Origin of the sequence: Rhizobium sp. TBD182, assembly GCF_001950375.1 — a bacterium.
Taxonomy (GTDB): Bacteria; Pseudomonadota; Alphaproteobacteria; order Rhizobiales; family Rhizobiaceae; genus Agrobacterium; species Agrobacterium tumefaciens.
Map to the genome: position 1 here is coordinate 394361 of NZ_BDLN01000002.1, position 112671 is coordinate 507031.

Annotated in this window: 110 protein-coding genes, 1 tRNA gene and 1 pseudogene; 55 read left to right on the plus strand and 57 right to left on the minus strand. The window is 58.9% G+C overall.

Annotated elements, in window-relative coordinates:
• Positions 1-101: pseudogene (locus T18_RS27635) on the minus strand (SH3 domain-containing protein); the annotation flags it as partial.
• Between the two features lie 258 nt (positions 102-359).
• Here T18_RS27635 and ubiG point away from each other — a divergent pair.
• Positions 360-1106, plus strand: a complete 747-nt coding sequence (gene ubiG, locus T18_RS10555; RefSeq protein ID WP_003511226.1) for a bifunctional 2-polyprenyl-6-hydroxyphenol methylase/3-demethylubiquinol 3-O-methyltransferase UbiG — start codon at positions 360-362, stop codon at positions 1104-1106.
• A gap of 83 nt (positions 1107-1189) precedes the next feature.
• Here the strand turns inward: ubiG and T18_RS10560 are convergent, their stop codons facing one another.
• From T18_RS10560 to T18_RS10575, 4 genes are read right to left on the minus strand one after another with little or no spacing between them, the layout of a single operon-like run.
• Positions 1190-1618: a DUF1178 family protein gene (locus tag T18_RS10560; protein WP_003511227.1), complete on the minus strand. Its 429-nt coding sequence runs from the start codon at positions 1616-1618 to the stop codon at positions 1190-1192.
• Positions 1615-2466 carry a carbon-nitrogen hydrolase family protein gene (locus tag T18_RS10565; RefSeq protein WP_003511228.1) on the minus strand — a complete coding sequence of 284 codons (852 nt, stop codon included), beginning with the start codon at positions 2464-2466 and terminating at the stop codon, positions 1615-1617. The genes T18_RS10560 and T18_RS10565 overlap by 4 nt, the downstream gene beginning before the upstream one ends.
• A gap of 29 nt (positions 2467-2495) precedes the next feature.
• Complete coding sequence (gene grxC, locus T18_RS10570) at positions 2496-2750, minus strand: glutaredoxin 3 (RefSeq protein WP_003511229.1); 255 nt, start codon at positions 2748-2750, stop codon at positions 2496-2498.
• Between the two features lie 60 nt (positions 2751-2810).
• Entirely contained in the window at positions 2811-3602 is a 792-nt protein-coding gene (locus T18_RS10575; protein ID WP_003511230.1) for a ComF family protein, read from the minus strand.
• A 144-nt stretch (positions 3603-3746) separates the two neighbouring features.
• Between T18_RS10575 and T18_RS10580 the strand changes: the two genes are divergently transcribed.
• Positions 3747-4628: a methyltransferase domain-containing protein gene (locus tag T18_RS10580; protein ID WP_003511231.1), complete on the plus strand. Its 882-nt coding sequence runs from the start codon at positions 3747-3749 to the stop codon at positions 4626-4628.
• A gap of 17 nt (positions 4629-4645) precedes the next feature.
• Here the strand turns inward: T18_RS10580 and T18_RS10585 are convergent, their stop codons facing one another.
• The 6 genes from T18_RS10585 to T18_RS10610 form a co-directional block, all read right to left on the minus strand.
• Positions 4646-4837, minus strand: coding sequence for a Flp family type IVb pilin (locus T18_RS10585; RefSeq protein ID WP_026330706.1), 192 nt, complete (start codon positions 4835-4837; stop codon positions 4646-4648).
• 94 nt (positions 4838-4931) lie between these two features.
• Positions 4932-5246 (minus strand): hypothetical protein, encoded by a 315-nt coding sequence (locus T18_RS10590; protein WP_003511234.1) that lies wholly within the window; start codon positions 5244-5246, stop codon positions 4932-4934.
• 162 nt (positions 5247-5408) lie between these two features.
• Entirely contained in the window at positions 5409-5822 is a 414-nt protein-coding gene (gene mutT, locus T18_RS10595) for an 8-oxo-dGTP diphosphatase MutT (RefSeq protein WP_003511235.1), read from the minus strand.
• Positions 5819-6595 carry a GNAT family N-acetyltransferase gene (locus tag T18_RS10600; protein WP_003511236.1) on the minus strand — a complete coding sequence of 259 codons (777 nt, stop codon included), beginning with the start codon at positions 6593-6595 and terminating at the stop codon, positions 5819-5821. The genes mutT and T18_RS10600 overlap by 4 nt, the downstream gene beginning before the upstream one ends.
• A gap of 18 nt (positions 6596-6613) precedes the next feature.
• Positions 6614-7855 carry a bifunctional glutamate N-acetyltransferase/amino-acid acetyltransferase ArgJ gene (gene argJ, locus T18_RS10605; RefSeq protein ID WP_003511237.1) on the minus strand — a complete coding sequence of 414 codons (1242 nt, stop codon included), beginning with the start codon at positions 7853-7855 and terminating at the stop codon, positions 6614-6616.
• A 92-nt stretch (positions 7856-7947) separates the two neighbouring features.
• Complete coding sequence (locus T18_RS10610; RefSeq protein ID WP_035251571.1) at positions 7948-8811, minus strand: peptidylprolyl isomerase; 864 nt, start codon at positions 8809-8811, stop codon at positions 7948-7950.
• Between the two features lie 243 nt (positions 8812-9054).
• Here T18_RS10610 and secA point away from each other — a divergent pair, with 243 nt between their 5' ends.
• The 5 genes from secA (at position 9055) to T18_RS10635 (ending at position 16843) form a co-directional block, all read left to right on the plus strand.
• Entirely contained in the window at positions 9055-11763 is a 2709-nt protein-coding gene (secA, locus tag T18_RS10615) for a preprotein translocase subunit SecA (protein WP_038495808.1), read from the plus strand.
• A 149-nt stretch (positions 11764-11912) separates the two neighbouring features.
• Positions 11913-12806, plus strand: coding sequence for a DMT family transporter (locus tag T18_RS10620; protein ID WP_003511241.1), 894 nt, complete (start codon positions 11913-11915; stop codon positions 12804-12806).
• 81 nt (positions 12807-12887) lie between these two features.
• Complete coding sequence (locus T18_RS10625) at positions 12888-14090, plus strand: acyltransferase family protein (protein ID WP_075807622.1); 1203 nt, start codon at positions 12888-12890, stop codon at positions 14088-14090.
• A 57-nt stretch (positions 14091-14147) separates the two neighbouring features.
• Positions 14148-15563, plus strand: coding sequence for a Wzx-type polysaccharide biosynthesis protein UppV (uppV, locus tag T18_RS10630; protein ID WP_038494164.1), 1416 nt, complete (start codon positions 14148-14150; stop codon positions 15561-15563).
• A gap of 8 nt (positions 15564-15571) precedes the next feature.
• A complete protein-coding gene (locus T18_RS10635; protein ID WP_003511245.1) occupies positions 15572-16843 on the plus strand; it encodes a GNAT family N-acetyltransferase in 1272 nt (423 codons plus the stop codon).
• Positions 16844-16906: 63 nt separating this feature from the next.
• On the opposite strand, the gene uppQ is transcribed toward T18_RS10635, so the two are convergent.
• Positions 16907-17548: a polysaccharide biosynthesis GNAT family N-acetyltransferase UppQ gene (gene uppQ, locus T18_RS10640; protein ID WP_003511246.1), complete on the minus strand. Its 642-nt coding sequence runs from the start codon at positions 17546-17548 to the stop codon at positions 16907-16909.
• A gap of 296 nt (positions 17549-17844) precedes the next feature.
• On the opposite strand from uppQ, the gene T18_RS10645 reads away from it, so the two are divergent.
• Together T18_RS10645 and T18_RS10650 are read left to right on the plus strand one after the other, a co-directional pair.
• Positions 17845-17929 (plus strand) — tRNA-Leu (locus tag T18_RS10645).
• A 266-nt stretch (positions 17930-18195) separates the two neighbouring features.
• Entirely contained in the window at positions 18196-18711 is a 516-nt protein-coding gene (locus tag T18_RS10650) for a disulfide bond formation protein B (protein WP_013761732.1), read from the plus strand.
• A gap of 31 nt (positions 18712-18742) precedes the next feature.
• Here the strand turns inward: T18_RS10650 and T18_RS10655 are convergent, their stop codons facing one another.
• The gene (locus T18_RS10655; RefSeq protein WP_003511248.1) at positions 18743-19300 is read right to left on the minus strand and encodes an HNH endonuclease; all 558 of its coding nucleotides are present in this window, start codon (positions 19298-19300) and stop codon (positions 18743-18745) included.
• A 322-nt stretch (positions 19301-19622) separates the two neighbouring features.
• Between T18_RS10655 and T18_RS10660 the strand changes: the two genes are divergently transcribed.
• The 3 genes from T18_RS10660 (at position 19623) to T18_RS10670 (ending at position 21711) form a co-directional block, all read left to right on the plus strand.
• Complete coding sequence (locus T18_RS10660) at positions 19623-19925, plus strand: hypothetical protein (RefSeq protein WP_003511249.1); 303 nt, start codon at positions 19623-19625, stop codon at positions 19923-19925.
• 148 nt (positions 19926-20073) lie between these two features.
• Positions 20074-20679 (plus strand): transglutaminase-like cysteine peptidase, encoded by a 606-nt coding sequence (locus T18_RS10665; RefSeq protein WP_003511250.1) that lies wholly within the window; start codon positions 20074-20076, stop codon positions 20677-20679.
• A 240-nt stretch (positions 20680-20919) separates the two neighbouring features.
• Positions 20920-21711 carry a metallophosphoesterase family protein gene (locus tag T18_RS10670; RefSeq protein WP_003511251.1) on the plus strand — a complete coding sequence of 264 codons (792 nt, stop codon included), beginning with the start codon at positions 20920-20922 and terminating at the stop codon, positions 21709-21711.
• A gap of 54 nt (positions 21712-21765) precedes the next feature.
• On the opposite strand, the gene T18_RS10675 is transcribed toward T18_RS10670, so the two are convergent.
• The 4 genes from T18_RS10675 to T18_RS10690 form a co-directional block, all read right to left on the minus strand.
• The gene (locus T18_RS10675; RefSeq protein ID WP_003511252.1) at positions 21766-22983 is read right to left on the minus strand and encodes a glycosyltransferase family 4 protein; all 1218 of its coding nucleotides are present in this window, start codon (positions 22981-22983) and stop codon (positions 21766-21768) included.
• 9 nt (positions 22984-22992) lie between these two features.
• Entirely contained in the window at positions 22993-24318 is a 1326-nt protein-coding gene (locus T18_RS10680; protein WP_003511253.1) for a polysaccharide pyruvyl transferase family protein, read from the minus strand.
• Positions 24303-25790, minus strand: coding sequence for a lipopolysaccharide biosynthesis protein (locus tag T18_RS10685; RefSeq protein WP_003511254.1), 1488 nt, complete (start codon positions 25788-25790; stop codon positions 24303-24305). The genes T18_RS10680 and T18_RS10685 overlap by 16 nt, the downstream gene beginning before the upstream one ends.
• 161 nt (positions 25791-25951) lie before the next feature.
• Positions 25952-27187, minus strand: coding sequence for a glycosyltransferase family 4 protein (locus T18_RS10690; RefSeq protein ID WP_003511258.1), 1236 nt, complete (start codon positions 27185-27187; stop codon positions 25952-25954).
• 470 nt (positions 27188-27657) lie between these two features.
• On the opposite strand from T18_RS10690, the gene T18_RS10695 reads away from it, so the two are divergent.
• The 7 genes from T18_RS10695 to T18_RS10725 all read left to right on the plus strand — a co-directional run bounded on the left by T18_RS10695 (position 27658) and on the right by T18_RS10725 (position 37284).
• Positions 27658-28986, plus strand: coding sequence for a hypothetical protein (locus tag T18_RS10695; protein WP_003511259.1), 1329 nt, complete (start codon positions 27658-27660; stop codon positions 28984-28986).
• A gap of 140 nt (positions 28987-29126) precedes the next feature.
• Positions 29127-30245, plus strand: a complete 1119-nt coding sequence (locus tag T18_RS10700) for an acyltransferase family protein (protein WP_035199581.1) — start codon at positions 29127-29129, stop codon at positions 30243-30245.
• A 186-nt stretch (positions 30246-30431) separates the two neighbouring features.
• Positions 30432-31340 carry a hypothetical protein gene (locus T18_RS10705; RefSeq protein ID WP_038494171.1) on the plus strand — a complete coding sequence of 303 codons (909 nt, stop codon included), beginning with the start codon at positions 30432-30434 and terminating at the stop codon, positions 31338-31340.
• Between the two features lie 130 nt (positions 31341-31470).
• On the plus strand, positions 31471-33726 hold the full coding sequence (locus T18_RS10710) for a polysaccharide biosynthesis tyrosine autokinase (protein WP_003511263.1): 2256 nt from the start codon (positions 31471-31473) through the stop codon (positions 33724-33726).
• 10 nt (positions 33727-33736) lie between these two features.
• Positions 33737-34396, plus strand: coding sequence for a hypothetical protein (locus tag T18_RS10715; RefSeq protein WP_003511264.1), 660 nt, complete (start codon positions 33737-33739; stop codon positions 34394-34396).
• A gap of 70 nt (positions 34397-34466) precedes the next feature.
• Positions 34467-35990, plus strand: a complete 1524-nt coding sequence (locus T18_RS10720) for an O-antigen ligase family protein (protein WP_038494175.1) — start codon at positions 34467-34469, stop codon at positions 35988-35990.
• Positions 35991-36078: 88 nt separating this feature from the next.
• A complete protein-coding gene (locus T18_RS10725; protein ID WP_003511266.1) occupies positions 36079-37284 on the plus strand; it encodes a glycosyltransferase family 4 protein in 1206 nt (401 codons plus the stop codon).
• A 37-nt stretch (positions 37285-37321) separates the two neighbouring features.
• On the opposite strand, the gene T18_RS10730 is transcribed toward T18_RS10725, so the two are convergent.
• Both T18_RS10730 and T18_RS10735 read right to left on the minus strand, forming a co-directional pair.
• The gene (locus T18_RS10730) at positions 37322-38416 is read right to left on the minus strand and encodes a glycosyltransferase family 4 protein (protein ID WP_003511269.1); all 1095 of its coding nucleotides are present in this window, start codon (positions 38414-38416) and stop codon (positions 37322-37324) included.
• A 55-nt stretch (positions 38417-38471) separates the two neighbouring features.
• The gene (locus tag T18_RS10735; protein WP_035251492.1) at positions 38472-39620 is read right to left on the minus strand and encodes a glycosyltransferase family 4 protein; all 1149 of its coding nucleotides are present in this window, start codon (positions 39618-39620) and stop codon (positions 38472-38474) included.
• Positions 39621-40042: 422 nt separating this feature from the next.
• Here T18_RS10735 and T18_RS10740 point away from each other — a divergent pair, with 422 nt between their 5' ends.
• Both T18_RS10740 and T18_RS27145 read left to right on the plus strand, forming a co-directional pair.
• Complete coding sequence (locus T18_RS10740; protein WP_003511272.1) at positions 40043-41380, plus strand: SGNH/GDSL hydrolase family protein; 1338 nt, start codon at positions 40043-40045, stop codon at positions 41378-41380.
• Positions 41381-41515: 135 nt separating this feature from the next.
• Positions 41516-42898, plus strand: a complete 1383-nt coding sequence (locus tag T18_RS27145; protein ID WP_003511273.1) for an O-antigen ligase family protein — start codon at positions 41516-41518, stop codon at positions 42896-42898.
• Positions 42899-42972: 74 nt separating this feature from the next.
• On the opposite strand, the gene greA is transcribed toward T18_RS27145, so the two are convergent.
• Entirely contained in the window at positions 42973-43455 is a 483-nt protein-coding gene (greA, locus tag T18_RS10750) for a transcription elongation factor GreA (RefSeq protein WP_003511275.1), read from the minus strand.
• A 209-nt stretch (positions 43456-43664) separates the two neighbouring features.
• Between greA and T18_RS10755 the strand changes: the two genes are divergently transcribed.
• Positions 43665-45062 carry a family 16 glycosylhydrolase gene (locus T18_RS10755; RefSeq protein WP_003511276.1) on the plus strand — a complete coding sequence of 466 codons (1398 nt, stop codon included), beginning with the start codon at positions 43665-43667 and terminating at the stop codon, positions 45060-45062.
• Positions 45063-45140: 78 nt separating this feature from the next.
• Here T18_RS10755 and T18_RS10760 read toward each other — a convergent pair whose 3' ends face one another.
• From T18_RS10760 to T18_RS10785, 6 genes are all read right to left on the minus strand, one after another.
• A complete protein-coding gene (locus tag T18_RS10760; protein ID WP_038494179.1) occupies positions 45141-46055 on the minus strand; it encodes a TIM barrel protein in 915 nt (304 codons plus the stop codon).
• A gap of 26 nt (positions 46056-46081) precedes the next feature.
• Positions 46082-46807, minus strand: coding sequence for a glycerophosphodiester phosphodiesterase (gene ugpQ / locus T18_RS10765; protein ID WP_003511279.1), 726 nt, complete (start codon positions 46805-46807; stop codon positions 46082-46084).
• 11 nt (positions 46808-46818) lie between these two features.
• A complete protein-coding gene (locus T18_RS10770) occupies positions 46819-47931 on the minus strand; it encodes an ABC transporter ATP-binding protein (RefSeq protein WP_003511281.1) in 1113 nt (370 codons plus the stop codon).
• A gap of 5 nt (positions 47932-47936) precedes the next feature.
• Positions 47937-49025: a carbohydrate ABC transporter permease gene (locus tag T18_RS10775; RefSeq protein WP_003511282.1), complete on the minus strand. Its 1089-nt coding sequence runs from the start codon at positions 49023-49025 to the stop codon at positions 47937-47939.
• Positions 49025-49936 (minus strand): carbohydrate ABC transporter permease, encoded by a 912-nt coding sequence (locus T18_RS10780; protein ID WP_003511283.1) that lies wholly within the window; start codon positions 49934-49936, stop codon positions 49025-49027. Before T18_RS10780 ends, T18_RS10775 begins: the two co-directional genes overlap by 1 nt.
• A gap of 67 nt (positions 49937-50003) precedes the next feature.
• Complete coding sequence (locus T18_RS10785; RefSeq protein ID WP_003511284.1) at positions 50004-51377, minus strand: ABC transporter substrate-binding protein; 1374 nt, start codon at positions 51375-51377, stop codon at positions 50004-50006.
• A 94-nt stretch (positions 51378-51471) separates the two neighbouring features.
• On the opposite strand from T18_RS10785, the gene T18_RS10790 reads away from it, so the two are divergent.
• Positions 51472-52611: an ROK family transcriptional regulator gene (locus tag T18_RS10790; protein WP_038494183.1), complete on the plus strand. Its 1140-nt coding sequence runs from the start codon at positions 51472-51474 to the stop codon at positions 52609-52611.
• A 29-nt stretch (positions 52612-52640) separates the two neighbouring features.
• Here the strand turns inward: T18_RS10790 and T18_RS10795 are convergent, their stop codons facing one another.
• Together T18_RS10795 and T18_RS10800 are read right to left on the minus strand one after the other, a co-directional pair.
• The gene (locus T18_RS10795; protein WP_233285232.1) at positions 52641-52964 is read right to left on the minus strand and encodes a hypothetical protein; all 324 of its coding nucleotides are present in this window, start codon (positions 52962-52964) and stop codon (positions 52641-52643) included.
• 188 nt (positions 52965-53152) lie between these two features.
• Complete coding sequence (locus T18_RS10800) at positions 53153-53638, minus strand: hypothetical protein (RefSeq protein ID WP_003511288.1); 486 nt, start codon at positions 53636-53638, stop codon at positions 53153-53155.
• Between the two features lie 173 nt (positions 53639-53811).
• Here T18_RS10800 and T18_RS10805 point away from each other — a divergent pair, with 173 nt between their 5' ends.
• The 7 genes from T18_RS10805 (at position 53812) to T18_RS10835 (ending at position 60182) form a co-directional block, all read left to right on the plus strand.
• Complete coding sequence (locus T18_RS10805; RefSeq protein ID WP_003511289.1) at positions 53812-55764, plus strand: BTAD domain-containing putative transcriptional regulator; 1953 nt, start codon at positions 53812-53814, stop codon at positions 55762-55764.
• Positions 55765-55772: 8 nt separating this feature from the next.
• Entirely contained in the window at positions 55773-56201 is a 429-nt protein-coding gene (locus T18_RS10810) for a hypothetical protein (protein ID WP_003511290.1), read from the plus strand.
• Positions 56202-56238: 37 nt separating this feature from the next.
• Positions 56239-57435, plus strand: coding sequence for a YcaO-like family protein (locus T18_RS10815; protein WP_035251573.1), 1197 nt, complete (start codon positions 56239-56241; stop codon positions 57433-57435).
• Positions 57435-58148, plus strand: coding sequence for a TfuA-like protein (locus T18_RS10820; protein WP_003511292.1), 714 nt, complete (start codon positions 57435-57437; stop codon positions 58146-58148). Before T18_RS10815 ends, T18_RS10820 begins: the two co-directional genes overlap by 1 nt.
• Complete coding sequence (locus T18_RS10825) at positions 58145-59350, plus strand: hypothetical protein (protein ID WP_038494186.1); 1206 nt, start codon at positions 58145-58147, stop codon at positions 59348-59350. Before T18_RS10820 ends, T18_RS10825 begins: the two co-directional genes overlap by 4 nt.
• A gap of 69 nt (positions 59351-59419) precedes the next feature.
• Positions 59420-59857, plus strand: coding sequence for a helix-turn-helix domain-containing protein (locus T18_RS10830; RefSeq protein ID WP_025595440.1), 438 nt, complete (start codon positions 59420-59422; stop codon positions 59855-59857).
• A gap of 94 nt (positions 59858-59951) precedes the next feature.
• Entirely contained in the window at positions 59952-60182 is a 231-nt protein-coding gene (locus T18_RS10835; RefSeq protein ID WP_003511296.1) for a hypothetical protein, read from the plus strand.
• Between the two features lie 200 nt (positions 60183-60382).
• Here the strand turns inward: T18_RS10835 and T18_RS10840 are convergent, their stop codons facing one another.
• The 3 genes from T18_RS10840 to xylF form a co-directional block, all read right to left on the minus strand.
• Positions 60383-61165: an ATP-binding cassette domain-containing protein gene (locus T18_RS10840; RefSeq protein ID WP_003511297.1), complete on the minus strand. Its 783-nt coding sequence runs from the start codon at positions 61163-61165 to the stop codon at positions 60383-60385.
• A gap of 18 nt (positions 61166-61183) precedes the next feature.
• Positions 61184-62497 (minus strand): sugar ABC transporter permease, encoded by a 1314-nt coding sequence (locus T18_RS10845; protein ID WP_003511299.1) that lies wholly within the window; start codon positions 62495-62497, stop codon positions 61184-61186.
• Between the two features lie 80 nt (positions 62498-62577).
• Complete coding sequence (gene xylF / locus T18_RS10850; RefSeq protein ID WP_003511300.1) at positions 62578-63618, minus strand: D-xylose ABC transporter substrate-binding protein; 1041 nt, start codon at positions 63616-63618, stop codon at positions 62578-62580.
• A 242-nt stretch (positions 63619-63860) separates the two neighbouring features.
• Between xylF and T18_RS10855 the strand changes: the two genes are divergently transcribed.
• Complete coding sequence (locus tag T18_RS10855) at positions 63861-65093, plus strand: ROK family transcriptional regulator (protein WP_003511301.1); 1233 nt, start codon at positions 63861-63863, stop codon at positions 65091-65093.
• 19 nt (positions 65094-65112) lie between these two features.
• Here the strand turns inward: T18_RS10855 and T18_RS10860 are convergent, their stop codons facing one another.
• The 8 genes from T18_RS10860 to T18_RS10895 all read right to left on the minus strand — a co-directional run bounded on the left by T18_RS10860 (position 65113) and on the right by T18_RS10895 (position 75168).
• The gene (locus T18_RS10860) at positions 65113-66657 is read right to left on the minus strand and encodes a glycerol-3-phosphate dehydrogenase (RefSeq protein WP_003511302.1); all 1545 of its coding nucleotides are present in this window, start codon (positions 66655-66657) and stop codon (positions 65113-65115) included.
• 189 nt (positions 66658-66846) lie between these two features.
• Positions 66847-67263, minus strand: a complete 417-nt coding sequence (gene mce, locus T18_RS10865) for a methylmalonyl-CoA epimerase (RefSeq protein ID WP_003511303.1) — start codon at positions 67261-67263, stop codon at positions 66847-66849.
• A gap of 13 nt (positions 67264-67276) precedes the next feature.
• Positions 67277-69418, minus strand: coding sequence for a methylmalonyl-CoA mutase (gene scpA, locus T18_RS10870; protein WP_003511304.1), 2142 nt, complete (start codon positions 69416-69418; stop codon positions 67277-67279).
• Positions 69419-69536: 118 nt separating this feature from the next.
• Positions 69537-71540 carry an acetyl/propionyl/methylcrotonyl-CoA carboxylase subunit alpha gene (locus tag T18_RS10875; RefSeq protein WP_003511306.1) on the minus strand — a complete coding sequence of 668 codons (2004 nt, stop codon included), beginning with the start codon at positions 71538-71540 and terminating at the stop codon, positions 69537-69539.
• Complete coding sequence (locus T18_RS10880; RefSeq protein WP_003511308.1) at positions 71537-72100, minus strand: RNA 2'-phosphotransferase; 564 nt, start codon at positions 72098-72100, stop codon at positions 71537-71539. The genes T18_RS10875 and T18_RS10880 overlap by 4 nt, the downstream gene beginning before the upstream one ends.
• A gap of 35 nt (positions 72101-72135) precedes the next feature.
• Positions 72136-72513: a hypothetical protein gene (locus tag T18_RS10885; protein ID WP_013761770.1), complete on the minus strand. Its 378-nt coding sequence runs from the start codon at positions 72511-72513 to the stop codon at positions 72136-72138.
• Between the two features lie 125 nt (positions 72514-72638).
• Complete coding sequence (yghU, locus tag T18_RS10890) at positions 72639-73535, minus strand: glutathione-dependent disulfide-bond oxidoreductase (RefSeq protein ID WP_003511310.1); 897 nt, start codon at positions 73533-73535, stop codon at positions 72639-72641.
• Between the two features lie 100 nt (positions 73536-73635).
• Positions 73636-75168, minus strand: coding sequence for an acyl-CoA carboxylase subunit beta (locus T18_RS10895; RefSeq protein ID WP_003511311.1), 1533 nt, complete (start codon positions 75166-75168; stop codon positions 73636-73638).
• Between the two features lie 118 nt (positions 75169-75286).
• Here T18_RS10895 and T18_RS10900 point away from each other — a divergent pair, with 118 nt between their 5' ends.
• Positions 75287-76705, plus strand: a complete 1419-nt coding sequence (locus T18_RS10900; protein WP_035251494.1) for a helix-turn-helix domain-containing protein — start codon at positions 75287-75289, stop codon at positions 76703-76705.
• Positions 76706-76720: 15 nt separating this feature from the next.
• On the opposite strand, the gene T18_RS10905 is transcribed toward T18_RS10900, so the two are convergent.
• Positions 76721-77368: a DNA-3-methyladenine glycosylase family protein gene (locus T18_RS10905; RefSeq protein ID WP_035251496.1), complete on the minus strand. Its 648-nt coding sequence runs from the start codon at positions 77366-77368 to the stop codon at positions 76721-76723.
• 72 nt (positions 77369-77440) lie between these two features.
• Between T18_RS10905 and gluQRS the strand changes: the two genes are divergently transcribed.
• Positions 77441-78325 carry a tRNA glutamyl-Q(34) synthetase GluQRS gene (gluQRS, locus tag T18_RS10910; protein WP_003511314.1) on the plus strand — a complete coding sequence of 295 codons (885 nt, stop codon included), beginning with the start codon at positions 77441-77443 and terminating at the stop codon, positions 78323-78325.
• On the opposite strand, the gene T18_RS10915 is transcribed toward gluQRS, so the two are convergent.
• Complete coding sequence (locus T18_RS10915; RefSeq protein WP_003511315.1) at positions 78293-79210, minus strand: YihY/virulence factor BrkB family protein; 918 nt, start codon at positions 79208-79210, stop codon at positions 78293-78295. The two genes, gluQRS and T18_RS10915, sit on opposite strands and share 33 nt — an antisense overlap.
• A 182-nt stretch (positions 79211-79392) precedes the next feature.
• Here T18_RS10915 and T18_RS10920 point away from each other — a divergent pair, with 182 nt between their 5' ends.
• The 7 genes from T18_RS10920 to T18_RS10950 all read left to right on the plus strand — a co-directional run bounded on the left by T18_RS10920 (position 79393) and on the right by T18_RS10950 (position 84726).
• Entirely contained in the window at positions 79393-80226 is an 834-nt protein-coding gene (locus tag T18_RS10920; protein WP_003511316.1) for an SDR family oxidoreductase, read from the plus strand.
• Positions 80227-80243: 17 nt separating this feature from the next.
• Positions 80244-80441: a twin transmembrane helix small protein gene (locus T18_RS10925; RefSeq protein ID WP_003497428.1), complete on the plus strand. Its 198-nt coding sequence runs from the start codon at positions 80244-80246 to the stop codon at positions 80439-80441.
• 1 nt (position 80442) lies between these two features.
• Positions 80443-81036 carry a cob(I)yrinic acid a,c-diamide adenosyltransferase gene (locus T18_RS10930; RefSeq protein ID WP_003511317.1) on the plus strand — a complete coding sequence of 198 codons (594 nt, stop codon included), beginning with the start codon at positions 80443-80445 and terminating at the stop codon, positions 81034-81036.
• 32 nt (positions 81037-81068) lie between these two features.
• Positions 81069-81842, plus strand: a complete 774-nt coding sequence (locus T18_RS10935) for a rhomboid family intramembrane serine protease (protein WP_003511318.1) — start codon at positions 81069-81071, stop codon at positions 81840-81842.
• A 183-nt stretch (positions 81843-82025) separates the two neighbouring features.
• Positions 82026-82772, plus strand: a complete 747-nt coding sequence (locus T18_RS10940) for an electron transfer flavoprotein subunit beta/FixA family protein (protein ID WP_003511320.1) — start codon at positions 82026-82028, stop codon at positions 82770-82772.
• Between the two features lie 25 nt (positions 82773-82797).
• On the plus strand, positions 82798-83727 hold the full coding sequence (locus T18_RS10945; RefSeq protein WP_003511321.1) for an electron transfer flavoprotein subunit alpha/FixB family protein: 930 nt from the start codon (positions 82798-82800) through the stop codon (positions 83725-83727).
• 117 nt (positions 83728-83844) lie between these two features.
• The gene (locus T18_RS10950; RefSeq protein WP_003511323.1) at positions 83845-84726 is read left to right on the plus strand and encodes a 3-hydroxybutyryl-CoA dehydrogenase; all 882 of its coding nucleotides are present in this window, start codon (positions 83845-83847) and stop codon (positions 84724-84726) included.
• Positions 84727-84793: 67 nt separating this feature from the next.
• Here the strand turns inward: T18_RS10950 and tlpA are convergent, their stop codons facing one another.
• Complete coding sequence (tlpA, locus tag T18_RS10955; RefSeq protein WP_003511324.1) at positions 84794-85462, minus strand: thiol:disulfide interchange protein TlpA; 669 nt, start codon at positions 85460-85462, stop codon at positions 84794-84796.
• A gap of 24 nt (positions 85463-85486) precedes the next feature.
• Between tlpA and argH the strand changes: the two genes are divergently transcribed.
• The 4 genes from argH (at position 85487) to T18_RS10975 (ending at position 91431) form a co-directional block, all read left to right on the plus strand.
• Complete coding sequence (gene argH / locus T18_RS10960) at positions 85487-86887, plus strand: argininosuccinate lyase (RefSeq protein ID WP_003511325.1); 1401 nt, start codon at positions 85487-85489, stop codon at positions 86885-86887.
• A gap of 195 nt (positions 86888-87082) precedes the next feature.
• Positions 87083-87286, plus strand: coding sequence for an LPS translocon maturation chaperone LptM (gene lptM / locus T18_RS27150; RefSeq protein ID WP_003511326.1), 204 nt, complete (start codon positions 87083-87085; stop codon positions 87284-87286).
• Positions 87287-87299: 13 nt separating this feature from the next.
• Positions 87300-88568 (plus strand): diaminopimelate decarboxylase, encoded by a 1269-nt coding sequence (gene lysA, locus T18_RS10970; RefSeq protein ID WP_003511327.1) that lies wholly within the window; start codon positions 87300-87302, stop codon positions 88566-88568.
• A gap of 178 nt (positions 88569-88746) precedes the next feature.
• Positions 88747-91431, plus strand: coding sequence for a TIGR02302 family protein (locus T18_RS10975; RefSeq protein ID WP_038494193.1), 2685 nt, complete (start codon positions 88747-88749; stop codon positions 91429-91431).
• Positions 91432-91623: 192 nt separating this feature from the next.
• Here the strand turns inward: T18_RS10975 and T18_RS10980 are convergent, their stop codons facing one another.
• From T18_RS10980 to T18_RS10990, 3 genes are all read right to left on the minus strand, one after another.
• The gene (locus T18_RS10980) at positions 91624-91983 is read right to left on the minus strand and encodes a response regulator (protein WP_003511329.1); all 360 of its coding nucleotides are present in this window, start codon (positions 91981-91983) and stop codon (positions 91624-91626) included.
• Between the two features lie 142 nt (positions 91984-92125).
• On the minus strand, positions 92126-92668 hold the full coding sequence (gene hpt / locus T18_RS10985; protein ID WP_003511330.1) for a hypoxanthine phosphoribosyltransferase: 543 nt from the start codon (positions 92666-92668) through the stop codon (positions 92126-92128).
• A gap of 70 nt (positions 92669-92738) precedes the next feature.
• A complete protein-coding gene (locus tag T18_RS10990) occupies positions 92739-93407 on the minus strand; it encodes a hypothetical protein (protein ID WP_003511332.1) in 669 nt (222 codons plus the stop codon).
• 200 nt (positions 93408-93607) lie between these two features.
• Between T18_RS10990 and ftsE the strand changes: the two genes are divergently transcribed.
• The 4 genes from ftsE (at position 93608) to T18_RS11010 (ending at position 97039) form a co-directional block, all read left to right on the plus strand.
• Entirely contained in the window at positions 93608-94267 is a 660-nt protein-coding gene (ftsE, locus tag T18_RS10995) for a cell division ATP-binding protein FtsE (RefSeq protein ID WP_003511334.1), read from the plus strand.
• On the plus strand, positions 94260-95267 hold the full coding sequence (locus T18_RS11000; RefSeq protein ID WP_003511335.1) for a cell division protein FtsX: 1008 nt from the start codon (positions 94260-94262) through the stop codon (positions 95265-95267). Before ftsE ends, T18_RS11000 begins: the two co-directional genes overlap by 8 nt.
• Positions 95268-95380: 113 nt before the next feature.
• Positions 95381-96118, plus strand: a complete 738-nt coding sequence (locus tag T18_RS11005) for a YdcF family protein (RefSeq protein WP_003511336.1) — start codon at positions 95381-95383, stop codon at positions 96116-96118.
• Positions 96119-96241: 123 nt separating this feature from the next.
• Positions 96242-97039 (plus strand): lysophospholipid acyltransferase family protein, encoded by a 798-nt coding sequence (locus T18_RS11010; protein ID WP_003511337.1) that lies wholly within the window; start codon positions 96242-96244, stop codon positions 97037-97039.
• Here the strand turns inward: T18_RS11010 and T18_RS11015 are convergent.
• A complete protein-coding gene (locus tag T18_RS11015; RefSeq protein WP_035251575.1) occupies positions 97036-97563 on the minus strand; it encodes a gamma-glutamylcyclotransferase in 528 nt (175 codons plus the stop codon). The two genes, T18_RS11010 and T18_RS11015, sit on opposite strands and share 4 nt — an antisense overlap.
• Positions 97564-97612: 49 nt before the next feature.
• On the opposite strand from T18_RS11015, the gene T18_RS11020 reads away from it, so the two are divergent.
• Positions 97613-98614 carry a DUF2125 domain-containing protein gene (locus tag T18_RS11020; RefSeq protein WP_035199628.1) on the plus strand — a complete coding sequence of 334 codons (1002 nt, stop codon included), beginning with the start codon at positions 97613-97615 and terminating at the stop codon, positions 98612-98614.
• Here the strand turns inward: T18_RS11020 and T18_RS11025 are convergent.
• From T18_RS11025 to T18_RS11040, 4 genes are all read right to left on the minus strand, one after another.
• Positions 98611-99030, minus strand: a complete 420-nt coding sequence (locus T18_RS11025) for a GNAT family N-acetyltransferase (protein ID WP_013761790.1) — start codon at positions 99028-99030, stop codon at positions 98611-98613. The two genes, T18_RS11020 and T18_RS11025, sit on opposite strands and share 4 nt — an antisense overlap.
• Positions 99031-99039: 9 nt before the next feature.
• A complete protein-coding gene (locus tag T18_RS11030) occupies positions 99040-99969 on the minus strand; it encodes a prephenate/arogenate dehydrogenase family protein (RefSeq protein ID WP_003511341.1) in 930 nt (309 codons plus the stop codon).
• Positions 99969-101075 (minus strand): histidinol-phosphate transaminase, encoded by a 1107-nt coding sequence (gene hisC, locus T18_RS11035; RefSeq protein ID WP_003511343.1) that lies wholly within the window; start codon positions 101073-101075, stop codon positions 99969-99971. The genes T18_RS11030 and hisC overlap by 1 nt, the downstream gene beginning before the upstream one ends.
• An 84-nt stretch (positions 101076-101159) precedes the next feature.
• Positions 101160-101921: a class I SAM-dependent methyltransferase gene (locus T18_RS11040; protein ID WP_003511344.1), complete on the minus strand. Its 762-nt coding sequence runs from the start codon at positions 101919-101921 to the stop codon at positions 101160-101162.
• 107 nt (positions 101922-102028) lie between these two features.
• Here T18_RS11040 and gloB point away from each other — a divergent pair, with 107 nt between their 5' ends.
• Entirely contained in the window at positions 102029-102799 is a 771-nt protein-coding gene (gene gloB / locus T18_RS11045; protein ID WP_003511345.1) for a hydroxyacylglutathione hydrolase, read from the plus strand.
• Complete coding sequence (locus T18_RS11050) at positions 102799-103239, plus strand: cupin domain-containing protein (protein WP_038494198.1); 441 nt, start codon at positions 102799-102801, stop codon at positions 103237-103239. Before gloB ends, T18_RS11050 begins: the two co-directional genes overlap by 1 nt.
• 5 nt (positions 103240-103244) lie before the next feature.
• On the opposite strand, the gene T18_RS11055 is transcribed toward T18_RS11050, so the two are convergent.
• Positions 103245-104018, minus strand: a complete 774-nt coding sequence (locus tag T18_RS11055) for a DUF3108 domain-containing protein (protein ID WP_013761795.1) — start codon at positions 104016-104018, stop codon at positions 103245-103247.
• Positions 104019-104269: 251 nt separating this feature from the next.
• Between T18_RS11055 and rpmB the strand changes: the two genes are divergently transcribed.
• From rpmB to T18_RS11070, 3 genes are all read left to right on the plus strand, one after another.
• A complete protein-coding gene (gene rpmB, locus T18_RS11060; protein ID WP_003509888.1) occupies positions 104270-104560 on the plus strand; it encodes a 50S ribosomal protein L28 in 291 nt (96 codons plus the stop codon).
• 111 nt (positions 104561-104671) lie between these two features.
• Complete coding sequence (locus tag T18_RS11065; protein WP_003511348.1) at positions 104672-105310, plus strand: queuosine precursor transporter; 639 nt, start codon at positions 104672-104674, stop codon at positions 105308-105310.
• Between the two features lie 115 nt (positions 105311-105425).
• On the plus strand, positions 105426-105758 hold the full coding sequence (locus T18_RS11070) for a pentapeptide repeat-containing protein (protein WP_038494201.1): 333 nt from the start codon (positions 105426-105428) through the stop codon (positions 105756-105758).
• 4 nt (positions 105759-105762) lie between these two features.
• On the opposite strand, the gene T18_RS11075 is transcribed toward T18_RS11070, so the two are convergent.
• The 4 genes from T18_RS11075 to T18_RS11090 all read right to left on the minus strand — a co-directional run bounded on the left by T18_RS11075 (position 105763) and on the right by T18_RS11090 (position 110483).
• On the minus strand, positions 105763-106740 hold the full coding sequence (locus tag T18_RS11075) for an esterase-like activity of phytase family protein (RefSeq protein ID WP_003511350.1): 978 nt from the start codon (positions 106738-106740) through the stop codon (positions 105763-105765).
• 37 nt (positions 106741-106777) lie between these two features.
• The gene (gene cobT, locus T18_RS11080; RefSeq protein WP_038494204.1) at positions 106778-108679 is read right to left on the minus strand and encodes a cobaltochelatase subunit CobT; all 1902 of its coding nucleotides are present in this window, start codon (positions 108677-108679) and stop codon (positions 106778-106780) included.
• A gap of 107 nt (positions 108680-108786) precedes the next feature.
• On the minus strand, positions 108787-109776 hold the full coding sequence (cobS, locus tag T18_RS11085; protein WP_003511352.1) for a cobaltochelatase subunit CobS: 990 nt from the start codon (positions 109774-109776) through the stop codon (positions 108787-108789).
• Positions 109777-109844: 68 nt separating this feature from the next.
• The gene (locus tag T18_RS11090) at positions 109845-110483 is read right to left on the minus strand and encodes a J domain-containing protein (RefSeq protein WP_013761799.1); all 639 of its coding nucleotides are present in this window, start codon (positions 110481-110483) and stop codon (positions 109845-109847) included.
• A gap of 115 nt (positions 110484-110598) precedes the next feature.
• Here T18_RS11090 and T18_RS11095 point away from each other — a divergent pair, with 115 nt between their 5' ends.
• Entirely contained in the window at positions 110599-110880 is a 282-nt protein-coding gene (locus T18_RS11095) for a BolA family protein (protein WP_003511354.1), read from the plus strand.
• Positions 110881-110899: 19 nt separating this feature from the next.
• On the opposite strand, the gene aroB is transcribed toward T18_RS11095, so the two are convergent.
• Positions 110900-112033: a 3-dehydroquinate synthase gene (gene aroB / locus T18_RS11100; protein ID WP_003511355.1), complete on the minus strand. Its 1134-nt coding sequence runs from the start codon at positions 112031-112033 to the stop codon at positions 110900-110902.
• Positions 112034-112038: 5 nt separating this feature from the next.
• Positions 112039-112620 (minus strand): shikimate kinase, encoded by a 582-nt coding sequence (locus tag T18_RS11105; protein WP_003511357.1) that lies wholly within the window; start codon positions 112618-112620, stop codon positions 112039-112041.
• Positions 112621-112671 lie beyond the last annotated feature (51 nt).

Here is a 112671-nt window from a genome sequence, read left to right on the forward strand (position 1 = left end):
TTCACATTCGCGGTGGCAAAGCCGCGAGTCGCAGCTTCGGCAAGGGCCGGCGCGGCGAGCATGGCCACCAGCGCAATTGCGCCAAACAGTTTTTTCTTCACTTACTTCTCCTCAAGCAAAAGCCCGCTTTGCCCTTGTCGGCGTCCACCAATTTCGATGGACGAGCATGCGTTCCACATACTGCCATGACTGGAAAATACGCCGCGTTCCATGAACGCAGCATGAAACAAATCGCAGCCCGTTTCAGTTCCACCTGCGGCAATGAAGCACCCGGGAATTTGCCGACGGAATGTGCCACCGGTCTTGACTTCGGGGATCAATCATCCGACTTCAATGCAACAGCAATATGGAGCAGAACCATGAGCGAAACCGCACAGACGACCGTCGACCAGAGCGAAGTGGATCGCTTCTCCGCGATGGCTGCGGAATGGTGGAGCCCGACGGGCAAGTTCCGGCCGCTGCACAAATTCAACCCGGTGCGGCTTGAATATATCCGCAACCGCATCTGCGATAATTTCGGCCGCGACCCGAAGGCGCACCGCCCGCTTGAAGGGCTGCGTGTGCTGGATATCGGCTGCGGCGGCGGCCTGCTTTCCGAACCCGTGGCGCGCATGGGCGCGGACGTGGTGGGCGCCGACCCTTCAGAAAAGAATATCGGCATTGCCTCCACCCACGCCCGTGAAAGCGGTGTCAGCGTCGACTACCGCGCCCTGACCGCCGAACAGTTGCTGGAGGCGGGCGAAACCTTCGACGTCGTCCTCAACATGGAAGTGGTCGAGCATGTGGCCAATGTCGATCTCTTCGTCACCACCTGCGCGAAAATGGTGCGTCCCGGCGGGCTAATGTTCGCCGCCACCATCAACCGCACGCTGAAAGCCCGCGCGCTCGCGATCTTTGCCGCCGAAAACGTATTGCGCTGGCTGCCGCGCGGCACCCACCAATATGAGAAGCTGGTTCGCCCGGATGAGCTTGAACGGCCGCTGGTGGCCAGCGGCATGGATATCGTCCACCGTACCGGCGTCTTCTACAACGTATTGCAGGACCGCTGGAACCTCTCGCCGGACATGGAAGTCAACTACATGATGCTGGCGAAAAGACCCGCGTAAAGCTAGCGCACCCAATTCTCCGGTCATGAACGACGGATGACGTTCGTCCTAAGTGGCAGACGTCATCAAAATCGTAGGCAAACTCAATTCACATCATCGGGCAGCACTGGCAACGGTGCAATCTCGATGCCCTCGTCAATCAAGGCCTTCGCGTCCTGGGCAGACGCGTGGCCGATGATGCCGCGTTCGTCGGCCTCGCCATAGTGGATCTTGCGGGCTTCTTCGGGAAATTTATCGCCGACATCTTCCGCATTCGCGCGGATATTTGCGACCGCCTCGCGGATTTTTGCGATAGCCTCTTTTCTGGCCGTGTCCATGGCGAGCGACTGGCGTTCGTCTTTTTTGCGGGCGGTGGAGACCGAAGGCGCCATCAGAAGTTTGGAAACCTGCGGGGAATTGCACATCGGGCAGGACAGGAAGCCGCGCTGCAACTGATTGTCGAAATCGTCGCTCCCGGAAAACCAGCCTTCGAACTCATGGCCCTTTTCACAGGCCAGCGCATAACGGATCACGCCGCCTCACCTCCAGCAGGAATAACCGTGTCCAGTCCGAACTCGCGGGCATTGCGCAGATTGGGGATTTTTCCGCGCGCGGCAGCCACGAGAGACGTGTCGATCTCTGCGAAAATGATCTCTTCCCCGGCGCCACCGGCCATTGCCAGCACCTTGCCCCAGGGGTCGATGATGATGGAATGGCCGAACGTGACCCGCCCGTCCTCATGCAGGCCGGCCTGTGCGGCGGCAATGACGAAAGCGCCGTTTTCAATGGCGCGGGCACGCAGCAGAATTTCCCAGTGGGCTTCACCCGTCTGGCGGGTAAAGGCGGCCGGAACCGTCAGAACCTCGGCGCCGGCGAGTGCCTCCGCCCGGAAAAGCTGCGGGAAGCGCACATCGTAGCAGATCGCAAAGCCGAATTTCCCCAGCGGCAGTTCGGCAACGCGAGCGACAGCGCCGGGTTCGTAAGCCGCACTTTCGCGCCAGCTTTCGCCATTGTCGAGATCGACATCGAACATATGGATCTTGTCATAGCTGCAGATACGCGAACCGTCAGGCGCAAACAGAAAACCGCGATTGGCAATCTTGCCATCCGGGCGGGCAATCGCTGTCGAGCCGACATGGACATGGATGCCGAGTTCGCGTGCCAGCCGCGCGGCGGTAGCAACGATGATATCGCCATCGTCGTCACGCAGCTGGGCACGAAGCGCCTGCCTGTCCTTCTGGAGAGCGCCGGTCATTTCCGGCGTCTGAACGTAGACAGCGCCCGCAGCCGCAGCAACACGTACCAGGCGCTCCATATCGGCGGCATTTTTCACCGTATCGACACCCGAGCGCATCTGAATGGCGGCAGCCTTGAAAATCATCACGTCCTCCGTATCGAAAATCGAGCCGATTAAGCGGCAAGCATAACGTCGAGTTTGCCAGCACGCTCCAGTGCATGCAGATCGTCGCAACCGCCGATATGCTGGCCGTTGATGAAGATTTGCGGGAAGGTGGTTCCGCCGGATTTCTCGATCATTTCCTGCCGGTATTCCGGCGTCGTCGTCGCGTTATATTCGGCGTAATCGACGCCCTTGCTGTCCAGCAACGCCTTGGCGCGCGCGCAATAACCACAAAAATCCCGTGTATAGATCGTTACCGGTGCCATGTATTTCGAAGCCTCGCAAACGTGTGCTGAAACGCACGATATCCTCGTTTCATTCAGGCTTCATATAGGGCCGGAAATGGCCATTGCAAAGGTCAAAACGGTCACATCCGTGGCACCCGCCTTCCGCAAGACGCGACTTGCCGCGCCCACCGTCGCACCAGTGGTATAAACATCATCCACCAGCACCACTCGCTTGCCATAAACATCGGTTTTTCGGCCGGGCGCTATTGCAAAAGCACCCCGCACATTGTCCTGCCGGGCAAGCGCGGAAAGCCCCACCTGCCGCTCGGTCGGCTTCACGCGCAACAGCGTGCCGGCGAGCAGCGGTTTGCCGGTGGCCTTGGCCAGATGCCGTGCGAGCTCAGCGGACTGGTTGAAACGGCGACGCCAGAAGCGGTGGCGATGCAGCGGAACCGGCACGATGCAGTCGCAGCTATCAACCGTTCCGTCGCTTGCCCGCAGCATCCACAGCGCCATGAAACGCGCAAGATCGGTCCGGTCCTGATATTTCAGCCGGTGTACGAGTTTACGCGCGGTTCCCTCATGGCTGGCAACAGCACGCAGACGGTCGAAAGGCGGTGGGTCGGCGATGGCTTGTGCGCTTACAACACCCGCGCCGTGATCCCGGGCGAAGGGAATGCCCAGAACCTCACAAAAAGGTCGATCGATAAAGGCCACATCCCGCCAGCAATCCGCACACAGGGCACCCTCGCCGCCGGTCATGCGGGAACACCCTGCGCAAGTGGGCGGATAGACCATGCGGAAGGCCGAGTGCAACACGCTGCGTGCCGCCACCGACACCGTCGCGGACTTCGACAGCAATCCCGAAAACAGATCTTCACCAGCGCCCATGAGGTTGACTTTAGCGCCGAACGGGTGCCTTTGCGAGAGAGATATGTTTCGGCCTCTGACCGGAAAAACAATGCCCGAAGCGGCATGACAGCAACGATGCGGCCCGCCGATCCCAAAGGCGTTACAGGCCGAGCAGGCACGACGATGGATATTCTCTTTGACCAGGCCCTGATCGAACAAAATCGCCGCCGGGCGTGGAACCGGCGTGACGACAAGGCCCTGTTTCTTCTCGACATGGCCGCCGACGAGTTTGCCGACAGGCTCGCCATCGTCGAGCGCCGTTTCGAGACCGCAATCGAACTGCACGGCGGGACGGGCATCACCGCCCGGCGCTTGACCGAGACGGGCAAGGTGGATGCTATCCGTCGTATCGAGACGGATACCTCCTTTGCGACGGATGGGAATCTGCCGCAGGTGGCCTCCATGGAGCATCTGCCGCTCGAAGAAGCCTCCGCCAATCTCATTGTTTCCCCGCTTGCCCTCCACCTCACCAACGACACCCCCGGTGCGTTGATCCAGATAAGGCGGGCGCTAAAGCCGGACGGACTGTTTCTCGGAGCCATTCCCGGCAGCGGCACATTGCAGGAACTGCGCGATGTGCTGTTGACGGCAGAAGCCGAGTTGACCGGCGGCGCCAGCCCGCGCGTCATTCCCTTTGCCGATGTGCGCGATGTTGGCGCACTGTTGCAGCGTGCCGGTTTTGCGCTTCCCGTGACCGACGCGGAAACTTATACGGTGCGTTACGACTCGATTTTTCCGCTGATGCGCGATCTGCGCGCCATGGGCATGGCCAATCCGCTGGCAAGCCGCAGCAGAAAACCGCTCAATCGCGCTTTTTTCCTGCGGGCAGCGGAGCTTTACGCCGAACGTTATTCCGATCCGGACGGGCGGATCAGAGCCACGTTTTCCATCATCTATGTCTCAGGCTGGGCACCGCACGAGAGCCAGCAGAAACCGCTGAAACCTGGTTCCGCCAAAATGCGCCTTGCCGATGCCCTGAAGACGACCGAAGTCAAGCTTTCCTGATAGGCGTAGCGCAGGCCCTAGATGTTGGCAAAAGTATCGGCGAGGAACTGGAATACCGCATTGATGGTGCTGCCGATGGTGGTTCCGCCACCGATGATGGCGGCGGAAATAACGCCGACGATCAGGCCGTATTCGACTGCGGTCGCGCCGTTTTCGTCTTTAAAGAAACGAATAAAACAATGCAGCACGGGATATTCTCCATCCGCCATCCGGTGCTTACGCTAACCGGCATTATATATTGCTAAAATCGAATTTATACTATGCCACGGGCATGAGTAATCCGTTACCGATGATGGTAAACGATCAGCAACCGCTCTCGCTGCTATAGCCCGTCACGACACAGGGCATCTCGGGCATCGGCTGGGTTATGCTGCGGCGGATGGAATAGGTCTTGCCAGCATCGGTCTTCTTGATGGAGCCGGTACTTATCATGTCGTAATTGTCGGAGAACTGCGCGACGCGCGTTGATGATTTTCCGGCAAGCATGGGGGTGACGATCAGGGAAAGAGCAATCACAGCCGTCCCGAAAAGCAGCGCGACATTAAGAACGCCGGTGCGACGGGATTTGTTGGAGTAAGACTGACGACCTTCCACCGTCTTCCAGAAATCCTCGTTCATAGCCAACCTCATACGCGCAGTTTACCGCTTCTTTAGCTTGACAATCTGCCAGAGGGTGCTGAACGATCTGTTAACACAGCCTCGTTTTGGCACGGTAAAGCGGAGTTATGGGATGTTTTCAACAGGCTGCGCGAGGGGATCGAACCCGCCAGGTAGGTCGCTTTAAAGCAAATCCTGAAGGAAGGGGATGAGCGGCTCGTCGGCCGGCGGCATCGGATAATCACGCAGAGCCTGCGGCTTTACCCATTTAATTGCCTGTCCTTCGCGCCCATGGGCCATGCCTTCATAACGACGGCACACGTAAAGCGGCATCAGCAGGTGAAAAGTCTCGTAGGTATGGCTGGCGAACGTCAGCGGCGCGAGGCAGGCTATCTTGGTCTTGATACCCAGCTCCTCGTCCAGCTCGCGGACGAGGGTCTCCTCCGGTGTTTCGCCTTGTTCCACCTTGCCGCCTGGAAATTCCCACAGGCCGGCGAGCGACTTGCCCTCAGGTCGTTGCGCCAGAAGAATACGGCCGTCCTGATCAAGAAGGGCGCAGGCGGCAACCAGCAGGATTTTTTTGCCCGCTTCGCTCATTCTTCACCAGCCTTGCGCCAGTAGCGATAAGAATAGGCCTCGGTGAAGCCGAATTTTTCATAAAGTGCAATCGCCGGCGCATTTGTGGAGACGACCTGCAACCAGGCGCTTTTGGCGCCGCTGATGCGGCCCCAGCGCAGTGCTGACGCCAGCAGCTGCGTGCCGAGGCCCTTTTTCCGCTGCGACTTCTCGACATCGAGGGAAAGAATGCCGGCAAGATCGTTATCCTGCACGCAGATAACGGTGGCAAGTGCGCTGCCCCCTGCTTCTTCGTTGATGAACAGGCCAAGGGTCGGCTTGATCGAACTGAGGATTTCAGCGATCGCCGGGCGCAGGGTCGGGTCGCCATCGCTGACCTTGATGCTCGCCTCGACAAAACGGCCAATATCGTGGCTCGGCAGGCTGACCAGCGTTTCCGGCAGTTCAATGCCAGCGAGATCGGCCGTCATGACCTTGACCTCCTCAACCATGGACCAGCCGTCCTTTACCAGAAAATCCTTGAGCTGCGGCGGCATCAGCGTCGTTTCGCGCACCACCAGCGGACGGCCGAAATCCTCGAAGCGCTTGCGCGCCTTTTCCAGCCGCACCGCGCAGTTTCCATAATCGGAAGGATCGAGCGGCACCACGCAATTGATGCGTTTTGATGGATGCGACCCCGTCAGGCGGATTTGCCAGCTACCGTCATAAATCACCGACGAGGCCGGCCATGCCCGAAAGCTGACTGCTTCCAGACGGCGAACCAGCGGCAGATTGACGATTTTATTGTCCTGCATTCTCTTCGGCTCCAACGGTCAGCTCCGGTAGTCGCCGTTGATCGCAACATATTCCTTGGTCAGGTCGCACGTCCATACGGTGGCCTTGCCCTCACCGAGACCGATGTCAACCTTCACCGGAATGTCTTCCAGCCGCATCACGGCGGTGGTCTCCGCTTCCGAATAATCCGGATCGCGTTCGCCATTGACGGCAACGCGTACGCCGCCGAACCAGATGGCAAGGCGATCACGGTCGGCCATTTCACCGGATTTGCCCACAGCCATCACGACGCGACCCCAATTGGCATCTTCGCCGGCAACCGCAGTCTTCACCAGCGGTGAGTTGGCAATCGAAAGGGCGATCTTCTTGGCAGCGACATCGTTTTCCGCGCCGGTAACGGTGACTTCGACCATCTTGCGTGCGCCTTCGCCATCGCGAACCACCTGCAGGGCCAGATCTTTCAGGAGATCGTTCAAGGCGGCGCGGAAGGAGGAAAGCCGCTCGTCATCGGCGCGCGTCACCTTGACCTGACCGTCCTCAGCCGCCGCACCTGTCGCAAACAACATCAGCGTATCGGAGGTGGAGGTGTCGCTGTCAACAGTCACGGAATTGAAGGTCGGGCCGACACCGGCGGAAAGCAGCGATTGCAGCGCGGCCGGATCAATATCGGCATCCGTCACCACGAAAGAAAGCATCGTCGCCATATCGGGCGCGATCATGCCGGCACCTTTGGCGATACCGTTGATGGTGACCACGACACCGCCGATTTCAGCGGTGCGGGTCGCGACCTTGGGATAAGTGTCGGTCGTCATGATTGCCTTGGCGGCTTCCTGCCAGAAATCGGCTTCAGCCATGCCCTGCATGTCGCCCAGAACCCCGGCGAACTTGGTGGCATCAAGCGGTTCGCCGATTACGCCGGTCGATGCCAGAAACACTTCATTTTCAGAGCAGCCGACGGCAGCGGCTGCGGATTTCGCCGTCAACTCGGTCGCGGCCTTGCCTTTGACGCCGGTAAAGGCGTTTGCGTTACCGGAATTGACCACCACGGCGCGCGCCACGCCGCCGCCGAGATTGGCGCGGCAGAAATCAACGGGGGCCGAGGGGCATTTCGATTTCGTGAAAACGCCAGCCACGCTTGCCGGCTTGTCGAACACCATCAACAGAACGTCGGTCCGGTTCTTGTACTTGATGCCGGCGGCAGCCGTCGCCATGCGAACACCACGCAGTGCGGGCATGTCGGGATAGGATTTCGGAGCGAGCGGGGAAACGGCAACGGACATGGGAAAGCGCCTGAGATTCTGGAAACGGGGAAGATTTGAAAGTGCCTGAGATGAAGCGGGGCGGCCTGTGGCCGCCCCGTAACATGGTTTTATTACTGCTGCGGCTGTGCCTGCTGTTCCTTCGTGGCTTCGTCGTAGCCCTTCTTCAGCGTCTCATCCATGATTTCGATCTTCTGGTCAGCCTTTGCCTTCTCGATGAGGGCAACGTACTTGTCACGCATGACAAGCTGACGAACCTGCGGCTCGACCTGCTCGAAAGCCGGTGGCGGTGCGATGCGCTTGTCTTCCAGCTTGATGACGTGGAAGCCGAACTGCGTCTTGACAGGCGTCTTGGTGTAGGCGCCCTTGTCGAGACCGAAAGCGGCCTCTTCGAATTCCGGAACCATGCGGCCCTTACCGAACCAGCCGAGATCGCCGCCATCATCCTTGTTGGAGTCGGTCGACTTTTCCTTGGCAAGCGCTGCGAAATCCTTGCCCGCATCAAGCTGCTTGATGACGTCCTTGGCTTCGTCTTCGCTTGCAACCAGAATATGAGCTGCCTTGATTTCTTCTTCCTTCGGCAAGGCTGCGACTTCCTTGTCGTAGCGCGCCTTCACCTCTTCATTGGTGACAGCATCAACCACATGCTTGCGGAAATAGGCGTTGTGCAGCTCACGGTCCTGAATGAACTCCATGCGCTTCTTGAAGTCTTCGGTCTTTTCCAGACCTTCGGCGCTGGCATTCTTCACGAGAAGCTTGACGTCGATCGCGCCGGAAAGGGCTGCGACCTTCTTCTGCTCGTCGGGAAGCTGTGCGAGCTGCGGATCGAGATTGCCCATGGCAAGGTCGAGTTCGGACTGGTGGATTTCCAGATCGCCAACCTTGGCGACAACCTTGTCTTCCTGTGCAAAGGCAGGAAACTGGAGGCCGAGCGTGGCCACAATCACCGCAGCCGCAATTTTATTATAGCGCAACATTTTGAACCTTTCGGGGACAATGCCGGCTCCAGACATGGTTTCCGGCTCTGAAAAAACTTCCAAACACCGGATTGTGGCCATTCTGTAACGGGCAGAACCGTTGACATCATTTGCCCCCCCTCTTATCTGTCACGCAACCTCGCGTCCAGATACGTTGAAGGGCGAAGTCCGTCATTTGTTGCCGAAATCGGCGTGATGGAAAAAACCGCCTGCGAAAACGGAATTTCAGAAAGGGCCAGTAAGATGGTCAGCCTCGGCGGAATAGCCCGCAAATTGTTCGGTTCGGCAAATGAACGCCGCGTCCGCTCCTATAAAAGCAAGATCGCAGCCATCAATGCGCTGGAGGAAGCCACCAAGGCTCTTTCCGACGACGCGCTGGCGGCAAAGACGGCGGAGTTCCGCCAGCAGCTTGCGGACGGCAAATCGCTGGACGATCTGCTGATCCCGGCTTTTGCCGTCGCCCGCGAGGCGTCGCGCCGTGTTCTACACATGCGACCCTTTGATGTGCAGCTGACCGGTGCCATGATCCTGCACCAGGGCGCCATCGCCGAAATGAAGACCGGTGAAGGCAAGACGCTGGTGGCGACCCTTGCGGTCTACCTCAATGCGCTGGCCGGCAAGGGCGTGCATGTCGTTACCGTCAACGACTACCTCGCCCAGCGCGACGCGGCCACGATGAGCAAGCTCTACCGTTTCCTCGGTCTGACGACCGGTGTGATCGTGCACGGGCTAGATGACGACCAGCGCCGCGAGGCCTATGGCTGCGACATCACCTACGCCACGAATAACGAGCTTGGCTTCGATTATCTGCGCGACAACATGAAATATGATCGCGCCCAGATGGTGCAGCGCGGCCACAACTACGCAATCGTCGACGAAGTGGACAGCATTCTGGTCGATGAGGCGCGCACGCCGCTTATCATCTCCGGCCCGCTGGACGACCGCTCCGATCTCTATAACACCATCGACGCCTTCATTCCGCTTCTGTCGCCGGAAGATTACGAAATCGATGAGAAGCAGCGTTCGGCCAACTTCTCCGAAGACGGCACCGAGAAGCTCGAAAACCTGCTGCGGCAGGCGGGCCTGCTCAAGGGCGAATCGCTTTACGACATCGAAAACGTCGCCATCGTTCACCACATCAACAATGCGCTGAAGGCCCACAAGCTCTTCACCCGCGACAAGGACTACATCGTCCGCAACGACGAAATCGTCATCATCGACGAATTCACCGGCCGCATGATGCCGGGCCGCCGTTATTCCGAAGGCCAGCACCAGGCGCTGGAAGCCAAGGAAAAGGTGCAGATCCAGCCGGAAAACCAGACGCTGTCTTCCGTCACCTTCCAGAACTACTTCCGCATGTATGCAAAGCTTGCCGGCATGACCGGTACGGCATCGACGGAAGCGGAAGAGTTCGGCAACATCTACGGTCTCGACGTCATCGAGGTGCCGACCAACCTGCCGATCCAGCGTATCGACGAGGACGACGAGGTTTATCGTACCGGCGAAGAGAAGTTCCTTGCCATCATCGCCGAGATCAAGGCGGCGCATGATCGTGGTCAGCCGGTTCTCGTCGGCACGACCTCCATCGAGAAATCCGAGCTTCTGGCCCACATGCTGCGCCAGTCCGGCTTTACCGATTTCCAGGTTCTGAACGCCCGTTACCACGAGCAGGAAGCCTATATCGTTTCGCAGGCCGGTGTTCCCGGTGCGGTCACCATCGCCACCAACATGGCCGGTCGTGGTACCGACATCCAGCTCGGCGGCAACGTCGAGATGCGTCTGGAGCGCGAACTGGAAGGCATGGAGCCGGGTCCGGAGCGTGATGCGAAGGAAGCGGCCATCCGCGCAGAGATCAAGGTTCTCAAGGAAAAGGCGCTTGCCGCCGGCGGTCTCTACGTCATCGCGACCGAGCGACACGAAAGCCGCCGTATCGACAACCAGCTGCGTGGCCGTTCCGGCCGTCAGGGCGACCCCGGCCGCTCGAAATTCTATCTGTCGCTTCAGGACGACCTGATGCGCATCTTCGGTTCCGAGCGCATGGACAGCATGTTGCAGAAGCTCGGCCTGAAGGACGGCGAGGCCATCGTCCATCCGTGGATCAACAAGGCGCTGGAACGTGCCCAGAAGAAGGTCGAAGCCCGTAACTTCGAGACCCGCAAGAACCTGCTGAAATATGACGACGTGCTGAACGATCAGCGCAAGGTCATCTTCGAGCAGCGCCTCGAGCTGATGGAATCCGACAATATCGGTGAAACCGCAGCCGACATGCGCCACGAAGTGATCGAAGCGCTCGTCACCAAGCATATTCCTGAAAATGCCTATGCCGAACAGTGGGATATCGCCGGCCTCAAGGCCGGTATCGCCCAGTTCCTGAACCTCGACCTGCCGGTGGAGGAATGGGCGAAGGAAGAGGGCATCGCCGAGGACGACATTCTTCAGCGCGTTACCGAGGCCGCGGACAAATACGCCGCTGAACGTGCGGAACGTTTCGGCCCAGAGATCATGACCTATGTCGAGCGCTCGGTCGTGCTTCAGACAATCGACCACCTGTGGCGCGAACACATCGTCAACCTCGATCACCTTCGTTCCGTCGTCGGTTTCCGCGGTTACGCCCAGCGCGATCCATTGCAGGAATACAAGGCGGAAGCCTTCGAGCTGTTCCAGTCGCTGCTTACCAACCTGCGTGAAGCCGTCACCGCGCAGCTGATGCGCGTGGAACTGGTGCAGCAGGAACCGCAGCAGCCGGAGCTGCCGGAAATGACCGCGCATCACCTCGACCCCGTCACCGGGGAAGATGAGATGGCGCAGGGCGTGCCGGTCGCTTTCGTACCGGCCGAGGACCGCGACCCGAACAACCCCGCCACCTGGGGCCGTATCGGCCGCAACGAAATGTGCCCCTGCGGCTCGGGCAAGAAGTACAAGCACTGCCACGGCGTTTACGAACAGGCGTAAAAGGCCAGGGCTTTATGCCAGCAATCGATCGCCCGTAACCTGCGTTACGGGCGATTTTGTTTAGGCAGGATCATTGCTGCTGGTCGGGGTGTTGACTGGTATCGGCACTTTCCATATGGGAGCCGGATCATCCTGCGGAAACTGCTTTCATGGCCCCTCGCGATCTTGCCGCCTATATTTTTCTCGCGATTACGTGGGGCGTGTCTTTCCTGCTGCTTCTACATGTCGTCGCAGCCTTCGGCTGGATCGGCGCAGTCACGCTTCGCTCGCTCATAACCGCTGTAGCACTCTTTCTCATTGCGTGTGCGGCACGCCGGAAGCTTGCATTCTCCGCAAGCTGGCGCGCTTTCGCAATCGTCGGCGCAACGACGGTCGCCGGGCAACTGATCGGCCTGTCCTACGCGACGCCTCAGATCGGCACTGCGATGGCAGCCATATTGGTGGCGACCATCCCGCTTTTTTCAATGCTAATCTCGCAGATTTGGGGTCTGGAACGCCTGACGCGGCAGGGTATTGCAGGTCTCGTCATCGGCTTTGCCGGCATCGTCTTTCTCGTTGGTTTTCCCGCTGTTCCTGTCACATCCGGCTTTGTCATTGGCTGTGCTGCCGCTGTCGCCGCCTGCATCTGTGCCGCCTATGGCAGCAATTTTGCGAGCCTGCACCTCAAGGGGGTTGGATCCTGGGAAATAACCATCGGTTCCTTCCTGACAGGCGGCCTGATGACCCTGCCGCTTCTTTTCGCGGTGCCCTTGCCCGGAACGCCCGATCTCGTCGATTACGGTTATCTTCTGATACAGGCGGTCGTCATGAGCGGCCTGACCTACATCACCTATTTCAAGCTGGTCTCCTCGATCGGCGCAACGAAGGCGATCAGCGTGGAATTTGCCGTCACCGTTGTGGCGGTGCTTGTTGGCGCCCTGGTGCTCGACGAACCCCTGTCGCTTCCCCAGCTGTTCGGTGCCGGCATCATCATTCTGGGCTGCGCACTGGTGCTTGACCTCATGCCCAAGAAAAAGGCCCCGCCCACGCCGTCGGGTGCATGAAGGGTTTATTAGCGTTTTCCACCAATAGTCGTGTTGATCGTTACGGATCAGGCGGGATCGCGTTCGTCACGCGAGGGGAAAATGCAACCGGGCAAATCAGACTATGAGCATTATTGGGACCCGTTGCGGGCACTCCTCATGCTGCTCGGCATACCCTATCACGCCTCCCTGCTCTACAGCTATGCTTTGCCCTGGGACATCAAGGATTTCGAGACCAGCCCAGTCCTGACCGCGCTTGGGGCAGCGCTCGTCACCTTCCGCATGCCTTCGTTTTTTCTGGCGGCCGGCTATTTTTCCACCATGGTCATCGGCAGGAAGGGCAAGATGCCATGGCTCAGACAGCGCTTCCTTCGCCTTGGCGTCCCTTTCATCGTGGCCGTGCTCCTGCTTGGGCCATCGCAGCTTTTCCTGCTGAAACTGGCAGGTATCGCCAAAGGTGATATTCCCGCCGACCGGCTGCTCGCGAACCTGCCGGATTTGCTGCTTCCGGGTGAGCAATGGATCATGCATCTATGGTTCCTACCCGCCCTTATCATCTATTCCGGTCTGCTTGCCGGCCTGCTATTTCTGGCGCGGCGCCCGCCCCTCGCCTATGCAAGAGACTGGTTCGGCAGGATGCGGGGTCAATATCCTGCCGCGTTTTTCGCAGCGCTCTGCGCCTTCCCTGTTTTATGGGAGCTGACGGTTTACGGTTCGGGCCTGCTTGCTGGCAAAAATGGGAACAGCCTTCTCGTTCTCTATGAACGGGCCTCCGACCCTTACGCGCGTTACGTACCGTTCTTCCTTATCGGGGCTTTGCTTCATCGCGACCGGGCTCTTTTTCACCGCTTCCGCCAGACGGGCATCCTCACGGGCGTCATCGCGTTTGCCGCGATCGCGGCAGCGGTTACGCTGCGGTTGGAATATCCTTTTTCGAACTCGGCCCTGCTGGTACTCGTCTCCGCAATCGCCGCCGTGGCGGCAAGCCGCCTGCTGATCGACATCGCCTGCCGCTTTTTCGACCGGCCAAGCCGGCTTGCCAGGAGAATGACCGACGCTTCCTTCACCATCTACCTGGTTCACCACCCGCTGATTTATGCCTTCGGCACCCTCTTCATCCTGATCTCGCTGCCGCCGATCCTGGAATTCGCCATCATCGTCATCGCCACCACGATAACGGCTTATCTGCTGCATCAGGCGATACGCCGTAGTCCGCTTGCCCTTTTTCTCTTAAACGGGATCCGCAAACCGAGGCAGGTGGCCAATATCGGCACACAGGTGCCTGTCTCCCAAACCCTTCGTTAATGATAAGGTGCTTATAATCCAGTTGCCTACTCAACTGGAAATGATGGCGTGTGGATTATGGCTATCCTCAACACGGCGGAAAAAGCCTTACCCGCAGGCCTGCGCGCTAAACTGGCGCCGCTGGGGGCAAAAATCGCCGTCGTCGTTTCCGGCAGAGACGATGTCTCCCGGGCCCAGCGCATGGCGCTCGTCGCCTTTGCGGTGCGCATCATCAGCGCCGGTATCGCTTTCATCTCCCAGATCATCCTTGCCCGCCTGATGGGCGAATTCGAATATGGCCTGTTCGCCTTTGTCTGGGTTCTGGTCATCCTGTTCGGCAACCTCTCCTGTCTCGGCTTTCACACCACCGTCATCCGCTTTTTGCCCGGCTACCGCCTGGAGGATGCCCATGACAAGATCATGGGTCTGACCTCGACAGCGCGCCTCTTCGCCATGCTTTCGGCCAGCGCGCTTGCATTTTTCGGTTTCGTCTTCCTGTATTTCTTCGGCGAGCGCATCTCCGCCTATTACCTCATTCCGGTTTCGCTGGCGCTTTTCACCCTGCCGATGGTGGCGCTTGGCGATGTGCTGAACGGGACAGCGCGTGCCAACGGCTGGGCGGTTTCAGCCCTCAGCCCCACCTATATCATCCGCCCGGTGCTGATCCTGCTGTTCATGCTGGTGGCGATCCGTCTCGGCGCGGAAAAAACCGCGACGACAGCGATGCTTGCGGCCCTTTTGGCCACCTATGTCACCACGCTTTTCCACTTCGTGTTCATGAACCGCCGGCTCAACCGGCATTTCCGCAGCGTTGCCCGCAGGGTGCATTTCCGTCCGTGGATACGGTTTGCCTTTCCGATGTTCCTGATCGACGGCATCGGTTTTTTGATGACCAATTCAGATGTGGTAATCGTCGGTCTATATCTGCCGCCGGATCAGGTCGGCATCTATTTTGCCGCGGCAAAAACCATCGTGCTGATGCAATTCGTGTTTTTTTCCGTGCAGGCGGCTGCGGCCCCACGTCTGGCCGCGCTCATTGCTGCCAATGACAGGCAGGGGCTGGCCGGGTTCGCCAGCCAGGCGGCGCGCTGGGCCTTCTGGCCATCACTTGCCGTTGGCTGTCTCGTGCTTCTGGCAGGGCCGTTTTTGCTGTCCCTGTTCGGTCCCGGCTTCGTACAGGGTTACAAGCTGATGTTCTTCCTCTTTGCCGGCTTCCTCGCAAAAGCACTGATCGGCCCGGGAGAAACGCTGCTGAATATGGCCGGCAAACAAAAATTGTGCGTAGCTCTTTATATTATTATCTTCGGTTGTAACATTATACTCAACATGGTGTTGATTCCGGTCTATGGTCTGACTGGCGCTGCGGCAGCTGTGGCGATAGCAATGTGCGTAGAAGCTGTGCTATTGCATATTGCCATTCGCCGCACACTCGGGATCGTCCTTTTCGCCTTCAACGATCCCCGGGCGGGTCAAGACACTGGGAAGGCGGTGTAACGATAAGCATGTCCAGCGACCCAAAGAATCCGGATTTTCAGGACCCGCGCATCGCTGCGCTGATGGCGTCTACGGAGCGTGACCGCCCCGTGGCCGACAGCAGCCGGCGCGTGGGACGCGATGGCCGCGAATTCTGCATCTATCCTGGCCGGCTCGGTTACGACATGCAGGAAGAACTCGACTTCCTGTCCAACCGCGTCATGGAGGCAAATGTCTTCTTCACAGGGCGGCTTCTTGCGCCCGCCATGCCGCGTATCGATGACAAGTCCGTGCGCTTCGCCCTTATTCGCGACGAGAACGGCGCTAGAAGCCGCATGCGCTTTCTGATGCCCTTCACCGTGGAAAAGCCGGGTTTTTCCATCGGTCCCTCCATCATCCGTGGCTGGGCCAACCCCTTCGGCCCTCTCGGCACGCCGCTGGTCGATACCGAAGGTGCCGCAGAGACGCTCGACAATCTTTTCGATGCGCTTTCCGACCGGGAAATGCGCCTGCCGAATGTTCTGGTACTGCCGGATGTACGGCTTGAAGGGCCTTTTGCCCGGATGTTCAAGGCCATAGCAATCAGCCGCAACCTGCCGGTGACGACGACTGGTAACTATCAGCGGCCGATGCTGGAGAGCCTTCTGGACGGCGAAGCCTATCTGCGCAATTCACTTGCGCCGCATCATTTGCGGGAAATGCGCAGGCAGTGGCGACAGCTCGAAAAACTCGGGGCCCTTTCCTACACCGTTACCCGGCAACCGAAGGACATACGCTACCGCATGGAGGAATTCCTGGCGCTGGAAGCGAGTGGCTGGAAAGGCCGCAAACGCAGCGCGCTGGTGAACGACCGCTATCGCGCCGCCTTCGCCCGCGAGGCAATCACCAATCTGGCCGAAGCGGATGCGGTGCGCATTCACACCATCGATCTCAATGGCAGCGCCATCGCCTCCATGATCGTCTTCATGACGGCTGGCGAGGCCTATACGTGGAAGACCGCCTTTGACGAATCCTATTCGCGGTTTTCACCCGGCAAACTTTTGGTGCAGAAACTGACCGACTGGCAGCTGGACGACGCCAATATTCTGCGCAGCGACAGCTGCGCAGTGCCCGATCATCCTATCATGAGCCGCTTCTGGCAGGAACGGCAGGAAATGGGCACTCTGGTCGTCGGGCTTGCGCAGAACAGCGACCGTGACGTGCGACAGGTTTCCACGCAGGTGGACATGTATCGCAACACCCGCAACCTCGCCCGCAGCCTGCGCCAGAAAATCCTCTCCTTTGGGCGCAAGAACAGCTAATCCCGAAGGATGCCGCAGCATCCTTCGGTTTGGTATCGGACTATCCACGGGGCTGACGCAGCGTCAGCGCGAGGCCGTCCGGATCATCTTGCACAATTGGGTCAGTGCGGCGTCATATCCGCCGCCGAGAATATCGACACAACGACGGGCAAGCTTGATCTGCTCGTTTCGCGACATGTCGTTATAGGCCTGTATGGCATTGCGCATGCCACCAGGCGATACCGGCCCCGTGTTGCCGGGGTTTCCAGGATTGCCCGGATTACCGGGGTTCCCCGGATTGCCTGGCGAGCTGGAGCCGCCGATGCCAAGCCCGACACCAAGGCCAAGACCGCTCGATCCGCCCACATTCGCACCAACATTGGCATTGATGCCGCTGGAGCCGCCAACCGAAGCATTGGCGCCCGCACTGACACCGCTCGAGCCGCCGACGGATGCGTTGACATCCGCATTGACCCCGCTGCTGCCACCGACCGACGCGTTGACATCCGCGCCCAGTCCGCCACTGCTTCTGCCGCCGACATCAGCGCTGGCATTGACGCCATTGCTGCCACCAACGGAAGCATCGACACCGAGCCCACCGCTGCCATTGCCGCCCACACTGGCATTCACCCCGTTCTCACCGCCAATCCCGATATCCAGCGCGTGGGCGTTGACCGGTAAAATCAGACAGGCAGACAGTAACAAATTGCGAGAAAGCGCCCTCATAATTTCCTCCTATGAGTTCTGGCTTCTCCCGCCCCGCGTGGAAACTCCACGCAAACATCATAATTCAATTAGCAATTGTGTATATTCTAATTTATTAGTGGTATCTAATATTGCTTTAACGCCACAACCGTCGGTGTACCGATACGGGACGGACAAACGCCACTCTCCTTTCATTCCCCGCCCGGTAAAAGCTCTGAAATGAAGGCTGCAAACGCACGTCATTAGACAGGAAAAATCAGCTTTGGGGTTGCACGCATGCCATTGACCGTGATAGACGCCGTGGCATTACCACCGTTGCCCCAATGGCGGAATTGGTAGACGCGCCGCACTCAAAATGCGGTTCCGCAAGGAGTGCTGGTTCGATCCCGGCTTGGGGTACCATTTTCAAAACCGCATTGATTTTCTTCGTTTTATTCCGGTCGTCCAAAAAGACCGGTCGATTGCTTCGCGGCCATCAAGACACTCACGAAACTTTGCTCATTCGCCCCTCGAATATTACCGGGCTTTCATTTGCCAGATGCAAAGGACTGGATTAGACGAATCCGGGAATACACCGTTGAACCGGCGACTTAATTTCGCCATCACGCCCGCCTTTTTGAAAGCCCGTTCGGGATATCTGCTTCTTCGTGAAGTTTGGGGAAAACATCATGGCCACTGCAACAACCGCCGACAATAGCCGCACGCTCGCCGCTCTTGGCGTAACGGCGGGAATGATCTTTACTGTCGGCTCCGCCCTCGGTTTCCAGCATATTGGCGGTTATACGCCCTGCGCATTGTGCCTTTTGCAGCGCGATCCCTACTACTACGCCATTCCGTTGGGTATTCTGGCCATAGCGACCAGCATCTTCAAGCTGCCGGTTCAGATCACGCGGCTGCTTCTAGCCCTCATTGGCGTGGCGATGCTGATCGGCGCCGGGCTTGGTGTTTATCACGCTGGTGTGGAATGGGGTTTCTGGGCGGGGCCTATCACCTGCGCCACAGGTGCTCCATCCATCACCACCAATGCCGGTGACCTGCTTGGCAATCTGAATGCCATCAAGGCACCCTCCTGCAACGACGCTGCACTTCGGGTGCTCGGCCTTTCGTTTGCCGGTTGGAATGTCATTGCAAGCGTTGCGCTTGCGGCGGTTGCCTTTTTTGGCGCTAGCCGGAAAAGCCGTTAAACCGAAAAGCCGCGTTGCAGTCCTCAAAGGATCAGGGCTGCAGCTCGGTATCCCAGTAAAGATAGTCCATCCAGCTTTCGTGCAGGTAGTTGGGCGGGAACAGCCGCCCGTTATTGTGCAAGTCCTGAACCGTCGGCTGGAAGGGCTTCTGCGCAGGGAACATGCCCGCCTGCTTGGGAAGCTTGCTGCCTTTTCTAAGATTGCAGGGAGAGCAGGCCGCCACGACATTGTGCCACGTGGTTTCGCCGCCATGGGCGCGGGGAATGACGTGATCGAAGGTCAGGTCGTCCCGCGTGCCACAATACTGGCATTCGAACTTGTCCCGAAGGAACACGTTGAAGCGTGTGAAGGCGGGGTTGCGGGTGGGCTGGACATAGGTCTTGAGGCTGACGACGCTCGGCAACCGCATGGAAAAGCTGGGTGACGACACCGCGTGATCATATTCTGCAATGATGTTCACACGGTCTAGAAAGACGGCCTTGATCGCGTCCTGCCAGGACCATAACGACAAGGGATAATAACTCAGTGGCCTGTAGTCTGCGTTCAGAACGAGCGCCGGCAGGGCCTGTGGTGAAACTGCAATCGTCAAGGGCTTCTCCTGATCGATTCGGCATCTGCACTTGTATATTAGGTCCGTTGTTACAGGATTGTGAAGCCCATAAATGCAGCGGAGAAGAGCTTAATTTTTCAGCTCTAAAAACGTCTTTTTTGCGTTCCGGACATTCGGGCGGCGAGATAGTCGTCTGGCCACTATCTGGTGATGCCCCCAAGCGGTACCGAAGCGATTCGCCTGCCGACGAACGCTATATTCGTTCTCACCCTCAATGCGAGATCAGTGATATAGTCAACGCGACGAACGATTGGGAAAGCAGAATGCGTATCTGTCGTTCTGTCGAGGGAAGGAAACGGCCATGATCTTGCGCAGGCACCAAACGGCAGCGTTATGGAAGGGCCTGGCGGCTGGCGCCTTTGCCGTGCTGATGGGCCTGCCCGCTTCCGCTTCTGCCCAGCAATATCAGAATTTCGAAGTCACGCCGGATGGCCGCGGCGGTGCGCAGGGAACGATCGGCGGGCGCAATTTCGAGGTCTATCGCAATTACGACCGGCCGCCGGCAAGTCGCAGCAACTCAACCGATACCCGGCGTGAGTACCGAAACGCTGTGCCACAGCAGACATGTATCATAGATGCCGAGGGCCGCACCCGCTGCAAGTAAGCGCAAACTCACCGGTTTCCCCGCTGTTCTATCTCGCTTTAATAAAATTGGATTTCGCTAAAAAGCAATCTATCGACTTAAACGGCCCGCAACGAAGGGTCGCTATGTTGCCATGCACAAGAGACAACAACCGGGCAGAGGCAGAGACATGGCGAAGAGACAAATCCGTCTGGCAAAGACTTTGGCAGTTGCCGTCAGTGTGGCGGCAAGCATCGCGACAATGGCATCGGCCGCCCCGCTTGCGGGCCTAGCGCAGAACCCGACCGCATCGCGCCCCGGCCTGTTCATGACGACAAGCCGCCCGACAATTGCCCCAATCGCCTTCGCAAAATTTTGCGACGACGCCGCCGACCAATGTGTCCGGATTGGTGATCGCGACACGGTCGAACTGACCAAGCAGAAGCGCACGGAACTCCAGCGCATCAACGCCGAGATCAACACATCGATAGTCTATACAAGCGAAGCGGACGGACAGGACGAATGGAATCTGAACCCCGCAAGCGGTGACTGTGACGACTACGCGGTGACCAAGCGGCAACGCCTTCTGCGCGCCGGCTGGCCCTCGGGCGCCCTGCGCATTGCCACCGCCCGCACCCCTGCCGGCATAGGCCACGCCGTTCTGGTCGTCAGCACCAGCCAGGGCGATCTGGTGCTGGACAACCGCACCAACGTCGTCAAGCCTTGGAAAGCGGTTGACCTGAAATGGATCAAGATCCAGTCACACGAAAACCCGCGTGTCTGGCTGAAACTCTAGGTCTATCTCGCACAGGATAGTCATCTTCGAACAGGAAGGGGGCGCTCCGTTCCTCTTCAATCGCCGCGGCGCGCCTTGCGAAAATCGACACCGGCTTTCGCAATTCCCTGCCCCGGATAGCTTTGTCCGACGGGGCTTTGGCTGATGCTTTAGCCGTTGCATGGACCCAGGTTTTACGGGCTCTGTGGCGTTGGCTTTCAACACTCTTGACCTCGTGCAAGAGAGACAGTATCGGCATCTATGCCTAAAGTGCTCAACTGGATTCGCGGTCGTAAACAGCCAGCCCCCCGCGACGACCGGAGGCGGCGCAGAATAGACCTCGGCGACAAATCTCCGTCTTTTCCGATCTATGCCATTGGCGACGTCCATGGCAGCCTCGATCTGCTTTTGCAGGCGGAACAGAAAATCCTTGCCGATCTCGCAAGCAATCCATCCCCCGCTCTGGTTATTCTTCTGGGCGACTATGTCGATCGTGGCCGGGATTCCTGCGGTGTTCTCCAGCATTTGCTGCAACCACCGCCGGCGCCCCTGCGCCGCATCTCGCTTTGCGGCAATCACGAACAGCTCTTCAGCGATTTCCTCGAAAATCCGCAAGACAACATGCACTGGCTGGATTTCGGCGGCCGCCAGACGCTTTTGTCATACGGGGTCGATATCAGCTATTTCATGAACAACGGCCGTCTGCGGCTCCAGCCGTTCAGGGATGCGCTGATTGGCGCGATCCCGCAGGCCCATCGGCAACTTCTAGTCAGCCTGCCTATCTGCGTCCGCATGGGACCCTATTTTTTCGTTCATGCTGGCCTCAAACCCGGGGTGCCGCTTGAGGCGCAGACCGATGAGGACATGTTGTGGATCAGGGAACCCTTCCTGTCGGAAGGGGCGGGACTGGACCTTCTCATCATTCACGGCCATACGCCGGCGCCGGAACCACAGACAGGTCCGCAACGGATCGGCATTGACACCGGCGCGTTTACGACGGGCAGGCTTACCATTTTAAAGCTCACGGATGCGGGGCCGCGACTTATTGCCTGATGGCTTGCCATCGTTGGATCAGGTTGCACCAGCCAGACGCATCACAATCGCGATTTATTTGCCGTTCAGAATATTGCCGAGCACCGTCATTTGCCGGCGGTTCCATTCGACAGCGTCAAGGAACGCATTGTTTCCCAATTCCTGCCGCTGCTCCCGATTGGAAGAGAGCCGCACAATGGCATTGGCAAAGGCCTGATGATCTCCATCTTCAACGACAATCACGCCACCACGATATCCTTCTGAAAGCCCCCTCACACCCGTCTGGGTGCTGATCGTTGGGACACCCGCAGCCAGAGCATCAAGCAGTTTTATATTGATGCCCGTGCCAAGCGTGATGGGATTGATGGAAAGTGGCGCGCGCGTGAACGCATCCTTCAAGTTCTCCACCCGGCCAAGCTTGAGAACCCCCTCCATGTCCTCGACCTTGCCACATATGCTACCTGCCAGCACCAGGCGAATGTCCGGACGGGCCGCCCTCACCAAAGGCAGGACATTGTGAAGGAAACTATTGAGAGAAATGACGTTCGCGTCGTTGCCTGAACCGAGAAACAGAAAATCAGCGGAAGTGAAGTCTTCCACTCTCTGGCCGAGATCCAGAATATGGCTCACCGTTTCAACCGCCGGCGGCTCCCCTGCCAGCCGCTGCTTGAACGAACGTTCCTCTTCTTCCTGTATGGCGACAACGACATCGGCGCGGCGGAATGCCTTGCATTCCACGTCCGGCGGAACCGAGAACCAGTACCCAAATCTGTTGGCCGTGTTCACGAACGCCTTGTGACGATCGGCGAAGGAATCGTGGGTGTCGAGAATGCGAAGCACATCATCCGGCAGCCCAAGAAAAGCTCTCGAATGAAAGGCATATTCGACGATAACAGCGTTAATCCCGAGTCGACGCTGAAGATCCAGGACCTGCCTGCCTATTTCCGGATAATAGAACTCGTCGAGGTAATTGTAGAAACCGCTGTCGCGGCCAAGGAGCCGTTGAATTTTCCGACGGGTTCGAAATGCGGTCAACCCAATCTCGAACCTGAAGTCGTCGATGAGCCGTGCTGCAAACCCGCATGTTTCCCTGGACACGACGTGCATATGTCCGGCCCCAAACTCGAGCTCATGGGCCGCGGGATCGAAATCAGCTATCATCGGAGTATCGACATAGACGAAATGCACTTCATGTCCGAGGCTACGCACGGCGCGTGTCAGCTGGAGAATCCTGTTCCGCGCACCCTCGTTGGCGGGAACGGCAGGGAATACGGAAACAAAAGCGACTTTCATGAAAATGACTCAAGGCTGCTTGGCGAAGGTCTCGAACACCTGAAAATTCCTTTTGGAAAGGTCCAGAATTTCAGGCAGCTTTTTCCCGACTTTTTCGCGAATCTCATCGGCCTGATCCACGAAATTGATCAAGGCATTCTTAATGCCATCATCCGTATGGAACTTAGCGGGCGAAAGCAGCTCAGCCGCGGAGAGACCGAAATGCTGGTACAACCCTTCGAACTTGCCTTGATACGCAATGCATATCACAGGAACGCCCTTGCCCAGCGCAGCGATCGCAAGATGCATGCGTCCGCTGACGAGGCCATCGAGTTTACCGGCAACGCCTTTTAAAACCGGGGCTGGCCATCTGCCATCCAGATATCGAACCCTGTCTGTCTGTGAAGATGGAGCAAGCTCGGTAATGGCCTTGAGGCAGGCTTGATCGCCCACGTCTTTCCGGTAGTCATGCGGAATGACCAGCCAGCAGACCGGTCTTGCATCGGCAACGAACTCCAGTGCTTCGGCCCCGCGCCTGATGATCGCCGCGATCTGCGCGCTATCCGCATTCTTGAACAGCATGGGATGCAGATTGAAGCCCATGACCCTGTATCCCTCGGCGCGCTTTCGCGCGATCCACGAGATCGTATCTTCATCGGGTTCCGATGGGACAAGACTAAATGCAGAATCGGAAACCAGTGCCGCCTTGGCCGTGGCAAAGGCGTTCAGACGCTCGAGGGAAACAACGTCACGCACATTGAGCGACACCCCCGGATGAAGGGAGCTGTAGAACTTCGCCAAAGCGGGGTGCGGCGTTTCATTAAAACTGAAACCGAGGATAACGTTTTTGATCCCGGTGGCGGCAGCCAGATCAGCGCTTGCCAGAAGTTTTGCGCTGACCAGCGGATGATAATAGCCATCCATCACGTCGGCGCCGACAACGACGATGCAATCGTACTTCCGCATCGCGAATTGCTGGGCAAGGGCCTGGATGAAGTCAGGCTTTCCAAAGATATCGACGGTAACAAAGCCTCTCTGCAAAGCAGAGTCGCCAAAATTCGTTCCGTCGACGAGGATGTCTATCTCGACACTGGGATTGCTCGCACGGGCATTCTGCACGGTCGCCGTGATCATCGCGTCATCGCCGGCGGAACCGAACAGGGTGATGGGATCACCAGCCACGATCAAAAGCCGGTTCAGCCGATCTCCGACGTTGATAGGCTTGATACTGTGCTTCAGCTCTTGCAGATCATTGAAGAGTTGCTGGACCGCATTATCCAGATTGCGCCGCTCGTTATATTGCACCAGCTTCCGACGCAGTGGTGCAGGGAGTATTTTTTTCACGAGCTTGCGCATTTTCTTTCCTTTCGAGAACCGATTTTGCTCATGATGAGGGCGATGGCGGACCGGGCCTCGCTTCTCGCGGTCAGAGCCAAAAGCAACAGATATGCGACGCCGAACATACCACCGAGCAGGATGCCGGAGACGAGGTCGCCCGCACCCAGCATTTTAACTTCAGGTCGCATCCACTGAACGAGCAGGAAGCAGAGACCGCTGGAACCGAAGCTTGGCAAAAGCAGGAGGAGAATTCTCCACAGCTTGATGCCGAGTTCCCGGGCGACAAAATAAAATGTGAAAGGCGTCGAAGTGAGCTGCCCGAAGACAAACACGATGACGATTTCCCGGATGTTTTCCGTCGGGACAAGCAATATCAACAGGATGGTAGAGATTGCCTTGACCGTCCCGGCAATCAGCACCTTGTCTGGCCTGCCGCGTGCGGACAGAAACGGGCCGTTTTGAAACTGGACGCATTGCAATGCACCAAGTAGCAGCAGCGGCCGCGCAACCGCGTCGGCACCCTGCCATTGCGCGCCGAACAGGACGTTGCAGATCTCTGGCGCCAACGCAGCCGAGAGCACGAAGATCGGTGTCGAAAAGATCGAAGATATGGTGATGGATTGCTTGTACAGTTCCGCCATGCGCTCCCGCTCGTGCGATATGCGGGACAGCACCGTCAACGAAACATCATATAGCGCCGCCTGAAGCAGCTGCATGAGAAGCTGATAGAGCCTGCTGCCGACGGTGTAGAGCCCAAAGAGAGCAACCCCGTAACGCCCCAGGATCATGACGTCGATAAGCCGCGTGGCTCCGAAATCCACGATGCGCAGACCGAGAGCCGACGAGCCGAAGCGAAGCAATTCGAAAAAAGTGTCGGGCTTGAGCGTGGTGCCCGGAAGCCAGTGCGGTTTGCGCCAGAGCCAGATCAGCGTCACAATGGTTGCAACATAAGTCTGAACGACGAGGCTCCAGACGCCCAGGCCCATGATGGCGAAAGCAATCGCAACGCCACCGCCGATAATATTCGAAATGAAGGTTCTTATTGCCAGCGGCTTGAACGCGAGAGCACGCCGATAATTGACTTCCTGAAAAAGCGAGGCGGTATTCAGCGGCAGCAATATGCAGATTGCCACGATGATCGGTGCCAGCCCTTCCACCTCGAACCAGCTTTCCAGTCGGGGCGACAGCAGACAAACAACGATGACAAACACCGTTGCCAGCGCAACGGACACATAAAATGGCAGATTGACGTCGCTTGGCTCCAGATTTCGTTTCTGCACGATCGCATCTGCGAAACCGAACTCCGACAGCATCTGGATGAGCATCAGAACCAGGCCCGCCGTGGCGACCATGCCGTAGTCGGTGGGGCTGAGGAACCGGGCAAGAACGATGAAAAGAATGGAGGTAAAAAGCTTTCCACCCCAGTTCTGGACGACGGACCAGAAAACGCCTGTTATCGCGGCGCTGCCTATCGAACTTTGCTCCGCCATCAACCTGCCGCCTGCAAAGCCGGTCGTGACAGCCCGACCACCGCAGCGGCCAGAAAACGATCGAAGTCCAGCTTGGGGAAACGGACTTTGCCGATATTGCTTTCTACCATGTGCTCTTTCCTTGGAAGAAACGCTTGCAACGGACCCGGTCCGTTGCCGGTCTAAGATGCGCGTAAGGTTCGGCTTTCCCTGCTTTTCGCCAGCACGTCCTCGTAGAGCTTCACATAGTTCTCACCCACCCGGCGTGAGGTGGATTCCTCGACGATATTTCCGAAATCGGCCTCCGTCGGCAATTGCTCGCGCGAAAGCGTCAACACCCGGCGAATGCGTGCGGCAAGATCCGCGGCGTTGCCCGGTTCGAACAGCCAGTCGTGGTTGGTCTCGCCGATCAGTTCCGGAATGCCGCCCGAGGCAGCGCCGATGACCGGAACCCCCATCGCGTAAGCCTCGTAGATGGTGCGCGGCGAAGGTTCAGCCCAGAAGGAGGGAACGATGAGCACATCGATCTCTTCGAAGAATTCCTTCGGCTTTGCCCAGCCGACGAACTCGATCGGCAGGTCGCCGGCCTGGGCCTTGAAGCGTTCGATGGAATCGTCCATCGCGTGGCCGGCAACAAGACAGCGCCAGTTACCGTGGCCGATTTCCCTGAAGGCATCGACCATGTTGCCGACACCCTTTTCCGTGTTGATGCGGCCGATATAGCCGAAGGTCATCGGCTTGCCGGTTCGGTCGATCTGCCTGCGTGCGACCGGGTCGCCCTCCGGAACCGTGCAGGAATAAAAGATCACACGGCGCATGCTTTCCGGAAGGTGATGGAAAAGCCCGTGATCGACATGGGTTTTAAGGATTTCCGTGCCAACGCTTGCCACCGCGCCGATGTAGCGCTGCGTGAATTTCTTGGTGAAATTCACCACCTGACAGCCAAGATGGATGTGTTCGCAGGGCTTGCCGCCCTTGAACATGGCGGCGTTACCGCACAGAAGATCATATTCGCAGATCGTGTGGACGATCGGAATGTTGCGTTTATGCGCCGCCCGCCACACCAGCGTCGTCACATCCAGCAGCGAGTGCGTATTGAGAACATCCGGCTTGAAATCGTCAAGAACGGCTTCGAACTGCTTCTCGACGTTGAAATTCCATTGCTGCTTGATCTTCTGCATGCGCCTTTGCTGCGGCGTATATTGTGGCCAGTCCTCCAGCCAGAAATCGTTATTGTGGAACATGCGGTAGACGCTGACGCCATTGCGCACCGTTTTGGGTTCGGCCTGCCGCTCTATGCAGGCGGCACCGACCTCATGTCCCATGGAGACGAGTTCCTCGGCAAGATGTTCGACCGAGCGTTCGCACCCGCCAACGATATGCGGCGGATAAAGGCTGCTGAGATGGAGAATTCGCATACGGATACGCTCTATTTCCTTATCGAAAATTTATGACTTCCGCTTGGCCTCGCCCATGTTGCCGGATACTCCGGGACCAATGAGACATGTGCAAAAAACACAAAAGGCAGAGCAGATTTAACGCTTGAAAATATGAATAACCAAAAATCCACTTTCAAAAAGCACGGGAACTGACGGCATTTCAAGTGCTTTTTTTTCGCGGCGCGACAAAAGTCATGCCGTGTTGCGAAAAGAACCTGTCCCGTGTTAGCTTCATTCTCATATGAAAAAACGTACGGGCGGAAGCGGTGAATTCTGTTTCGTCCGCAGATAATATCATTAATTTATATATTTATTTCATTTCAGAAACATGGATTTGATGGCGAATGAAGATGCCAAAAACTTCCAGGACAATCTGACATCTTGAGAGGCGCCGCCGATATGATCGCGGCTGCTTTTTATAATCTCGCCGGAATGACCAGGAGACGCAGATGAACGGAAAACAGCCGATCACCATGGGCCACCTGACACGGCGCGGCCTGCTTTCAGCTGCACCTTTCGCACTGGTTGCCGCCACGGGTGTGCGCCCCGCTTTCGCGCAGACTCAATCCGTTTTTTCGGCCAGCACGGAAGCCTTTTTGGACAGTGTGGGCGTGTGTGGCCATTTCGCCCGCACAAACGGCATTTATCCGGAAAGCTTCGAGCGCATCCTGCCTGAACTGGAAGCGCTTGGTGTGGGCCACGTGCGTGACGAGGGACTGATTACCGCAAGGGACAGCCGCAACAGCCCGGCTTTCCAGCGCCTGCGCAGGATTGTGGCGGCCAACGTTCGCCTCACGATCATCTGTTACGACAATCTCAACCCCTACGTCTCAACGCCACTGAACAGGATTGCCGATTTCTACGACTGGTGCGACGGCGGCATCGAAGTTTTCGAAGGCAGCAATGAACCGACGCTGACGAAAGACCCGGCCAATGCGCCGCGCATTTCGGCAGAGCATCAGGCTGCACTTTTTGCAACGATCCGCTCAACTCCGGCCGTGAGCAACGTACCGCTTGTCGCGCCAAGCTATATCCAGGCGAATACGGAGCTGGCGCTAAACCTGCAGAACGTATGCGACTTCGGCAATATTCACCCCTACGCCGGAATGGAACATCCCGAAACGACTGGGCCGGGGGCGCTCTCCAAATCTGTCGCGGCCTCGGCGCATATAGCAGCCGGCCGGCCGGTGCTCGCCACGGAGATCGGGTACCACACCTCACTGCATCCGAAGACCTTCCATTTTCCCGTCACCGAAGGCATCAAGGCGCGCTACATGCCGCGCACGCTCCTGTGGTCCTTCATCAGCGGCATCCGCCGGGCTTACATCTATGAAATGGTCTCCAGCTTTGCCGAAGACGAGACAAATCCGGAATCGTCCTTCGGCCTGCTGCGCCACGATCTGAGCCGGACCCCTGCGTACGGGGCCGTTCGTGCCCTTCTTGCGCTTTGCAAGGCAAGTCGACAAACAGAGCCAGCGGAACGCAGCCTCGCTTTCCTCAACGATGATTCCGAAAGGTTTTCCCTGCGCTTGACAAGACCAGACGGCGCGCTGCTCGCCCCGGTGTGGCTTGGCATACGCGGCTGGCAATGGCCGGCGCGGATCGAAAATCCGCCAGCCGAACGTGCAACGGCATTTTCGGTAACCGGCCCGCATAGCCAAGTCATCGCGCACCGGTTCGGCGATGACGGTTCCGTAAGCCAGCGGGTAATCGCAAAGGAAGGTGGACAATACCGGCTTTCCGTCAGCGACCAGCTTACGGTGCTGGAGGTTTTCTGAACGGCGTGCGGGCGAAAATTTCCGGCCGACAAATTTTATATATCGTGTCAGCCTATTGCATGATAGCCTTCTGAAATAGAGCACTTTTGCTCGCTGCTGCGAGCGCAAAATATTACTGTATAAATTTTTTCTTTTTATAGATGATGACGATGCAAAAAATTGAAAAAGCGCCTGTTTCCGGGGCGCAGCGTCTCGATATTCTTCAAATGATGCGTGCCCTGGCGGCAATCATGATTGTTGCGCTGCACGCGCAGGTGAACTGGGAGTTCTCGCTCGTCAACCTCCATCTCCTGAGGCTGGGTGCGGGCGTCGATCTGTTTTTCGTCATTTCCGGCTTTGTCATCGTTTATGCCTCCCGGCCCTATTTCGCAGCAGAGGGAGGGCGCTCGGCTTTTCTTGTGCGCCGGCTTCTCCGCATCCTTCCTCTTTACTGGTTCGTGTTGACCATGCGGCTCGCCATGGCCGCGGTCGCCGTTCTTCTCAGCGCCAAAGCCTTCCCGTCCTTGCAGGCCGTCCTAACCTCCTACCTCTTCATTCCCTATGACAGCATGGGTTATGGTGACGCCTATCCGTTTCCAATCATCGATCTGGGCTGGACGCTGAATTACGAGATGTTTTTTTATGTCGTATTCGCGGTTTTTATCTTCCTGCCGCTGGAACGCGCCGTGCTGACAACAGCGGCTGTGCTGCTCGCCGCAGTGCTCATCGGCTCCAACTTCAGTCTCGCCTTGCCGTTTAGTTTCTGGTTTCAGCCCATCATTCTGGAGTTCGTGGCGGGAATGTTGCTCGCCGTGCTTTTCCTGCGCGGCGTGCGCCTGCCGCCCTTGCTGGGGATTGCGGTGGCCCTTTGCGGCGTGGCGATTTGGACGCTTATCGATCTGAAAAGGTTCGAATTCCAATGTAATCCGGGCTGTTATTCCTATACCCGGCTGCTCGTTTTTGGCGGTGGCGCGATTTTCCTGATGGCCGCGGCAACCCTGACCAGGGGCATCTCCCTGCCCCGTTTTGCGCAGCCACTGGCGAAACTGGGCGATTCCTCCTACGCGCTTTACCTGCTGCACCCGTTCATCTTTCGGGCATTCCTGGTTGCTTCCGGCGGCATCACCTGGCCGCAGGAGTGGAAAAATGTCGTCTATCTCATCGTCGTCGCCAGCACCATCGCCATCGCCCACGCATTTCACGTCCTTGTCGAAACGCCCGCAAATATCTGGCTTCGTGACCGGCTGATAACACCCCGGCGAAAAGTCGCCGTGTCCTAACGCCCAGAGGAAAGTCCTCGTGTCTGCTGTTAAGTATACCCCGAAGTTCCGTTCACAAGTTTATTTTAGCACTTGATCGTTAGCTAAGGCTGTGCGATTTAAAAAGAAAATTTTAGATGTTGGATAACCATATTCAGCATTTCAGCTTACTTAAAATCGTATTTTTTAAAAATTTGGAGAGTTGTGATGTCCCGCCTTCGTATTGGCTCGACGCTCACTGGTGCGGTATTGATTACCAGCCTCGGTCTTTTTTCCGCAGTCGCCAACGCCCAGAACGTGGAACCAGCGCCGCCAGCTGCCGGGCAGCAGACGCCGCCGGTACAGACTGCGACAACTGGCACACCCGTGAAGGCCGCCGACGAAACCAACGCCGCATTTCTGGCTCGCGTTAACAGCTCCAATCCGGACGCGGTTTCCCTTGCTGCCGCGGAACTGTTCAAGCAGTCTCCGACGCAGGCAACGGTCAAGGATCTGGCCGGGATCGCTTCCAGCACCGATGCGGCAAACGCCGACATCACTGGAAAGGTGACGAACGGCTTTCCGATCATTGCCGTTTCCACCAGCGCGGCGCAGTTCTCCGAACAGCTTTCTGGCCTGATCCTGAGCGACTCCAGCCAGTTGCCCACCATCGTCGCACTGGCCCAGAAGGTCGGCAACAAGGACTTCTCCGAAGTTGTCGGCGAAGGTCTGGCGCTCGCCTATTCTACGGCGATGCAGAGGGGTAACACGATACTTGCCGCAGCAATCCAGTTGCAGACCAAGGGTGTCGGCGTGCCCTCCGATCTTCTGATCGCCTTTAGCGAAAATGTTCAGGGAACGGCGGCCGGTCCGGCAGCGCCTGCGGCAGCTGCAGCTGCTGCCTCACCGATCGGTGGCGCCGGCTCTTCACCTGCAAGCGGCAACAGCATTGGCGGCTCGGGAGCGGCGGGCTCACCAGCCGGTACGGCACAGGCCGGCGGCGGAGCCGCACCGGTTGGCGGTGGCGGCAGCGGTGGCAGCACCGGCAGCGGCGGAACCACCACAACCAACAACTTCTTTGCCGCGCCCCTTTCAACCGGCAGCACCAGCACGCCAGTCAGCACAAGTCCCGTTTGAACCCGGTTTTGCCGCCCTTCCTGCGGGAATGGCGGCCGCTTGTCCTACCATGCAACCGAGACTTGGCGGGTGCCACGCCCGCCAAAAAGAGCGAGGCTGACAGTTGTTGCAAAGGCACGATCCCCTGACTATGGCCGATATCGACAAAAGCGGATTTACAGCCGACTTTATCGATATAGACGCCGTTCTTGCCACGGTCCGCCGACAGTGGCGCGTCGTTCTCGCGGCAGTCGCCATTGCCGGGACAATCGGTCTCGCTTATGCCGCGACGGCCGTTCCGATCTATTCAGCTTCGGCTACCCTTTTGATCGACCGCAACAACAGCCAGGTCGTCGAGCAGCTATCAACGATCGGCGGCGTCGTGGAGGACGAGGCTTCCATTCTCAGCCAGGTCGAGGTCCTGCAATCGGAAACCATCGGGATTGCCGTCGTCGACAGTTTGAACCTCACGGAAAATCAGGAATTCAGGGCAAACCGTGCCTCGCTTCTGAGTTCGATATTCGGCACCATCCGTTCGCTCGTTAACGTTTCGCAGTGGTTCTCGCCGGCAAAAGAGACCGTCATCGATGACGGCACCCTGAAGCGGGCGCTGTCGGACCGGCTGCTGGACGGTCTCAGCGTCAAGCGTATCGGCCGTACCTACGCGCTGGAACTGACCTACAACTCGACATCACCGGTTCTAGCCGCCCAGATCGTCAATGCGGTGGCGTCGGCCTATCTGGTGGACAAGCTGAACTCCAAATACGAGGCGACGAAGCGGGCCAGCGACTGGTTGTCCGACCGTATTGCCGAGTTGCGTCAGCGGGCACTCGACACCGACCTTGCCGTACAGAAATTTCGCGCCGAACACGGCTTGATCGAGACCGGCAATAACGGCCTGCTTTCCGATCAGCAACTGGCCGAGTCCAACAGCGCGCTTATTCTGGCGCAGTCGGAAACAGCCAGGTCGCGAGCGCGGGTACAACGCATCGAACATATCCTTGCCACAGACGATGTCGACGCCGTCGTCACCGACATTCTCGAGAGCTCGGTTGCAAACGATCTGCGCAAGAAATATCTCGAATCCTCGAAGATCGAAACGGAAATCACCCGCAGGCTCGGCAGCAACCATGTTCAGGCGGTGCGTCTGCGCAACGAAATGCAGGAATACCGCCGGCTGATGTTCCAGGAAATCAGCCGTATTGCGCAAAGTTACAAGAGCGATCTGGAGGTTTCAGAAGCAAGAGAGAAATCACTTGCGGAGAGCGTTGCCAAGGCTACCAGCGTCAGCAACTCGGCCAGCCAGACCCAGGTTCAGCTTCGCGAATTGCAGCGTGAAGCGGAAACTTACAAGAACATGTATCAGACCTTCCTGCAGCGTTATCAGGAAGCGATGCAGCAGCAATCCTTCCCCGTAACGGAAGCACGCGTGATTTCGAGGGCAGTTCCGCCCAACATTCCGAGCAAACCGAACAAACCGCTGCTTTTGGCGCTGTTCATGATCATGGGCGCCGCGGCCGGCGGCGGCATCGCCATGTTTCGCGAGTTCCGCGACCGTTTCTTCCGCACCGGAGAACAGGTTCGCGACGTTCTCGGGCTGGAATTTCTGGGCAACACCCCGCTCGTCCAGAACAAGCCGGGCACGGATGTGTTGCCAAAGGGACAGGAGGGGCCGCCTACCGCCACACGACCGTCCAGCGTTGCCCGCTACACTGTCGATCACCCGCTGTCATCCTTCGCCGAAACGCTGCGCAGCACACGGCTTGCGATAGATCTCGGCATTCCCCCGAAAACCGGCGCGCGGGTGGTGGGCGTCGTATCGGCGTTGCCGAGCGAGGGCAAATCGACGATCTCCATCAATCTGGCTCAGCTTCTGGCCGGACAGGGAGCAAGGGTTCTTCTGCTGGATGCGGATATTCGCAACCCGGGCGCCACGCGCGCTTTGGGGCGCCATGCTGCAGAAGGCCTGCTCGAAGTGCTGTTAGAAGGCCGCAATATGCGCGATGTGCTGCTGCACGACGAAAAGACGCGGCTCGCTTTCCTGCCAACGGTTGTCAAGCAGCGCGTACCGCACTCCTCCGAGCTGCTAACATCGGCGCAAATGTACAAACTGCTGGCCGAAGCGAGCGGTCTCTTCGACTACATCATCGTCGACCTGCCGCCTCTCGGGCCGGTGGTGGATGCCCGCGCGATGGCCGGCCGGATCGACGGTTTCGTCTTCGTCACAGAATGGGGCAAAACCGCCCGCAGGGCGGTACGCAATACGATTGAAAACGAAGTCCAGATCCGCAAGAAGTGTCTCGGTGTCATCCTCAACAAAGTGGACACGGAAAAGCTGAAGCTTTACCGGGCTTACGGTTCAAGCGAATATTATCACGCGCGCTACACGCGATATTACCATGATTAGGCGGGACGGAATGGCGGGCCTGCGTAAATTCTTCGCGGTCGTGCCGGTTCTCATCCTTTCCGTGTTTGTTTTATCCGTCGCCGCACAGGCGTTTTCCGAAACCCGGCGGTTTTCCGATGTCGTCGCCTTGGCAAGAATTGCCGACGACAAAAACGGCCTGGCGCACGATCTTCTGGCGAAGACGGTCGATGGGCTGCACACCGTCGTTGCGGAGAAAATCTGCCGTTCGGATATCGTCAAGGCCGGGTTACGGCTCGTTCTCGCAGATCTCGATGCAAATGGCCAAGATGCGACGTCGGAGGCCGGTGCGGCGCGTCTCGGCTTTGCCGAAAGCTATATTCGTCACGCGCTCTCCTGTTTGCCTGCAAATGGCGATGTGTGGCTGCGTCTTGCCATGGTTCGTTCGCTGCGTAACGCCTCGCCAATGGAAATCGCCGTTCTGATGAATTTTTCCCAACTTTACGGGCCTGCAGACGCCAACCTGATACGCGGGCGCTTCGTGATGTGGCAGCAATTTCCAAAAGACACACTGCCTCAGGCCGATGCGGCCCGCAATGCGGACACGGCAATCGTCTGCGGGAAGGAGGGGGAAATCCTGCGATGGACCCTGCGGAAGATCTGTCCGCAGCAGCCGCAGGCCGGCATGAAACGCACCGTGCCGCTTCCGTGACATAGCGGCCCGCCTCGTCCTTCTACCTTAGACATCGTCGCAGCAACAGTTATTGCAAAGCCGAAAGCCAATGTCGTCCATCGAAGCCCAATCAGAACCGCTATCCTCATCGCCACCGCGACCGGTTGCGTTTCCAGACTATTTTCGGACGGCCGCCATAGTCATCTTCTGGGCTATCTTCCTGCTTGCGCTTCTCAATCGCGGCGCAACTGAAATCGAGAGCCGTATCGTCGTCACCGTTGCAATTTATTTGTTGCTCGTGCCCGCCATCCTGTTGTTCGGGCCGCCCCGGGCTGGTTCAAGCTTGGCACTTGTGGCGACCTGCCTTTTGCTGGGGGCACTCATCATCCAGATGTGGCTGCAATCATCTGTGCCGGGTATTGCTCCACCCAATCCCGCCTGGTCGACCGCCGCCATGTTTATGCAGCTCGCGCCCGACGCCACGGTTTCGCTCACCCCGGCGGATGATCGGCTCGGCCTGTTAAGCGCCGCCCTGCCCTTCGGCGCCTTCATGGCCGGCCTCGTCATTTTCGATACCGACGAGCGCGCGGCAAAAGCGCTGCGATGGTTCGCAATTGCCGGCGGATGGCTGGCACTGTTGTCAATCGTGCAATTTCTGCTTTTTCCAGAAACACTCGGCTTCATTCAGAAGCGCTTCTATCTCGGCAGCCTGACCGGCCTTTTCGTCAACCGTAATACCGCCGCCACCTTCTTCGGTCTCATTCTCCTGACCCTCGTCGTGATGCTGCACAAACGGCTGACGGCTCCAGACTGGGGAATGGTCAGGGCGCTGGTGGCAAATCGCCTGACCGTTCCAGTCGGCCAGAAACGCCTCATCCGCAAGGCCGCCTTCATCGGCGTGCTCACTGCCTTTTGCTTCATCGCCCTGATGCTGACCGGATCGCGCGCCGGCATCGCATCAAGCTTTGCGGCACTGAGTTTCCTCATTCTTCTGACCGTCTTCAACTCACCCATCAAAACAGGCCGCAACGCGGCTGCCCTGCGGCGCAAGCGGCGCGGCACGAAGCGCCGCGCGGCGATCGTGCTCGCCATTACGCTTGGCCTGTTCCTGCTCTTCGCCAATCGCGTGGCGCTTCGCATGGAAACGCGATTGGAAGACGACATGCGCTTCTGCTACATGCCGGGCATCGCGCGTGCCATTTCTGACAGCTGGCCTTGGGGAACCGGCCTTGCAAGTTTTACGGAAACCTATGCGCCCTATCATGCGGCGCAATGCGGGGTGGACGCCATCGTCACCCACGCCCACAATGTCTATGCCGAGGGACTGCTGACGCTCGGCCTCGCATTTCCATTTTATGCGGCTTTTTTCGTGCTCGTCCAACTCGCCATTTTTATTCGCGGGGCGCGCAAACGCAAAAACTACCGTTACGCCTCCCATCTCGGCCTTGCCGGGCTGCTGCTCGTCGCATTGCATTCGACACTCGATTTTTCGCTGCAGATCCCCGGCTTCGCAATGGCTTACGCGGTATTCCTTGCGCCCGTCGTCACGCTTTGTCTCAACCCCCCAGGGATTGGACGGGACCGGTCGCGGCGGCGCGAACCATCTCCAAGCGATCCCGCAATGCCGGCCTAGATCAGTCCGGATGGGCAGCAGCCATCATTTCGCTGATGCGCAATAGTTGTAACGATTACAAACCACACAAAGACGCGAGAATTTGGGCATGCGGATATTGCAAATAACGTCGCTGTTTTCTCCGGACCGGGTCGGCGGCGCGGAGATATTCGTGGAAGACCTAGCGCGCGGGCTGGCGGAGAATGGACACACGGTAGCGGTGGCGGCGATCTCACGCAAACAACAGGCCGTGGAGCTGCGGGATGATTTCGCCGTTTACCGCCTCGGACATACCACGCCGTTTTTTATCGGGGACTGGGAAGAGCAACCCGGATGGAAGCGAAAATACTACAAGATCGCCGTGCAGCTGGATCCGGGTCTCGTGCGCCGGCTTGCCCGCGTCATCGATGATTTCCGGCCTGATGTCGTCAACACCCATTCGCTGTCGGAGCTGACACCGCTGATCTGGCCGATGATCCGCAAGCGCGGCATTCCGCTCGCCCATTCCCTGCACGATTTCACCAGCATGTGCACCAACGGCTCCCTGTTTCATGACGGTCACATCTGCGACGGCACCAGCAAAAAATGCCGCGCCTTCTCTTACCTGCACCGGCGTTGCCAATGCGCCGTCGACGCTGTCGCCGGTGTCGGCCACGATATTGTCGAGCGCCATGTGCAGGCCGGCTTTTTCACCCATGTACCGGAAAGCCGCCGCACGGTCATCTGGAATGCCATCGCGCCGCCAGCTTCACAGACACAGCGCATTCCACGCGCGCCTGGGGACCCGCTTGTTTTCGGCTATCTGGGCCGCATCGAGGCGCCCAAGGGTGCAGATCTCCTGATCGAGTCGCTGCCGCTCCTGCCGCCGAAGGGCTGGCGACTGGTCATGGCGGGTCGCGCGCCGGGCGGCATCGAAGCCTACGAGCAAAAAACCGCCAACCTTCCGGTCGAATTTCCCGGCTACGTGGACGCCGATAGTTTCTTCGCCGGTATAGATTGTCTGATCGTTCCACCACTCTGGCCAGAGGCTTTCGGGCGCACGGTCGCTGAAGCTATTCTACGCGGTGTGCCGGTTCTCGGCGCTAATCTCGCCGGTGTCGCCGAACAGATCGGTCGGGACCGGCCGGAACGCCTTTTCACGCCGGGCAACGCCGCCGAGCTTGCCGCCCGCATCACTGACGCGATGCGCAACCCCGCCATTCTCGCTGAAACACCGGAAACCAAAGCGCGCATTTCGCAGGGCGTCGCGCCCGAACGGGTAATCGGGGCATACGAAACGCTTTATTCGGAGCTGCGCAGCGGCATCAGGGCATGAGCCGCAAGATTTCACCCGGGGACATGACTCCTAGACGTCAGGTCTGTTCATGGAAAACCTGCGCATAGCTTTCCGCCGCCTTCTGCCATGAATACAGCTTGCGGTTTTCATAACCCGCCTGGCGAAGATCGCTTGCCAGATCCGGCTCCCGAAAAAGCCGCTCAAGTGCCGCGACAAGGCTGTCAGAGTCCGCGGGATCGAAGGTGAGTGCGCCCTTTCCGGCGATCTCCGGCGTTGCGGAACGGTTGGAGCAGACGACCGGACACCCCAGTTGCTGCGCCTCGAGCACCGGCAGGCAGAACCCTTCATATGTGGAAGGCACACAAAGGCAGGCGGCGTGGCGGTAAAGGTCTGCCAGTTGATGGTCGTCTATGCCGGAAAGCCGGATCAGTCGCGCCTTCAGCTCCGGATCATCGAGCACGCTGCCGATTTCCTCGGCATCGTCGCGGCCAACATGCACGACGTGCAAATCCGGCCTAACTTTGCCAATCACGGCAAAAGCCTTGCCCAGAAGCGAAAAGTTCTTATTCGAAGTCGCGTTTCCGACCGCCAGTATGTAGGGCGCGGCAACTGGCGGCGGGCCGTTTAAACTCGCTAGATCGACATTCAGGGTGCTGTCAGAATGGATAGTCAGGCTTTTCCCGGCAGCCGATGGATAAAACTGCGCCAGATCCTTACGCGTCGCTTCCGATACGCAGGTGATCCGGTTCGAACCAGCCATCATCAGTCGAAAGATCAAATCCGTCGTCAACGTCGCCCGCCAGCCGATCTGTTCGGGGATGGTCTTGAAATAAAGATCGTGAACCAGTGTGACGCGCCGTTTGCCGCCGCTGGGACTTCCGAAGGGATCGGCGTTGAACAGCACATCGATGCCGAGCTTGCGGCAAAGTGCCGGCAACGTCATAGCCTGACGCAGCACATCAAACACCATGATACGCGGCCGCGGCGTCTCAATCAGCTGAAGGCGGCTTTCGCGCAGGTTTTCGGGCAGCTGTGCCCGCGTCCAGGGAGAGCGCAGGATGTAGTCGTCCCGCGTCTGATCCAGCAGCCGCTCCAGCAGGCTGAAGGTCACGCGGGCGACGCCGGAAGGTTTGCCGCCATACTGGCTCGGCATGTTTACGAGAATACGCATCCTGACCCTTCCGCTTGCCTGCACTTTCTGCCCGAATTGATCGCCAAGAGGCCCCTCACACTGCTTCCGACAGCAAAGCGGAAACGGACCGGCAGGTCTCCTCCAGCGAAAAACGCCGGCTCACATCCTCGCGGCCCTGCTGCGCCAGCCTTTCCGCCAGAGCCGGCTGCGACAGGATGCAGCCTAGTGCTGCCGCAAGCGCCGATGCGTCGCCCGGCGGCACCAGAAGACCCGTTTCGCCGTCCCTAATGATTTCGGTAACCCCACCACCGCGTGTGGCGACAACCGGCCGCCCGCACATCATGGCCTCGACCACCACCCGCCCGAACGGTTCGGCGACAACAGAGGTGTGGGCAACGGCATCCATCGATGCCATCAGCTCTGGTACATCCGACCGGAAACCGAGGAAGCGGATACGACCATCCAGACCGAGTAGGGATGCCTGCTCGCGGATGCGCGTCTCATAGGCGTCCTGCCCGAATAGCGCGCCGCCAACGATGACGGCCTGAACGCCATCCATCGCCGCGATCGCGTCCAGAAAGACGTGCTGCCCCTTCCATTCGCTCAGCCGGCCGAACAATCCGACAAGCGGTTCGGGACCAAGGCCCAATTCCGTACGCAACCGCGCAGCTCTGCCGGGATCGTGGGCCACAGCTTTTGCGGGGTCGAAGCCGTTATAAACGATGCGGACCTTTTCTGCCTGCCCGCCGGCTTCAACGAAAGCCCGGCCGGTTTCCTGCGAATTGACGGCCACCAGCCTTGCGAAAAGGCGCGCGAATGCCAGCGAGGCATGGCGATTGGCGGAGCTGAATGCGGGATCGGTGACTATATCGTGCAAAACCCAGACAAGTGGGCGGCGGCTGAGTTTCGCGGCAAGCGCGCAGACGAACAGCGCCTTCTGCGAATTGGCGCAGATCACGTCGTAATGTCTCGCCTGCTGGCTCAATTGCCAAGCGACGGCGACAACATCAGCAGCGCCAAGCAGCATTGCGCCAAACGATGAATCACGGCGGATCGACAGCATTTTTTCGCCAGCGGATAACATGACCGGAGGCCTCCCGGCCGCTGCCAGATCATCAGCAGCACCACCGCCACTGAGAAAACACGCTCGCCAGGAATGCGGTCCGGCCTTGACGAGGTCCGTCAGAAAAAGCTCGGCGCCACCCTTCTCTCCTGTGTGACTGACAAATAGAGCGGATGTCATGACATCACCTGTGAAGTACCAGAGCACCCAAGTTGCCATTGTCCTAAATTGCGGGCATGAATGGACAGCGCGTGAAAATGAAGAGTGCACTTGCCAACGGCAGGGATAGTTTCACCGGCAATTTCATTATAAGAACAACAATGCTTGATTGTGGTTAGAAAAAATAACATTCAAACCTTTATGCGGATAAAAATCCGATATACGTAAATTAAAAGAAAAATATTCTATCTCTATATATTTTAAAAGAAGTCGAAGAAAAATTCGTGACGTATAATTTTACTGCTTTTCGCCGTCCCGTTTCCTGCGTTTTGTCCCCCGGCCTTTCGGCGGAGTTATCCTAGGGCCAGGCCAGGAGAACGAACGATGACACCGCTCAAACGCAACATATGCATATATATGACCGGAACGGAAGAGGTGCCGGCATGATCGGCGTATCGCTCGGTATCACCCCCCGAAACATCCCCACCATGGTCCCTTCCCTGAACGCGCTCTCACCCTTGCGCGCGCGTTTGACTGCGGGTCAGAATGCCACGATCTTCGTGAATGGTGACAGCACCGCCTATGCCGATGCCGGACCATTCCAGCAGTTCGCCATGATGCTTGGCGATCTGCACGACACAAGGGTTGTGCTGCACCGCTGGGCAGAATGGCAGACAAACGCCCCCACCGGGCCAAAGGCCTATGCGGATTCGGTTACGCTGCGCGCAGGCATGGGGCCAACGCTCACGGTCTATCTTGCGGCACTGCCCGGCGGCATGGCCGGTTACATGCTCGCGGACCAGCGCGCGGCGGCGTTGAAGATTCCGCGTCCCGACCTGTGCATCACGCATCATGGGCATAATATGCAGAGTTTCGAGACGCCGGGTGGTATCCTAAGCTCCGGACGAGCCGCCCTGCTCGGACCGCTTGGCATGATGGAGTGGCAATGGCCGGGTGCCCCCCAACTCATCACCACCCAGAACCCCTGGCGCGATAGCACCGGTTACGACAAGGTCTATAATGCGATCCTTGACCTTGCCCGAGCGCACCCGGGCCTCACGCTGGTGGATACACACGCGTCATTTGTAGCGAGAGGCAAGGACCATGCGCTTTACCGCGACAACGTCCATCCGAACGATGCCGGATCTCAGCTCATCGCCCGAACCTTGTTCAGTTGTTATCTGGCATCGGCGCCCGATAACGTCTTTCAGACACCTTGCTGGCCGAAACTTCCCGCCGCCAATCTTATCGTCAACGGCGATTTCACCGATTGGACGGGGTCCGCTCCATCGGGTTGGAATCTCATCGCGCCGGCCTCTGCCGGCAAAACCGCCGCAGTGACCTTTTCTCCTGCCTTCGCTTACAGCCTGGATCTGCGTGCAAACGGCAGCCAGTCAGCCGCGCTGTTTCGTTATTTCCGGAATTCAGAGGCAGCCGCGATGATTGGCAGAACCGTCTCCTTCGCGGTGCTTTACAAAAATAGCGAGGGGCAGCGTGCGCCCTATGTCACACTGGTTGCAAAAAGCGGCGGCGCAGTCCGGACGATCAGTTGCTCCGCGCTTCAATTTGGTGGTGCAAACGCCCTCGACAATAGCGGCTGGATGTGGGCGACAGCCAACGACATCGCGATCGATCCTGATATCAGCCCCAGCGGATACGGTTTCTATGTGAGGATCATGCCGGCATTCGGCGTGAGCGCGCCGGTTTCCAACGAACCGCTTTACATACAGCGGGTGATCGCCGTTGAGGGCGCTCTGCCAAAAGGCAATCTGAGCGACTGAAAACCATAGAAAATTGTCTTGCGCGGCAACGTCATCAAGACCACTATTCATCGTCATCACCCTGTCGCCTCATGGTGATGACGTCCTCTCCCACAGGGCCGCACCAAGGTCCGCCAGTGAAGGAACAGGCCGGGAATGACCAGAAGCACAAATATGGCGGCATCGCATCAGTCCCCGTTGCCGGGTTTCGTTTTGGCGATGCCTCTTTATCCTTCAAAAACCATACAGGTGCCCGGTCTCTCTCTGGCGATCTTCGTTTTTTCCATTGGCTTTTTCATTCAATGCAATGTGCTGACCAGCAATCTGGGCCTGCGCTTCCTCAACATCACCGACATGCTTGTCCTGATGACGCTACCCGTTATTGCCCTGCTTTACATTCGCTGTCTGACGCCCTCGATCATCCTGCTTTATCTCGTTCCGCTAACCATTTTTTTTGCACTTTCGGCTGTCTTTGCCGACGAACGTGGCGAAGGTGAATTTTACACCACCGCGATGGCATATTTTTACGCGGTCTATTTTCTGTTTTTTGCCTATATGCTGTTTAAGGAGAACCTTCTCGAGCTGTTCTGCTGGGGCATCTTCGCAGGCTTCATCGCGGTGACGATCCTGCTTTTTCTGGACATCGTCATTCACGACCAGCTCGCCTCCCTTGGCCTCTCTTTCATGTTCGATGAAACCGCCGTGCTGGCAGCTGCGGCAAAAGGCGAATTGAGCCCGTTGCTTTTGCGTGTCGAAAAAGCGGGAGGTATCTGGCCGGTGGGCAACACAGCCGGACCTGCCTTTGCGTTGGCGGGTGCGGCAGTCGCCTATCTTGCCGAAAGGCAAAAACGTCCAGCGCTGTTTGCCGTATTTTTGCTGGTCTATCTGGCGAGTTTCACACTTACTCTCAACCGGTCCGGAGTATTTGCGGTTCTTGCGATCGGGGTCTATTTCTACATCAGAAATTTTTCCATCAAAATGCTGCTCAGCACCTATTTTGGTTTTGCCTTGTCCGCCCTTGTCATCGCAGCTGTTTTGCCATTGGGCGCTTTCGATTTTGCAGAACAGATCTTTTCAAAACGGTTTCTAGAGGACAGCAACAGCAGCAACAATGCGCAGGAACGCTGGGATACGCTCACTGGCGGCTTCCAGGTGATGCTCCATCACCCTTTAGGCATTGGTTTTACCGCTCGATACGAAGAACTGTCGAGAATATCGAGGATCGGAACGCCGCATAATGGCTTTCTCGCCACGGCCTATGCATCCGGCATAGGATTTGGCCTTCTCAGCGCCTTTGCGCTTGTTTACGCGATCGTCCGGAAACGAAAAGTCGGTTTCTTCGCCTATTCGGCGATCGCAATCGTCATCGTCTATCAATTTGAAGAGCTGAATTTCAATCCCGTTTTCATGGCCTATATGGGGCTCGTACTCGCCTATACGTTCATTGAGCTGGATTTCAGGTTCTTTCTGAAAAATACGATGATGCGGATGGCTGGAATGGCAGAAGAGGACGCTTTGGCGACGGCACGGCCGGCATAAATTACGGCGAGGTTCTCTCGCTCCAAACCGCACATCCTTGCTGCCAAAATTTGTTCCGTTTTCAAGTGGGCGCTTTAGGTCACTTCGATGATTTCAATATCTTTGCCGCCCAGGCTGACAACATCACCGGCAGATTTTCCCATCAGCAATCCTGCGACCGGGGAGACATAAGACATCGATCCATTGGCCGGATCGGCTTCATCCTCGCCTACGATCCGGAACCGTTGCGTCCTCCCGTCATCACGGCTGAATGTTACCACGCTGCCGAAGGCAACGGTGCCATCAGCAGGAGGGCTCGGCATCAACTGGGCGGTGCGAACGCGCTCCGCGAAATACCGAATGTCCCGCAGAGGATTGGCTGAAAGCCGACGTCTTTCATTGACGTCTTCGACGGCATTGGCCGTTTCGCAGGCTTCGCGCGCCAATTGCAGCTGCTGCTCCAGCGCTTTCAGCCCAGCCTCCGTCACCAGATTGGGATGAGGCGAAATCACCCGGTCCGGCAGAACCGTTTCGGCTGCGGTTTCGGCACTATCTTCCTTGGTAAAGGCTACACTCAATTCTGGCACTCCATTCCCATGAGATGCCGCTTTGAGCATCTCCCTTTCCGTCCAATCCTGCCACCGCCCATTGCAATGCTGCAATAGCGTGCACCACAGAAACCGCCCATGTACCCCTCATTTCTGGCTCTAACAGGAGGCTTTTCGCCCTGTTAGGGTATTGCCCAAGAGGAGTGAGAAAGCCAACGCTAACGGACAGGAGACGGTCAATGGCCCGGACAGTATTGAATGCGCTTGGAGACACACTCTACTACAGCGACAATTCCACCGGATTTTTTTCCGCCACGGGTTCCGGACCGCTGCTGACAGGCACTTCCGGCAATGATTCCATGTGGGGCGACAGTTCCGTCAATGTGACAATGGCGGGCGGCACGGGCGACGATATTTATTACCTCTATTCCAGCATTAACCGCGCCGTCGAAAATGCCGGGGAGGGTATCGACACCATCGACACCTGGATGAGTTATACCTTGCCCGACAATTTCGAAAACCTGCGGGTAACCGGAGATGGTCGTTATGCCTTCGGAAATGAGCTGGACAACATCATAACCGGCGGATCGGGCAGCCAGACCATTGATGGCGGGGGCGGTAACGACGTGCTGATCGGCGGTGGCGGTGCGGATACATTTGTTTTTACGAGCGGCAACGGTACCGATCTCATCATGGATTTCAGCGCCAACGACACAATCCGGCTTAACGGTTACGGCATCACATCCTTCGAGCAGCTCGTCAGCAATGCCACCCAACAGGGCGATAATCTCTGGCTGAACTTCGCCAACGGCGAGGCCGTCGTTCTTGCCGGAACGACCATCGACGATCTTCAGGCCGACCAGTTCGAGCTCAGCCTCGACCGATCATCCCTCACCCAGACCTTTGCCGACGAATTCGATGCACTTTCACTTCGCAGCGGCGATCAGGGGACTTGGGATGCCAAATATTGGTGGGCACCGGAAAAGGGAAGCTCGCTGACGACGAATGGCGAGGCGCAATGGTACATCAACCCCGCTTATGCCGGCACATCAGAGGTCAATCCCTTCAGCATCAACAACGGTGTCCTGACCATCACCGCCGCGGAAACCCCGCAATCGATCGCCAACGAGGTTGAGGGCTATGATTATACCTCGGGTATGCTGAACACCTATTCGTCGTTCAGCCAGACCTATGGTTATTTCGAAATGCGCGCCGACATGCCGACCGACCGGGGCGCTTGGCCGGCCTTCTGGCTTTTGCCGCAAGATGGATCCTGGCCGCCGGAACTCGATGTCGTGGAGATGCGTGGGCAAAACCCCAATACGCTGATCATGTCCACCCACTCCAATGCAACGGGAGAACAGAGTTCGGTCATCAACAATGTCAGCGTGCCGAGCACGGAGGGGTTTCACACCTACGGCGTGTTGTGGGATGCGGAGCATATTACCTGGTATTTCGACGATGTCGCCGTGGCGCAGACGGATACGCCTGATGACATGCACGACCCCATGTATATGGTCGTCAATCTTGCTGTCGGCGGCATGGCAGGAACGCCGTCGGCGGTTGATTTCAGCGACGGTTCGCAAATGATGATCGATTACATCAAAGCCTATTCGCTTTCCGACTGGGCCGCGTAACGAAAAACGCCGGCAGTTGCGTTCAGAACTGCCGGCGCTTCAGACCTCAGCCTGTCGGCTGGGCCTTGTTCAGTTCAGTCATTCAGCCGCGATCTGCATCCGCTCAGTGTAGAGCGACATGAGATGACGCGCCGTTTCAAGACTCGCGGGCTGTTCGGCACGGTAGCGGCGGCCGATTTCCATCATCAGCACGGTATCCGGCAGGAAGGTCAGCTCCGAGAAGATGCCCTGCCAGTCGATATCTCCCCAGCCGAGCGGCATATGCAGATCGCCGATGCCGAGAGCGGTATTTTCCTGGTCGAAATACGGCTGATAAAAGCCCTGCGGCCGGCCGAAGGAATCGTGCACATGCAGATGGCCGGCAACCGGCGCCATGGCACGAAGCTGTTCGCGAAAATCGAGCCCGCGATAGGTGGATTCGAGATAGGCGTGGCTGAAGTCGATCAGCGCCACGACGTTATCATGGCCGATGGCCTTAACGGTCTGGGCCACCTCGGCAGGCGTCTGACGATATTGGCCGGGTTCGGTGGAGAAGATATTCTCAAGCGCGACCCGCACGCCATAGGGCTTGCAGAATTCCGCCAGCTCGAAAAGCGCCTCCCGCTCACGGGCATCGGCATCGGCCCGCTCGGCGATCTGGTCGGCACGCAGGGCACCACCATGCTGAACGAGGATGCCCGCGCCGATGCGATCGCACAGGACGGCCAGCGCCTTGGCTGCATCTATCTGGTAGCGGCACGTTACCGGGTCCATGAAATTGGACGAAACAAGACCGTGCACCGTGTAGCGGAAGTCGAATTCTTTGGCCAGCGCCACGAACCGTTGAGCGCGGTCCTCGATGATGCGACCGCCTGCGATCAGATCAAGGCTCGTTGCGGCGATTTCAACGGTGTCGCAGCCAATTTCGGCAAGCGCACGCAGATCGCTTTCGAGTGTGGCCAGTTCACCGTCGTCCGAACTGGCGTTGAAGCCGGTTCCAATAAGATTGCTCATGTCATCATCTCCAGGGGTAAGGAAGGTCATGCGAGTTCAGGCTGCCGTACGGCGCGGCGCGCCGTATCGAACAGGTCCGGGCGGTCGATATTGACGTAGTCTACCCCGGCCAATGCGATCTCATTATGAAGGTTGGCATCATCGCCGCCATAATAAACCATGATTTCCAGACCCGCCTTGCGGCATGCCGCGACAAGGCCGGGCTTGCGCATCTGCGCAGGTGTGATCTCGATGATCGAGGCATGGTGAACAGCCGCAGCCAGCGAAGGCGACTTGGCGATATCGAGCGTCATCATCTTGCGGAATTCCGGCGCGGCGGCGGCCAGGCCCCGGCGCATTTCTTCGGAGAAAGAGAAAAAGAAGGTATCGCGCACCATGCCGAGGCTTCGTACCAGTGCCGCCACCTTGACGGGATCGCAATATTTCAGCTCGACATAGACGCCGCAGCGGCCGCGCAAATGGCTGAGATAGGCATCGAGCCGCGGTACAGCCGCACCCTTGAAGTTTTCGCCGAACCAGCTGCCGGCATCCAACGCATCGATCTCGCTCGACAGCATGTGGCCGATGGGACCCGTGCCATTGGTGGTACGATCCAGCGTTTCGTCGTGAAAGACATAAAGCACGCCGTCCGCGCTCTCGCGCACGTCGAGCTCGATGTAATCCGCTCCCTGCAGCAAGGCGAGGTCGGCGGCGGCGAAGGTGTTTTCGGGCGCAAAATGGTTGGCACCGCGATGGGAGACGATTTTAGGCATGGAAATTCCTGTCAGTTTACGGCTTGCGGTTCACGCGCCGGAATAGTCGAATGGTGGGAAAGATCGGCATGCAGCCCGGCGATGCGGTTACCGGCGGCATCGAACACCAGCGTCAGCGCCGATTTGCAGCTGATCCCGACACGATCTCCCGGCGCGTGGCGTATCGTCTCGCCATATTCGAGCGCGTGGATCATGCCTGCGGGCGTATCGATCGTGTAGAATACCTCACGCCCCATGGGCTCGACGGTGGTAACCTGCCCCTCAAGCCGCGCCTCGGACGATGTGACGAGGGCGATATCTTCCGGGCGCAGGCCAAAGGTGACTTCGCCGTCACAGCGGGCATTGAGGTCGAGCAGGGCATCGCCGATCTGCAACTGCCCGCCCTGCGCCCATCCTTTCAAGAGATTCATTGGCGGCGTGCCGATGAAACCGGCCACGAACAGATTGTCGGGCCGGCGATAAAGATCATCGGGCGTGCCGATCTGGGCAATGGCGCCGTTGTTCATGCAAATGATCCTGTCCGCCATGGTGATCGCCTCGATCTGGTCATGGGTGACGATCAGCGTGGTGATCTTCAGGCGCTTCTGCAGGCTTTTCAGCTCGGCGCGCATGGTGATGCGCAGGGTCGCATCGAGATTGGAAAGCGGCTCGTCCAGTAGCAGGATGTTCGGTTCCTTGACCAGCGCGCGGGCAAGCGCCACACGCTGCTGCTGGCCGCCGGAAAGCTGCGAGGGCCGTCGGTCGAGCAACGCGCTGATCTGCACGAGGCTTGCCGCCTCCTCCACCCGCCGCGCTGCCTCCTCACGCGGAACATTCTTGAAACGCAACGGAAAGGCGATGTTCTGCCGCACCGTCAGGTTGGGATAAAGTGCATAGGACTGGAAGACGATGCCGACATTCCGGTCGCGCGCATCGATGCGATTGACGTTGTGGCCGTCGAAAGAAATCTGACCCGCGGTCGGCGCGTAGAGCCCGGCGAGCAGGAAAAGCGTGGTCGACTTTCCGCATCCGGACGGGCCGAGAACGGCGACGAATTCGCCGTCTTCGATGGAGAGGGTCATCGGTTGCAGAACGCGGGTGTCGCCCCAGCTTTTGGTGACATTGTCGAGGGTGATCCTGGCCATGGCGATTATCCTTTGATCCCGCCGAAACTCATCTGGGTGATGTATTTCTGCGTGAAGATGTAAATGATCAGCACAGGCAGCAGATAGATGATGCCTACGGCAGCGATCATGCCGTAATTCACGCCGGCGCTGTCCTGTGCCACGAAGAAGAGATAGAGGCTCATCGTCATCTGGCTTTTTTCGATGAGCAGGGTCTGGACGAAAACATATTCTTCCCAGCCACGCAGAAAGGTGAAGGTGGCAACCGCGATCAGCCCGCTTCTTACCTGCGGCAGAACCACCATGCGAAAGGCTTGGAAGCGGGTCGCGCCATCGGTGACGGCACTCATTTCGATGTCCCAGGGAACGTTGTCGAAAAAGCCCTTGAGAACAAAAATTGCAAACGGCAGCTCAAGCGCACTCATGACCAGCACGACGCCGAAGAGATTGTTGAGCAGGCCCATGTAATGCAGTTGCACGAAGATCGCGACGGTGAGCGCGAGCGCCGGAAAGGCATGCAGCAGCAAAAGCCCGCGTAGCACATTTTCACGCCCCGCAAAGGTGAAGCGCGACAGCGCATAGGCGGCCGGCGTGGCGACCAGCGCGACGATCAGCGTCTGGGAAGCGGCAAACAGCAGTGAACTGCGCATGGCGGTCCAGACGGATGGCATCAGCGCCATGCGCGTGGTGCCGGTTTTCTCGATATCGCGGCTCCAGAGGAAACTGTAGTTGTCGATAGTCAGATGCGGCAGCACCAGCACGAAGACGAGCGCCGCAACCACGGCACCAAATGCCAGCCATAGCAGCGCGGGATTGCGCAGGCGCGCGGAAAGAAGCGCAACTGCTATCGCCCCGCCATAGGCAAAAGCGGCGATTGCGCCGCTGCGCCACAGCACAAGTCGGCTGAGATTGTCGTCGGAAGTCGTGAGCGACTTCACCAGCAGCCACAGGTAGGGCAGGAGAACCGGCACCGAAACCACCGTCAGGAACACAAGAATGACGGGAACGAAACCGGCGCGATGGGCAAGGCTGCGCCTTTCAAGACGCGTCCAGTCCGGCTTCAGATCAAGGGCACACCTGCTGTGGGCAGGTGAGTGGGTGTGGGCGAGCGTCATCACAGCACCTCGATTTTGGCGGGAGCAAAAGTCGAGCGCATATTGCTGATGCGCCATTGAATGAGGGTGATGGCAACGCCTATCGCCATCAGGCCAAGCGCAAGTGCAGCACCATAGGCATAGGCACCGTTTTCAAAGGCGCGCCGGTAGATATAAAGCGGATAGGTCGTGGAATCGTAGACAGGCCCACCGCCGGTGATGAGCAGGATATATTCATAGGTCGTCATCAGTGAGAGCGCCTGATAGAGCGTGATGAAACGGATCGGTGACGAGAGCGCGGGTGCAACGACATGGCGAAGCACACCCCATTCGCTGGCGCCATCGACGCGCGCGGCATTGGCCAGATGCGACGGTATGGAGCGGATGGCCGATGTGAGGATGACCATGGCGAAAGACGCGCCGACGACACCGTTCGCCACCACCACCAGAAACAGCGGAAAGTCGTTGCGCAGGTTGAGAGCGGGTGCGCCGAGCGCGCCAAGAAACTGGTTGAGCAGGCCGGAAGACGTCGGATCGGCGATCCATATCCACAGCACGCCGTAAAGCACGGCGGGGCTCATGCGCGGCAGCAGCCAGAGGCCGCGAAAGAAGTTGCCTAGCCGGTCCGGTATCGCCGTGGTCGTAACGGCCAGAAGCGCGCCAAGCCCGATATTGAATATGAACAGCGTTGCGCCGACATAGATCAGCGTCGTCAGCAACACCATCGGCAGGCGCACGTCGCGCTGAAACATGCGCTGGAAATTCTCGACCGTGAATTTGCCGACCCTCAGGTTTGCGCCCATGTCGGTAAAGGCGATCACCAGATTGACGACGATCGGGGCAAGAAAGAACAGGCCAAGCAAGGCGAGAGCCGGAGCCAGATAAAAGATCGGCCGGGCCGGGCGGCGCGCCCGAAGCTGAAATTGAGACATTACGATATACCGGTGGGAACGCGGAAAAGCCGCCCGGTAGAACCGGGCGGCATGGTTTCGGGCAAACTCAGTTGCTTGCGGCGTCGCGGATTTCGATCTCCGCGCCAAATTGCAGCTCAAGCTCGTCGGCGATGAAATCGACCGCCTGCGCGGCCGTCATCTTGCCGGTCTCAACCGCTTGCAGACCGCTGAACAGCACCTTGTTGTAGCTGCCGAACTTGGTGTGGTTGGGCACGAACTGCGCGTATTTCATCATCGGCGAAGCAGCGGAGAGTACCCAGTTATCGCGGTATTTCGGCATGGCCGTCTGGGCGTTGCTGATGGCCGTATGATAGGATGTCACCGCGTGTTCGTTGTTGAAATAGGGCAATGTCGCAAGCGCCACGAGATCGGCGGCGATATCGGCATTGGCACTCTTTGGATTGAGGGTGTAGAGCAGCGGGTGCGACAGGTTGGCCGGCTTGCCGCCTTTTTCGGCTGCCGGAGCGGAAATCCAGCCGATCTTGTTGAAATATCCCTTGCCGTCGGTCGGCCAGGTCGCGCCGTTCTTGTCCCCCACCTGCCAGGCAACCGCCCAGACACCCTGATGGAAGATGAAGGCCTTTTCCTGCTTGAAGGCCGTCTGGATCGCCTCCCAGCTCATGGCGGTATTGTCGACGGGCGTCACGCCTTCCTTGGCATTGCGCTCATACCAGCCGAGCGCCTTGGCCATTTCGGCCTTGGGGAACATCAGCTTGCCGGTCTTTTCGTCCATGAACTTCACGCCATAGGACTGGAACACCATCAGATAGTCGATACCGACATTCGGGCGGTGCAGCATGCCGTATTGTGCGGCCTTGCCGTCTACCACTTCCTTCGACAGGGCCGTCAGATCGTCGAGCGTGAATTCGCCAGCGTCGACCTTGGCCGGCAGACCTTCGATGAAGGCTTCGTCCTTGCCGATCTTGCGCAGCATGTCCTTGTTGTAGAAGAACATGCGGATTTCCGCGTCCTGCGGAATGCCGTAAATCTTTCCGTCCGTCGCCTTGGCCGAATTCCACAGAACCGGCAGGATATCGCCATAGACCCAGGGAGCAGCGGCGATCTTGTCTTCCATCGGCATGGCATAGCCGTCCTGCGCGAATTGGCCGATCCATTCATGCGGCAGGATGTAGATATCCGGCCCCTGCCCCACCGAAAACGCCTTCAGCGTATCGAGCGCGAAGGAGTCCCAGCCCTGCACGGCGCTGTTGTTGATGTCGATGACGACGCGTTTGTCGACGCCTGCTGCCTTGAACTGCGCGTTCATGATGCCGGCGGCGGCTTCGATGTTGGTGACGCGACCGGGCGCATTCTTGTCGGCGAGCGTCCAGAGCTTGATGTTGATGTCTTCGGCAAAGGCGACAGCCGGCAAAAGCGCGCCGAGGGCAACCGTGGCCATCAGGGTGAGAGACTTGAACATGTGATCCATTCCCGTTGAAACTGATTATTTAATTAAGTTGCTTAATTAACAGCTTCATGACATTTCCCTAGGTATAGCGCGGGAGAGTGAAACTTTGACTGAGAGACGGCAGGGCGGGCTGGCAGGCATTGGCGCAACACAGGGTGCGCTTCTGGGATATATCAGGCGCAAGGGTTCGGCCTCGCGGGTCGAGCTTGCCGACTATTGCAGCATAACGCCGGCTGCCGTGAGCATGATGACGCGCAATCTGCTTGAGCGCGGTATCATCGAGGAAGGTGCACGCCGGCAGGAAGGCCGTGGCGCGCCCCATATCGACCTCACGCTCAAAAAAACTGTCGGTTACGCCCTTGGTGCACACGCCAACCGTTATTCGGTGATGTTGACGCTGTTGAATTTCGGCGGAGAGATCGTTGGAGAATTGCAGATGCGCGGCTCCTATGACGCGTTTTCCGATGTCCAACGGGCGCTTCAGGATGGATCCGAAGAACTACTTACGAAAAATGCGATCAACAGGGGCCAACTGATCGGCGCGGCCATTGCCATGCCGACCCGCTTTCGCAAGGAAGCCATGTCGCTCGATCTTGCCGAAGAGGTTATTTCCTGGGCCGGGTCTGACCTTTCCGCCATGCTGCGCGAGGCGCTGCGTTGTCCGGTGATCATAGAAAATGATGCGAATGCCGCAGCCATGGGTGAACTGACGCTTGGCAATGCGGACGGACACGAAAATTTCGCTTATCTCTATCTGTCCGAGGGGATCGGTGGCGGCATCATTATCAAAAATGAGCTTTATCGCGGTTATCTCGGCAATGCCGGCGAGATCGGCGCCTTGCGCGGCCGCAGCACTTCGCGGCCCTCCTTCGAAGACCTGGCGGCATGGTGCGTGGAGCATGTGGGAGAAAACCCCTCGGGGCGCGCACCCGAGGTCTGGACGGATTACCTCTTGCGCAACTCCGCCGTGTTTGAGGCGTGGCTGGAACGGGCGGGACCCGAGGTTGCGCGCCTCGCCTTCGCTGTCAGCGCCGTTCTGGCGCCCACGGCAATCTTTGTTGGTGGCACCTTACCAAGGATCGTACGACAGCGGCTGGCGGAATGGCTGGATTACGAACGCTCGGACCCGTTCAACGGCGCAAAGGTGATACAGCCGAAAATCCAGCTGCCGGATGTGGTTGCGACAGACCCCGTGGCCTTCGGTGCGGCGGCGATGATCCTGCACGGCGTCGGAGAAGTGCGTTAAACGCGGGAGCGCATGTCCCGGGGGAGGCCTCACCCGAGATTGGTCACCATGAAATAGATCAGCCAGCAATGCGCTATCACCAGCACGGCCCAAGCCCATTTTGCAAGCCTGATATCGACATCGATGACCGTATTGCTGATTTCCGCCACGCGAAAAGCCTCTTCCTCAACCCGGTTCTCCGGCGGTCGAGATTTCAGCGCCTTCCTGGAAACTGGCTCGCCCACGACATAAAGCCTGTCGTTCGCAACTGATGGACGCGGGTCGTCGTTGGCGCTCCCGTCAAGGGAAAGCACGTCGTCACCCGAGGCGCAACTCACCGCTAATAGCTGTGATGACACCCGCCTGTTACGCATGTTACCTCCATTGGGCATCACAAATCTTCCACACAATAAAAATAAAAAAATTCACCTGCTGCTCCCGACAAAGCCTTGGCTTTACCGGGCATATTTGCGATGCGCGCAATACGCGCCGCGCCAGTTGAACCCCTTCTCGCCCCACGCTCTTGCGCTCCCCCGGAAACGCATCGGCATCAGCCCCGCCATTAACGTGCCGGGCTTCCCGGCAAATCGTGCCTTCCCGCGTAAGGCCTTACCTCCCGCTGGATCAGGAAGACGGATTTCTCCACCGGCAGCGGTTCGGCTGTCCGGTAGCGATGAGACCGCTTGGAATATTCAAACCGGATCAGCCTGTCTTCGAACTTCCCCGCCAGAACGCGATAGCCGTTGACGACCTCGTTAAGTATTTCCAGCTCTTCTCCCCACAGCCAGCCACCGTAAGCAGTGCCTTCGTTGGAGCGCAGCACGATCTCGAAAAAATGCCCGCCGGCCGCAAATGGCATGCGGAAAATAATATCGAGATTGTCCTCATCTTCGTCGTCGCATGCCGACAGTCTGGCATGGGCAACCTTCGCATGGGCCAGCGCCGAGACCGGATAGAACGGGCGCCCTTTGAACCACATGAACTCACACACCGCATAACCGACGTCGTCGGCACGCTGGTAAGGTTCAGTACGCGGCTCGAACGCCATGTAGCTTCCGTTAAACGCTATCAATTTCGAAAATTCCCGATGCCTGCCTGATGCATGATTGCTGTTTTCCGCCCGTCGCCCGCGCCTCTATTCACGACAATAGGCAAGCGGCGTCACACCAGCGTCAAATGGAACGCCAATGATGACTTTCAATTTCCCGGACACATTGTTAGATGGTGATTCATGAGGGAACGAAATTGGCTGGGAACGCTGAACTGATACCGATCCGGCTTTTTGGCACCCCGCGCTGCGATGCGGTGCGGCAAGCGTTTTTCCCGTCCAAGGGCTTTGCCCTCACTGCCGCCCTGATCCTTGCTCCCAACCAGTCCCTTTCCCGCCAGCAGGCCGCATCGCTGTTGTGGGAAAACGTCGAGCAAAAAAGGGCACTCGGCAATTTGCGGCAGCTGATCCTGCGCCTCCAGAAGCTGTCGAGCGATGACGATGCCATCCTTCTGACAGAAGGGAACGACCTGAAGGCCGGAAAGCTGGCGCAGCGGACCGACCTTGCGATCTTTCTTGCCGGCGCGAGAGCAGAAGATCCGATGCAGCGGCTGCAGGCCCTGCTCGAATTCGGCGGCGATCTGCTGGAGGGGCTGGAGGCTGGGCAGGACCACCTTTATCTCTGGCTGCTGTCTGAGCGACGCCGTCTCAAGGACCTGTTCTTTTCAAGCTATACACCGCTTCTGGAGGAGTTGACGCGGTTCGGCCGCGCCAGTTCGAACAACATCGCATCGCTTGCCGAATGCGCGCTGAAGATCGAGCCGGAGCGCGAGGAAACCTACCGCGCCGCCATGGCGGCCTATGCGCGGGTGGGAAACACCAGCGCCTGTGAGGGAATTTTCCAGCTTCTGATGGAACAGCTCCGCCAGGAGGACCGCCCTCCGGAGGCCGAGACAGTGGCGCTTCGACGGCGGATACAAAGTCTGGCCTCGACGATAGTAGCCCCCGCCGAACCGGATGAGGGTAGCCGCCGAAAACCGATGGCAAAACCACGCGTCGCCTTCAGCCGTCCGGTGCGGGTGGACGGGCTTGCGGTATCGCCGGTGATGAGTGCCTTTGTCGAGGATGTCGCCAATAGTCTCGTTCGATACCGGACCTTCACCGTTCTTTCGACGCACAGCACCTTTGTAGCGACACACGACCGGACCGACGACAGTTATGCAATGTTGCGGACGGATTACCGCATCGTCTCCACGGTTTTCGACGATGCCCGCATGTCGGTAGCGCTGATCGAGGAAGCGACCGGAGAAATCGTCTGGTCGCTGGAGGTTGTGCTGACCGCGCGGCATATTCACGCCGCTTTTCGACTGCTGTCCAAACAGGTGGCCGCGGGGCTTGCCCGCGAGATCGAGCGGCTTCAGGTGGAACCAGACCGCAACCACAGCGGCGAGGCCTACCGGCAATTGCTGGAGGGCCAGCAGCTTCTGCGCGGCAAGTGCGACCTGCCGCTTCTTCGAAGAGCCCGCTCGATGTTCCGCAAGGCGGTCGATCTGGATAACAGCATGGCGGTTGCCCGCGCCCGCGTGGCGCAGAGCCTGCAACTGGAATGGCTGATGCTGGGCGGCAACGACCCCCACCTGCTGCACCGCGCCAAGGCGGAGGCAGACGCCTCCGTCGAAATCGATCCCGCTCTTGGCGTCGGCCACTGGATGTGCGCCGTCGTGGCGCTCTACCAGCGGGATTTCGACATATCCGCCGAAAGGTTCTTCGAAGCCGAGGCGCTTGCGCCCAACTCCGCCGACCTTTTGCTCCAGCATGCCGATGCGCTCGCCCATTTCGGCGATGCCGAAACCGCGTGGGAAAAGTTTCAGCAAGCCATCGACCTAAATCCGCTCGCACCCGACATCTACTGGTGGGCGGGCGCCAGCATCGCGTTCAAGCGTGAGGATTACGGCGCGGCAGTAGAACTGTGCGCGCGCATGGAAAATGACGAGCCGGCATTGCGCGTCTTGACCGCGAGCCACGCGCTCCACGGTGATTTGGACGCTGCCCGGGAAACCGGCAGCAGGCTTCAGGAAAACTATCCGGGTATGACGGCGAGGGAAATCAGCAGCCTGTCCCCAGACCGAGACCCGGTAGCGAATGAAAAATTCTATAACGCACTTCGATTAGCTGGGATCAAATAGGAGTTATTATGTCCTCGCACTTCTTTATTGTCGGAAAAAAGGGTTTCGGCGTTCTCTTCATTCGCACGGCGCCGCTCAGGGTTGCGTCCGTCTCGCATGAGACGATTGCCGCCTATGAAGCCAGCCATCCCGGTGTGGACGGTTACGCGCGCGTTGCTGCGGCGGCAAAATCCATGCTCGTTCGTCAGGACGGCCAGCCCGAAAACGAGCTGGATCAGGTACAGATCCAGGGCATCGAAGCCCTCGTCGCCGGCGGCGCTGTCGTTTCCGAGGCCGATTTCGCCTTTGTCGGCGAAGTGATCGACGCCGGCTGGGATTTCAACCGCATGGTGCAGGCACCGATCGAATCGGCCCTGAAGGCTGTTGGCCCGGCGGGTTCCGTCACCGGCGAGCTGTTCGACGCCATCCTTGCCGACGACACCAACGCGGCGCCTTGATTGCGGCCCCGCAGCCTTGACCGCTGACGGCGCACATATTCCAGCGACAGCGGCTTTAGGGCATCCGGACGCTTCGTTCTTCGATCCCGAACTGCTTCGGCGGTTCGGGATTACACGCGTCGGAGACGTGACCGGTCTCGATATTATCGGCATACCCGTCTGGTTCGCGACGCGGCCCAATTCACGCGGACTGTCGGTCTCCCAGGGCAAGGGGCTTGTCGCGGAGCAGGCACGGCTTTCCGCGATCATGGAAGCGATCGAAGGTGCCGTCGCCGAAGACACCCGCAAACATATCACCACTTTCGGCTCCATTCGTGAGATGCGGGACAAGGGCGCCCCTCTCGTTCCTTTCGAAACAATCGGCCGGGTCGACCCGGACACTCTTGATCTGCGAAACGAACGCGCCTGGGTGAAGGGAACATCCATACGCCAGCAGCTGGAGGTTTTTGCCCCCTATGAACTGGTGGGCATGGATTTTCGCGCGGATTTCCCTTGGGACCGGCAGGCCTTTCTCATGAGTTCGCAAGGTCTTGCGGCGGGTTTCGACCATGACCACGCGGTTCTGCACGCCTTGCTCGAACTCATCGAAAACGACGCCTGCTTTCTCGTCGATACCTTCGAAACCCGCAGTATCGCGCCGGAACCGGTCGTGTTGCCGATGGGTATCGACGCATCCTTCGATGCTCTTGTTCAACACCTTTCACGTATCGGACTGCCGCCCCGCTTCTTTGATCTCACCAATACGCTCGGCGTGCCTGTAGTCATGGCGAGCCTGCCACGGTCAATCCACGCGCAGGACGGACTTGCCACCCGCAGCGCTGCCGGCGCAGCGTGCCGGTTTGGCACCTATGACGCGGCAATTGCCGCGCTGCTGGAGGCGATCCAGTCGCGCCTGACTGATATAAGCGGCGCAAGGGACGATCTCTCTCCTTTGCGCTACCAGCGGGATATGTTTGCGGCGGGACCGGCGGCATCCGAGGTGCGGCCAATGGACCGGATCCCGGCCAGTCTCGATTTTGCGGATAGCGATCCGGCTCTACCGCCGTGGCGTCAGCTTGCAGAGCATCTTTTCGCCGCCGGGATCGACGACATCCATGTCTTTGCGCTGGAAACGGGCGTATCCGGTCTGCACGTCGTCCGGGTTCTGGCAAGCGGCCTCACCCCTGCCGGTGGTGGCCTTCAACGTATATCGCAGCGGACGCTCGACCGGTTCCTGAACCTCGGAGGCCTTTGATGAAGCCGGTGGTTTTTGCAGGCCCGTCCATCCACGGCATCGCACCCGCGCAGATTTCAGGCCTCGATCTTCGTGGCCCGGCTGCCTGCGGCGACATTTTCGACGCGGTAAAGCAGGGTGCCCGGACAATCGGGCTGATCGACGGCCTCTACGGTGACTGCGCCGCCGTGTGGCACAAGGAAATCCTGTTTGCGCTGTCAGGCGGCGTCACTGTTCTTGGTGCCGCCAGCATGGGCGCGCTAAGAGCGGCGGAATGCGCGGCCTTTGGCATGATCGGCATCGGCGAAATCTTTCAAGCCTATCGGGACGGGCTGCGTTTTTCCGACGCCGATGTGGCAGTCAGCCACGCGCCCGGCGAACTCGACTACCGTCCGCTGACAATCGCGCTTGTCGATGCCGAAGCGACGCTCGAAGCGTGTCGCGCCGCTATCGCCCCAGAGGAACACGACGCCTTGCTGAACGCCGCCCGCAAGCTGCATTTTAACCGCAGGACATGGCGTGCAATGGCAACTGAGGCAAACCTCAACCTCGAGACCGCAAATTTTCTGGCCGGAAACGCGGTTTCCGCCAAACGCAACGATGCGGCCCGGCTTTTAGGCCTGCTTGGCAGCGGAGAATTGCCATCCCCGCCGCCGCAATCGTGGAAATTACAGAACACGGTATTTTTCCAGCAATTGGCCACGCGGCAGACGGCGGGAGAAAAAGCGTCTTGACCGCTGCCCCGCACCCGTCTCTGCTGCCCGATTGCGGAGGGCTGATCCGGACAATCGCGCTTGCCTTGCCCGCCGCGTTTTTTGCGGGTGACAGGGCTGACGGGGACGTCTCTCCGCTCATCCCGATCGGAAACCTGCTTTCGGCTCTGCCTTCCGACGTCACGGCCCTTGTTCTTATCGATGGCCCCTGTCTCGCCTCCGCTGAAAGCTGGCTCAGCAGGCTGGCAGCCACCTGCACCGCAGAACTGTTGCCGCTCGATGCAACCAGCAGCGTTTCGCACCCGTGGATACAGGACGTGTTCCACGTTCGGACTGCTGATGGGATCGCAACCGAACTGCTTTGTGCATCGGAAAGCGCCATCACTGGCGAGCTCGCCAATCGTCTCGGGCTTGCCGCCAACGCTTCGCATGTCACTTTGCCGGGCGGTAACCAGCTGGTCGGGCCGGACTTTCGATTGGTGGGCCATTCCAGCCTGCAGGACGACAGGGGTATGGCAAACAACGCGGCAACCGAACGGCCGCAACAATGGCAGCGGGTTCAGGCACTCGACTACAGAACCGTGGGCAGTTTCGGATATCGGCCGGAAGACCTCGGCAATGCCTCGGCCTCAATCGCTCTTACCTCGGCAAAAACGTCGCCTCCGGCGATCACCTTCGGAAAAATCCACCAATGCGGTTTCCACGTCGACCAGTTCGTTTCGGTCACAGGTCTAAGACGCGATGGCCACCCGCTATTGCTGGTTGCCGATCCGGTGGCCCATGAATGCAACGCCCGTAATGCGATGGATTTGAAACGTAAACTGGATGCCTCCGTTCTATTGCTGGCACAGCAGGGCTTCGAAATCCTGCGAAATCCCATTCCGGTTTTACCCGCCATCGACACCAACAAATGCCTGCCTCGGCTTTATAACAACGTGCTTGTTGAAAATATCGTGCGCTCCGACCAAGAGAAGCCATTCGTCTGGGTTCCCCATTTCGGTGATGCGGAAACGCTCGACGGTTTCGACCGAGAGAACAGGAAAATTTGGGAAAGACTGGGCTTTCACGCCATCGGCGTGGCCGGCTGGAGCCATTTTGCCAGCCGAAACGGGGCATTGCGATGTGCAACAAAGGTGATAAACCGTCAACCAGCACAGCATACCGACGGAAAACAGCCTTACTTTATCAGTAACACCTCACAATACCCGTGGAAATTGTGTTGAATGTCTACCTTCAACAATATTAATTGATAAATATCCAATTTAAGAACCTCACAACTGGAGGAGTTCATGATGCAGGCCAAACTACCCAGCCCGATCGATGTGCATGTGGGTACACAAATCCGAATGCGCCGCAAGTCGCTCGGCATGAGTCAAAGCGCGCTGGCGGGCCGGTTGGGCATTACCTTCCAGCAGGTCCAGAAATACGAAAAGGGTGCCAATCGCGTCGGCGCGTCCCGTTTGCAAGCCATTGCATCGGTTCTCGGCGTCGATGTCAGCTCTTTGTTCGCCAATGCGACGCCGGATGTCGGAAACGCCAATCCCGCCCTTGGCACGATCAATGCCATGCAGTCTTTCGTTGCGTCGAATGAAGGATTTTCGCTCAATCAGGCCTTTGCCCGAATCAAGAGCGCAACCGTGCGCAAGAGCATCGTTGCCCTCGTGACGTCGCTTGCGGCTACCGAAGCGGCGGAAAATAACGGCGCGCCCGAAAACAAGAGCGACGATTGACGCAGGTGTGACGCTCGCGTGACGCTCGATGTGGTCGATAATGAACAACGCGGGATCAACGCGTTTTCATACTGTCGATTGTCGAGAGGGAAGCATGGCGTCTACCACAGCAATACTTGAAGAGGACAATGCGGACGAGATTCTGGCACTCGGGCGGATGGTTTCCTATCTTTGCCAGCGCTCCAAATCTCTGGAACTGGGGATGTCGACCTATTTCCTGGAAATGGCATTGCTGTCGCTGGCCCAGGACATCAATCAGCATGGCTCGCTACCGGCCGGCGCAGAAATGAACGGCAGCGGTTTCGCACACGCCGAACTCCATTAAAACACCGCTTTTTAACGACCGCGTCTGCAATTGCGCAGAGCCGCAGACATTTTTCGTCTGCGGTTCCGGCTGGGCTGAAACACACCGGACGCATATATTTTTTAGTCAACTCCAAGAACTTTTGTTCCCAGCATTTGTCGAGGCCCGGTTTTTACCGGGCCTCGATTTGTAGTGGAAGTAAAGACGACAGAATTCTGTCGTCAGGCAACGACCGCGCCCGGACCCGCCACAGCACCCGGCGGCACCTTGCCCAGAATAATCATGCCGAGGACCTCGTCCTTCGTCACATCTTCCGTGCGGGCATGGCCGACCACCTTGCCGTTTTTCATGACGAACACCCGGTCGGCGAGATCGAAGACGTCATGGATATCGTGGCTGATGAGGAAGATGCCGATGCCCTGCCGTTTCAGTTCCTTGACGAGATCGCCGACCTGTGCCGTTTCCTGCGGCCCGAGTGCTGCCGTCGGTTCGTCCATGATGAGGATGCGGGCATCGAACAGAATGGCGCGGGCGATTGCCACGGACTGCCGCTGGCCACCGGAAAGCGCCTTCACCGGCTCCTTGAACCGCCGGAAATTGGGGTTGAGACGCCCCATGACCTCGCGGGCCGAAGCTTCCATGGCGACATCATCCAATGTTCCCCATTTCGTCTTCAGCTCGCGGCCGAGATAAAGATTGGCCGCCGCATCGACATTATCCGCCACCGCCAGCGTCTGGTAGATGGTTTCGATGCCGTATTTCTTGGCGTCGCGGGGATTGCGGATATCCGCATCCTCGCCGTTGATGAGGATGTCGCCCCCATCCCGCCGGTATGCACCGGACAATATCTTGATGAGCGTCGATTTGCCGGCGCCGTTGTGGCCAAGAAGGGCCACCACCTCACCTGGGAAAAGATCGACAGAGGCGTTTTCCACCGCATGGATACCACCGAAGGAAATGGAAATATTGCGCATTTCCACGAGGGGCGTGACTTGTTCCGTCATTGGGGTTCTCCTCGGTTCTTACTTGGCGCGGGCGCGGTAGATGGTGTCGAGCCAGACGGCGACGACCAGAACCACACCGACGACGATGCGCTGAAAGGGCGTATCGATGCCCACAAGCACCATGCCGGATTGCAGCGATTGCATGACGAGCGCGCCGAGCATCGCGCCCGCTATGGTGCCGACGCCGCCGGCGAGCGACGTGCCGCCGATGACCGCCGCCGCGATCGTATAAAGTTCATCCAGTTCACCCTGGGCATTGGTGGCCGCGTTGAGGCGGGCAGTCGAGATTGCCGCAGCGATGGCGCATAGAACGCCCATCAGCGTGAATATCTTGACCGTAACCCAGCGGGTCTTGATGCCGGCGAGCTCCGCCGCTTCCGGGTTGCCGCCGATGGCGAAAACATAACGCCCGAAGCGAAGCCTCGTCGCGATGAAGGTCATGACAGCACCGACGGCAAGCGCCATCAGCACCGGAATGGCAATGCCGTGCGGAATGAACAGACCACCATCCGGCCAGGTAATGCCATTGGCATCGGCATAGTTGCGGGCAATGTTGACCGGCCAGGGATAGCTGTTGACGACAGCTACGAAACCGACGACGACGACACAGCCAAGTGCCACCAGGAAATATTCCGCCCAGACGGGCCGCAGCGGAAAACCGAAACGGCGACGCTGGTGGCGGGAATTCAGGATTGCCGCGACAATGGCGACGCAGGCGACAATGGCTGCGATCCAGCTCCATGTCGCGCCGATCGAGCCGCTGGTGCCGCCACCCATCAGGCGGAAGGTGGAATCCATCGGCGCCACGGTGCGGCCGCTGGTGACGAACCATGTGCCACCGCGCCAGACCAGCAGACCACCAAGTGTGACGATGAAGGACGGCACGTTCAGGAAGGCGATGATCGAGCCCTGCAGCATGCCGATCGCTCCGCCGACGAGAATGCCGACCAGAAGCGTGACGATCCATGTCGCCCAATGTTCAAAGCCGAGGAGCTGCGGCAGGATTTCCGCCTGCATGACACCCATGATCATGCCGGAAAAACCGAGGATCGACCCGACCGACAGATCGATGTTGCGGGTAACGATGACAAGCACCATGCCTGTCGCCATCACCGCGACCGAAGCGGTCTGGACGGAGAGGTTCCAGAGGTTTCTCGGCGTCAGGAACAGCCCGCCCGAAAGAATATGGAAACCGATCCAGATCAGAAGAAGCGCGCCGACCATGCCGAGCAGCCGGGTATCAAGCTCCGTGGCACTGATGAAACGCGAAATCGAGCCCGTCTTTTCCGTCTTGGGGGACGCTGTGGAATTGGATTGTGTCATGTCGGCCATGGACTGCCGGTCCTCCTTACATCTGAAAGCCGCCGCGCCACGTATCAGTGGCGCGGCGCCCAAACATCAACCTAGCGGTCTCAGTTGCAGGCCTTGACGGATCCGGCCTTTACACCCTGGCAGGCCGTTTCCTTCTTGATCCAGCCGGCGTCGATGACGACGTTCAGATTGTCCTTGGTAATGGCGATGGGCTTGAGGAAGACTGACTGCATCGTCACTTTTTTCGGACCGCCATCAAAAGCGGCAACGCCCTTGATTTCCGTCATCTTCTTGCCGCCCGCAAGTTCCAGCGCGATGCCGGCAGCTTCCTTGCCGAGTTCGCGGCTATCCTTCCAGACAGATACCGTCTGCGTGCCGAGGGCTACGCGGTTGAGCGCGGCGAAGTCCGCATCCTGACCGGATACGGGAACAGAACCTGCGAGGCCCTGCGCGGCAAGAGCGGCAATTGCGCCACCGGCCGTTCCGTCGTTCGAGGCGACGACCGCATCGACCTTGTTGTTATTCTTGGTCAGGAACTGCTCCATGTTCTTCTGGGCATTTTCCGGCTTCCAGCCATCGGTATAGGCTTCGCCGACATTCTTGATCTTGCCCGCGTCGACAGCGGCCTTCAGGACTTCCTGCTGTCCGGCAAAAAGAAAGTCCGCATTCGGATCGGAAGACGAACCCTTGATGAAGACGTAGTTGCCTTCCGGCTTGACCTTGAAGACTTCGGCGGCCTGAAGGCGACCGACTTCCTTGTTGTCGAAGGTGATGTAGAAGGCGTTCTTGTTTTCGATCAGGCGGTCGTAACCCACCACCGGAATACCTTCAGCGACGGCCTTTTCAACAGCCGGGCCAATCGCGTCGCTGTCCTGCGCAAGAATGATCAACGCATTGGCGCCCTGGGAAATCAGCGATTCCACGTCAGTCAGCTGTTTTGCGGCGGACGACTGCGCATCGGCGGAAATATACTTCGCACCGGCCTTGTCGAGAGCTGCCTTGATTGCCGCCTCATCCGTCTTCCAGCGCTCTTCCTGGAAATTGGACCAGGAAACGCCAACGACGAGATCAGCAGCAATGGCTGCGGTGTGCAGGGAAACGAGTACAGCTGTACCCGCCAAAAGCTTGGCAAACGAATTCATGATGTCCTCCCGGTAAGGGCGAAGCCTGCACCTCCATGCAGGGAAAACGCCCGGAAAAAGCTGTCGGGCTCTGTGATTTCACAATTTTCTCGACAGTCGAGAAAATTAATGTCAGAGATTCCCCATGCTGTCAACAACGGCTGCGGGCAGCATCCGGGTGCCTTGATCTTGCTCGTGGCGTGCGCCATCAGAGGGGATAAGCACGACAGGAAAAAAGCCGTTCAGGGAGCATACCCCAGCCCATGTCCGCCATTGCAAGCACGGAACTGGTGCGCCAGAAAAACAGCCTGTCGGTGATGGCAGCGCTGCGCCTTCATGGCAGCCTATCCCATACGGACATGTCCTCCTTCACCGGGCTTGCCTCCGCCACCGTTTCCGCAATCACCATGGAACTCGAGCGGGCCGGCCTCATCCTGCGCAAAGAGCAGCTGGCCGCCGCCGGGCGCGGGCGGCCGCGCATCCTCTTTGGGCCTGATGGTGCTTTCTGCCACGTCGCCATCGTCATCATTTCGTCCGACAGCGTGCAATATTCGTTGGTCGACTATGCCGGCAAGCTGGTGGACCGCTTCACCGAGCAGAGGATCACGGCTGAAAAAGGGTCATTCGGCGGCTCGATCCTCTCCGGCCTTGCACGGCTTGCGGACCGTTCGCGCATCGACCGGCACGACATTCTTCAGGTGTCGATCAGCAGCAAGGGGCTTGTGGACGCGGCAGCGGCGGTGCTCGTCTGGTCGCCGGTGCTCGGCACCGAAAAGATAGATTTCCAGCAGCTCATTTCTCAGGACGGCCGCATCCGCGTGACGCTGAACAACGAAACGCTGCTGGCCGCAAAAGCCATCTGGATGCAGGAGCAGGCAAAGGACGGCCCGAAACCGGAGGCACTTGTCACCCTGTCGCTCGGCCACAGCATTGGCCTCGGCATTGCCCGCGCCGCGGGTGGCGGGATAGAGGTTAGCGCCCCCAATTTCGGACATATGCTGCATCTGGCCGATGGCGCCCTTTGCCGCTGCGGCACCAGAGGCTGTATCGAGGCCTATTCAGGGTTTTATGCAATCCTGCGTTCGGCTTTCGAGGCCCCGCCGCAGGCGGAACCGGCAAAATTCGTGCCGATTGCCGAAGTGGACAAGATCGCCGCTTCCGCCCGCGCCGGCGGGCGCATGGCGCGGCTTGCCTTCCGCACAGCCGGGCTTGCACTCGGCAACGGCCTTTCACGTCTGTTCAGCCTGCACGGCCATATGCCGGTCTTCATCACTGGCCCCGGCACACGCTATTTCGATCTTCTGGAAAGCGGCCTTCACGATGGCCTTGCGCAATCGCAGTCGGTACGCTTCGGCGGAATGCCAAAAATCGGCATCGCGCCCAACGAACCGGAACTGGTGTTCGAAGGGCATATGGAACACGCTCTGTCCGCCGCCGACGACTATATATTGAGCGCTGATGGCCCTGAAAGAGCGGCAAGGAACTCGGGGAACTGACGGGAAAACTCGTAGATGCTCAGGCCTGCTCCGTCACGGCTTCGCCCTTTTCCTTGACACCAGTCAGCGTGGAAACGAATTCATCCAGAGCGGCAGCCTCGTCCCTGCTCAACCGCAGGCCCTGTTTAGTGCGCCGCCAGAGAATATCCTCGGCTGCAAAGGCCCATTCGTGTTCCACCAGCCAGCGCACTTCGCATTCATAAAGTGTGCCGCCGAAATGCCGGCCGAGGCCGGAAACATCGGTGGCGACACCGAGCAGTTCCGCAGCCTTCGTGCCGTAGTTTTTGATGAGCCGCTCGGCATGGCGTCCATCAAGGAATGGGTAACGGGAGACAAGCGCCCTCACCTGGGCGTCATATCTCTCCACCCCGAAGTCACCGCCCGGCAGATACGAGCCCGCCGTCCAGGGCTTGCCCTTTTCTCCGATGGCTGCGCCGATCTTTTCCAGAGCATGTTCCGCCAGCCGCCGGTAGGTGGTCAGCTTGCCGCCGAAGATATTGAGCAGCGGCGCTTCGCCCTCTGCCTCTTCAACCTTCAGCACATAGTCGCGTGTGGCTTCCTGCGCCTTTGAAGCGCCATCATCGAAAAGCGGGCGCACGCCGGAATAGGTCCAGACGATATCATCCGGCTTCACCGGCTCGCTGAAATATTCGCTGGCGGCATTACAGAGATAGGAAATCTCTTCCTCGGAGATGCGCACCTTGGCCGGATCGCCCTTGTAGTCGCGGTCCGTGGTGCCGATCAGCGTAAAATCTTGCTCATAGGGAATGGCGAAGATGATGCGGTTGTCCGGGTTCTGGAAGAAATAGGCGCGCGGATCGGAAAACTTCCTGCGCACGATGATGTGGCTGCCCTGCACGAGACGAACATTGTGCACATCGTTGCGGCCGAACACGCCGGACAGCACGTTATCCACCCATGGGCCAGCGGCATTCACCAGCATGCGCGCTCTGTGCGTGGCTGAACGACCGGTCTTTTCGTCCAGCGTCACGATAAGCCACAAGCCGCCTTCGCGCCGTGCGGAAACGACCCGCGTGCGGTTCATGATCGTCGCACCGCGATCCGCCGCGTCACGCGCATTCAGAACCACGAAACGGGCATCGTCCACCCAGCCGTCGGAATATTCGAAAGCCTTGGCAAAGACCGGCTTCAGAGGTTTGCCTGCCGGGTCTTGCCGAAGATCGACCGTGCGCGTCGGCGGCAAAAGCTTGCGGCCGCCGAGGTTGTCATAAAGAAAGAGGCCAAGCCGGACCATCCATGCCGGACGCACGCCGCCTTTCTGGAGCGGCAGGACGAAGCGCATGGGCCAGATGACGTGCGGGGCCATGGCCCACAGAATTTCACGCTCCATCAAGGCTTCTCGCACCAGACGAAACTCATAATGTTCGAGATAACGCAGGCCGCCATGGATGAGCTTGGTGGCTGCCGAAGACGTACCGGAGGCAAAATCGCCCTTTTCCGCAAGCGCCACGGAATAGCCCCTACCCACGGCATCGCGGGCAATGCCGCAACCATTCACGCCACCGCCGATGACAAAAAGATCGAATATGTTTTCGCCGGACATAGGGCCTCGCAAGACAGCGCCGGGGACCATTTTCCCCTACGTTGAAAGATTATCGTCATAAAAACGAAAACAAAACGAATGTCAAAAGAAAACAAACGAAACCCATGTTTTCAGCACAAGCGAACGGCAACTGCCGCCGGTGAATCACTTCGCCAACGTGTTTCGGGATGTCGGTACGGGGTCTGTGTTTCAGACGTGTGTCGGAGTGACCTGCTCAAGCTCGTAAAGCACGCCACCCATATCCTTTGGATGCAGGAAGAGAACGGGATTGCCATGCGCGCCGATCTTCGGCTCGCCATCACCTAAAATGCGGATGCCTTTTTGGACGAGATCGTCTCGCACGGCCAGAATATCCGGCACCTCAAAGCACAGATGATGCGTGCCGCCACCCGGATTTCTTTCGAGGAAGGCGGTAATCGGGGAGTTCTCTCCAAGCGGATGAAGAAGTTCGATCTTGGTATTGTCAGCCTGAACGAAAACCACTGTCACGCCGTGTTCGGGCAGGGATTGCGGCTCGGAAACTTGAGCGCCAAGCGCCCTGTATCGCGAAACCGCGGCATTAAGATCGGGCACGGCAAGGGCGACGTGGTTCAATCTTCCGAACATGGCCGTATTCCTCTCACGCGTTGCGCCGGATGCCTTCCAGCAGATCGAGAACCTTGTTCGCCGCATCCATGACATTGGTGCCGGGTCCGAAAATCGCCGAAACGCCGTGGTCGAGCAGGAACTGATAATCCTGGCGCGGAATGACGCCGCCGACGACGACGATGATGTCCTGGGCACCCTTCTGCTTGAGCGCCTCCACAAGCTGCGGTGCGAGCGTCTTGTGGCCTGCGGCAAGCGACGACATGCCGACCACATGCACCTTGTTCTGAACCGCAAGATCGGCTGCCTCGGCAGGCGTCTGGAACAGCGGCCCGGCCAGCACATCGAAACCGATATCACCAAAGGCCGACGCGATAACCTTCGCGCCGCGATCATGCCCGTCCTGCCCGAGCTTTGCGACCATGATGCGCGGTTTGACGCCGAGCCGTTCTGCCACGCCGGAAAGCCGCGTAGCGAGCGTGGCAAGCTCCGGCTCGTCCTTGTAGGCCTCGCCGTAAATATCCTCCACCACTTCCGGCACGGCAACGTAATCGCCGAAGACGGCACGCAGCGCATCGGAAATCTCGCCGACGGTGGCGCGGGCGCGGGCGGCGACGACTGCCGCCTCGAGAATATTACCCTTGCCGCTACGGGCAATTTCAGACAATGCCGCCAGCGCCTTCGAGACGTCCCCGCCGTCGCGGCGACGTTTGGTGTCCTCAAGGCGGCGGATTTGCGCAGCGCGTACGGCGGCGTTGTCGATATCGAGAACGTCGATATCCTCCTCGGTTTCCAGACGGTAGCGGTTGACGCCGACGATGACTTCCTCGCCCTTGTCCACGGCCGCCTGCCGACGCGTGGCCGCCTCCTCGATCAATCTTTTGGGCAGGCCTTCGGCCACCGCTTTGGTCATGCCACCAAGCGCCTCCACTTCCTCAATCAGCGCCCAGGCTTTTTGCGCCAGTTCATCCGTCAGGCTTTCGACATAGTAGGAACCGGCCAGCGGATCGACGACCTTGGTGACGCCGGTTTCATGCTGGAGAATAAGCTGGGTGTTGCGGGCGATGCGGGCGGAAAATTCTGTCGGCAGGGCAATGGCTTCATCAAAGGAATTGGTGTGCAGCGATTGTGTGCCGCCCAGCACGGCGGACATGGCCTCGAAAGCGGTGCGGACAATGTTATTGTAAGGGTCCTGTTCCTGAAGAGACACACCGGATGTCTGGCAATGGGTGCGCAGCATGAGCGACGACGCCTTTTGCGGCTTGAACTCTTCCATGATGCGCGACCAGAGGAAGCGGGCGGCGCGCAGCTTTGCGGCCTCCATGAAGAAATTCATGCCGATGGCAAAAAAGAACGACAGGCGGCCGGCGAAATCATCGACATTCAGTCCCTTGGCAAGGGCGGCCCGCACATATTCCCGCCCATCCGCCAGCGTGAAGGCAAGCTCCTGCACCAGCGTGGCACCTGCCTCCTGCATGTGATAGCCGGATATCGAAATAGAGTTGAATTTCGGCATCTCCTTCGCCGTATATTCAATGATATCAGCAATGATACGCATCGAAGGCTCGGGCGGGTAGATATAGGTGTTGCGGACCATGAACTCCTTGAGAATGTCGTTCTGGATGGTGCCGGAAAGTGCGGCACGCGAGACACCCTGCTCTTCCCCCGCAACGATGAAATTGGCGAGCACCGGAATGACGGCCCCGTTCATGGTCATGGAGACGGAGACCTTTTCGAGCGGTATACCATCGAACAGGATTTTCATGTCCTCGACGCTGTCGATCGCTACGCCCGCCTTACCGACATCGCCTTCAACGCGCGAGTGGTCGCTGTCATATCCGCGATGAGTGGCAAGATCGAAGGCGACCGAAACACCCTGTTGGCCGGCGGCGAGCGCCTTGCGGTAAAAGGCGTTGGAAGCTTCGGCAGTCGAAAACCCGGCATATTGGCGGATCGTCCATGGCCGCCCGGCATACATGGTGGCGCGCGGGCCGCGCGTGAAGGGTGCAAAGCCCGGCAGGCCATCGAGATGTGAAGCCTTTTTCAGGTCATCGGCCGTGTAAAGCGGTTTGACGTCAATGCCTTCGGGCGTATGCCAGACGAGTGCATCCGGTGAACGCTTCAGCTCCTTTTCGGCAAGCTGCAGCCAATCCCGCACCGTTTTTTCACCCGACATGCATATCTCCCCTTCTGCATTTCATTTTCAGTACTGTGACTGGTGATCGTGACCGAAATCCAGCCTACCCCGTAACCCGCTCCGCCCCTCATCCGTTCCTCAAAAACGGTATCAAGCCCTATTCAAATTCGAGGATGACCTCATCCACGGCGAGGCTATCGCCCGGCTTTGCCGACACTTTGGCAACCCGGCCGCGTTTTTCCGCACGCAGGATGTTCTCCATCTTCATTGCCTCCACCGTCGCCAGCGCCTGACCGGCTTCGACCTCGTCCCCCTCGCCAACCGAGATCCCGGTGATGACGCCCGGCATCGGGCAGAGCAACAGTTTCGACGTATCGGGCGGCAGCTTTTCCGGCATCAGCAGCGCCAGTTCCGCCACGCGCGGGCTGCGCACATGGGCGAGAACATCCATGCCGCGCCAGCGCAGGCGAACCGCCGCACCGGCAAGATCGACCTTGGCGGCGATCACCTCGCCCGCCACCGTGAACAGGCCAAGGCTGCGGCCGGGAAGCCAGCCGGTAGCGACTGTCAGCGCAGCACCATCCTCAAAACGGATTGCCATGCCTTCAGCACCGGTCTCCACGCTGACGCTTCGACGGGATCGACCAAGCGAAACCACCCAGTCCTGACCGACAATGCGACGATGATTGCCAATGGTACCGGAAATTTCGACCGCACGGTTTTGAAGCCGATGGTGGATAACGGTGGCGATGGCTGCGAGCTTGCGCGCGGAGGCCTCATCGGGCTCGACCCCGGAAAAGCCCTCCGGAAATTCCTCGGCGATAAAACCCGTCGTCAAACGGCCGGCCCGAAAACGCTCGTGCTGCATGACAGCCGAGAGGAACGGCAGATTGTGGCCGATGCCCTCCACTTCGAAACGATCCAGCGCCTGCCCCATGGCATCGATGGCGGTTTCACGATCCTTTGCCCAGCTACAAAGCTTGGCGATCATCGGATCGTAATACATCGAGATTTCACCGCCTTCGAAGACGCCGGTATCGTTGCGGATCACGGTGCCGTTTTCCTGCTCGCCCTCTTGCGGCGGGCGATACCGTGTCAACCGGCCGATGGAGGGCAAGAAATTACGATAGGGGTCTTCGGCATAAAGCCGGCTTTCGATTGCCCAGCCGTTCAACTTTATATCGGTCTGCCCGAAGGACAGCTTTTCGCCTGATGCCACGCGGATCATCTGCTCGACCAGATCAATGCCTGTGACGAGTTCCGTTACCGGATGTTCCACCTGCAGGCGCGTATTCATTTCCAGAAAGTAGAAATTGCGCTCGCCATCGACGATGAATTCGACCGTTCCGGCCGAATGGTAACCAACTGCTCTCGACAGAGCCACGGCCTGCTCGCCCATGGCCTTGCGCGTTGCCTCATCAAGAAAGGGCGATGGCGCTTCCTCGATGACCTTCTGGTTGCGGCGCTGGATAGAGCACTCTCGCTCGCCAAGGTAAAGGATATTGCCGTGTTGATCGCCCAGCACCTGAATTTCGATATGGCGCGGCTGGGTGACGAATTTCTCGATGAAGATGCGGTCGTCCCCAAAGGAAGATTTCGCCTCGTTTTTTGACGACTGGAAACCCTCGCGCGCCTCCGCATCGTTAAAGGCGATGCGCATGCCCTTTCCGCCGCCGCCGGCCGAGGCCTTGATCATCACGGGATAACCGATCTCGGAGGCGATCCTCACCGCCTCATCTGCATCCCCAATCAGCCCCATATGGCCGGGCACGGTGGAAACACCGGCTTCCGCCGCGAGCTTCTTGGAGGTGATCTTGTCGCCCATGGCCTGGATAGCGCGGACCGGCGGGCCAATGAAGATCACACCCGCCTTCTCCAGCGCCTCGGCAAAGGCAGCGTTCTCCGACAGGAAGCCATAGCCGGGATGCACCGCATCAGCCCCGGTCTTCTCAATCGCAGCAAGGATTTTATCGATGACGATATAGGACTGCGACGAGGGCGCCGGACCGATATGAACGGCCTCATCCGCCATCTTCACATGCAAAGCATTGGCATCAGCATCCGAATAGACGGCAACCGTCGCAATGCCCATCTTCTTCGCCGTCTTGATGACCCGGCAGGCGATCTCGCCGCGATTGGCGATGAGGATTTTCTTGATCATTTGCCATCGCCTTCAAAAGTATGATTCTCAATCAGCGTCAGATAAGCAGCGGGAACAGCATCGGTCAGCCAGACACCATTGTCGGCTTGAAAAAAGCTGTGGCCAGCGGCAAACATCCGACTGGCATCAACCATTAGGATGGCGGGTTTTCCGTGCCGCTGGCCGACCGCATGTGCCGTCACGCTGTCTGCCGAAAGGTGAACCTGCTGCCGGCTGCCCGGTCGCAATCCTTCCTGCAGGATAGCATCTAGGAAACGTGTCGCAGTACCATGGAAAAGCTGCGGTGGCGGTTCTAAAGGAGCGCTACCAAGATCGACCTTTACTGAATGCCCCTGCGCGGCCCGGATGCGGTGCCCATCTTCCGAAAGGGTGAAACGCTTCTTGTCGCTTTCGGTAACGACCGCACGCAGACCGGCCTCGTCGAGCAGCGTGCCACTCGCATTTGCTTTTGCCAATAGATCTCCGACATCCGCCCAACCCTGAGCATCCATGGTAAGCCCGATGCTTTCGGGCGCATGTCGCAGAACATAGCTCAGGAATTTGCTGGTGGCCGTCGACATTGAATTTCATTCCCTATTGGCGGATGACAGCACACTCAAATCTCGAAAAAGTTCTCGAAGGATTCCGGGAAATTCTGCCGGGCGACGCGCTCGTCGATGACAAGCATCGCCTGGTAGGAAAGCGGATCGAAATTCTTTTCCGCCGGCAAGACCTCGCGGCCGAACAGCAGGCTGAGGCGGGCAGCGTCGAGATTACCACGCTCGAACGGCTCGGGACCAAAATGGTGCCAGAGCGAGTGCAGGAAGGCCGCATCGATGCGGTGTTCCTTGGAATCGTCCCGCGCCCTTCGGGGTATCATCTTGATGGGCGTTACCCCTTTTGGATTGGCGCGGCGGATGGTGAACTGGATGCCCGTGCTCGGCATGCCGGAGGGAAATCCCTTGTGTTTGGTCATTTCGGGCAGGTTCGCCATCTTTTGTCCTTCCAGAAGCATTTCCATTAAAAGCAGGTCCGCTTTTACGTCCGGATATGCGTAAATTCAAATAATTAGAGCGCTTTCATGGTCCTATTAAAACCAGAAGCGCTCTAGTCTTTTCGTTATGCCTTGCCGATTTTGTCCTGCGTCTTCTGCTCGAAGTCGGAGGCATCGTGGCGTTCATGCAATTGTTCGGACGGATCGCCCGAGGTTTTGTTGACGATCACGCCGCGCTTGACCGCAGGGCGTTCGCCAATTTCAAGCGTCCAGCGCATAAGGTTCTTATAACCGGCCGCTTCAAGGAAAGCACCGGCATCGCCATAAGCTTGGCCGAGCGCTATCTTGCCATACCAGGGCCAGACGGCCATGTCGGCAATCGTATATTCCGAGCCCGCCAGATAACGGTTGTCGGCCAGATGACGGTCAAGCACGTCAAGCTGGCGTTTAACCTCCATGGCGTAACGGTCGATAGCATATTTGATCTTGATCGGGGCGTAGGCGTAGAAATGGCCGAAACCGCCGCCGAGGAAGGGGGCGGAACCCATCTGCCAGAACAGCCAGTTCAGCGCCTGCGTGCGGGCATTGCCCTCTTTCGGCAGGAAAGCGCCGAATTTTTCCGCGAGATAGACGAGGATCGAGCCGCTCTCGAAAACCCGGGTCGGCTCGGGCGTCGAATGATCCATCAGCGCCGGGATCTTGGAGTTCGGATTGACGCCGACAAAACCGGAGCCGAACTGGTCGCCTTCGCCGATCTTGATCAGCCAGGCATCATATTCGGCGCCCTTGTGGCCAGCGGCCAGCAATTCTTCCAGCATGATCGAGACCTTCTGGCCATTCGGCGTTGCCAGCGAATAAAGCTGCAACGGATGTTTGCCGACCGGCAATTCCTTGTCATGGGTGGGACCGGCGATCGGGCGATTGATATTGGCGAACTGGCCGCCATTACCCTTGTCCCAGGTCCAGACCTTGGGCACTTCATATCCGGCGGGAAAATTATCTGCGGAGGAGTTCTCGGCCATAAAAATCAGTCCTTGTGCGTTTCGGGAGGGCACCGAAGGTCGGGCGCCTGAACATCATTATAGTAAGGTGGCCAAAGTATTTTTCCAGCCCCAGAGCAGGTCAGAGCGGAATGGTATCGTGCTTTTTCCAGCGGGTTTCGACGTTCTTGCCCCGCAGCGAAGCAAAGGCACGGGCGATGCGGCGGCGCGAGGAATGCGGCATGATAACCTCATCGATGAAACCACGCTCTGCCGCCACGAAGGGATTGGCGAAACGCTCCTCATATTCCCTTGTGCGCGCGGCGATCTTGTCCGGATCGGAAAGCTCCGAGCGATAGAGGATTTCCGCGGCCCCTTTTGCGCCCATGACAGCGATTTCCGCAGTCGGCCAGGCATAGTTCACATCAGCGCCGATATGTTTCGAGGCCATCACGTCATACGCGCCACCATAGGCCTTGCGGGTAATCAGCGTCACCATCGGAACCGTCGCCTCGGAATAGGCAAACAGCAGTTTCGCACCGTGCTTGATGACGCCGCCATATTCCTGCGCCGTTCCCGGCAGGAAACCGGGCACATCCACCAGTGTCAGCAGGGGAATGTTGAAGGCATCGCAGAAGCGCACGAAGCGGGCGGCCTTGCGTGAGCTGTCAATATCCAGACACCCGGCCAGCACCATCGGCTGGTTTGCGACGACGCCTACTGTCTGGCCTTCCAGACGCATGAAACCGGTGATGATGTTTCTGGCAAACGCCTCCTGCAACTCGAAGAAATCGCCCTCGTCGGCGAGCGCATGGATCAGTTCCTTCATATCGTATGGCTTGTTGGAACTGTCGGGGATCAGCGTATCGAGGCGCGCTTCCAGCCGTGCGGGATCGTCATGAAAAGGCCGGACTGGCGGTTTTTCCCGATTATTCAGCGGCAGGAAATCGAAAAGCAGGCGCACATGCTCAAGTGTCTCGATGTCGTTTTCATAGGCGCCATCGGCAACGGAGGATTTTTTGGTGTGTGTGGAGGCGCCGCCCAGCTCTTCCGCCGTGACGATCTCGTTGGTCACGGTCTTCACCACATCCGGCCCGGTTACGAACATGTAGGAGGTATCGCGCACCATGAAGATGAAGTCGGTCATGGCAGGCGAATAAACGGCACCACCGGCACACGGCCCCATGATGACAGAGATTTGAGGCACAACACCGGAGGCGATGACGTTGCGCTTGAAAACGTCGGCATAACCGCCGAGCGAAGCAACACCTTCCTGAATCCGCGCGCCGCCACTGTCGTTGAGGCCAATCACGGGCGCGCCGTTGCGCACGGCCATATCCATGATCTTGCAGATTTTCTGGGCATGGGTTTCCGACAGCGAACCGCCGAGCACGGTAAAATCCTGGCTGAAAACATAGACCTGCCGGCCGTTGATGGTGCCCCAGCCGGTAACGACGCCATCGCCCGCCACCTTCTGTTCGGCCATGCCGAAATCCACCGCACGGTGGGTAACGTACATGTCGTACTCTTCGAAGGAACCTTCATCCAGCAACACATCGATGCGCTCGCGCGCCGTCAGCTTGCCCTTGGCATGCTGCGCCTCAATGCGCTTGACGCCGCCGCCGAGCCGCGCTTCGTCGCGGCGCGTCTGCAATTGCTCCAGAATGTTGGGCATGTTTCCTCCATGCGTTTCCTCAAAATCAATAGCTTAGAAAACATTCGCCTAGAAGCCTTGATCGTGCGCGTATGCGTGGCATAAATATTTGCAATATTTACTTTTGCAAAGTTGCAACATGGCTATGGAAAAGCTCTTCATCGGCCGCAAGGTCCGCGGCCTTCGCGAAAACGCCCGCTCCACGCAGGCACAGTTTGCCGAACGGCTCGGCATTTCGGCCAGTTATCTGAACCAGATCGAAAACAATCAGCGACCCGTTTCCGCCAGCGTTCTGGTGACGCTGGTGGAAAAATTCCAGCTCGACGTGACGGAGCTGGCAACCGGCGAAAACGACCGGCTGGTTTCCGCTGTGCGCGAGGCCCTGAAAGACCCGCTGTTCCTGAATTACGAGCCCGGGCTGCAGGAGCTGAAGCTGATTGCGCAGAACGCACCGGGTTTTGCCCATGCGCTTTTGCGCGCCCACCAGGCCTACCGGCAAAACAGCGAGCAGCTGGTGCAGCTGGATGACAGGCTGGGGCGGGGAACCGCGCAGGTGGAAAGAACACCTTACGAAGAGGTCCGCGATTTCTTTCACTTCGTCGACAATTACGTTGCCGAGATCGATCTTCTGGCGGAAGAACTTGCATACGAACTGGAGATAGAGGGCGGCGAGACCTACGGCATTCTCGCGGCCCATCTACGCAGCCGCTTCGGTGTCCATATCACCAGAACGGAGGCGGCGGGCGGATTGATCCGGCATTTCGATCCGGCCGGCAAAACGCTGGCGCTCAGTTCCTACATGGCAGCACCGACCCGCTGTTTTCAGCTTGCGCTTCAGATCGCCCAGCTTCATGCGGGAGCAACCGTGGACAGAGTGCTGGCCGGCGCCGGTTTCCGTAGCGCCGAAGCCGCGGAAATCTGTCGCATCGGCCTTCACAACTATTTCGCCGCCGCGCTGATCCTGCCATATGGGCAATTTCACCGGGCCGCGCAGGAATTGCGCCACGATCTGGAACTTCTGGCCGTGCGCTTCGGCGCGAGCCTTGAACAGGTGGCCCACAGGCTCAGCACTTTGCAACGCCCTGGTCAGAAAGGCGTGCCGATCTTTTTCGCCAAGATCGACCGGGCTGGCAACATCACCAAACGCCACAGCGCCACAAGGCTGCAATTTGCCCGTTTCGGCGCGGCCTGTCCGCTCTGGAACATTCATCAGGCCTTCGAAAGCTCCGACAGGATAGTACGCCAGCTGGCGGAAACACCTGACGGCGTGCGCTATCTTTCCATCGCCACACAGATCGAAAAAGCCGGCGCCGGTTTCAACACGGACAGGCCACGTTATGCCATCGCGCTCGGCTGCGAAATTTCCCATGCGCAGAATTTCGTCTATGCCGATACACTCGATCTCGCCAATACCGCCTCCTTCAAGCCCATCGGCGTTTCCTGCCGGGTCTGCGAAAGGGTCGATTGCGTGCAGCGCGCCGTACCGCCGCTAAAACGCAAACTACATGTCGATCATCTCTCACGCGGAGCCTTGCCCTACCGGATCGCAGACTTCTAGCGCCGCGCGGCCATATCAGGGCAGCGGCACCATCGCGCGCCGCATGATATTTGCATAGTAGCCCCAGAACAGCCGGGCGGCGACGGAGCGCCAGGGCGTCCAGAGTTCCGCCCGCGCCGCCAGCCATTTCGCATCCGGCCGTGCCTCGAGCGAAAGCGCGTGGCCCACCGCAGCCCGCAGCGCCACATCACCAACCGGAAAAATATCGGGGTGGCCGCCGCAGAACATCAGATAGACTTCCGCCGTCCACGGACCAATGCCGCGAAGCGCCACCAGCTCCGAAAGGGCCAAATCTGCTTCCTTGCGACTGACGGCATCAAGATCGATGCGGCCATCCGCAACCGCGTGCGCCAACCCTTCCAGCGTTGTTGCCTTGGCCCGGGAAAGGCCGAAAGTGGCGTGCAATTCTTCCGGCACCGCCAGATAGTTTTCCGCCGTCACCGCCCCGCCCGTGCCGGCAAGGATACGCACCCATATGGCGTTCGCGCTGGCGCGCGACACCATCTGCGACACGACGATATGGGCAAGGCCCGCAAAGCCGGGCTCGTGAATACGCAACTCCAGCGGACCGGCTTTTTCGATAATAAGGCTAAGAGCCGGATCGAGGCGGGCAAGATGCGCCATACCTTCGCTGATATCGTCGAGGCCCCTGATGATTTTCATGTCTGCACAGCCCATATTCACGTTGGCCCGGCACCGGGTGGCGAGGCGCTTCAAAACATGGCAGAAGAAACCATGCCTTCGCCCGTCCGTCAAAAACCGGTTTATCGTTTTGCGCCCAGCCCCAATGGCGCCCTGCATCTGGGCCATGCGCTTTCCGCTTTTCTGAACCACGACATGGTGCGGGAAAACAGTGGCCATTTTCTGCTGCGCATCGAAGATATCGACCAGACGCGCTGCACTCCGGAGCTGGAGCAGGCGATCTATGATGATCTTGGCTGGCTGGGACTGGAATGGGAAAAGCCGGTGCGGCGGCAATCGGAGCACTTCGATGAGTATCGCACAGCACTCGACAGGCTGGTCGAGGCCGACCTCGCCTATCCCGCCTTCTTAAGCCGGGGTGAGACGAAAGCCATTGTCAGGGCCTTTGAGGCAGAGGGAAGGCTCTGGCCGCGCGATCCCGACGGCGCGCCGCTTTACCCCGCAATAGATCGGCAAAGGCCGCAGGCGGAACGGGCCGAACTTCTGGCATCAGGCAGGCAACACGCCTGGCGGCTCGACATGGAAAAGGCGGTCCGCACCTTGCACAGCAAGCTGTTCTGGCGCGAGAGCGGCGACGGGCAGACCGGGGAAATCGAAGCTTTGCCGGCGCTGTGGGGCGATGTGGTGCTGTCGCGCTCCGACGCCCCCTCCAGCTATCATCTTTCCGTTGTGGTGGATGACGCGCTGCAAGGCATCACCCATGTGGTGCGCGGCATGGATCTGTTTAACGCAACCGCCATTCACCGGCTGCTGCAACAATTGCTTGACCTATCGCCACCCGCTTATCACCACCACCGGCTGATTTTGGGTGCTGATGGGCGCAAGCTCTCGAAAAGCGAAGGCAGCACCGGCCTTTCAGCGCTTCGGGCGGAAGGAAAAACGCCGTCAGATATCCGCCGGCTTGTCGGGCTCCTCTAGCACCTGCTCGCGGCGCGCACTGTTGCCGGCGATATTGCGGCGGATGATCTGCCGGACCTTGTATTTCATCAGAGCGGCATTCACTTCCGCACCCAGCATGAAGATGACACCCACCATGTAAAGAAACACCAGAACCACCATCACCGAGGCCAGACCGGCGTAGGTGGCGGCATAATTGGCGAAGGTGGAGAGGTAATAGGCAAAGATCGCCGCGCCGATGACCCAGAAGATCATTGTCAGCAGAATGCCAGGCCAGACATCCCAGATGCGGCGTTTGCCGGCCGGAAGCCACAGATGCGCCGCCACCAGCCCGACCGTCAGAACGACGATGGTGCCGTAAAGTCCGAGGCTGGAAACAGTGTTCAGCGCATCCGTCAGCCAGGGAAACCGCTGCTCGGCAAAGGACGTTGCGACCGGCACCGCAACAAGCACGATGCTGATGCCGGTAAAGACTACCACTGCGATCAATACATAAAGCAGACTGAGAAGACGGGTGATGTACCACCAGCGCGTTTCCGTGACGCGATAGGCGCGGTTGAGCGAGATTCTGAGCGCCTCGACGCCGTTGGAGGCAAAATATGCGGCCGCCAGCACCGAAATTGTCAGCAGTCCGCCGCGCGGAATGGTCAGGACCTGCTGCACCTGCGCGGCAAGCGGACCTGCGATCGCTTCCGGCCAGGTGTCAAAAATCAGATGCACCGCCGTCTCGGAAAACTGGTCAGCCCCCAGAAAACCGGCCAAAGCCGTGCCGAAAATCAGGAACGGGAACAGCGCCAGCAGGATGGAAAGCGCCATGTGGCTCGCCATCGCCCAGCCGTCATCCTCGGCAAAATGAGAATAGGCATCGAAGGCAACCTTGCCTGCCAGGCGCACTGCGGCAACCATGTCGCCTCCATTTATCGGCATTTCATTTGTAACTTCGCCCCGAATATGGGAAGTCAGCTCTACTTTGTACAGCGCACAAGCCCGCCTTTCGGTTCCCGCAGGCATACAGATTTTGCGCAATACAATTTTCACAGGCCGGACCATCGGGCCAGCGCAACATTCGGCTTTCCGGAGCGGCATAGATGCCTGAAAAACCCGTCATCATAATTACCGGATGTTCCTCGGGCATCGGAGCCCATTGTGCCGGCGCGCTTCACCGCGACGGCTGGAGGGTGTTTGCCACCGTGCGTCGCATCGTCGATATGGCCGCGCTCGAAAATCAGGGCATAGAAACCCTGATCATGGACTATACCAAGCCCGAAACCATCGCGGCTCTCGTGGATACGGTTGCGGCCAGAACCGGAGGCCGCATCGATGCGCTGTTCAACAATGGCGCCTATGGCCAGCCGGGTGCTGTGGAGGATCTGCCGGTGGAAGCACTGCGGCAGCAATTCGAAACCAACGTCTTCGGCTGGCACGATCTGACGCGGCGGGTCATTCCCTTCATGCGCCAGCGCGGTTCAGGGCGCATCGTGCATTGCTCCTCCATTCTCGGCCTCGTTCCCTATCGTTATCGTGGTGCCTATACCGCATCGAAATTCGCGATCGAGGGCCTTGGCGTCACGCTGCGCATGGAACTTCAGGACAGCGGCATCCATGTGAGCATGATCGAACCAGGGCCGATCACGTCGAAATTCACCACGACAGCGCTTGCCCACGTCAGAGACAAGATCGATCTGGAAAACTCGGCCCATGCTGTGGAATACAAGCGTCAGCTGGCGAGGATGGATGGGTCCGGCCCGGTCAACCGCCACAAGCTTGGCCCCGATGCCGTTTACGCCGTGCTGAAACACGCCCTGACCGCCGCAAAGCCAAAACCGCATTATCCCGTCACCGTTCCCGCCAAACAGGGGCTGTTGCTGAAACGGCTCTTGCCTGCCGGACTGTTCTATCGTCTGCTGCGCAGATTCGATTGAGGAGGAGTACCCCCTAAATGTCCGGCTTCACCACTGTTCTGGCCCTTATCGTCATGGGCCTCGTTGTCATCGTGCTGATACGAGGCCTTTTCAACATGCTGAAGGGCCAAGACGCCAACCGTTCCAACAAGTTGATGCAGCTTCGCCTCCTGTTGCAGGCCATCGCCATCGTGCTCATCATGCTGACCCTTTGGCTCACCGGCGGCGGACGCTGACATGGTGAAGCTGAACAAGATCTACACCCGCACCGGCGACAAGGGCACGACGGCGCTGGTGTCCGGTCCCCGCCGCCTGAAGCACGATCTTCGCGTCGAGGCCTATGGCACGGTGGACGAAACGAATTCGGCGATCGGCGTGGCGCGGCTGCATACCGTCAATACTGATATTGCCAGCATGGAAAAGCTGGATGCCATGCTGTTCCGCATCCAGAACGATATGTTCGACCTTGGCGCGGATCTCGCGACCCCGGAAACCGGCGAGCCGCCGGCCTACGAACCGCTGCGCATTGTCGAGAGCCAGGTCACGCGGCTGGAAAACGAAATCGACGACCTCAACTCCGCAATTGACCCCCTGACCTCCTTCGTGCTGCCGGGCGGCAATGCGGCGGCGGCCAATCTGCATCTGGCGCGCACGATCTGCCGACGGGCGGAACGGCTCATGGTGGAGCTCTCGGTTGCTGAAAACGAGATCGTCAGCCCGGAAGCGCTGAAATATGTCAACCGCCTGTCCGACTTCCTGTTCGTTGCCGCCCGTTTTGCCAATGACATGGGCAAGGCTGACATATTGTGGGTTCCCGGCAAGAACCGCTAAAGCCTATCTCTCGCACAAACGAAGGGCATTCGATGTTCATACCGCTGCACGATGCGAATTCCCTCAAACATATCCGGCTGCAATATGTCACGATCGGCCTGATCGTGGTCAACGTGCTGGTATGGCTATTTACCGGCGTGCTTGCCAGTGACGTCCAGGCCAATGCCGCAGCGCTCGGCCTCGGTTTCATCCCGGCTGTGGTGTTCGATTACGCCTACCTGGAGCCGGCCTTACAGGTGGTGCCGGATGACCTGACCGTCGTCACCTATGCGTTCCTGCATCTGGATTTCTGGCACATGGCAGGCAACATGCTGTTTCTGTGGGTCTTCGGCGACAACGTCGAGGACGCACTCGGCCATTTCCGTTTCCTTATCTTTTACATCGCCTGCGCCATAGCCGGCGCGCTGTTGCACGGCTTCGTCGCACCCATGTCGGAAGGGCCGCTTATCGGTGCATCAGGCGCTGTTTCCGGCGTCGTCGCGGCCTATTTTCTCCTGCATCCCAAGGTGCGCGTCTGGGTTCTGGTGTTCATGCGCATTCCGTTGCCCTTGCCTGCCTTCATTCCGCTGGCGCTATGGATCGGACAGCAATTTCTGATGCTGGCACTTGGCCTTGAGGAAAATGTTTCCTGGGGGGCACATGTGGGCGGCATATTGGCCGGGGCTGTGATGGTAATTTTCATGCGCCGGCCGGACGTTCCCCTGTTCGACCGCACGATTGTTCCGCCAAGGGCGGCGCAGTTCAAGAATCCGTCGCAAACGGCGGGGTTGTCGCAAATCGAACGGGGCTATGACGGGAGCAGATGAGCCGTTGACGGAGAGATAAATTATTTACGTTAACGTCAACGTAAGGTATGCCTTGCGTGCATGTGATAATGAACATTGCTCCGTTGTATTTGCGGGAAAAATGCTTATCCATGTCGCCAACCTGTTTTTGGAGGTCCGCGCGGTCTTGTCGCCTCGCGGACAGGAGTTTGAGGAAAACCGCCGATGAAGATCCTTGTCCCTGTCAAACGAGTTGTTGATTACAACGTCAAGATCCGCGTGAAGTCGGATGGTTCGGGCGTTGAACTCGCGAATGTGAAGATGTCGATGAACCCGTTCGACGAAATCTCGGTGGAAGAGGCTCTGCGGCTGAAAGAAGCCGGCAAGGCCGAAGAAGTCGTGGTCGTGTCGATCGGCCCTGCCAAGGCGGAAGAGACGCTGCGCACGGCGCTCGCCATGGGTGCCGACCGCGCCATCCTGATCGAGACCGAAGAGACGGTCGAACCGCTGGCCGTCGCCAAGCTTTTGAAGGGCGTGGCGGAAGCCGAGCAGCCCGGCCTCGTCATCGTCGGCAAGCAGGCGATCGACGACGACAGTAACCAGACCGGTCAGATGCTGGCCGCCCTTCTCGGCTGGGGCCAGGGCACCTTCGCCTCCAAGGTCGTACCGTCTGATGGCAAGGTCGCTGTGACGCGTGAAGTCGATGGCGGCCTGCAGACGGTCGAACTGAAACTTCCCGCTGTCGTGACCACCGATCTTCGTCTGAACGAGCCGCGTTACGCCTCGCTGCCGAACATCATGAAGGCAAAGAAGAAGCCGCTCGACAAGAAGACCCCGGCCGATTTCGGCGTCGATGTCACGCCGCGTCTGAAGGTTCTGAAGACAGAAGAGCCGGCTGGCCGCAAGGCCGGCATCAGGGTCGGCTCGGTGGCTGAGCTGGTTGAAAAGCTCAAAGCCGACGGCGTCCTCTAAGGTTTCGGAAAAGGGAGATTACAACATGGCCATTCTTCTTCTGGCAGAACACGACAACGCAACCCTTTCCGACCTGACGGCGAAGACGCTGACGGCGGCAACGCAGATTGGCGGCGACGTCCACGTGCTCGTTGCCGGCTCCGGTGCGAAGGGTGCCGCCGACGCGGCGGCGAAACTGTCCGGCGTTGCCAAGGTACTGCTTGCCGACGACGCATCCTATGCCAACGCGCTTGCCGAGCCGCTGGCGGCGCTGATCGTTTCGCTCAGCCCTTCCTATGACGTCATCATCGCACCGGCGACCGCTTCGGCCAAGAATGTCGCCCCGCGCGTCGCAGCCCTTCTCGATGTGGCCCAGGTCTCGGAAATCATTGAGGTCGTCAGCCCGGATACTTTCAAACGTCCAATCTATGCCGGCAACGCCATCCAGACGGTGCAGGCAAGCGACGCCAAGAAGGTCATCACCGTGCGCCCCACCGCGTTTGCGGCAGCCGCTGAAGGTGGTTCGGCACCGGTGGAAACCATCGGTGCTGCCGAGAACCCCGGCGTTTCTGTCTTTGTATCCGACGCGCTCGCCTCTTCCGATCGTCCGGAACTGACCTCTGCGAAGATCATCATCTCGGGCGGTCGCGCACTCGGCTCCTCGGAAAAGTTCCGCGAAGTGATCCTGCCGGTTGCCGACAAGCTCGGTGCAGCCGTCGGCGCATCGCGCGCAGCCGTCGATGCGGGTTATGCACCGAACGACTGGCAGGTCGGTCAGACCGGCAAGGTCGTGGCACCGCAGCTTTACATCGCTGCCGGCATTTCGGGCGCCATCCAGCATCTGGCCGGTATGAAGGACTCGAAGGTCATCGTTGCCATCAACAAGGACGAGGAAGCGCCGATCTTCCAGGTTGCCGATTACGGCCTCGTCGCAGACCTGTTCGAGGCTCTGCCAGAACTCCAGAAGGCTCTGTGATTTTAAGCCTTTAGCCAAAGGCGGCGCGTTTTTTGAACGCGCCGCCTTCTCTTTTTCGGCGATATGCGTAACATCGCCGCAAATGACGCAGATGAAATCCCATGAGGAGACCAGCATATGACCGCCCCCTTTAAAAACATCGGTATCATCGGAGCCGGTCAAATGGGTTGCGGCATCGCGCATGTTTCCGCCTTGGCCGGTTACAAGGTGCACATTTACGATCTTTCCCAGGACGGCATCGAAGCCGGCCTTGCCACGATCAACGGCAATCTTGCCCGTCAGGTCACCAACGGCAAGCTCTCCGACGACGCCCGCAAAGATGCGCTGGCGCTCATCAGCGGTTCGACTGACGTCAACGATCTGGCGCCCATGGATCTGGTCATTGAGGCTGCTACCGAAAACGAGGAAATCAAACGCAAGATCTATGCGCAGATCTGCCCGGTACTGAAGCCCGAAGCGCTTTTGGCCACTAACACTTCTTCGCTCTCCATCACTCGCCTTGCGTCCGCGACCGATCGTCCCGAACAGTTCATGGGCATCCACTTCATGAACCCGGTGCCTGTGATGAAGCTGGTAGAGCTGGTGCGCGGTATCGCCACCAACGAAAAGACCTTCGATGCGGCGAAGGACTATGTGCGGACGCTGGAAAAGGCGATCACCGTCGCCGAGGATTTCCCGGCCTTCATCGTCAACCGCATCCTGCTGCCGATGATCAACGAGGCGATCTACACGCTCTATGAGGGCGTCGGTTCGGTGGAAGCAATCGACACCGCCATGCGGCTCGGCGCCAACCATCCGATGGGACCGTTGCAGCTTGCCGACTTCATCGGTCTCGACACCTGTTTGTCGATCATGCAGGTACTGCATGACGGGCTGGCCGACAGCAAATACCGCCCCTGCCCGCTGCTGGTGAAATATGTAGAGGCCGGCTGGCTCGGCCGCAAATCTGGTCGCGGTTTTTACGATTACCGTGGAGAGACACCGGTTCCGACGCGCTAAGGCGCAAGAGATATTCCTCGGATATCATTCGAGATGACGGGAGGAAAATCCCTCCCGCACTGGACAATTATTTAGCCTTCACTGCCGATACCAACGCCTTGGCATCTTCGCTGTCCCAGGCTGCCGGACCGTTCATGGCGGCGATCAGGCAGCCTTTTTCGTCCAGAAGAAGCGTTGCGGGAAGGCCAAAAGCCAGCCCTTCCTTTTTCAGAACATTGAAGACGCCCATGGAGCTGTCGCGGTAAAGTTTCAGCGCGTCGATCTTGTATTCGTCAATGAAGGCTTTCGGTTTCTCGTCCGCGCCGGTGTCGATATTGACCGCAACAACCTCAAAGCCATCGCTGCCCTTTTCCTTCTCGAGTGCGTTCAGCGCAGGCATTTCCTCCCGGCATGGCACGCACCAAGTGGCCCACAGATTGAGGAGAACCGCCTTGCCCTTGAGATCGGCAAGCGACATGTCCGACCCTTGCGGACCCTTGAAGGACAGCGGGATGACGCGCGGCGTATCCGTGGCCGACATGGCCGCCACCTGGCCCTTCAGGAGGGGTTTCAGCGAGGCGATGCGGTTTGCCGCACCTTCACATAAACCGGCCTCGGCAACCGCTGCCCCTTGAACCGGGCTCTCAGACCCAATATGCCTGAACCAGACCGCACCCGCGCCGAACACGACACCGGCAACGGCAGCAATTGCAACCAATCTGGCGGAAGGAAGCCTGAACGGCCTTTTTTCTGTCATCGAATACTCCAGGGCACGCAGAACATGGCTGACGGCACAGATCAGAAATCCTCCAACCAGATGTGGGGCGGACGTTTCGCTTCCGGGCCATCAGCCATCATGGAAGAGATAAATGCCTCCATCGGCTTCGACAAGAAGCTTTATGCCCAGGACATCCGCGGCTCTATAGCGCATGCCACCATGCTGGCGGAAAAAGGCATTATTTCGCAGGAAGATAAAGACAAGATCGTTCACGGCCTGAACACGATCCTGTCAGAAATCGAGGCCGGCAGTTTCGAATTCTCGCGCAAGCTCGAAGACATTCACATGAACATCGAGGCGCGGCTTGCCACCCTCATCGGCACGGCGGCAGGGCGGCTGCACACCGCCCGCTCGCGCAACGACCAGGTGGCGCTCGATTTCCGCCTCTGGGTCAAGGAAGAGCTGCAGAAGACGGAAGGCATGCTGACCGCGCTCATCTCCGCCTTCCTCGACCGCGCCGAGGAAAATGCCGATACGGTCATGCCCGGCTTCACCCATCTGCAGACGGCCCAACCCGTCACCTTCGGCCATCATTGCATGGCCTATGTGGAAATGTTCGGCCGTGACCGCGCCCGCGTGCGTCACGCGATCGAACATCTGGATGAAAGCCCGATCGGTGCAGCAGCGCTGGCCGGCACCGGTTATCCTATCGACCGCCACATGACGGCAAAGGCCCTCGGCTTCCGCGAGCCGACCCGCAACTCCATCGACACCGTTTCCGACCGCGATTTCGCGCTGGAGTTCCTGTCGATCGCCTCAATCTGCGCCACGCATCTGTCGCGCCTCGCCGAAGAAATCGTCATCTGGTCGACGCCGCAATTCGGCTTTATCCGCCTGTCCGATGCCTTTTCCACCGGCTCGTCGATCATGCCGCAGAAGAAGAACCCCGACGCCGCCGAACTGGTGCGCGCCAAGACCGGCCGCATCAACGGCTCGCTGGTGGCGCTTCTGACTGTGATGAAGGGCCTGCCACTCGCCTATTCCAAGGACATGCAGGAAGACAAGGAACAGGTTTTCGATGCCGCCGAAAGCCTGGAACTGGCCATCGCCGCCATGACCGGCATGATCCGCGACCTTGAGGTGCGCAAGGACCGCATGCGTGCGGCCGCCGGTTCGGGCTATTCCACCGCCACCGATCTTGCTGACTGGCTGGTGCGCGAGGCAGGCCTGCCCTTCCGCGACGCCCACCATGTGACCGGAAATGCGGTGGCACTGGCGGAAAAGAAAGGCTGCGATCTGGCCGATCTTTCGCTGGAAGACCTGCAGGCGATCCATCCGGCCATTACAAGCGGCGTTTTCGACGTCCTTTCAGTCGAGGCATCGGTTGCCAGCCGCACCAGCTTCGGCGGCACGGCTCCTTCCGAGGTCAAGAAGCAGATCGCCTGGTGGCGTGGACGCAACTAACGCATCGGACCGAAAAGTGTGAAGCGGTTTTCGGAAAATCCGATGCGCAGACAAATTAAAATGAGCGGCGGAAACGATTTCATTTTTCTCCGCCGCCCTCATAAATCTGCGTTACGCTGCGATCACAAGAAACAGGGTGCACAAGCGCCCTGTTTTTCGTTATCAGAGAAGCACATATTTCCTTTGGACAGGCTCATGCTTTCAAAAACCGCGCGCAATCTCATCGTTCCCATCGGCATGACGCTCGCCGTCAGTCTTGCTCTCAGTGCCTGCGGGCGAAAAGGCGATATCGATCCGCCGAGCACGCCGGTCGAAATGCGCAACAAGCGCAATGCCGACGGAACCGAGACGAAGCCGGCAACGGCGGAGCGGCCGTTCATCCTCGACAAGCTTCTCTGACGGGAAAAAGCCTGTGAACCATTTTGGCTATATCGACGGCGTGCTTCACGCCGAAAACGTGCCCGTGCCTGAGATCGCCAAGGCGGTCGGCACGCCGTTCTATGTCTATTCGACCGCGACGCTGGAGCGCCACTACAAGGTGTTCTCAGGCGCTTTCGCCGATGTGGACGCCATGGTCTGTTACGCCATGAAGGCCAATTCCAACCAGGCCGTTCTGAGGACGCTGGCAAAGCTCGGCGCGGGTATCGACGTGGTATCCGGCGGCGAATTGCGCCGCGCGCTTGGCGCCGGTGTACCGGCAAACCGCATCATGTTCTCCGGCGTCGGCAAGACGGTGGCGGAAATGGATTACGCGCTGGAAGCCGGCATCTACTGCTTCAACATCGAATCCGAGCCGGAGCTTGAGGTCCTCAACCTGCGCGCCGTCAAGGCCGGAAAAAGGGCGCATGTGTCCTTCCGCATCAATCCGGATGTGGATGCGCGCACTCATGCCAAGATTTCCACCGGCAAAAAAGAAAACAAGTTCGGCATTTCCTATGAGCGGGCGCGTGCGGTCTATGCCCATGCCGCCACTCTGCCCGGCATCGAAGTCACCGGCATCGACATGCATATCGGCAGCCAGATCACAGAATTGCAGCCCTTCGAGGATGCGTTCCGCTTGCTGCGCGAACTGGTGGAATCCCTGCGCGCGGACGGGCACACGATCAGTCACGTCGATATCGGCGGCGGCCTCGGCATTCCCTACCGCGAGGACAATAATCCGCCGCCGCTGCCGGATGCCTATGCGCATATCGTCAAGAACGAGCTAAAGAGCCTCAACTGCAAGATCATCACCGAACCGGGACGCCTGATCGTCGGCAATGCCGGCATTCTGGTGACGGAAGTGATCTATGTGAAGGATGGCGGCGAAAAGAACTTCGTGATTGTCGATGGCGCGATGAACGACCTCATCCGCCCGACGCTTTACGAGGCCTATCACGGCATCCGCCCGGTCGTGCAGCCCGCGGTGGACGCCCCTCGCATCAAGGCCGATATCGTTGGCCCCGTCTGCGAAACGGGTGACTATCTGGCGCTGGACCGCGAGATGGCCGCACCGCAGCCGGGTGATCTGATTGCCGTCAGCTCCGCCGGTGCTTACGGCGCCGTGCAGGCAGGCACCTATAATTCGCGCCTGCTGGTGCCGGAAGTGCTGGTAAAGGGTGACAAGTTCCACGTCATCCGCCCGCGCGGAACCTATGAAGAGCTGATCGCTCTCGATTCAGTACCCGCCTGGCTCGATTGATCCGCCATACATCCGGCTTGGTCGATCACAATTGAGCGAAGCTGCCTAAAAAGTGGGGGTGAGCATCCGCTTGCCCTCGTCTTCGCCACAAAGAATGTTATCCTTGCTTCTCATAATACAAGCAGCTCGCCGTTCCGGGAATGGCGTTTGACGTGGCCAGAACCGGGAGAACGGATTGATGACCACAGCCGGAGAGGACAGGACAGGCAGGAAGCGCCCAACCGGCGCATTCGCGCAGCGGCCGGATCTTGCCCGCCGGGTTGCGGCTAAACGCTTCTTCGCAAAAATCGTGTTGTTTTCGGAAAGAGTAGCACCGAAGACGCTGTGGCCGCTTTCCATCACCGCCGCGTTTCTAGCGCTCGCATGGTTCGGCCTCTACCGGCAAATGCCTGACTTCGTGCGGCTGGGCATCGTTTTCCTGCTGGTTTTCGGTTTCATCAGCACCATCCTGCCAATCGTCCGGCTGAAATGGCCGACAGACAACGACGCGTCCCGCCTTCTGGAAGAACGCAATGGTCTCGCTCACCAGCCAGTCGGTGTGCAGGAAGACGAACCGGCGTTGGACACCCCCATTTCCCGCGCCTTGTGGAAAGAACACCAGATCCGTATGGCGGAACGCATCGCCGCGCTGAATGCCGGCCTGCCGAAACCCGATATCGCCCGCTACGACCGCTCGGCACTACGCGCCATTCCCGCCCTTTTTCTGGTTGTCGCCTTCGGTTTTTCCTATTCCAATGGTGCAGGCACGATTGCAGATGCCTTCCGCAGCCGGCCGGTAGCCGGTCCGCTCAATCCCGATATCCGTCTCGACGCCTGGGTCACGCCGCCCGCCTATACCGGCCGCGCCCCGATTTTTCTGACAGGGCGCGATGCGACGGGCCACGACGCGGTGTCCGTGCCGCAATCCTCCAAACTGACGATCCGCATGACCGGTGGCGATGGCGGCGAGGAAGTGACCTTCGAGCCTGAGACCGCCGGCGCCCTGCAGAAGCTTGCCCCCGAAGCGGCACGCGCCGACAGCGCAAGTGGCGATGTGGCGGCACAGACAGAAAAACGCCCGCCGGATCAACCTGTCACGCCGCGCACCTTTGCCATGGATGTGACCGAAAGCGGCATGATCACCGCCAATGGCGAACAATGGGTGTTCAACGTCATTCCTGACCAGCCACCGAGCATCGGCTTCGACAACATGCCGCGCCGCGCCGTCAATGGTGCGCTGGAGGTGGGTTTCACCGCCAAGGACGACTATGGCATCAAGGAAGCCCACGCCATCATAGAGCCGCTTGGCGTTGCGGAGGGTGCAACAGCACTTTACCCGCCGCCGGAATTCAAGCTCGACCTGCCGCGGCAGAACAACCGCGAGATCAAGGGGCTGACCAGCCGCAACCTGACCGAACATCCCATGGCAGGTAAGCGCGTGCGCATCACGCTGGTGGCAACAGACGGTGCCGGCCAGACCGGCCGCAGCCCCGCGCATGAAATGGTGCTGCCGGGCCGCAATTTCTCTGAACCGCTGGCGGCTTCGGTTGCCGAACAGCGGCAGATATTCTCACTCGACACGCGCCAGATGCCAAAGGCGATCGCCTATAACGAGGCGGTTGGTCTGCGTCCGGAAGAAACCATTCCCAACACCACGCACTATCTCCTGCTGCAATCGGCGCAGACCCGCATGCGGCTCGCCTATAATGAGGAGATGCTGAAGAACACCGCCGATTATCTCTGGGAGATTGCGCTCGGCATCGAGGATGGTGATCTTTCGCAGGCGGAAAAACGCCTGCGTGATGCGCAGACAGCGCTTTCCGAGGCGCTTCAGCGCAATGCCTCCGATGAGGAAGTCGCCAAGCTGATGCAGGAACTGCGTGAGGCGATGCAGCAGTTCATGAGCGAGCTTGCACAGCGCATGCAGAATGCGCCGCAAGCCAACATGAACCAGCAGGCACAAAACGTCTTGCGGCAGCGCGATCTGGAAAACATGATGAACCAGATCGAAAACCTAGCGCGCTCCGGCAACCGTGACGCAGCACAGGAAATGCTCTCGCAGCTGCAACGCATGATGAACAACCTGCAGGCGGGACGGCCGCAACGTCAGGGCCAGCAGGGGCAGCAGCAAAGCAGCAAGATGCGCCAGCAGATCGACAAGCTGGGTGAAATTCTGCAACAGCAGCAGAAGCTGATGGACGAGACCTTCAAGCTCGATCAGGCGCTGCGTGACCGCATGCAGCGCGGCGACCCGCAGGATGGCGGCGAAGGTCAGGACCCGCAGACGGGTGAAAACGGTGAATCACCGCAACAGGGCCAGCAGGGCGAAAACGGCCAGCAAGGCGGGCAGCCGAGCGAGCAGATGACCGCCGAACAATTGCGCGAGGCGCTGAAAAATCTGAGGGCGCAGCAGGACGCGCTGGGCAAGCAGCTGGGCGAATTGCAGCAGGGCCTTCGTGATCTCGGCATGGAGCCGGGCGAAAACTTCGGCAAGGCGCAGCAGGAAATGGAAGGCGCCGGCGAAGCACTCGGCAAAAGCCAGGGCGAACAGGCGGTCGAAGGTCAGGGCAATGCGCTGAACGCGCTGCGACAGGGCGCGCAGGATATGATGGGCCAGATCATGCAGGCCATGCGCCAGCAGGGACAGCAGCCCGGACAAGGGCAGGAAGGCATGGCGGGCCAAGGCGGACAGAACGGCCGCGATCCACTCGGCCGTCCGCGCAGCACAACCGGCCCCGATTTCGGCGACCAGGTGAAGGTGCCTGATGAGATCGACGTGCAGCGCGCCCGCGAAATTCTCGAGGCTATTCGCGAAAAGCTCGGCAACAACCCGCCGGGTGAAATCGAGCGGCGTTATCTGGAGCGGTTGCTGGATATACGGTGAGGATGGAGGCCGCCATTCCTAGCGATCGGGCCTGTTTAACCTCGCGCATTTTTGAGGAAAGGCTAGCTTATCAAACACTCAACGTCATCCTCGGCCTTGTCCCGAGCATGACGGCGGAGAGATTTGACAACTCCGCAACAAAAAAGGCGGCCCAAAGGGCCACCCTTTCTCAAATCTCTGTAGCCTTATCGCTCAGGCCGCAAGCGCCCGCGCAACAGCCTTGCGGATATCCGGAAGCGCAAAAGGTTTTGAAACCACGTCCACGATCTTTTCTGCCAGATCATCAGCACGTTCGCGCTGTTCGGCATAACCCGTCATCAACAGGATGCGCATGGCCGGGAAGCGTTCGGCGGCGCGGTGCGCCAGCTCGATGCCATCCATGACCGGCATGCGGATATCCGAAAGAAGGAGATCGAAATTGGTTTCCTGAAGCTTCTCCAGCCCCTGCTCGCCGTCTGCCGCCTCGTGGGTCTCGTGACCGTCGAGACGCAGCGCACGGGCAACGAAAGCCCGCAATGCATCCTCATCTTCGGTAATCAGAATCTTCGCCATCAATCATTGCTCCTGGGCATCATTTCCAGCCGTGAGCAACATCGCAGGCTCCTCTTTTCAAGAGGTAAACACCCAGAGTTTCGCTGGGTGAATGGTTAATGAGGCGTCTCCGGCATGTCCCATCCCGGCACGGCAGAAATCGTCAGGCGTCGCCCGTGACGACGCCTACGAAGGGCAGTTCGCGGAAGGCGTAAGCCACATCCATGCCGTAACCGACAACGAAATAATCGGGACATTCGAAACCGACATAGTCGGCCTCCAGATCTTCCTTGCGCTTGACCTTCTTGTCGAGCAGCACGGCGATGGTGACGTGACGGGCGCCGCGTTCGTAAAGCAGTTCCTTGGCGAAACGCAGCGTGCGGCCGGATTCGAGAATATCGTCGATCAGAAGAACATCGCGGTCCTTTACGTCGCTGTCGATATCCTTGACGATCTTCACCCCTTGCGAAACGGTGCCGGCACCGTAGCTCGAAAGCGTGATGAATTCGACTTCGGGGGCAAGGCCGCTGTCATGCAGCGCGCGGATGAGATCGGCCGCGAAAATGAACGATCCCTTGAGCACGGCGATGACCAGCAAATCCTTGGTCGGGCCGCTCGCTATATGCTTGGCCATGTCGCGATTGCGCTCGGCAATCTGCTCGGCGGTGTAAAGCGGCTCAATGTTTTTTCCACGGACGACGGGCATTCTTTCTCCTGTGCTGCGCCTTGCCGATTTTACCTTTCAGTAAAAATACGAAGACCACGCGTTAGCACAGTCAACGTTCGGAAGCACCCGCTTCGACGAAGGAAAGCTTGATCTCAGGCGTTTTTCCACCGGGATGGCGCAACTTTGCCGAAAATCCGTGGCTGAAACCGGGCTGCATCTGCCTGACCGGCGGTTCGATGACCATGCTGGCGACCAGTTGCCCCTTGGCAACGAAGAGGTCGGCGCGAAGTGCCGGCACCTCTTCCAGAGCGGCACCGTTGTTCTCCACAATACCGTTGATGAGCAGGACATCCATGCCGCCAGCCTCCTGCGGCGTGATGGTGACATGGGAAATGGCAAGCGGGTTTGCGGCCGCAACGACCGGCTTTTCCGGCACGACCACCGACAGGCCGCCTGAGCAGATGAAAACAAAAATGACGAGCGCCGCAACCAGCGCCGAATAGGCATCCACAGACAGGCGCGACAATTTGCGGTCCACCCAGCCGATGAACGCGTAACCAAGAGCACTGGCGGTGACGGGCGGTTTTTCCATCTGCCGGCGCATCGCGCCGCGATTATCGTTTCCGGGCTGACGGACACGGTTTTCCTTGATGGTGACAAATTCCGCGTCTACCACATCGGGGCCGGTGTGGGTTGCCCGCGCCGTACGGCGCACTGGCACTTCCGGCATCAGGAGGTCGAAATCGAATGCCGCTTGCCGGCGAGATGAACGGAACATAGCCATAGAATTCCTTGGGTGAGGTTTTCCGGCCCGCAAAACTGGGCATTGCAACGAATCCTGCCAAGTTTTAAATTTAATTGGTTAATGCTTCGCAAAAACGGCTCGCATAGGCCACCGGAACCGGGTTAAACGGCGCATCCGGGCCTCACGCGCCAGCGGTTTGCGAACCACCACGAAACGAAGAGACTGGAAGTCCGTTGATCCATTTCGAAAATGTCGGGTTGCGTTACGGCATGGGCCCCGAAATCCTGAGGGACATGACCTTCGACATTCCCAAGGGTTCGTTCCAGTTTCTGACCGGCCCTTCCGGTGCCGGCAAAACCACGTTCCTGCGCCTGCTGCTGATGTCGCTGCAGCCCACACGCGGCAATATCCGCATGTTCAACCGCGATGTGTCGCGCATTCCGCGCAGCGAGCTGCCCATGTTGCGCCGCCGCGTCGGCATCGTCTTTCAGGATTTCCGGCTGCTCGATCATCTGACGACCTATGAGAATGTCGCCCTGCCGCTGCGTGTGCGCGGCAAGGAAGAAAGCGCCTACCGCAACGACGTCATCGAGCTTCTGAAATGGGTCGGGCTTGGCGAGCGCATCAATGTGCTTCCGGCCATCCTCTCCGGTGGGGAAAAGCAACGCGCCGCCATTGCCCGTGCATTGATGGACCAGCCGGAAATCTTGCTGGCAGACGAGCCGACCGGCAACGTCGACCCGCCGATGGCCAAGCGCCTTCTCAACCTCTTTCTGGAGCTCAACCGGCTGGGTACCGCTGTGGTCATCGCCACCCATGATTTCGGCCTGATGGACCAGATCGACGCACGCCGGATGATCCTCACCGAAGGGCGGCTCGACATCTATGAATGAGATCAACCGCAAACAGTTAAGACCAGAGGCGACCGCACCGAAGCGGCCGCCGATGCGTATCCGCCCGATGGCACCCATTCTGCCGCCTTCCAACATTCAGGGCAATGCGCTGATGGTGGTGATCGCCATCATGGCCTTTCTCGCCTGCCTGACGCTTGGTGCCGTTTCCATGGTGCGTGCCACCGCCGCCACCTGGCAGAGCCAGATTTCCCGCGAAATCACCATTCAGATCAAACCCGAGGACGGGCTGGACATGAATGCAGCGCTCACCAAGGCGCGTACTCTGGCGCTCACCTTCGTCGGCACGCGGGATGGCACGATCCTCGATGACGCCGCCACCGCGCGTCTTCTGGAGCCGTGGCTCGGCAGTGGCCTCGATCTTTCCGAACTGCCGGTGCCGCGCCTCGTCGTGATTACCATCGATGAAAACCACCCGCCCGATTTTCAGGCCATGCGCGATATGCTGAAAGCTGAAATTCCACAGGCGTTTCTGGATGACCACCGTACATGGGTCGACAGGCTCGTCTCCATGGCCAGGACCACTGTCATGATCGGCGTCGGGGTCCTGATCCTCGTCTTCACCGCCATGGTGCTGACGGTGGTGTTTGCAACGCGCGGCGCGCTTTCCGGCAACAGGCACATCGTCGAGGTGCTGCATTTCGTCGGCGCCGAAAGCAGCTTCGTCGCGCGGGAATTCCAGAAGCACTTCCTGAAGATCAGCCTGAAAGGTGCGGCAGCGGGCAGCGCCCTTGCCGCGGCGGTTTTCCTTGCCGCCGGTTTCTGGCAATCGAGCACGGTTGCTACGCCGCAAAGCGATCAGGCAAGTGCGCTTTTCGGCTCCTTTTCCGTTGGCCTCAGTGGTTATATCGGCATCGCCACGACGATGATCATCATCGCGCTGCTCACCACGATCACCGCGCGTGTGACCGTCATCCGCACGATCGACGATATCGACCGCGTCCGTTCCGATCCGTCTAAAAGCGACGGTGTCGCATCGTGACGCCGTCTCCCGGATCTCGCGAGGAAACTGCACCCTTCACACGCCGGATGTAACTTGCGGACGGTGGACAAAAATGCCTGTTCCTTGCCTTAATCGGCGAGTATTCAGGAGGAATGTTTGTGAGTCGGACGGACCATGATCAGGAGCAGACGACCACGCGACAGGCAAAAAAGGGCCTGTTGTCGCGGCGAAGTCGCCTGCGCCGTTTTATTCGCGGTCTCATCCTTCTTTGCGTCATTACTCTCGGGGCTTTTTCCGGCGGTTTTTTGTGGTTCGCAGATTCGGTCGCCTCCATGCGCCCGCCCGAAGGCGCCAAGGGCGACGCGATCATCGTTCTGACCGGCGGTTATCAGCGCATCGAACAGGCGGTCGGCCTGCTGCGGGACGGCGTTGGCAAGCGCCTTCTGATTTCCGGCGTCAATCCGGCCACCACCCGCACGCAAATCCGCAAGATGACGCAAGGCTCTTCGGACATGTTTTCCTGCTGCGTGGACATGGGCTACAAGGCCATAGACACTATCGGCAACGCCAATGAGGCGGCGAGCTGGATACGCGACCACGGTTATTCCTCCATCGTCGTCGTCACCAACAATTACCATATGCATCGCAGCCTGCATGAATTGCACAATGCCAGCCCGCAGACCCAATTCATCGCCTATCCCGTTATCAGCGCCGACCTTGCCCGCACCAACTGGTTCGCGGAGCCAGATGTGGTCCGAACAATGCTCTACGAATACATGAAATTCGTGATTGCAGCAGGACGCGACCTGACCGGGCTCGGCAAGGGCGACGGGTTGCGCAAGGCGGGCGCCGATCACCCCACGATCAAGGCGGCAACCTCTTCCCCGTGAATGGAAAGAACGGAGAGAACACGCTTGCTGCGGAGCCTTGTTTTCGTGTAGGCGTCTGGCATCGGCATCCGGCATCGAGGCGCGCCTGAGCTTCGGAACGGCTGCAACCCGGGAAGTCTGTCGATGCTCAAGCTGCGCTCTTTTCTTTTCAATACGCTGTTTTATCTCAATCTGATTGTCCGCATGATCGTGCTCACGCCGATCTATTTCATCCTGCCGCGCAGAATAGCCTATGAAATCCCCAAGAACTGGGCGCGATCCAACCATTGGCTGATGAAGACCATTGTCGGCACCACCTTCGAGATCGAGGGGCTGGAAAACATTCCCGAAACCGGCTGTATCTTCGCCCCCAAACACCAGTCCTTCTGGGACACCTATGCGCTGCTGCCCAACCTTCCCGATCCGGTCTATATTCTGAAGCGCGAGCTTTTGTGGATCCCGCTGTTCGGCTGGTATGCGATGAAGCAGCGCATGATCCCGGTCAACCGCGCCGCGCGCGGCAAGGTGATGCTGAAGGTCATGGAGCGGGCGAGAGAGGAGATGGCGGCTGGCCGCGAACTCATAATCTATCCCGAAGGCACGCGCCGGCCACCGGGCGCTGAGCCCGAATATCGTTATGGCATCGCACGTCTTTACCGCGACCTCAAAGTCCCCGTCATTCCGGTCGCCATGCATCCCGGCCTCTTCTGGCCACGCCGCTCGACAATGCGTTATCCCGGCCATTTCAAGGTGCGGATCTTGCCGGCCATCGAGCCGGGACTGGACCCGGACGTGTTTTTCAAGACATTGATCGAGGTGACGGAAAAGGCGAGCGACGAGTTGCTGCTGGAGACCGCGCGCAACAATCCGCACCTGCCGCTGCCACCGACCGCCGTGAAGCGTATCGCAGAACTTCAGGGGCAAGACACTCCCACCGGCTAAACCGCGATCGTGCCGACACTGGCGGCAATGCTTTCCAGCAGCGTGTCGCGAATACCCATATCCTGCAGATGCTGCACGGTATTGAAGACGTAATCGGTATTCGGGCCGGACCGGCCCGATGCGGCAGCCACGATCGTAGCCGCTTCCGCGACACCCAGACCACCAATAAACTGCTCGTGGGCGGGATCGGCCACATAGGTCACGGCACTGCCGCGCGTGCCATCGGCGAGCGCAATGGCAACGACGCGTTCCTTGTAGACATTCGTTACCAGCTCGCGCTCGCGCAGATAGGCCATGACCGGACCATGGTCCGCTCCGCGCACGCGAAAGGCAACGCCGAGGCAGGAGCCGCCGCGCTCCAGACCGAGAACAAGGCCGGGCTTCTCCTCAGTGCCGCGGTACACATTTGAACTGATGCAGAGGGAGCGTCGATAACCGTGCAGCCGCGCCTGCTGCCTTTCCTCAAAGGCAAAGCCCGGGTTCCACATCAACGAACCGTAGCCAAAGACCCAAAAATCGTCCATATCCCAAGCCAAATCGAATTTATCTGAAGTCTGTTCATCGGAGATCAATATGGCATCGTCAAGCCAATCCGGCACGGTCAAAAAATTCCTCTGGCTTGGTATCGCCGTCGTGCTGGTTATCGGACTTTACACGGCCGGGTGGTTTTATGCCGCCGACAAGCTGAAGCAGACGGTTCTGAACGTCATCTCGCCTTCGCAGGCCAGAAACGTCAGCGGCGAATGCGGCGACATTGCCTTCAAGGGTTATCCGTTCCGCATCGGCCTTTTCTGCTCCAAGGTAACGGTGGACGACAAGCAGAATGGCGTTTCAGCCTCGTTCGGAGAATTGCGTTCCGCAGCGCAGGTCTACAATCCCGGCCACATTGTCTGGGAACTGGATGCACCGGCTGAAATCCGCACCGCGCATGGCCTCACGGTTTCGGCCGTCTGGCAGAACATGCAGTCGAGCATCGTCACCAAGCTTAGGGGTATCGACCGTACCTCGCTTGTCATCGACGGCCTGAAGGCTCAGGCGGTTTCCACCGTTACCGGCCAGACGATCGATTTCGATGCCGCCAAGACGGAAATGCATCTGCGCCAGAACGGCGCCGATCTAGACGGCGCGATAACGTTGACCGACTCGTCAACCGTCATCAAGGATTGGCCGCAACTTCTGCCGCGCCTCAACGCCATCGCCGATGTCACCCTGGCCGGCAAGGCGGGTATGGTAGACGGCAGCGATACGGCCGGGCTTTACGGTGCGAGCGGCGAGCTTCGCCGGCTGGTCGCTGATATCGGCGAAGGCCGCACCATGCGTATCAGCGGCCCTTTCTCCTTCGATAATGAGGGCTATCTCTCCGGCCAGTTCAAGCTGGAGATCGAAAAGCTCGACGCCTGGTCGGACAATGCCAAGCAGGCGTTTCCGCAGCTGCAATCCACCATCGATACCGCCCGCAAAATGCTCCGCGCACTCGCCGGCGGCGGCGACAGGGCGTCCGTCGACCTCGTGGTGGATCGCGGCCGCGCCACCGTCAGCGGTTTCATTCCGTTGGGGAAGATCCCGCCGATTTAACAGAGAGCTTTTGTAAAAAACACCTCAGCGGCATCCTGAATTTTTGAAAGATGCAGGATGCCGGCTTCTTTGTATCCATTGCGACGATGCCACATCTGCGGTTCCCGCTCGTCCTGCTGGCTGGACGTCATCACCAGTGAGGCACCCTGCTCACGCATCAGAGTTTCCCAAAAAACTGTAAGCGTTGCGCCGACGCCATGTCCCCGAAACTCAGGAACGACGCGGATCATATCCATGTAGGGAATCTTACCCCAGAACATCGAGAACCGCAGAAAACCGACTAGAATCGTATCTTCTTTCGCGACGAGATATTCGCGGCGTCCGACGCAACGCCGCAACCAATCCTCATCGATCCATTTGTCTTCCCGCAGCAGCCATTCGATATCGTCATCCGTCGCCGCCGATATCAATATCACTTCAGCGCCCTACTTCTTCTGATCCAGCGCGTGACGCCCAAAGTCAGGCGTATCGACGTCCTGACCGGCCTCGATGATGGAGCGGCGGATGGAGCGTGTGCGGGAAAACAGTTCGAACAACTTGTCGCCCTCCCCCCAGCGGATCGCCCTTTGCAGCGAAGCAAGGTCTTCCGAGAACCGTGCCAGCATTTCGAGGATAGCATCCTTGTTGTGCAAGCAGACATCGCGCCACATGGTGGGGTCCGAGGCGGCGAGACGCGTGAAATCTCGGAAGCCGGAAGCGGAATATTTGATGACTTCCGACTCGGTTACCGTCTCCAGATCGTCCGCCGTGCCGACGATGTTGTAGGCGATGATGTGCGGCAGATGCGAGACGATCGCCAGAACCTTGTCGTGGTGTTCGGCATCCATTTCATCCACACGCGAGCCGAGCGCCCGCCAGAAATCCTTGAGCCTTTCCAGCGCCTCCGCATCCGTGCCCGGCAGCGGCGTGAAGATGCACCAGCGCTCGCGGAAAAGACCGGAAAAACCGGCATCTGGGCCGGATTTTTCCGTACCCGCCAGCGGATGGCCGGGAATGAAATGCACATTGTCAGGCATATGCGGCGCCATCTGCGCGATAACAGAGGCCTTGGTAGAGCCGACATCGGTGACGATGGCCCCGGGCTTCAGATGCGGCGCGATCTGCTCGGCAACCGCCCCGGATGAACCGACCGGCACTGAAACGATGACAAGATCAGCATCCCTGACGGCCTGCGCGGCGGATGTCGTATACTCGCTTCCAAGCGCCAGTTCCTCTGCCCGCTTCAGCGTTTCCGCGCTGCGGGTGGAAATCGTGACATGCCGGGCAAGACCCAGTTCCTTGATGTCGCGCGCAATAGACGAGCCGATCAGGCCGATGCCAACAAGCGCGATGCGCTCAAACATGATCTCGCCCATTACGCCTGCCCCATGAACTCGGTGAGCGCGGCGATGACGCCAAGATTGGCTTCTTCCGAACCAACCGTCATACGCAAGGCATTGGGGAAACCGTAACCGCGCACGGCACGCAGGATATAACCGCGGCGGCTCAGGAACTCGTCCGCATCTGGTGCACGCTTGCCATCCTGGTCCGGGAAATGGATGAGGACAAAGTTGGTGACTGATGGCGTGACCTTGAGGCCGAGACCGGTGAAGACCGTCGTGAGTTTCTCCAGCCAGAGCGTGTTGTGAGAGATCGCCTTTTCCAGGAATGCCTGATCGCGGATGGCCGCGGCACCCGCTGCGATCGCCGGCGCGCTCATGTTGAACGGACCACGCACCCGGTTCAGCGCATCGATGATGGCGGCCGGACCATACATCCAGCCGACGCGCAGTGCGGCCAGACCGTAAACCTTGGAGAAGGTGCGCGTCATGACCACGTTGCGGTTCCCAGACACCAGCTCGAGACCGGCCTCGTAGTCGTTCTTGCGTACATATTCGGCATAAGCCGCATCAAGCACGAGCACGACATGTTTCGGCAGACCAGCCTGAAGGCGGCGGATTTCCGCGACCGGAACATAGGTGCCGGTGGGATTGCCGGGATTGGCGATGAAAACCATCTTCGTCCTTGGCGTGACGGCGGCAAGAATGGCGTCCACATCGACGGCGCAATCCTTTTCCTTCACCGTCACCGGCGTTGCGCCCGCACCCATGATCTGGATCTTGTAGACGAGGAAACCGTGTTCGGTGATGATCGCCTCATCGCCCGTACCCAGATAGACGTGGCAGAGCAGGCCAAGAAGCTCATCCGAGCCGTTACCGCACATGATATTCGCTATGTTGAGGCCATGCACGTCTGCAATCGCCTGACGCAGCGCAATCGCCTGTCCGTCGGGATAGATTTCCAGATGGCTGGCGGTGGCGGCGAATGCCTCGATCGCCTTCGGGCTTGGCCCGAGCGGCGTTTCGTTGGAGGAGAGCTTATAAACCTTCGCGACGCCATCCACGTGTTCCTTGCCGGGAACATAAGCGGCGATATCCAGAATACCCGGACGCGGAAGAGGTTGGCTAAGCTCTGCACTCATTTGATCGACCTTCGGAAATGCGCCGGGGAGCCCGGCAAAAGCAATGCCGGAGGCATTAGACCGGAATGGCCCCTTTGTCGAGGGTCAGCGCGGCTTTCCGTGCTTTGCGGCGGTGCGGGTGGTGGGCACACCCTGAGGCGCCAGGACCGGCACGAAAACCCGGCGTGAGGCGCGCTGGGTAACGGGCAATCCCTGATAGAGACGTTTCTGTGCCTCAACCACGATAACGCCGGAAAACAGCGGCCAGAGCCTGCGGCCGGTAAGCTCAAGGTATCGGCGGAATTTCAGTACCGGGCGGCTGGTGGTGGGCGGAAAGAATAGCGCTTCGGCGCTTGCCCCCGGCGTAAAATTGGTCTCGCGCAGAAGCGCCGTCAACTGCCCGCGCGAATAGGGCCGGCCCGAGCCGAAAGGTGTGTGTTCCATGCGTGCCCAGACCCCACGCCTGTTCGGCACCACGATCACCAGACGCCCGCCGGGCGCCAGCACCCGCCAGAGTTCTTTCAGGGTTTCGCGCGGATTTTCGGCAAATTCCAGAGCATGCACCATCAACACCCGGTCTATCGACGAATCGGGTAGCGGCAGCTCCTCGTCAAACACCAGCGCCGTGGAGGAAAGCTCGCCTGCCGGCCAGTTCACCGCTCCCTGCCCCGCCGGCATGAAGGCAAAGGTGCGCTCCGTGTCATGACGGAACCGCTCCAGAAACGGCACGGCGTAACCGAGGCCGACCAGCCTTTCCTCCGGCAAAGGCGGCCAGAGCGATGAAAGCGCCATGGTGATCGCCTGCTCGGCCGAGCGGCCAAGCGGGGAATGATAGAATTCGCGCAGATCGACGATATCGGTGTTCATGGGCGAGAATGTAGCATCAGGCGGTTGGACTTCAAGGCGTCTGCGCCTACATTGAAATTCAGGCGGACAAATGCGCCGGCCAAGGCCGGCAAATGGAGAGGACCACGATGAAACCTTTGGAAATAGACGTCTTTCTTTGCCGCAGTGATAATTTTGGCGTTCTGCTGCACGATCCAGAAAGCGGGGCGACCGCCGCGATCGATGCGCCGGAGGAAGGCCCCATCCTGCAGGCTCTTCATGGGCATGGCTGGAAGCTCACGCATATCTTCACCACCCATCACCATCAGGACCATGTGGAAGCCAATCTGGCGCTGAAGGACAAATTCCAGTGCGAAATACATGGCCCACATGATGAGGCGATTGCGATCCCCGGTCTCGACCGGTCCCAGGCCGATGGCGACGAGTTCGAATTTGCCGGACGGCGCGTTCAGGTCATTGCCACACCCGGTCATACGGCGGGGCATATCTGCTACTACCTTCCCGATGACGGCCTGCTGTTTGCAGCCGATACGCTGTTCGCCATGGGTTGCGGTCGCCTGTTCGAACGTACGGCAACAGATATGTGGCACTCTTTCCAGAAGTTAATGGCGCTGCCGGATGACACGAAAGTCTATTTCGGCCACGAATATACACTTTCGAATGCCCGTTTCGCGCTCACCGTCGATCCTGATAACGCGGCTCTAATCGAGCGCGCCGAAAGCGTCGAAAAGGCGCGGCAGGCGAATGAATTCACCATTCCCACCACCATCGGGCTGGAAAAACAGACCAACCCTTATATGCGGGTGGCCGATGCCGGCATCCGCAGTCATCTTGGCCTTGAAGGCGCAACCGATGCCGAAGTCTTTGCCGAAATCCGCACACGCAAGGACAATTTCTGATGGGCGCCGATCTGTCTTCGGCAGCGATCATTCGCGAACTGGAACTGGAGCCGCACCCCGAGGGCGGCTTTTACCACCAGACATTTCGCGACAAGGCAGGTGGTGAGCGCGGCCATTCGTCGGCGATCTATTATCTTCTGGAAAAGGGGACGCGCTCGCACTGGCATCGCGTCACCGATGCGGTGGAGGTCTGGCACTATTATGCCGGCGCTCCGATCACCCTGCATCTTTCCGAAGATGGCAGGGAGGTACAGACCTTTACCCTCGGCCCCGACATTCTGGAAGGCGAGCGCCCGCAGGTGATCGTGCCTGCCAATTGCTGGCAATCGGCAGAAAGCCTCGGCGACTTCACCCTCGTCGGCTGCACCGTCTCGCCGGGTTTCGCCTTTTCAAGCTTCGTGATGGCCGAACCCGGATGGTCGCCGGGCGATACGCCGTAACTGCATCAGCCGCCATATTTGGTGGCGGTGATGTAGACTTGGCCTACCCGCGTCGGAATGACGGCGTAGACCGGGGCATAGACATCCATATTGTCCGATTTGGCAAACCAGATCTCCATGGAAATGGATTTCAGGTATTCGATATCCTTGCGCCCCTGGCGATAACCCGACTTCGGCACGTAACGCGCCTTGCAGACCACGGCATCGCCGCTGAAGCCATTCGTCTTGAAGGGCTTGGTGCCGCTGGGGCTCAACACCAGATCCAGCCGCGATTCGCCGTCATAGATCGGCAGGCGCGACGGGCAGATGCGGCCGCCGGCGGGAATGATGAGGCCAGAGATTGGATCGAGGACGGAGCGCAGGTCGCCGTCCTTCACATTCACCCAATTGTCCGGCCGCGCCTTCGGCTCCGGTTTCACCGTCGTCGATGTGACGTTGCCGTTGCGATAGACCACATCATAGGTCCGCACCCGCTTGCCGTCCTTGTAAACAAGCGAATATGTGTTCGCCTGCAGCCGATGGCCACGTTTGGCACCCGAAATCGTCGTCTTGCCGGAAATATCCGCCAGAACGCTTGCAAGCCCTGCTGAGCTGAAGGAACCGGAAATCGAATAGTTCGGGCCGTTCATGCGAGTCGAAAAACTCGCCTTGGCAATTGGTAGAATACCGAGATTGATGCTGTATTCGCTTGTATGGCGGGCTTCGGCGGCGAGCGAGGGAGATACGCCTGCAAACGCCATTGTCACAGCCATGAAAATGCTTTTTCCTCTGGCAATCATTTGGATATCACCTTAAAAGAGGCGCGGAAGCGGCCTTATGGGGCGATCATATACGCCGACTTGTGGCAATAAAAAAGCGGATGCCGGTTGAAAACGCCGGAATTTCCTTTCATTTGCTCGCGAGCGGCTTGACTGTTAAGTCCCGTCTGACTATAGAACCGCAACTTTCCAATCATGGCCAGTTGGATTGCCACCACGGTTTTGCCGGTGGCGAGCCAGTGGTGAAACAGACAAACGAAATAGGTGTACCCATGTCCCGTGTATGCGAATTGACCGGCAAGGGCGTCCAGACGGGCAACAACGTCAGCCACGCCAACAACAAGACCAAGCGCCGGTTCCTTCCGAACCTCTGCCAGGTTACGTTGATCTCCGATGCTCTCGGCCAGCGTTTCCGCCTGCGTGTTTCCGCAGCAGCTCTGCGCTCCGTTGAACATCGTGGCGGCCTCGATGCCTTCCTTCTGAAGTCCGGCGAAAACGAACTGAGCATGCGCGCTCGTCTCCTGCGCCGCCAGATCGCCAAGAAGACGGCCGAAGCTGCTTAATTAGCGGTTTCGACATCACTGATATTCAGAAGGCTTGAATGGCTTTTGCCGCTCAAGCCTTTTGCTTGTTCTAATTCGGCTCCAACTGGTGGCATCACCCAGGATAAAAAAATGCCCTACCTGCGCTACACGCTCATTTACGTTCTGCTGATGACACTGGTGGTCGTCGCGTCCAATATTCTGGTGCAATACCCGCTTTCCGGATCGCTGTTCGGCGTCAATCTCGGCGATCTTTTGACCTGGGGTGCCTTTACCTATCCGGTCGCCTTCCTCGTCACAGACCTTACAAACCGCCAGTTCGGCCCGTCAGTCGCGCGCCGCGTCGTACTTGCCGGTTTTATTGTTGGTGTCACACTGTCCTTCTGGACCTCGATCCCGCGTATCGCCGTTGCCTCCGGCACCGCCTATCTGATTGGCCAGCTGCTCGATATTTCCGTATTCAACCGCCTGCGCCGCCAGCGCTGGTGGCACGCACCTCTTGCCGGCTCCATGCTGGGTTCGGTGCTGGATACCGCGCTGTTCTTCTCCATCGCCTTTGCTGCGAGTTTCTCCTTCGTCGGTCCCAACGATGCCTTCGCCATTGAAAATGCCCCCGTGCTCGGCATCTTCGCTCTGGAGGCACCGCGCTGGATTTCCTGGGCGCTCGGCGACCTCTCGGTGAAGATCCTCGTCGGCCTCGTGATGCTCCTGCCCTACGGCGCACTAATGAACACGCTGAAGCCGATGCCAAAGGTCGCCAAATCGGGCTGACACCATTGTCATCCAGGTTTAAGGCTGGGGTGGGAGCGTGGATCGAATCGCGCTTGCAAACCAGCCGACTGCGTTGCAGTCTGCGGTCCGTGGCACAGCTCAGAGGCAGGCAGATATGCAGATCAATGACGTTATCGATATTGTGGAGGCCGCCAGCGCCACGCTTTCAGGCTCCACCTTCAACGACGTCAATCTGTCGGGTACGATGTTCAACGACGTCAATCTCGCCGGAACCAGCTTCAACCAGATCAACTTTTCCGGCGCGTCATTTACCGACAGCAACATGTCCGGCTGGTCGATCGACGATGTTAATCTTTCCGGTCTGAAACTGAGCAACGCCAACCTGTCCGGCGCGCAGATAACAGGATGCCGAATGACCGGGATGAAGATCGACGGCATTCCCGTCGAGGATCTGATGGCTGCCTACAAGGCGGGGCAGCAGGTGTGAACCTTCACTCCACCAACTTGAACTCCAGCATCAGATTGCGCTGGAGAAATGAGTGATTGTCATCGGAAACGATGATGAGGCGCGTGGAACCATCAGGCCCCTTCACCACATCCATGCCTTCCATATTATCGATCTGGTAGACCATGCCCGCTTCCAGCAGGATTTCGCCATCAACCACCGCGCCTGGCCTGATATCGGCAGCCTTGATGCGGCGGATGCGCATCCCCACCCCTTCAGCGAAATTGAAGCGCCGCTCCAGAAGCAGCAGGTCGCCATTGGGCAGGAAAGCGCCGTCCGTCACGTCGAATGAGGGGTGATGGGTGACCGCGAATGTGCCCTTCAACGGGCCTTCCAGTATGGCGGCAAGAAGATTGCCGTCGGCATCGATGCTTTTCTCAGCCACCACGACAAGGGCACCGCCAAGCGGCGAATCGGCCGGCGAGACCGCAAGGGCCTCCATGCCGCCATTGTGGCGCAGTTCGCTGTTGGGAATGAGATGAGGCAGGCGGCTGAGCGGCTTTGAGGTCTCGAACCCCGGATCGGGATAGGCATCGATCCTGTGCCGCTGCTCGTAGCTGACGAATACCTGGCCATCCCGCAGCGCCAGACCTTCCGCATCCATTTCCATCTTGCGGGAAGGTTCACGGCCGCTGGCATCCAGCATGGCAGTGATACGCACGTCAGCCAACCCGGACAGCGCGCCCGACGGGCCGCGTGCGATCTTGCCCGTGAGCCAGTGGCCGGTATCCAGCACGGCAACGAATTCCTGCCCGTTTGGGCGAAAGCGGATGGAGGATATGGCACCGAATAGTTTTTCCGGCGTGCTCATCACCATGCCGCCGATAAATTCCAGCTTGCCGAAACGCTTGGCGCTGGTGCCAACCTCGAAGCCTGACAACAGACGAACGCTGACCGGAACATCGATGGTCGATGCGCCGATGGGAACCGGAACAAGCGCTGCGACAGCAAGAACTGCAGCCATCGCCAGCGATTTACAGGAAGGAAAAGCCCGGCCCCGCTTATCCCGCACGGCGAACCTTGCGGGACGAGCTGACGGTATTGGTATCCTCGAAGAGAGCAGCAAGCTGTTCGGTCATCGCGCCAGCCAGTTCGTCCGCATCCACGATCGTCACGGCGCGACGGTAATAACGCGTCACATCATGGCCGATACCGATCGCCAGAAGCTCCACCGGCGAACGTGTCTCGATCTGTTCGATAACGGCGCGCAGGTGCCGCTCCAGATAATTGCCCGCATTGACCGACAGCGTCGAATCGTCCACCGGCGCACCGTCCGAAATCATCATCATGATCTTGCGCTGCTCGGGGCGGCCGATCAGGCGGTTATGCGCCCACATCAGCGCTTCGCCGTCAATGTTTTCCTTCAGCAGGCCTTCACGCATCATCAGGCCAAGATTGCGCCGTGCACGCCGCCAGGGTGCATCCGCCGACTTGTAGATGATATGGCGCAAATCATTAAGCCGACCCGGCGAGCCGGGTTTGCCGCTGGCCAGCCATTGCTCGCGCGACTGACCGCCCTTCCACGCCTTGGTGGTGAAGCCGAGAATCTCCACCTTCACACCCGACCGTTCCAGCGTACGCGCAAGAATATCGGCGCAGGTGGCCGCAACCGTGATCGGGCGGCCACGCATCGAACCCGAATTGTCGATGACGAGCGAAACCACCGTGTCGCGGAACTTGGTGTCGCGCTCCTTCTTGAAGGAGAGCGGCTGCATGGGATCGATGATAAGCCGTACGAGGCGAGCCGGATCGAGATAGCCCTCTTCCAGATCGAAATCCCACGAACGGTTCTGCTGCGCCATCAGGCGGCGTTGCAGCCGGTTCGCCAGACGTCCGACGGCGCCCTGAAGATGGGCGAGCTGTTTGTCGAGAAACGCGCGCAAGCGGTCAAGCTCCGCCTCGTCGCACAGTTCCTCGGCGTGGATTTCCTCGTCGAATTCCTGCGTGAAGATGCGGTAGTCGACCTTCTCGTTGAAATCGTCGAAGGGGCTGTTGGGGCGGCGGGTCTCGCCGGGCGTCTCGGAATCCTCATCGAGATCGTCGGACATTTCCTCGTCCGACATCTCGGCGCCGTCCATCTCGCCTTCTTCCATCTCCTCCTGCGAGGCCTCGCTTTCATCAGCGGGCGTCGCATCGGAACCGGCTTCTTCCTCGACCTGTTCTTCTTCGGTCTCGTTAGTGCGCGGCTGCTCCTCGTCGGATTCTGCCTCCTGGCTTTCCGGCTCGTTATCGTCGTCGCCGAATTCCTCCGCCATCTGCATGGAGGTCAGCATCTTGCGCACCAGCCGCGAAAAAGCCTTCTGGTCGCCAATCACCTTGGAAAGGTCGCTCAGGTCGCCGGCGGCCTTGTCCTCGATGAAGTCGCGCCACAGGTCGAGAACCTTGCCGGCACTGGCCGGTGGCTTTTCGCCGGTCAGCTTCTCGCGCACCAAAAGGGCGACGGCTTCGGCAAGCGGTGCATCGTCCTTCGTGTTGATGCCCGAAAAATTCGCCTTGGCATATTTTTCCGTGTTCATGGCCTGAATGTTGGAGGCCATGCCCGGCATGCGCAGTGCACCGATGGATTCCACCCGCGCCTGCTCAACAGCGTCAAAGATCAACCGCGCCTCGGCACCCTGCGGCGACATCACCGCATGGGTGTCAGCGTCATGGCAGGCAAGGCGAAGCGCCATGGAATCGCCAAGGCCACGGGTGACGGCGATTTCCTGCGCGGTGGGTTTCTTGGAAATTTCCGGCAGGCGCATGCGCTCTCCGGCAAGGCCAGGCCGCTCATTGGCGAAAACGACCTCAACCTCTGCATCGCCGGCAACCGATCGCACACATCCGGCAATCGCCTGACGCAACGGTTCGGTATCGACCGCCGTACCCGGTTTTGCTCTGGAATTGTCGCCGCGCGCTGCCATTGTCTTTCCTGTCAGTTGTCGACGCTTCGGAGCCGCCCATCCAAGGATGCGCGGCCCGCCGGCGTCTTCAAGTCATCGGTGATGTTCTCCGGACAAGCCGGGGAAGATCAGGCGCTGAGAACGATGTTCGCAGCACTTTCCTTCAGCTCGACGCCGAAAGCCCGCTGATATTGTTCGGCAACCAGCGTGCGCTCCAGTTCGTCGCACTTGTTGAGGAAGGTCACGCGGAACGCAAAGGCGAGATCGCCAAAGATTTCCGCATTTTCCGCCCAGGTAATGACGGTACGCGGGCTCATGACCGTGGAAAGGTCGCCGTTGACGAAGGCCGAACGGGTAAGATCGGCCACACGCACCATCTTGGAGACGGTTTCGCGACCCTTCGGGTTGTTGAGGCTCTTTACCTTGGCGGCAATGATGTTCACTTCCTGCTCATGCGGCAGGTAGTTCAGCGTGGTGACGATGGACCAGCGGTCCATCTGCGCCTGGTTGATCTGCTGCGTGCCGTGGTAAAGGCCCGTCGTGTCGCCGAGGCCGACCGTGTTGGCGGTCGCAAAAATGCGGAAGGCGGGGTGAGGACGGATAACGCGGCTCTGGTCGAGCAGCGTCAGGCGGCCCGAGGATTCCAGCACGCGCTGGATGACGAACATCACGTCCGGGCGACCGGCATCGTATTCGTCGAAGACCAGCGCGACATTGTGCTGGTAGGCCCAGGGCAAAATGCCGTCCTTGAATTCGGTGACCTGCTTGCCGTCTTTAAGAACGATGGCGTCCTTGCCGACGAGGTCGATACGGCTGACGTGGCTGTCAAGATTGACGCGCACGCAGGGCCAGTTCAGGCGGGCAGCTACCTGCTCAATATGGGTGGACTTTCCCGTGCCGTGAAAGCCGGAAACCATGACGCGTCGGTTGTGAGCAAAACCGGCAAGAATAGCGAGCGTCGTATCGCGGTCGAAAAGATAGTCGGGATCAAGGTCGGGCACATAGGCGTCGCCCTGCGAATAGGCGGGAACCCGCAGATCCGTATCAATGCCGAAAACCTCCCGCACGGACACCGTCGTGTCGGGCAGGTTGGAAATATCAAGGTCGATTTTGCTCATCACGTCTCCAAGGCGGGCGGCGGCCACCCGGCCACATCATCAATCAGGCGGTAAACACGAACGTTGGCTTAGCAGAAACCTGACTGCTTTAACAATTGATATGCTTGAACAACAGCCCGAAAACGTTCTTCCGAGCCGCGATCGCCACCATTAGCATCAGGATGGTGCTTTTTGACAAGCTCCTTATAGCGCCTTTTTATCTCTTCCTGCTTTGCACCCGCAGAAAGGCCGAGCGTATCGAAGGCTTTCGCCTCCAGCGTCTTCAACTTGCGGTCCTGCTGCAGGCGCTGGCCGCCGGCCTTTGCCCCGTTTGCAAAACCATTCGTGAAGCCAAAAGGATCGCGGATGCGGGCATTGGCCGCGCCCGCCGCGCCGGAACGCAGCGTGGAGTGCAGCGGGCTGTCGCGCGCAGTCTTGTTCACGCCAACCGTCCAGGTGGGACGATGGCCGGTGATCGCTTCCTTCTGGTAACGGGCGATCTCGGTGTCAGACAGGCCGGAGAAATAATTATAGCCCTTATTGTATTCCTTCACATGCTCGAAACAGAACAGGAAGAATTGCCCCTCGGCATTGCGGCCGACAGGTGCACGGTGAGCGCCCGGCTTGTCGCATCCGTCCCACTGGCAGGTCGGGGCCTGAACCTCAGGTTCCCTATCCCTTTTTCTGCGTGTACGGATGCGGTCGAAATATTTCGAATCCAGTTTCATGATGCCCTGATTATGGGGTGCGAAAAGGCGCACAACAAGAATTGACAAAGCGGAATGTTGCAGGCTTTTAGGTAGCCCCTTTTAAAGACCAGCCAACAGGATTGGAGCCCATCGCATGTCCCTGCGAGAACGCATAGAAACAAAGCTTCGGCAGAGCTTTTCGCCGCAACGCCTGGTGGTGATCGATGAAAGCCAGATGCATGCCGGCCATCAGCCGGACATAACCGGCACCGGCGAGACGCATATGCGTGTTCAGATAGTGTCTGAAAGCTTCGCAGGCAAGTCACGCATTGAGCGCCACCGGGCGATCAATGCACTTTTGAAACCGGAACTCGACGCCGGGCTGCATGCCCTCGCCATCGAGGCGGCGGCGCCGGGGGAGCCGACGCGGTTCTAGGCAACGCGCGCCTTAAGCCTCAGCCGGGATGCTTTTCCGACAGGAAAGACTGCACCTCGGACGTCGCGACATCGTCGGCCACGAAGGACTGGCCGATGCCGTGAGTTAGGATGAAGGTGAGCTTGCCGCCCTTGACCTTCTTGTCCTGCGCAATTGCCGCCATCAGCATCTCGACCGGCGGCAGTTCACCTGGAATATCCTTCATTGACACTGGCAGACCAACCGCCTTGAGGTGCGCTTCGACGCGCGCGGCATCATCAGGGCTTGCAAGGTTGAGGCGGGCGGAAAACTGGTGCGCCAGCACCATGCCGATGGCGACACCTTCGCCGTGCACCAGCCGCTTGCTGTCATAATTCGTTGCTGCCTCCAGCGCGTGGCCGAATGTGTGGCCGAGGTTCAGAAGGGCGCGTACGCCGTTTTCCTTCTCGTCGGCCACCACCACATCGGCCTTCGCCTGGCAGCTTGTGGCAATCGCCTGGATGCGGGCGGGACCGCCGGTGCGGATTTCATCCCAGTTCTTTTCCAGCCAGAAGAAGAAGTCCGGCTTGTCGATCAAGCCGTATTTCACCACCTCGGCGTAACCGGCGCGGAATTCGCGCTCGCTCAGCGTATCGAGCACCGCCGTATCGGCCAGCACCAGATCGGGCTGATGGAAAACGCCGACAAGGTTCTTGCCTTGGCGGGTATTGATGCCCGTCTTGCCGCCGACGGAGGAATCCACCTGCGACAGAAGCGAGGTCGGTATCTGCACGAAACGCACGCCGCGACGCACGATGCCCGCCGCAAAACCGGCGAGATCGCCGATAACACCGCCGCCAAGTGCAATCACCGCATCGTTGCGCTCCACCCGTGCGGAGAGAACGGCATCGCAAACAGTGACCAGATGTTCGAAGCTCTTGGTCTTCTCGCCTGCGGGCAAGGTCAGCGAAACGGCTTCGATGCCATCCGTCTGCAGGCCGTCCATCAGGCCTTCGAGGTAAAGCGGTGCAACATGCTCGTCAGTGATGATAGCGGCACGCCTGCCCTTCAGCCGCGACGAAATCTCGCCGCCCGCCCTGCCGATCAGGCCCGGTCCGATCAGAATGTCGTAAGCGCGCTCACCGAGCGGCACATGGACAAGACGTTCGTCGGTGTGGATTTCGGAAGGCGTCATGATGCTCAGTCTTTCTGTTCAAGGCCGGCGATGGCGGCCAGCACTTCGGTCACGATGATCTCCTTGCGGACATCGCGGGATTCGATGGTCAGATCCGCTTCCGCATAGATCGGATACCGTTTCTCCATCAGGGCCGCCAGCGTGGCCTTGGGGTTTTCGGTCTTGAGAAGCGGGCGATGATCACGCTTGTTGACCCTTTCCCACAAAACCTCGATATCGGCCTTCAGCCACAGCGACACACTGCCGCGCGTGATGTGCCGGCGGGTATTGTCGTTGATGAAAGCGCCGCCGCCGGTAGAAATGACCTTGGGGCCACCGCGCAGCAGCCGCTTGACGACCCGCGTTTCCAGCGCCCGGAACTCCTCCTCGCCATAGGTGGCGAAAAGTTCGGCTATCGTCATGCGGGAAACACGCTCGATTTCGACATCCGTGTCGATGAAGGAGACCTTGAGCTGCTGGGCGACCATGCGACCGATCGCGGACTTTCCAGCCCCCATCAGTCCGACAAAGACGACGTTGCGCCCGGCGAGCTTGGCCCGCGCTTGCTCCCCGAGTGTGACCGGGACAGATAAATTCTTTTCATTCATAAAATTGAAAGCCCGTTTGGCATGGATATCTGCAAATGTTTACGAAGCGTC

What these genes read in the sequence shown, in the direction of transcription:
- ubiG (WP_003511226.1), top strand. Translation starts at nt 360, where the DNA reads ATGAGCGAAACCGCACAGACGACCGTCGACCAGAGCGAAGTGGATCGC.
- T18_RS10565 (WP_003511228.1), bottom strand. Translation starts at nt 2,466, where the DNA reads ATGATTTTCAAGGCTGCCGCCATTCAGATGCGCTCGGGTGTCGATACG.
- grxC (WP_003511229.1), bottom strand. Translation starts at nt 2,750, where the DNA reads ATGGCACCGGTAACGATCTATACACGGGATTTTTGTGGTTATTGCGCG.
- T18_RS10575 (WP_003511230.1), bottom strand. Translation starts at nt 3,602, where the DNA reads ATGGGCGCTGGTGAAGATCTGTTTTCGGGATTGCTGTCGAAGTCCGCG.
- T18_RS10580 (WP_003511231.1), top strand. Translation starts at nt 3,747, where the DNA reads ATGGATATTCTCTTTGACCAGGCCCTGATCGAACAAAATCGCCGCCGG.
- T18_RS10585 (WP_026330706.1), bottom strand. Translation starts at nt 4,837, where the DNA reads ATGGCGGATGGAGAATATCCCGTGCTGCATTGTTTTATTCGTTTCTTT.
- T18_RS10590 (WP_003511234.1), bottom strand. Translation starts at nt 5,246, where the DNA reads ATGAACGAGGATTTCTGGAAGACGGTGGAAGGTCGTCAGTCTTACTCC.
- mutT (WP_003511235.1), bottom strand. Translation starts at nt 5,822, where the DNA reads ATGAGCGAAGCGGGCAAAAAAATCCTGCTGGTTGCCGCCTGCGCCCTT.
- T18_RS10600 (WP_003511236.1), bottom strand. Translation starts at nt 6,595, where the DNA reads ATGCAGGACAATAAAATCGTCAATCTGCCGCTGGTTCGCCGTCTGGAA.
- argJ (WP_003511237.1), bottom strand. Translation starts at nt 7,855, where the DNA reads ATGTCCGTTGCCGTTTCCCCGCTCGCTCCGAAATCCTATCCCGACATG.
- T18_RS10610 (WP_035251571.1), bottom strand. Translation starts at nt 8,811, where the DNA reads ATGTTGCGCTATAATAAAATTGCGGCTGCGGTGATTGTGGCCACGCTC.
- secA (WP_038495808.1), top strand. Translation starts at nt 9,055, where the DNA reads ATGGTCAGCCTCGGCGGAATAGCCCGCAAATTGTTCGGTTCGGCAAAT.
- T18_RS10620 (WP_003511241.1), top strand. Translation starts at nt 11,913, where the DNA reads ATGGCCCCTCGCGATCTTGCCGCCTATATTTTTCTCGCGATTACGTGG.
- T18_RS10625 (WP_075807622.1), top strand. Translation starts at nt 12,888, where the DNA reads ATGCAACCGGGCAAATCAGACTATGAGCATTATTGGGACCCGTTGCGG.
- uppV (WP_038494164.1), top strand. Translation starts at nt 14,148, where the DNA reads ATGGCTATCCTCAACACGGCGGAAAAAGCCTTACCCGCAGGCCTGCGC.
- T18_RS10635 (WP_003511245.1), top strand. Translation starts at nt 15,572, where the DNA reads ATGTCCAGCGACCCAAAGAATCCGGATTTTCAGGACCCGCGCATCGCT.
- uppQ (WP_003511246.1), bottom strand. Translation starts at nt 17,548, where the DNA reads ATGAGGGCGCTTTCTCGCAATTTGTTACTGTCTGCCTGTCTGATTTTA.
- T18_RS10650 (WP_013761732.1), top strand. Translation starts at nt 18,196, where the DNA reads ATGGCCACTGCAACAACCGCCGACAATAGCCGCACGCTCGCCGCTCTT.
- T18_RS10660 (WP_003511249.1), top strand. Translation starts at nt 19,623, where the DNA reads ATGATCTTGCGCAGGCACCAAACGGCAGCGTTATGGAAGGGCCTGGCG.
- T18_RS10665 (WP_003511250.1), top strand. Translation starts at nt 20,074, where the DNA reads ATGGCGAAGAGACAAATCCGTCTGGCAAAGACTTTGGCAGTTGCCGTC.
- T18_RS10670 (WP_003511251.1), top strand. Translation starts at nt 20,920, where the DNA reads ATGCCTAAAGTGCTCAACTGGATTCGCGGTCGTAAACAGCCAGCCCCC.
- T18_RS10675 (WP_003511252.1), bottom strand. Translation starts at nt 22,983, where the DNA reads ATGAAAGTCGCTTTTGTTTCCGTATTCCCTGCCGTTCCCGCCAACGAG.
- T18_RS10680 (WP_003511253.1), bottom strand. Translation starts at nt 24,318, where the DNA reads ATGCGCAAGCTCGTGAAAAAAATACTCCCTGCACCACTGCGTCGGAAG.
- T18_RS10685 (WP_003511254.1), bottom strand. Translation starts at nt 25,790, where the DNA reads ATGGCGGAGCAAAGTTCGATAGGCAGCGCCGCGATAACAGGCGTTTTC.
- T18_RS10690 (WP_003511258.1), bottom strand. Translation starts at nt 27,187, where the DNA reads ATGCGAATTCTCCATCTCAGCAGCCTTTATCCGCCGCATATCGTTGGC.
- T18_RS10695 (WP_003511259.1), top strand. Translation starts at nt 27,658, where the DNA reads ATGAACGGAAAACAGCCGATCACCATGGGCCACCTGACACGGCGCGGC.
- T18_RS10700 (WP_035199581.1), top strand. Translation starts at nt 29,127, where the DNA reads ATGATGACGATGCAAAAAATTGAAAAAGCGCCTGTTTCCGGGGCGCAG.
- T18_RS10705 (WP_038494171.1), top strand. Translation starts at nt 30,432, where the DNA reads ATGTCCCGCCTTCGTATTGGCTCGACGCTCACTGGTGCGGTATTGATT.
- T18_RS10710 (WP_003511263.1), top strand. Translation starts at nt 31,471, where the DNA reads ATGGCCGATATCGACAAAAGCGGATTTACAGCCGACTTTATCGATATA.
- T18_RS10715 (WP_003511264.1), top strand. Translation starts at nt 33,737, where the DNA reads ATGGCGGGCCTGCGTAAATTCTTCGCGGTCGTGCCGGTTCTCATCCTT.
- T18_RS10720 (WP_038494175.1), top strand. Translation starts at nt 34,467, where the DNA reads ATGTCGTCCATCGAAGCCCAATCAGAACCGCTATCCTCATCGCCACCG.
- T18_RS10725 (WP_003511266.1), top strand. Translation starts at nt 36,079, where the DNA reads ATGCGGATATTGCAAATAACGTCGCTGTTTTCTCCGGACCGGGTCGGC.
- T18_RS10730 (WP_003511269.1), bottom strand. Translation starts at nt 38,416, where the DNA reads ATGCGTATTCTCGTAAACATGCCGAGCCAGTATGGCGGCAAACCTTCC.
- T18_RS10735 (WP_035251492.1), bottom strand. Translation starts at nt 39,620, where the DNA reads ATGACATCCGCTCTATTTGTCAGTCACACAGGAGAGAAGGGTGGCGCC.
- T18_RS10740 (WP_003511272.1), top strand. Translation starts at nt 40,043, where the DNA reads ATGATCGGCGTATCGCTCGGTATCACCCCCCGAAACATCCCCACCATG.
- T18_RS27145 (WP_003511273.1), top strand. Translation starts at nt 41,516, where the DNA reads ATGACCAGAAGCACAAATATGGCGGCATCGCATCAGTCCCCGTTGCCG.
- T18_RS10755 (WP_003511276.1), top strand. Translation starts at nt 43,665, where the DNA reads ATGGCCCGGACAGTATTGAATGCGCTTGGAGACACACTCTACTACAGC.
- T18_RS10760 (WP_038494179.1), bottom strand. Translation starts at nt 46,055, where the DNA reads ATGAGCAATCTTATTGGAACCGGCTTCAACGCCAGTTCGGACGACGGT.
- ugpQ (WP_003511279.1), bottom strand. Translation starts at nt 46,807, where the DNA reads ATGCCTAAAATCGTCTCCCATCGCGGTGCCAACCATTTTGCGCCCGAA.
- T18_RS10770 (WP_003511281.1), bottom strand. Translation starts at nt 47,931, where the DNA reads ATGGCCAGGATCACCCTCGACAATGTCACCAAAAGCTGGGGCGACACC.
- T18_RS10775 (WP_003511282.1), bottom strand. Translation starts at nt 49,025, where the DNA reads ATGACGCTCGCCCACACCCACTCACCTGCCCACAGCAGGTGTGCCCTT.
- T18_RS10780 (WP_003511283.1), bottom strand. Translation starts at nt 49,936, where the DNA reads ATGTCTCAATTTCAGCTTCGGGCGCGCCGCCCGGCCCGGCCGATCTTT.
- T18_RS10785 (WP_003511284.1), bottom strand. Translation starts at nt 51,377, where the DNA reads ATGTTCAAGTCTCTCACCCTGATGGCCACGGTTGCCCTCGGCGCGCTT.
- T18_RS10795 (WP_233285232.1), bottom strand. Translation starts at nt 52,964, where the DNA reads ATGCGTAACAGGCGGGTGTCATCACAGCTATTAGCGGTGAGTTGCGCC.
- T18_RS10800 (WP_003511288.1), bottom strand. Translation starts at nt 53,638, where the DNA reads ATGGCGTTCGAGCCGCGTACTGAACCTTACCAGCGTGCCGACGACGTC.
- T18_RS10805 (WP_003511289.1), top strand. Translation starts at nt 53,812, where the DNA reads ATGGTGATTCATGAGGGAACGAAATTGGCTGGGAACGCTGAACTGATA.
- T18_RS10810 (WP_003511290.1), top strand. Translation starts at nt 55,773, where the DNA reads ATGTCCTCGCACTTCTTTATTGTCGGAAAAAAGGGTTTCGGCGTTCTC.
- T18_RS10820 (WP_003511292.1), top strand. Translation starts at nt 57,435, where the DNA reads ATGAAGCCGGTGGTTTTTGCAGGCCCGTCCATCCACGGCATCGCACCC.
- T18_RS10830 (WP_025595440.1), top strand. Translation starts at nt 59,420, where the DNA reads ATGCAGGCCAAACTACCCAGCCCGATCGATGTGCATGTGGGTACACAA.
- T18_RS10835 (WP_003511296.1), top strand. Translation starts at nt 59,952, where the DNA reads ATGGCGTCTACCACAGCAATACTTGAAGAGGACAATGCGGACGAGATT.
- T18_RS10840 (WP_003511297.1), bottom strand. Translation starts at nt 61,165, where the DNA reads ATGACGGAACAAGTCACGCCCCTCGTGGAAATGCGCAATATTTCCATT.
- T18_RS10845 (WP_003511299.1), bottom strand. Translation starts at nt 62,497, where the DNA reads ATGGCCGACATGACACAATCCAATTCCACAGCGTCCCCCAAGACGGAA.
- xylF (WP_003511300.1), bottom strand. Translation starts at nt 63,618, where the DNA reads ATGAATTCGTTTGCCAAGCTTTTGGCGGGTACAGCTGTACTCGTTTCC.
- T18_RS10855 (WP_003511301.1), top strand. Translation starts at nt 63,861, where the DNA reads ATGTCCGCCATTGCAAGCACGGAACTGGTGCGCCAGAAAAACAGCCTG.
- T18_RS10860 (WP_003511302.1), bottom strand. Translation starts at nt 66,657, where the DNA reads ATGTCCGGCGAAAACATATTCGATCTTTTTGTCATCGGCGGTGGCGTG.
- mce (WP_003511303.1), bottom strand. Translation starts at nt 67,263, where the DNA reads ATGTTCGGAAGATTGAACCACGTCGCCCTTGCCGTGCCCGATCTTAAT.
- scpA (WP_003511304.1), bottom strand. Translation starts at nt 69,418, where the DNA reads ATGTCGGGTGAAAAAACGGTGCGGGATTGGCTGCAGCTTGCCGAAAAG.
- T18_RS10875 (WP_003511306.1), bottom strand. Translation starts at nt 71,540, where the DNA reads ATGATCAAGAAAATCCTCATCGCCAATCGCGGCGAGATCGCCTGCCGG.
- T18_RS10880 (WP_003511308.1), bottom strand. Translation starts at nt 72,100, where the DNA reads ATGTCGACGGCCACCAGCAAATTCCTGAGCTATGTTCTGCGACATGCG.
- T18_RS10885 (WP_013761770.1), bottom strand. Translation starts at nt 72,513, where the DNA reads ATGGCGAACCTGCCCGAAATGACCAAACACAAGGGATTTCCCTCCGGC.
- yghU (WP_003511310.1), bottom strand. Translation starts at nt 73,535, where the DNA reads ATGGCCGAGAACTCCTCCGCAGATAATTTTCCCGCCGGATATGAAGTG.
- T18_RS10895 (WP_003511311.1), bottom strand. Translation starts at nt 75,168, where the DNA reads ATGCCCAACATTCTGGAGCAATTGCAGACGCGCCGCGACGAAGCGCGG.
- T18_RS10900 (WP_035251494.1), top strand. Translation starts at nt 75,287, where the DNA reads ATGGCTATGGAAAAGCTCTTCATCGGCCGCAAGGTCCGCGGCCTTCGC.
- T18_RS10905 (WP_035251496.1), bottom strand. Translation starts at nt 77,368, where the DNA reads ATGAAAATCATCAGGGGCCTCGACGATATCAGCGAAGGTATGGCGCAT.
- gluQRS (WP_003511314.1), top strand. Translation starts at nt 77,441, where the DNA reads ATGCCTTCGCCCGTCCGTCAAAAACCGGTTTATCGTTTTGCGCCCAGC.
- T18_RS10915 (WP_003511315.1), bottom strand. Translation starts at nt 79,210, where the DNA reads ATGGTTGCCGCAGTGCGCCTGGCAGGCAAGGTTGCCTTCGATGCCTAT.
- T18_RS10920 (WP_003511316.1), top strand. Translation starts at nt 79,393, where the DNA reads ATGCCTGAAAAACCCGTCATCATAATTACCGGATGTTCCTCGGGCATC.
- T18_RS10925 (WP_003497428.1), top strand. Translation starts at nt 80,244, where the DNA reads ATGTCCGGCTTCACCACTGTTCTGGCCCTTATCGTCATGGGCCTCGTT.
- T18_RS10930 (WP_003511317.1), top strand. Translation starts at nt 80,443, where the DNA reads ATGGTGAAGCTGAACAAGATCTACACCCGCACCGGCGACAAGGGCACG.
- T18_RS10935 (WP_003511318.1), top strand. Translation starts at nt 81,069, where the DNA reads ATGTTCATACCGCTGCACGATGCGAATTCCCTCAAACATATCCGGCTG.
- T18_RS10940 (WP_003511320.1), top strand. Translation starts at nt 82,026, where the DNA reads ATGAAGATCCTTGTCCCTGTCAAACGAGTTGTTGATTACAACGTCAAG.
- T18_RS10945 (WP_003511321.1), top strand. Translation starts at nt 82,798, where the DNA reads ATGGCCATTCTTCTTCTGGCAGAACACGACAACGCAACCCTTTCCGAC.
- T18_RS10950 (WP_003511323.1), top strand. Translation starts at nt 83,845, where the DNA reads ATGACCGCCCCCTTTAAAAACATCGGTATCATCGGAGCCGGTCAAATG.
- tlpA (WP_003511324.1), bottom strand. Translation starts at nt 85,462, where the DNA reads ATGACAGAAAAAAGGCCGTTCAGGCTTCCTTCCGCCAGATTGGTTGCA.
- argH (WP_003511325.1), top strand. Translation starts at nt 85,487, where the DNA reads ATGGCTGACGGCACAGATCAGAAATCCTCCAACCAGATGTGGGGCGGA.
- lptM (WP_003511326.1), top strand. Translation starts at nt 87,083, where the DNA reads ATGCTTTCAAAAACCGCGCGCAATCTCATCGTTCCCATCGGCATGACG.
- T18_RS10975 (WP_038494193.1), top strand. Translation starts at nt 88,747, where the DNA reads ATGACCACAGCCGGAGAGGACAGGACAGGCAGGAAGCGCCCAACCGGC.
- T18_RS10980 (WP_003511329.1), bottom strand. Translation starts at nt 91,983, where the DNA reads ATGGCGAAGATTCTGATTACCGAAGATGAGGATGCATTGCGGGCTTTC.
- hpt (WP_003511330.1), bottom strand. Translation starts at nt 92,668, where the DNA reads ATGCCCGTCGTCCGTGGAAAAAACATTGAGCCGCTTTACACCGCCGAG.
- T18_RS10990 (WP_003511332.1), bottom strand. Translation starts at nt 93,407, where the DNA reads ATGTTCCGTTCATCTCGCCGGCAAGCGGCATTCGATTTCGACCTCCTG.
- T18_RS11000 (WP_003511335.1), top strand. Translation starts at nt 94,260, where the DNA reads ATGAATGAGATCAACCGCAAACAGTTAAGACCAGAGGCGACCGCACCG.
- T18_RS11005 (WP_003511336.1), top strand. Translation starts at nt 95,381, where the DNA reads ATGTTTGTGAGTCGGACGGACCATGATCAGGAGCAGACGACCACGCGA.
- T18_RS11010 (WP_003511337.1), top strand. Translation starts at nt 96,242, where the DNA reads ATGCTCAAGCTGCGCTCTTTTCTTTTCAATACGCTGTTTTATCTCAAT.
- T18_RS11015 (WP_035251575.1), bottom strand. Translation starts at nt 97,563, where the DNA reads ATGGACGATTTTTGGGTCTTTGGCTACGGTTCGTTGATGTGGAACCCG.
- T18_RS11020 (WP_035199628.1), top strand. Translation starts at nt 97,613, where the DNA reads ATGGCATCGTCAAGCCAATCCGGCACGGTCAAAAAATTCCTCTGGCTT.
- T18_RS11030 (WP_003511341.1), bottom strand. Translation starts at nt 99,969, where the DNA reads ATGGGCGAGATCATGTTTGAGCGCATCGCGCTTGTTGGCATCGGCCTG.
- hisC (WP_003511343.1), bottom strand. Translation starts at nt 101,075, where the DNA reads ATGAGTGCAGAGCTTAGCCAACCTCTTCCGCGTCCGGGTATTCTGGAT.
- T18_RS11040 (WP_003511344.1), bottom strand. Translation starts at nt 101,921, where the DNA reads ATGAACACCGATATCGTCGATCTGCGCGAATTCTATCATTCCCCGCTT.
- gloB (WP_003511345.1), top strand. Translation starts at nt 102,029, where the DNA reads ATGAAACCTTTGGAAATAGACGTCTTTCTTTGCCGCAGTGATAATTTT.
- T18_RS11050 (WP_038494198.1), top strand. Translation starts at nt 102,799, where the DNA reads ATGGGCGCCGATCTGTCTTCGGCAGCGATCATTCGCGAACTGGAACTG.
- T18_RS11055 (WP_013761795.1), bottom strand. Translation starts at nt 104,018, where the DNA reads ATGATTGCCAGAGGAAAAAGCATTTTCATGGCTGTGACAATGGCGTTT.
- rpmB (WP_003509888.1), top strand. Translation starts at nt 104,270, where the DNA reads ATGTCCCGTGTATGCGAATTGACCGGCAAGGGCGTCCAGACGGGCAAC.
- T18_RS11065 (WP_003511348.1), top strand. Translation starts at nt 104,672, where the DNA reads ATGCCCTACCTGCGCTACACGCTCATTTACGTTCTGCTGATGACACTG.
- T18_RS11070 (WP_038494201.1), top strand. Translation starts at nt 105,426, where the DNA reads ATGCAGATCAATGACGTTATCGATATTGTGGAGGCCGCCAGCGCCACG.
- T18_RS11075 (WP_003511350.1), bottom strand. Translation starts at nt 106,740, where the DNA reads ATGGCTGCAGTTCTTGCTGTCGCAGCGCTTGTTCCGGTTCCCATCGGC.
- cobT (WP_038494204.1), bottom strand. Translation starts at nt 108,679, where the DNA reads ATGGCAGCGCGCGGCGACAATTCCAGAGCAAAACCGGGTACGGCGGTC.
- cobS (WP_003511352.1), bottom strand. Translation starts at nt 109,776, where the DNA reads ATGAGCAAAATCGACCTTGATATTTCCAACCTGCCCGACACGACGGTG.
- T18_RS11090 (WP_013761799.1), bottom strand. Translation starts at nt 110,483, where the DNA reads ATGAAACTGGATTCGAAATATTTCGACCGCATCCGTACACGCAGAAAA.
- T18_RS11095 (WP_003511354.1), top strand. Translation starts at nt 110,599, where the DNA reads ATGTCCCTGCGAGAACGCATAGAAACAAAGCTTCGGCAGAGCTTTTCG.
- aroB (WP_003511355.1), bottom strand. Translation starts at nt 112,033, where the DNA reads ATGACGCCTTCCGAAATCCACACCGACGAACGTCTTGTCCATGTGCCG.
- T18_RS11105 (WP_003511357.1), bottom strand. Translation starts at nt 112,620, where the DNA reads ATGAATGAAAAGAATTTATCTGTCCCGGTCACACTCGGGGAGCAAGCG.